This is a genomic window from Mesorhizobium sp. M5C.F.Cr.IN.023.01.1.1 (assembly GCF_003997585.1).
In the GTDB taxonomy this organism is placed as follows: domain Bacteria; phylum Pseudomonadota; class Alphaproteobacteria; order Rhizobiales; family Rhizobiaceae; genus Mesorhizobium; species Mesorhizobium wenxiniae.
Genome location: NZ_RZSU01000011.1, coordinates 1 through 93,043, shown reverse-complemented (window position 1 = coordinate 93,043; position 93,043 = coordinate 1). Strand labels below are relative to the sequence as shown.

At 62.7% G+C, this 93,043-nt stretch carries 91 protein-coding genes, 1 other RNA gene and 6 pseudogenes; 33 read left to right on the top strand and 65 right to left on the bottom strand.

Going from position 1 to position 93,043, the window contains the following annotated elements:
• On the top strand, positions 1-1,681 hold a 1,681-nt coding region (locus tag EOA78_RS07245; protein ID WP_127314522.1), incomplete at its 5' end, for an ATP-binding cassette domain-containing protein.
• A 60-nt stretch (positions 1,682-1,741) separates the two neighbouring features.
• Here the strand turns inward: EOA78_RS07245 and EOA78_RS36945 are convergent.
• The gene (locus tag EOA78_RS36945; protein WP_245477421.1) at positions 1,742-2,113 is read right to left on the bottom strand and encodes a hypothetical protein; all 372 of its coding nucleotides are present in this window, start codon (positions 2,111-2,113) and stop codon (positions 1,742-1,744) included.
• Between EOA78_RS36945 and EOA78_RS07235 the strand changes: the two genes are divergently transcribed.
• On the top strand, positions 2,037-2,231 hold the full coding sequence (locus EOA78_RS07235; protein WP_348628467.1) for a CcdB family protein: 195 nt from the start codon (positions 2,037-2,039) through the stop codon (positions 2,229-2,231). The two genes, EOA78_RS36945 and EOA78_RS07235, sit on opposite strands and share 77 nt — an antisense overlap.
• Before the next feature lie 32 nt (positions 2,232-2,263).
• Here the strand turns inward: EOA78_RS07235 and EOA78_RS07230 are convergent, their stop codons facing one another.
• Entirely contained in the window at positions 2,264-3,922 is a 1,659-nt protein-coding gene (locus EOA78_RS07230) for a hypothetical protein (protein ID WP_127314520.1), read from the bottom strand.
• Between the two features lie 74 nt (positions 3,923-3,996).
• Positions 3,997-5,295, bottom strand: coding sequence for an adenylosuccinate synthase (locus tag EOA78_RS07225; protein ID WP_127314519.1), 1,299 nt, complete (start codon positions 5,293-5,295; stop codon positions 3,997-3,999).
• Positions 5,296-5,614: 319 nt separating this feature from the next.
• On the opposite strand from EOA78_RS07225, the pseudogene EOA78_RS07220 reads away from it, so the two are divergent.
• Positions 5,615-6,501: pseudogene (locus tag EOA78_RS07220) on the top strand (DMT family transporter).
• A gap of 108 nt (positions 6,502-6,609) precedes the next feature.
• Here EOA78_RS07220 and serA read toward each other — a convergent pair.
• The 5 genes from serA to glmM form a co-directional block, all read right to left on the bottom strand.
• A complete protein-coding gene (gene serA, locus EOA78_RS07215; protein WP_127209862.1) occupies positions 6,610-8,208 on the bottom strand; it encodes a phosphoglycerate dehydrogenase in 1,599 nt (532 codons plus the stop codon).
• 68 nt (positions 8,209-8,276) lie between these two features.
• A complete protein-coding gene (locus EOA78_RS07210) occupies positions 8,277-9,452 on the bottom strand; it encodes a phosphoserine transaminase (protein WP_127314518.1) in 1,176 nt (391 codons plus the stop codon).
• Positions 9,453-9,652: 200 nt separating this feature from the next.
• Positions 9,653-10,402, bottom strand: a complete 750-nt coding sequence (locus EOA78_RS07205) for an outer membrane protein (protein WP_127314517.1) — start codon at positions 10,400-10,402, stop codon at positions 9,653-9,655.
• A gap of 189 nt (positions 10,403-10,591) precedes the next feature.
• A complete protein-coding gene (locus EOA78_RS07200; RefSeq protein ID WP_127314516.1) occupies positions 10,592-11,422 on the bottom strand; it encodes an outer membrane protein in 831 nt (276 codons plus the stop codon).
• 223 nt (positions 11,423-11,645) lie between these two features.
• Positions 11,646-12,998 (bottom strand): phosphoglucosamine mutase, encoded by a 1,353-nt coding sequence (gene glmM, locus EOA78_RS07195; protein ID WP_127314515.1) that lies wholly within the window; start codon positions 12,996-12,998, stop codon positions 11,646-11,648.
• 523 nt (positions 12,999-13,521) lie between these two features.
• Here glmM and EOA78_RS07190 point away from each other — a divergent pair.
• Entirely contained in the window at positions 13,522-14,313 is a 792-nt protein-coding gene (locus tag EOA78_RS07190) for a hypothetical protein (protein WP_127314514.1), read from the top strand.
• A 491-nt stretch (positions 14,314-14,804) separates the two neighbouring features.
• Here EOA78_RS07190 and ftsH read toward each other — a convergent pair whose 3' ends face one another.
• The 9 genes from ftsH to ybgC all read right to left on the bottom strand — a co-directional run bounded on the left by ftsH (position 14,805) and on the right by ybgC (position 24,831).
• Entirely contained in the window at positions 14,805-16,733 is a 1,929-nt protein-coding gene (ftsH, locus tag EOA78_RS07185; protein ID WP_065011263.1) for an ATP-dependent zinc metalloprotease FtsH, read from the bottom strand.
• Between the two features lie 123 nt (positions 16,734-16,856).
• Positions 16,857-18,233, bottom strand: a complete 1,377-nt coding sequence (tilS, locus tag EOA78_RS07180; RefSeq protein WP_127314513.1) for a tRNA lysidine(34) synthetase TilS — start codon at positions 18,231-18,233, stop codon at positions 16,857-16,859.
• A gap of 55 nt (positions 18,234-18,288) precedes the next feature.
• Positions 18,289-19,401: a tol-pal system protein YbgF gene (ybgF, locus tag EOA78_RS07175; RefSeq protein ID WP_127314512.1), complete on the bottom strand. Its 1,113-nt coding sequence runs from the start codon at positions 19,399-19,401 to the stop codon at positions 18,289-18,291.
• A 189-nt stretch (positions 19,402-19,590) separates the two neighbouring features.
• Positions 19,591-20,097, bottom strand: a complete 507-nt coding sequence (gene pal, locus EOA78_RS07170) for a peptidoglycan-associated lipoprotein Pal (RefSeq protein ID WP_029348860.1) — start codon at positions 20,095-20,097, stop codon at positions 19,591-19,593.
• Between the two features lie 270 nt (positions 20,098-20,367).
• The gene (tolB, locus tag EOA78_RS07165) at positions 20,368-21,678 is read right to left on the bottom strand and encodes a Tol-Pal system beta propeller repeat protein TolB (protein WP_127314511.1); all 1,311 of its coding nucleotides are present in this window, start codon (positions 21,676-21,678) and stop codon (positions 20,368-20,370) included.
• Between the two features lie 40 nt (positions 21,679-21,718).
• Positions 21,719-22,876 (bottom strand): TonB family protein, encoded by a 1,158-nt coding sequence (locus EOA78_RS07160; protein ID WP_127314510.1) that lies wholly within the window; start codon positions 22,874-22,876, stop codon positions 21,719-21,721.
• A gap of 7 nt (positions 22,877-22,883) precedes the next feature.
• Positions 22,884-23,342 (bottom strand): protein TolR, encoded by a 459-nt coding sequence (gene tolR, locus EOA78_RS07155; RefSeq protein WP_065011259.1) that lies wholly within the window; start codon positions 23,340-23,342, stop codon positions 22,884-22,886.
• Positions 23,343-23,351: 9 nt separating this feature from the next.
• Positions 23,352-24,062: a protein TolQ gene (gene tolQ / locus EOA78_RS07150; RefSeq protein ID WP_127314509.1), complete on the bottom strand. Its 711-nt coding sequence runs from the start codon at positions 24,060-24,062 to the stop codon at positions 23,352-23,354.
• Between the two features lie 295 nt (positions 24,063-24,357).
• Positions 24,358-24,831 carry a tol-pal system-associated acyl-CoA thioesterase gene (gene ybgC / locus EOA78_RS07145; RefSeq protein WP_127314508.1) on the bottom strand — a complete coding sequence of 158 codons (474 nt, stop codon included), beginning with the start codon at positions 24,829-24,831 and terminating at the stop codon, positions 24,358-24,360.
• Positions 24,832-24,965: 134 nt separating this feature from the next.
• Here ybgC and EOA78_RS07140 point away from each other — a divergent pair, with 134 nt between their 5' ends.
• Entirely contained in the window at positions 24,966-26,216 is a 1,251-nt protein-coding gene (locus EOA78_RS07140) for a cellulase family glycosylhydrolase (RefSeq protein ID WP_127314507.1), read from the top strand.
• 6 nt (positions 26,217-26,222) lie between these two features.
• Here EOA78_RS07140 and EOA78_RS07135 read toward each other — a convergent pair whose 3' ends face one another.
• The 10 genes from EOA78_RS07135 to EOA78_RS07090 all read right to left on the bottom strand — a co-directional run bounded on the left by EOA78_RS07135 (position 26,223) and on the right by EOA78_RS07090 (position 33,652).
• Positions 26,223-27,131, bottom strand: coding sequence for a metallophosphoesterase (locus tag EOA78_RS07135; protein WP_127314506.1), 909 nt, complete (start codon positions 27,129-27,131; stop codon positions 26,223-26,225).
• Positions 27,132-27,259: 128 nt separating this feature from the next.
• A complete protein-coding gene (gene ruvB, locus EOA78_RS07130; RefSeq protein WP_029348874.1) occupies positions 27,260-28,297 on the bottom strand; it encodes a Holliday junction branch migration DNA helicase RuvB in 1,038 nt (345 codons plus the stop codon).
• A gap of 43 nt (positions 28,298-28,340) precedes the next feature.
• Positions 28,341-28,961 carry a Holliday junction branch migration protein RuvA gene (gene ruvA / locus EOA78_RS07125; RefSeq protein WP_127314505.1) on the bottom strand — a complete coding sequence of 207 codons (621 nt, stop codon included), beginning with the start codon at positions 28,959-28,961 and terminating at the stop codon, positions 28,341-28,343.
• 27 nt (positions 28,962-28,988) lie between these two features.
• Entirely contained in the window at positions 28,989-29,408 is a 420-nt protein-coding gene (locus EOA78_RS07120; RefSeq protein WP_127314504.1) for a type II toxin-antitoxin system VapC family toxin, read from the bottom strand.
• A complete protein-coding gene (locus EOA78_RS07115; RefSeq protein WP_095517992.1) occupies positions 29,386-29,655 on the bottom strand; it encodes an AbrB/MazE/SpoVT family DNA-binding domain-containing protein in 270 nt (89 codons plus the stop codon). The genes EOA78_RS07120 and EOA78_RS07115 overlap by 23 nt, the downstream gene beginning before the upstream one ends.
• 56 nt (positions 29,656-29,711) lie before the next feature.
• Positions 29,712-30,221: a crossover junction endodeoxyribonuclease RuvC gene (gene ruvC, locus EOA78_RS07110; RefSeq protein ID WP_127314503.1), complete on the bottom strand. Its 510-nt coding sequence runs from the start codon at positions 30,219-30,221 to the stop codon at positions 29,712-29,714.
• A 324-nt stretch (positions 30,222-30,545) separates the two neighbouring features.
• Positions 30,546-31,076 (bottom strand): DUF1465 family protein, encoded by a 531-nt coding sequence (locus EOA78_RS07105; RefSeq protein WP_127314502.1) that lies wholly within the window; start codon positions 31,074-31,076, stop codon positions 30,546-30,548.
• Positions 31,077-31,440: 364 nt separating this feature from the next.
• Positions 31,441-31,845: a hypothetical protein gene (locus EOA78_RS07100; RefSeq protein ID WP_127314501.1), complete on the bottom strand. Its 405-nt coding sequence runs from the start codon at positions 31,843-31,845 to the stop codon at positions 31,441-31,443.
• Positions 31,846-32,310: 465 nt separating this feature from the next.
• Positions 32,311-33,081 (bottom strand): sulfite exporter TauE/SafE family protein, encoded by a 771-nt coding sequence (locus EOA78_RS07095; RefSeq protein ID WP_127314500.1) that lies wholly within the window; start codon positions 33,079-33,081, stop codon positions 32,311-32,313.
• Between the two features lie 112 nt (positions 33,082-33,193).
• Positions 33,194-33,652 (bottom strand): Lrp/AsnC family transcriptional regulator, encoded by a 459-nt coding sequence (locus EOA78_RS07090; RefSeq protein ID WP_127314499.1) that lies wholly within the window; start codon positions 33,650-33,652, stop codon positions 33,194-33,196.
• Between the two features lie 133 nt (positions 33,653-33,785).
• Between EOA78_RS07090 and EOA78_RS07085 the strand changes: the two genes are divergently transcribed.
• From EOA78_RS07085 to EOA78_RS07050, 8 genes are all read left to right on the top strand, one after another.
• Positions 33,786-34,721, top strand: a complete 936-nt coding sequence (locus tag EOA78_RS07085; protein ID WP_127314498.1) for a DMT family transporter — start codon at positions 33,786-33,788, stop codon at positions 34,719-34,721.
• Between the two features lie 133 nt (positions 34,722-34,854).
• Positions 34,855-35,502 carry a thiamine phosphate synthase gene (locus EOA78_RS07080; protein ID WP_127314497.1) on the top strand — a complete coding sequence of 216 codons (648 nt, stop codon included), beginning with the start codon at positions 34,855-34,857 and terminating at the stop codon, positions 35,500-35,502.
• 1 nt (position 35,503) lies between these two features.
• Positions 35,504-36,535, top strand: coding sequence for a tetratricopeptide repeat protein (locus tag EOA78_RS07075; protein ID WP_245477418.1), 1,032 nt, complete (start codon positions 35,504-35,506; stop codon positions 36,533-36,535).
• Between the two features lie 172 nt (positions 36,536-36,707).
• On the top strand, positions 36,708-37,274 hold the full coding sequence (gene efp, locus EOA78_RS07070) for an elongation factor P (protein WP_065011342.1): 567 nt from the start codon (positions 36,708-36,710) through the stop codon (positions 37,272-37,274).
• 41 nt (positions 37,275-37,315) lie between these two features.
• Positions 37,316-38,116, top strand: a complete 801-nt coding sequence (locus EOA78_RS07065; RefSeq protein ID WP_127314495.1) for an inositol monophosphatase family protein — start codon at positions 37,316-37,318, stop codon at positions 38,114-38,116.
• Positions 38,117-38,223: 107 nt separating this feature from the next.
• Complete coding sequence (locus tag EOA78_RS07060) at positions 38,224-38,916, top strand: hemolysin III family protein (RefSeq protein ID WP_127314494.1); 693 nt, start codon at positions 38,224-38,226, stop codon at positions 38,914-38,916.
• A gap of 113 nt (positions 38,917-39,029) precedes the next feature.
• The gene (locus tag EOA78_RS07055) at positions 39,030-40,052 is read left to right on the top strand and encodes a MotA/TolQ/ExbB proton channel family protein (protein WP_127314493.1); all 1,023 of its coding nucleotides are present in this window, start codon (positions 39,030-39,032) and stop codon (positions 40,050-40,052) included.
• Between the two features lies 1 nt (position 40,053).
• Positions 40,054-41,085, top strand: a complete 1,032-nt coding sequence (locus EOA78_RS07050) for a peptidoglycan -binding protein (protein WP_029348904.1) — start codon at positions 40,054-40,056, stop codon at positions 41,083-41,085.
• Between the two features lie 228 nt (positions 41,086-41,313).
• Here EOA78_RS07050 and EOA78_RS07045 read toward each other — a convergent pair.
• A pseudogene (locus tag EOA78_RS07045) lies at positions 41,314-41,666 on the bottom strand (DUF1304 domain-containing protein).
• Positions 41,667-41,852: 186 nt separating this feature from the next.
• Here EOA78_RS07045 and EOA78_RS07040 point away from each other — a divergent pair.
• Together EOA78_RS07040 and EOA78_RS07035 are read left to right on the top strand one after the other, a co-directional pair.
• Positions 41,853-43,337 carry a carboxypeptidase M32 gene (locus EOA78_RS07040; protein ID WP_127314492.1) on the top strand — a complete coding sequence of 495 codons (1,485 nt, stop codon included), beginning with the start codon at positions 41,853-41,855 and terminating at the stop codon, positions 43,335-43,337.
• Positions 43,338-43,389: 52 nt separating this feature from the next.
• A complete protein-coding gene (locus tag EOA78_RS07035; RefSeq protein WP_164783663.1) occupies positions 43,390-45,570 on the top strand; it encodes a DUF3857 domain-containing transglutaminase family protein in 2,181 nt (726 codons plus the stop codon).
• 8 nt (positions 45,571-45,578) lie between these two features.
• Here the strand turns inward: EOA78_RS07035 and EOA78_RS07030 are convergent, their stop codons facing one another.
• The gene (locus EOA78_RS07030) at positions 45,579-47,432 is read right to left on the bottom strand and encodes an ABC transporter transmembrane domain-containing protein (RefSeq protein ID WP_127314490.1); all 1,854 of its coding nucleotides are present in this window, start codon (positions 47,430-47,432) and stop codon (positions 45,579-45,581) included.
• 203 nt (positions 47,433-47,635) lie between these two features.
• On the opposite strand from EOA78_RS07030, the gene rpmE reads away from it, so the two are divergent.
• Together rpmE and EOA78_RS07020 are read left to right on the top strand one after the other, a co-directional pair.
• Positions 47,636-47,857 (top strand): 50S ribosomal protein L31, encoded by a 222-nt coding sequence (gene rpmE / locus EOA78_RS07025; protein WP_006327661.1) that lies wholly within the window; start codon positions 47,636-47,638, stop codon positions 47,855-47,857.
• Between the two features lie 104 nt (positions 47,858-47,961).
• Positions 47,962-48,462 (top strand): hypothetical protein, encoded by a 501-nt coding sequence (locus tag EOA78_RS07020; RefSeq protein ID WP_127314524.1) that lies wholly within the window; start codon positions 47,962-47,964, stop codon positions 48,460-48,462.
• A 9-nt stretch (positions 48,463-48,471) separates the two neighbouring features.
• On the opposite strand, the gene EOA78_RS07015 is transcribed toward EOA78_RS07020, so the two are convergent.
• Positions 48,472-49,113, bottom strand: a complete 642-nt coding sequence (locus EOA78_RS07015) for a TetR/AcrR family transcriptional regulator (RefSeq protein WP_127314489.1) — start codon at positions 49,111-49,113, stop codon at positions 48,472-48,474.
• A gap of 112 nt (positions 49,114-49,225) precedes the next feature.
• Here EOA78_RS07015 and EOA78_RS07010 point away from each other — a divergent pair, with 112 nt between their 5' ends.
• Both EOA78_RS07010 and EOA78_RS07005 read left to right on the top strand, forming a co-directional pair.
• Complete coding sequence (locus EOA78_RS07010) at positions 49,226-50,059, top strand: NAD(P)H-binding protein (RefSeq protein ID WP_127314488.1); 834 nt, start codon at positions 49,226-49,228, stop codon at positions 50,057-50,059.
• A gap of 1 nt (position 50,060) precedes the next feature.
• Positions 50,061-50,540, top strand: coding sequence for an anthrone oxygenase family protein (locus EOA78_RS07005; protein ID WP_127314487.1), 480 nt, complete (start codon positions 50,061-50,063; stop codon positions 50,538-50,540).
• A 28-nt stretch (positions 50,541-50,568) separates the two neighbouring features.
• Here EOA78_RS07005 and EOA78_RS07000 read toward each other — a convergent pair whose 3' ends face one another.
• The 3 genes from EOA78_RS07000 to EOA78_RS06990 all read right to left on the bottom strand — a co-directional run bounded on the left by EOA78_RS07000 (position 50,569) and on the right by EOA78_RS06990 (position 52,240).
• On the bottom strand, positions 50,569-50,883 hold the full coding sequence (locus tag EOA78_RS07000) for a SelT/SelW/SelH family protein (protein WP_135934349.1): 315 nt from the start codon (positions 50,881-50,883) through the stop codon (positions 50,569-50,571).
• A 62-nt stretch (positions 50,884-50,945) separates the two neighbouring features.
• The gene (locus EOA78_RS06995; protein WP_127314485.1) at positions 50,946-51,695 is read right to left on the bottom strand and encodes a YebC/PmpR family DNA-binding transcriptional regulator; all 750 of its coding nucleotides are present in this window, start codon (positions 51,693-51,695) and stop codon (positions 50,946-50,948) included.
• Between the two features lie 221 nt (positions 51,696-51,916).
• Positions 51,917-52,240: a metalloregulator ArsR/SmtB family transcription factor gene (locus tag EOA78_RS06990; protein WP_127314484.1), complete on the bottom strand. Its 324-nt coding sequence runs from the start codon at positions 52,238-52,240 to the stop codon at positions 51,917-51,919.
• 51 nt (positions 52,241-52,291) lie between these two features.
• Between EOA78_RS06990 and EOA78_RS06985 the strand changes: the two genes are divergently transcribed.
• Genes EOA78_RS06985 through EOA78_RS06975 form a run of 3 tightly spaced genes read left to right on the top strand, consistent with a single transcriptional unit; the run spans position 52,292 to position 53,670 of the window.
• The gene (locus EOA78_RS06985; protein WP_127314483.1) at positions 52,292-52,774 is read left to right on the top strand and encodes an SRPBCC domain-containing protein; all 483 of its coding nucleotides are present in this window, start codon (positions 52,292-52,294) and stop codon (positions 52,772-52,774) included.
• A gap of 16 nt (positions 52,775-52,790) precedes the next feature.
• A complete protein-coding gene (locus tag EOA78_RS06980) occupies positions 52,791-53,153 on the top strand; it encodes a hypothetical protein (protein WP_127314482.1) in 363 nt (120 codons plus the stop codon).
• A gap of 49 nt (positions 53,154-53,202) precedes the next feature.
• Positions 53,203-53,670 (top strand): SRPBCC family protein, encoded by a 468-nt coding sequence (locus EOA78_RS06975; protein ID WP_127314481.1) that lies wholly within the window; start codon positions 53,203-53,205, stop codon positions 53,668-53,670.
• 111 nt (positions 53,671-53,781) lie between these two features.
• Here EOA78_RS06975 and EOA78_RS36940 read toward each other — a convergent pair whose 3' ends face one another.
• The 5 genes from EOA78_RS36940 to ssrS form a co-directional block, all read right to left on the bottom strand.
• Complete coding sequence (locus EOA78_RS36940; RefSeq protein WP_245477417.1) at positions 53,782-53,964, bottom strand: hypothetical protein; 183 nt, start codon at positions 53,962-53,964, stop codon at positions 53,782-53,784.
• A 22-nt stretch (positions 53,965-53,986) separates the two neighbouring features.
• On the bottom strand, positions 53,987-54,751 hold the full coding sequence (locus EOA78_RS06965) for a TerC family protein (protein WP_127314480.1): 765 nt from the start codon (positions 54,749-54,751) through the stop codon (positions 53,987-53,989).
• 71 nt (positions 54,752-54,822) lie between these two features.
• Positions 54,823-55,647 (bottom strand): YmdB family metallophosphoesterase, encoded by an 825-nt coding sequence (locus tag EOA78_RS06960; protein ID WP_127314479.1) that lies wholly within the window; start codon positions 55,645-55,647, stop codon positions 54,823-54,825.
• 80 nt (positions 55,648-55,727) lie between these two features.
• Positions 55,728-56,315, bottom strand: coding sequence for a 5-formyltetrahydrofolate cyclo-ligase (locus EOA78_RS06955; protein ID WP_127314478.1), 588 nt, complete (start codon positions 56,313-56,315; stop codon positions 55,728-55,730).
• 98 nt (positions 56,316-56,413) lie between these two features.
• A non-coding RNA gene (gene ssrS / locus EOA78_RS06950) (6S RNA) lies at positions 56,414-56,569 on the bottom strand.
• A gap of 182 nt (positions 56,570-56,751) precedes the next feature.
• Between ssrS and EOA78_RS06945 the strand changes: the two genes are divergently transcribed.
• The 5 genes from EOA78_RS06945 to msrB all read left to right on the top strand — a co-directional run bounded on the left by EOA78_RS06945 (position 56,752) and on the right by msrB (position 60,755).
• A complete protein-coding gene (locus EOA78_RS06945; RefSeq protein WP_127314477.1) occupies positions 56,752-57,591 on the top strand; it encodes a MoxR family ATPase in 840 nt (279 codons plus the stop codon).
• Positions 57,592-57,763: 172 nt separating this feature from the next.
• On the top strand, positions 57,764-58,210 hold the full coding sequence (locus EOA78_RS06940; RefSeq protein WP_127314476.1) for a GNAT family N-acetyltransferase: 447 nt from the start codon (positions 57,764-57,766) through the stop codon (positions 58,208-58,210).
• 8 nt (positions 58,211-58,218) lie between these two features.
• Positions 58,219-59,409, top strand: a complete 1,191-nt coding sequence (locus EOA78_RS06935) for a VWA domain-containing protein (protein WP_127314475.1) — start codon at positions 58,219-58,221, stop codon at positions 59,407-59,409.
• Positions 59,410-59,441: 32 nt separating this feature from the next.
• On the top strand, positions 59,442-60,239 hold the full coding sequence (locus EOA78_RS06930) for an MBL fold metallo-hydrolase (RefSeq protein WP_127314474.1): 798 nt from the start codon (positions 59,442-59,444) through the stop codon (positions 60,237-60,239).
• A gap of 111 nt (positions 60,240-60,350) precedes the next feature.
• Positions 60,351-60,755, top strand: a complete 405-nt coding sequence (msrB, locus tag EOA78_RS06925) for a peptide-methionine (R)-S-oxide reductase MsrB (RefSeq protein ID WP_027152870.1) — start codon at positions 60,351-60,353, stop codon at positions 60,753-60,755.
• A 162-nt stretch (positions 60,756-60,917) separates the two neighbouring features.
• On the opposite strand, the gene EOA78_RS06920 is transcribed toward msrB, so the two are convergent.
• A complete protein-coding gene (locus EOA78_RS06920) occupies positions 60,918-61,262 on the bottom strand; it encodes a hypothetical protein (protein ID WP_127314473.1) in 345 nt (114 codons plus the stop codon).
• Positions 61,263-61,478: 216 nt separating this feature from the next.
• On the opposite strand from EOA78_RS06920, the gene EOA78_RS06915 reads away from it, so the two are divergent.
• Positions 61,479-61,988: an arsenate reductase ArsC gene (locus EOA78_RS06915; RefSeq protein WP_127314472.1), complete on the top strand. Its 510-nt coding sequence runs from the start codon at positions 61,479-61,481 to the stop codon at positions 61,986-61,988.
• A gap of 27 nt (positions 61,989-62,015) precedes the next feature.
• Here EOA78_RS06915 and EOA78_RS06910 read toward each other — a convergent pair whose 3' ends face one another.
• The 13 genes and pseudogenes from EOA78_RS06910 to EOA78_RS06850 all read right to left on the bottom strand — a co-directional run bounded on the left by EOA78_RS06910 (position 62,016) and on the right by EOA78_RS06850 (position 76,351).
• Positions 62,016-62,471 carry a hypothetical protein gene (locus EOA78_RS06910; protein ID WP_127314471.1) on the bottom strand — a complete coding sequence of 152 codons (456 nt, stop codon included), beginning with the start codon at positions 62,469-62,471 and terminating at the stop codon, positions 62,016-62,018.
• Positions 62,472-62,520: 49 nt separating this feature from the next.
• Positions 62,521-62,781, bottom strand: a complete 261-nt coding sequence (locus EOA78_RS06905) for a DUF2312 domain-containing protein (protein WP_023719653.1) — start codon at positions 62,779-62,781, stop codon at positions 62,521-62,523.
• 159 nt (positions 62,782-62,940) lie between these two features.
• Positions 62,941-66,399 (bottom strand): pyruvate carboxylase, encoded by a 3,459-nt coding sequence (gene pyc / locus EOA78_RS06900; protein ID WP_127314470.1) that lies wholly within the window; start codon positions 66,397-66,399, stop codon positions 62,941-62,943.
• A 232-nt stretch (positions 66,400-66,631) separates the two neighbouring features.
• The gene (locus tag EOA78_RS06895) at positions 66,632-67,762 is read right to left on the bottom strand and encodes a branched-chain amino acid ABC transporter substrate-binding protein (RefSeq protein WP_127314469.1); all 1,131 of its coding nucleotides are present in this window, start codon (positions 67,760-67,762) and stop codon (positions 66,632-66,634) included.
• 139 nt (positions 67,763-67,901) lie between these two features.
• Positions 67,902-68,249: a DUF6867 family protein gene (locus tag EOA78_RS06890; protein ID WP_127314468.1), complete on the bottom strand. Its 348-nt coding sequence runs from the start codon at positions 68,247-68,249 to the stop codon at positions 67,902-67,904.
• A gap of 17 nt (positions 68,250-68,266) precedes the next feature.
• Entirely contained in the window at positions 68,267-68,995 is a 729-nt protein-coding gene (locus tag EOA78_RS06885) for an ABC transporter ATP-binding protein (protein WP_127314467.1), read from the bottom strand.
• Positions 68,995-70,158, bottom strand: a complete 1,164-nt coding sequence (locus EOA78_RS06880; RefSeq protein ID WP_127314466.1) for an ABC transporter ATP-binding protein — start codon at positions 70,156-70,158, stop codon at positions 68,995-68,997. Before EOA78_RS06880 ends, EOA78_RS06885 begins: the two co-directional genes overlap by 1 nt.
• A pseudogene (livM, locus tag EOA78_RS06875) lies at positions 70,158-71,267 on the bottom strand (high-affinity branched-chain amino acid ABC transporter permease LivM); the annotation flags it as partial. The pseudogene livM and the gene EOA78_RS06880, both read right to left, overlap by 1 nt.
• A gap of 159 nt (positions 71,268-71,426) precedes the next feature.
• Positions 71,427-71,708, bottom strand: a pseudogene (locus tag EOA78_RS37910) (DUF3382 domain-containing protein); the annotation flags it as partial.
• A gap of 49 nt (positions 71,709-71,757) precedes the next feature.
• On the bottom strand, positions 71,758-72,660 hold the full coding sequence (locus EOA78_RS06870; RefSeq protein WP_127211179.1) for a branched-chain amino acid ABC transporter permease: 903 nt from the start codon (positions 72,658-72,660) through the stop codon (positions 71,758-71,760).
• A gap of 336 nt (positions 72,661-72,996) precedes the next feature.
• Entirely contained in the window at positions 72,997-73,998 is a 1,002-nt protein-coding gene (locus tag EOA78_RS06865; protein WP_127314464.1) for a 4-hydroxyproline epimerase, read from the bottom strand.
• Positions 73,999-74,010: 12 nt separating this feature from the next.
• Complete coding sequence (locus EOA78_RS06860; protein WP_127314463.1) at positions 74,011-75,261, bottom strand: FAD-binding oxidoreductase; 1,251 nt, start codon at positions 75,259-75,261, stop codon at positions 74,011-74,013.
• A gap of 196 nt (positions 75,262-75,457) precedes the next feature.
• Positions 75,458-76,351, bottom strand: coding sequence for a dihydrodipicolinate synthase family protein (locus tag EOA78_RS06850; protein ID WP_127314462.1), 894 nt, complete (start codon positions 76,349-76,351; stop codon positions 75,458-75,460).
• Between the two features lie 105 nt (positions 76,352-76,456).
• On the opposite strand from EOA78_RS06850, the gene EOA78_RS06845 reads away from it, so the two are divergent.
• Positions 76,457-77,113, top strand: coding sequence for a GntR family transcriptional regulator (locus EOA78_RS06845; protein ID WP_127314461.1), 657 nt, complete (start codon positions 76,457-76,459; stop codon positions 77,111-77,113).
• 1 nt (position 77,114) lies between these two features.
• Positions 77,115-77,216, top strand: a pseudogene (locus tag EOA78_RS36935) (short-chain dehydrogenase); the annotation flags it as partial.
• Between the two features lie 71 nt (positions 77,217-77,287).
• Here EOA78_RS36935 and EOA78_RS06835 read toward each other — a convergent pair.
• A complete protein-coding gene (locus EOA78_RS06835) occupies positions 77,288-77,602 on the bottom strand; it encodes a hypothetical protein (RefSeq protein WP_127314460.1) in 315 nt (104 codons plus the stop codon).
• Positions 77,603-77,740: 138 nt separating this feature from the next.
• Here EOA78_RS06835 and EOA78_RS37705 point away from each other — a divergent pair, with 138 nt between their 5' ends.
• Complete coding sequence (locus tag EOA78_RS37705; RefSeq protein ID WP_281034034.1) at positions 77,741-77,872, top strand: hypothetical protein; 132 nt, start codon at positions 77,741-77,743, stop codon at positions 77,870-77,872.
• Positions 77,873-77,877: 5 nt separating this feature from the next.
• Here the strand turns inward: EOA78_RS37705 and EOA78_RS06830 are convergent, their stop codons facing one another.
• Positions 77,878-78,177 carry a hypothetical protein gene (locus EOA78_RS06830; RefSeq protein WP_127314459.1) on the bottom strand — a complete coding sequence of 100 codons (300 nt, stop codon included), beginning with the start codon at positions 78,175-78,177 and terminating at the stop codon, positions 77,878-77,880.
• Positions 78,178-78,991: 814 nt separating this feature from the next.
• Positions 78,992-80,488 (bottom strand): CoA-acylating methylmalonate-semialdehyde dehydrogenase, encoded by a 1,497-nt coding sequence (locus EOA78_RS06825; RefSeq protein ID WP_127314458.1) that lies wholly within the window; start codon positions 80,486-80,488, stop codon positions 78,992-78,994.
• Between the two features lie 372 nt (positions 80,489-80,860).
• Between EOA78_RS06825 and EOA78_RS06815 the strand changes: the two genes are divergently transcribed.
• Positions 80,861-81,742 carry a LysR family transcriptional regulator gene (locus EOA78_RS06815; RefSeq protein ID WP_127314457.1) on the top strand — a complete coding sequence of 294 codons (882 nt, stop codon included), beginning with the start codon at positions 80,861-80,863 and terminating at the stop codon, positions 81,740-81,742.
• 97 nt (positions 81,743-81,839) lie between these two features.
• On the opposite strand, the gene EOA78_RS06810 is transcribed toward EOA78_RS06815, so the two are convergent.
• The 8 genes from EOA78_RS06810 to rsfS all read right to left on the bottom strand — a co-directional run bounded on the left by EOA78_RS06810 (position 81,840) and on the right by rsfS (position 90,099).
• Positions 81,840-83,096, bottom strand: a complete 1,257-nt coding sequence (locus EOA78_RS06810; RefSeq protein ID WP_127314456.1) for a D-amino acid dehydrogenase — start codon at positions 83,094-83,096, stop codon at positions 81,840-81,842.
• A 157-nt stretch (positions 83,097-83,253) separates the two neighbouring features.
• Positions 83,254-84,405: an alanine racemase gene (alr, locus tag EOA78_RS06805; protein ID WP_127314455.1), complete on the bottom strand. Its 1,152-nt coding sequence runs from the start codon at positions 84,403-84,405 to the stop codon at positions 83,254-83,256.
• Positions 84,406-84,494: 89 nt separating this feature from the next.
• On the bottom strand, positions 84,495-85,016 hold the full coding sequence (locus EOA78_RS06800; RefSeq protein ID WP_127314454.1) for an RNA pyrophosphohydrolase: 522 nt from the start codon (positions 85,014-85,016) through the stop codon (positions 84,495-84,497).
• Positions 85,017-85,018: 2 nt separating this feature from the next.
• Entirely contained in the window at positions 85,019-86,203 is a 1,185-nt protein-coding gene (locus EOA78_RS06795) for a divergent polysaccharide deacetylase family protein (RefSeq protein WP_127314453.1), read from the bottom strand.
• Positions 86,204-86,334: 131 nt separating this feature from the next.
• On the bottom strand, positions 86,335-87,660 hold the full coding sequence (locus EOA78_RS06790) for a S41 family peptidase (RefSeq protein WP_127314452.1): 1,326 nt from the start codon (positions 87,658-87,660) through the stop codon (positions 86,335-86,337).
• A gap of 1 nt (position 87,661) precedes the next feature.
• On the bottom strand, positions 87,662-89,008 hold the full coding sequence (locus EOA78_RS06785) for a murein hydrolase activator EnvC (RefSeq protein WP_127314451.1): 1,347 nt from the start codon (positions 89,006-89,008) through the stop codon (positions 87,662-87,664).
• A gap of 149 nt (positions 89,009-89,157) precedes the next feature.
• On the bottom strand, positions 89,158-89,640 hold the full coding sequence (rlmH, locus tag EOA78_RS06780) for a 23S rRNA (pseudouridine(1915)-N(3))-methyltransferase RlmH (RefSeq protein ID WP_127314450.1): 483 nt from the start codon (positions 89,638-89,640) through the stop codon (positions 89,158-89,160).
• An 81-nt stretch (positions 89,641-89,721) separates the two neighbouring features.
• A complete protein-coding gene (gene rsfS, locus EOA78_RS06775) occupies positions 89,722-90,099 on the bottom strand; it encodes a ribosome silencing factor (RefSeq protein WP_023800052.1) in 378 nt (125 codons plus the stop codon).
• Positions 90,100-90,339: 240 nt separating this feature from the next.
• Here rsfS and EOA78_RS06770 point away from each other — a divergent pair, with 240 nt between their 5' ends.
• Positions 90,340-91,194 (top strand): mechanosensitive ion channel family protein, encoded by an 855-nt coding sequence (locus EOA78_RS06770; RefSeq protein WP_127314449.1) that lies wholly within the window; start codon positions 90,340-90,342, stop codon positions 91,192-91,194.
• A gap of 124 nt (positions 91,195-91,318) precedes the next feature.
• Here the strand turns inward: EOA78_RS06770 and EOA78_RS06765 are convergent, their stop codons facing one another.
• Positions 91,319-92,614 (bottom strand): MFS transporter, encoded by a 1,296-nt coding sequence (locus EOA78_RS06765; protein WP_127314448.1) that lies wholly within the window; start codon positions 92,612-92,614, stop codon positions 91,319-91,321.
• An 89-nt stretch (positions 92,615-92,703) separates the two neighbouring features.
• Positions 92,704-93,043, bottom strand: a pseudogene (locus EOA78_RS06760) (nicotinic acid mononucleotide adenylyltransferase); the annotation flags it as partial.

The following is a 93,043-nucleotide window of genomic DNA, read 5'->3' as shown; positions in this document are numbered from 1 at the left end:
GCTCAAGATCGCTGCGGGATTGATCGAGCCGCAGGACGGCGAGGTGTTCCGCCAGCCTTCGGCGACAGTGCGCTACCTGCCGCAAATGCCCGACATGGACGGTTTCGCCAGCGTCCGCGCCTACGTCGAGGCGGGGCTCGGACCCGCCGACGATCCCTACCGCGCCACCTATCTGATAGAGCATCTCGGCCTATCCGGCGAGGAACCGCCGAACGATCTCTCCGGCGGCGAAGCGCGCCGTGCTGCCCTTGCCCGCGTCATGGCGCCGGAGCCCGACATTCTCCTCCTTGATGAGCCGACAAATCATCTCGACCTGTCGGTCATCGAATGGCTGGAGGAGGAGCTTGCCCGCACCTCTTCGGCGCTGATCGTCATTTCGCACGACCGCCGTTTCCTCGAGCGCGTGTCACGCGCCACTGTCTGGCTCGATCGCGGCCAGACCCGCAGGCTCGACAAGGGCTTTGGCCATTTCGAGGAATGGCGCGACAACGTGCTGGAAGAAGAAGAGCGCGAGCAGCACAAGCTTGGCCGCCAGATCGTACGCGAGGAGCACTGGTTGCGCTACGGCGTGACGGCAAGGCGCAAGCGCAACATGCGCCGGCTCGGCGAACTGCAGACCATGCGCCAGCGTTTTCGTGGCCATCGCGGCGCCGAGGGTGCGGCGACCATGGTGGCCAGCGACGCCGCCGAATCCGGCAAGCTGGTGATCGAGGCCAAGAACATCGAGAAGAGCTTTGGCGATCTTACCGTGGTCAAGGGCTTCTCGACCCGCATCCAGCGCGGCGATCGTGTCGGCCTGGTCGGCCCGAACGGCGCCGGCAAGACGACGCTGCTGAAGATGCTGACCGGCGAATTGAAGCCGGACTCAGGCTCGGTGCGGCTCGGCACCAATCTGGAGATCGCCACGCTCGACCAGAAGCGCGAGGCGGTCGACCCGGCCGAAACGCTGGCGCAATACCTCACCGACGGGCGCGGCGAGAACCTTGTCATCAATGGCGAGCAGCGCCACGTCGTCTCCTATATGAAGGATTTCCTGTTCAAGCCGGAACAGGCGCGTACGCCGGTGCGCGAGCTTTCGGGCGGCGAGCGGGCGCGGCTGCTGCTCGCCCGTGTGCTGGCGCGGCCGGCAAACCTGCTGGTGCTCGACGAGCCGACCAACGATCTCGACATGGAGACGTTGGAACTGCTGCAGGAGCTGGTCGCCGGTTTTGCCGGTACCGTCATCCTGGTCAGCCACGACCGCGATTTCCTCGACCGCACCGTGACCAGCCTGATCGCGCCGGACGGCGGCGGCCGATGGATCGAGTATGCCGGCGGCTATTCCGACATGCTGGCGCAGCGCGGCGGCACCAGGCTGGACGATCGCAAGGCGCGGCCGAAGGCGGAGACCAGCGAAGTGGCGGCGGCAGGCAGGACCGAAGCAGCTGCGCCGAAGGGTCCAGCAAAGAAACTGTCGTTCAAGCAGAAATTCGCGCTGGAATCACTGCCGAAGAAGATCGAGGCGGTGAACGCCTCGATCTCACGGCTGGAGAACAACATCGCCGACCCGGCCTATTACGAGCGCGACCCGGCCTCATTCCAGAAGACCATCGCCGCGCTCGATAAGGAGCGCGCCACGCTGGCAGCGCTCGAGGAGGAATGGCTGGAGCTGGAGATGCTGCGCGAGGAGATGGAGGTGTAGGGATAGCATGCGTGCTTTTATGCGCCTATCTTATGCGCATGGATGGGAGCTGCTCCATGTTCAATCGACTCCAAAAGGCCGCCGAAAATCGGTCAATACCTCCATCGACTCCAGATTGATCGAAGACGCCAAGGCGCTCGGTATGAACATATCTCGCGCCGCCGAGGAGGGTATCGCCAAGGCGATTTCAGCCGAAAAACGCGCCGGTGGCAGGAGGAAAACAGGGAGGCGATCGAGAGCTCTAAAGACTATGTCAGGCGGACTGCCACTGGCCAAGTACCGGCCGTTTTGATGGCGCTTTACGATTTCTACCGAAGAGCTGAAGGCGGCGGCTATCTGCTCGACGTTCAGGCTGATGCCGCCCAACATGACCCCGGTGCCGAGCCGCCGGCTAAACCCCACCTTCACGATCAACGGCAGTGACCATGTCATGGTCACTCAATTCATGTCAGCCTTGATGGCTTCTGAATTGCCTGCTGCCGAAGGAAATCTTTCCAGTCGTCACGACGACATCGTGGCCGCACTCGACATGCTGTTCCAAGGCTTCTGAGCCAAAGGGAGCGTTGAGCTGGTGAGCCGGCCTCAGCCCGCCGTCTTTGTTTGCCAGGCCTTCAGCGCCTCATCGAACACCTTCTCGCCGGGAATGCCCTTTTCCATGGTGAGCAGCGCCCGCCGTCCGGTCTTGTAGACGACCGGCACGTCTATCCAGTTCTGCCCCCGGAGCAGGGTCAGATTGGCGTCTTCGTCCGCCTTGGTGTCGTTGAGAGCGACCAGGAAGAAGCCGTCGGCGATCTTGGCCGGGATGCCGATCAGCGGGCTGCCGGCATCCTGTTCAGAGCCCTTCATGGCAACGCGCAGGATATTGTCGACGCCGCCGCCGTCAAAACCATCGGGCGTCAGGAAAATCATCTCGATGATATGGCTGGCCGGCAGTGTCTGGTCGGTGTTGCGGCGGATGGTCATGCGCAGCTGCACGTCCTTGCCCGGAATGCTCGCTTCGGCGCGGATTGCCGGCTCGGGCGGCAGATTGCCGCCGGGCGATTCCTGCACCAGCGACCAGACGATGCTGCCGGGCTCGGCAGATCCTTGGGCGGTGCTGGTACGCTCCTCGTAGAAGATTGCCTTTTGGCCGACCGCCAGCGCGGTTTCCGCAGGCGCGGCTGTCGGCGCGGCCGGCGCAGCACCCGGGGCCGGCGCTGCCGGGGCGGCCGCGCTATCGGTCGGCGCCCCCGGCGCCGGCGTTGCTTCATCGGCAGGCGGTGTTGTGGGGGCAGCGCCCGGCGTGGCGGGCGCAGTCGTAGCTGGCGTATCGCCGGCCGGCGCTGCAGGCGCAGGTGCGGCCGGCGGCGGCGGTGTGGTCAGTGCTGCGACGGATTCGCCCTCTCCGATACCGCTTTGTCCTGAAGCGGGGCCGGGATCGACCTCACCGCCCTCCGGTGTCAGCCGCTGGGTGAACTTTGTGCCCTCGGCATCCGTTGGAGCCGCTGCGGCCGGGGGCCTTGCCGCGGCCTCGGTAGCGGGCTCGGCCGGGGTCGGCTTCACCAACGGTTCTATGGTTGCAACAGTCGTGCTGTTGAGACCCATCATGTTGCTGAACTCGTCCTTATTCAGCCAGACGCCGTAGCCGCCGCCGGCGACGACGAGCAAAGCGACGACAGCGGCGATCAGCCCGCCATAGCTGCGCTTGCGCTCGGCAGGACGCAGACGCTGAAAGGTGTCCGGCGCCGGCTCCTCGTCGTTGGCAAAGACATCGTCTCGAAACGTATCGCTCTTCTCGTCCGCCGCCGGAAAATTCGCGTCCGAAGGCACCGTATCGGTGCGCTCTGGAGGAGAAGCAACGGATGGCGGTTTTTGCCAATTCGGCGCGGCTTTGGCGGCAGGCGCCGGCTGCCATGTCGGCTCGGTCTTTGCCGGTTGCCATGCCGGCTCGGCCTTTGCCGGCTGCCGGACATGGCTGGGTTGGTTCTTGTTGCGGTCGATGGAGGAGAAGATGTCCTCCAGCTCCGACAGCGGATCAGATGCCGGCGCAGGCTTGGCGTACTCCCGCTCGACGCTGGCGATGGCGTCCTCCAGGGTGCGCTTATGCTGGGCAACGACCGAAGGCGCCAGCGGCGGTATGTTCTTGGCCAGCTTGTCCGCGATCGTCGAACGGGCCTTGTCATAGACCCTCGCGCGTATCTCCGGCGTCGGATTGCCAAGGCCGTCGAGCGTCTTTTTCAGAGCACCAACAAAATCTGCCATGCTTCAGTCGACCTGCATTTCGTTTCTGGGCCGGCCCCCGCAAAGCGGCCGCGATGCCCGGAATAGCCTGGAATCTAGTCTTGAAACGGATCGGTCACAAGTATTGTGTCGTCCCGTTCAGGGCTGGTGGAAAGGAGTGCGACCGGCGCGCCGATCAGCTCCTCGATGTGACGGACATATTTGACTGCCTGGGCCGGCAGATCGTTCCAGCTTCTGGCGCCGGCGGTGGTGCCTTTCCAGCCCTCCAGCGTCTCATAGATGGGTTCGACGCGCCCCTGCGCACCCTGGCTGGCCGGCAGATAATCGATCGCCTCGCCATCGAGACGATAGCCGGTGCAGACCTTAATCTCGTCCAGCCCGTCGAGCACGTCGAGCTTGGTCAGCGCAATGCCCTTGATGCCGTTGACGGCCACGGCCTGACGAACCAGCACCGCATCGAACCAGCCGCAGCGGCGCTTGCGGCCGGTGACGACGCCGAACTCATGGCCGCGCGTGCCCAGGAACTCGCCGATCTCGTTCTTCTGTTCGGTCGGAAACGGACCTTCGCCGACACGCGTCGTATAGGCCTTGGTGATGCCGAGTACATAGCCGATGGCACCCGGGCCGACGCCGGATCCGGCGGCGGCTTGACCAGCTACCGTGTTGGACGAGGTGACGAACGGATAAGTGCCGTGGTCGATGTCGAGCAGCGTGCCTTGCGCGCCCTCGAACAGGATGCGTTCGCCGGCGCGGCGCTTGTCGTCGAGGATCTTCCAGACACGGTCCATATAGGGCAGGATCTCGTCGGCGACCGAAATCAGCTCACTCATGATTGCGTCATGCGTGACTTCGGCGTGGCCGAGCCCACGGCGCAGCGCATTGTGGTGCGTCAGCAGCCTGTCGACCTTCAAGGGCAGCGTTTCCAAATCCGCCAAATCCATCACCCTGACGGCGCGCCGGCCCACCTTATCCTCATAGGCAGGGCCGATGCCACGACGGGTCGTGCCGATCTTCGTCCCGGAATTGGTGGCGGCGTCTTCGCGGAATCCGTCCAGCTCCCGGTGCAAGGACAGGATAAGCGCGGTGTTTTCGGCTATTTTCAGGCGCTCCGGCGTCACCTCGACGCCTTGCGCCTTCAATTTCGCCACTTCCGCGACGAAGGCGTGCGGATCGAAGACGACGCCATTGCCGATGATGGACAGCTTGCCTTGCCGCACCACGCCGGACGGCAGCAGCGACAGCTTGTAGACCTTGCCGTCGACGACCAGCGTATGGCCGGCATTGTGGCCGCCCTGGAAGCGTACGACGACGTCGGCGCGTTCCGACAGCCAGTCCACGATCTTGCCTTTGCCCTCGTCGCCCCATTGCGAGCCGACGACCACCACATTGGCCATGTTTCTTTTCCCTTGAGGCGCCGCTCGGAGCGGGTTGAAATAGTTCGAAACGACAGGCTTCTATCGCATAGGCCGGAAAATCGGAATCGATTTTCGGAAAGCACGATGCGAACATTCAAGCCTGAGACGCGTACTTTGTCCGTCCAGTGGACGCACGTCGCTCTATAACGTCAAGACCCGGCGAGCGCGACCATTCTTTACCGCCGAAAGCACCCTCAGGCACAACAATTTTCGCCTTTGACATCATTTACTTGGGCGAACCACCACAATAGGTCGGCAAAAGACCCTTCGCCTGCCCTCCCGGCTGGAAATTTTAGCTATGCATCGAACCGCCTATCTGTTCCTGCTGTTCACCACCTTGCTGTGGGGCGGCAACTCCGTGGCCGGCAAGCTGGCGGTCGACCACGTCTCGCCGATGACGCTGGTGTTCCTGCGCTGGGTTCTGGCCGTTCTGATCATGCTGCCGCTCGGCTGGCGAACGCTGCGCGAGGACTGGCCGGTGGTGCGCAAGCATTGGTTGCTGCTTGGCGGGCTCGGCGCTTGCGGCTTCACCTTCTTCAACGCGATCTTCTACACGGCGCTCAACTACACGACGGCGATCAACGTCTCGATCGAGCAGGCGGCGATACCGATCGTGATCATCCTCGCCAATTTCGTGCTGTTTCGCCTGCGTGTGAATCTGGTGCAGATCGCCGGCGTCGTGCTGACGATTGTCGGTGTCGCCCTGACAGCCAGCCATGGCGATCTGCGCCTGCTTCTCAAGCTGGATCTCAACTTCGGCGACGCCATCATGCTGATCGCGGTGCTTTGCTACAGCTTCTACTCGGTCGGGCTGCGGCTGAAGCCGGCTATACGCTGGCAAAGCCTGATGCTGGCGCTGTCGATTGCCGCACTTGTCACCTCGCTGCCTTTCTTCCTGTGGGAAGTGGCCGCCGGCAAGGTCATCGTCCCCGATGCGCGCGGCTGGGCGATAGCGTTCTACACCGCGATCGGCGCCTCAGTCGTCTCGCAGATCTTTTACATCCGGGGCAACGAACTGATCGTAACCGGGCTGGCCTGTTCATCAACCTGGTGCCGATCTTCGGCACGCTGCTGTCGGTGCTGATCGTCGGTGAGACATTCCAGCTCTATCAGGGACTGGCCCTCGTGCTGGTGCTTGGCGGTATCAGCCTCGCCGAATACAGCGGAAAGAAGATGGCGATTTAGCCGGCAAATATTCGATGCCGCACGGGGATGGTGCAATCCAGAGCCTGTCAGCCACATTGTCGAAACGCCCCGCGTGCTTGTATAGCACGCGGGGCGCGCGGGCATGATTCAGGCGCCCACATCGAAATGCAGCCGCTTGGCGGAGTCGATCGACTTGTGCGCCCGCACCTGTTCCAGCACGTTTTCCGGGAACGGCGCATCGAGATAAAGCAGTGCAATGGCATCGCCGCCAGGCCGGTTGCGGCCAAGCTGGAAGTTGGCGATGTTGACGCCGTTCTCGCCGCAGACCGTGCCGAGCAGGCCGATGATGCCCGGCGCATCGGCATTCGTCGTGTAGAGCATGTGCTGGCCGACCTCGGCGTCGAGGTTGATGCCCTTGATCTGGATGAAGCGCGGCTTGCCGTCCGAGAAGCAGGTGCCGGCGATCGAACGCGTCCTATGCTCGGTCTTGACCGTCAGCTTGATGTAGCCGTCGAACACGCCGGATTTGTCGCGCTTGACCTCGGCGACGATGATGCCGCGCTCCTTCACCATGATCGGCGCCGACACCATGTTGACGTCGGAGACCTGCGGCCGGATCAGCCCGGCAAGAGTGGCGCTGATCAGCGCGCGCGTGTTCATCGTCGCGGTCGAGCCGTCGAACAGTATTTCGACCTCCTTGATCGGATCCTCAGTGACCTGGCCGACAAAGGCGCCGAGCACTTCGGCAAGCTTGACGAAAGGCTTCAGGCGCGGCGCCTCCTCGGCGGTGATCGACGGCATGTTGATGGCGTTGGAAACAGCGCCCTTGATCAGATAGTCGGCCATCTGCTCGGCGACCTGCAGGGCGACATTCTCCTGCGCCTCCATCGTCGACGCACCGAGATGCGGCGTCGCCACCACGTGCTCCATGCCGAACAGCTCACTTTTCTCCGCCGGCTCTACCTCGAACACATCGATGCCAGCGCCCGCCACCTTGCCGCTTTTCAACGCCGCGATCAGGTCGGCCTCGACGATCAGCCCGCCACGGGCGCAGTTGATGATGCGCACGCCGGTCTTCATTTTGGCGATTGCCGCGGCGTCGATGATGTTGCGCGTCTTGTCGGTCAATGGCGTGTGCAGAGTGATGAAATCGGCGCGGGTGAACAGCTCGTCCAGTTCGACCTTCTCGACGCCGAGCTCCTCGGCGCGGCTGTCCGACAGGAACGGGTCGAAGGCGATGACGTGCATCTTCAGGCCGACGCCGCGCGTGGCCACGATCGAGCCGATATTGCCGCAGCCGATGATGCCCAGCGTCTTGCCGGTGATCTCGATGCCCATGAAGCGGTTCTTTTCCCATTTGCCGGCATGGGTCGAGGCATTGGCTTCCGGTATCTGGCGGGCCAGCGCGAAGATCATGGCGACGGCATGCTCGGCGGTGGTGATCGAATTGCCGAACGGCGTGTTCATGACGATGATGCCCTTGCGGCTCGCCGCCGGGATGTCGACATTGTCGACGCCGATGCCGGCGCGGCCGACCACCTTGAGCCTGGTGGCGGCGTTGATCAGCTTTTCGGTGACTTTGGTCGCCGAACGGATGGCGAGGCCGTCATACTGCCCGATCACTTCGAGCAGCTTTTCCTTGTCCTTGCCGAGATCGGGCAGGTAGTCGACGTCGATGCCGCGATCCCTAAAGATCTGAACGGCGGTGGTGGAGAGTTTGTCTGAGACGAGAACGCGGGGTGCCATGGCGGCCTCCTTCAAATGAGATTTGATCCGTTTGGGAATGGGCGGCCCCGAGGGCCGCCACGGGAAACTCAGGCGGCCGCCTTGAGCGACGCCTTTTGTGCGGCAAAGGCCCAGTCGAGCCAAGGCAGCAGCGCTTCGAGGTCGGAGGTCTCGACCGTCGCGCCGCACCAGATGCGCAGGCCGGGCGGCGCATCGCGATAGGCGCCGATATCGTAGGCGACGCCTTCCTTGTCGAGCGTCGAGACGATGCCCTTGGCGAACGCCGCTTGTCCGTCGGCATCGAGCCCAGCGACATCCGGGTCGGTAAAGGAAAGACAGACGGACGTGTTCGACCGCGTCGCCGGGTCGGTGGCCAGATGGCCGAGCCATGCAGATTTGTCGACAAAACCGTCGATTACGGCGGCATTGGCGTCGGCGCGGGCAATCAATGCGTCGAGGCCGCCGATCGACTTCGCCCAACGCAGCGCGTCGAGATAGTCCTCGACGCACAGCATCGATGGAGTGTTGATGGTCTCGCCCTTGAAGATGCCTTCGATGAGCTTGCCGCCCGAGGTGAGGCGAAAGATTTTCGGCAGCGGCCAGGCGGGCTTGTAGCTTTCCAGCCGCTCGACGGCGCGCGGGCTGAGGATCAGCATGCCGTGCGCACCTTCGCCGCCCAGCACCTTCTGCCAGGAGAAGGTGACGACATCGAGCTTCTGGAAATCGAGCTTTTGCGCAAAGGCCGCCGACGTCGCGTCGCAGACGGTCAGGCCCTTGCGGCTGGCCGGAATGAAATCGCCGTTCGGCACACGCACGCCTGATGTCGTGCCGTTCCAGGTGAAGACCACATCGCGGTCGAAGTCGATTTTTGTCAGATCCGGCAGCGCGCCGTAACCGGCTTCGATCCTGCGCACGTCGGCAAGCTTCAGCTGCTTGACCACATCGGTGACCCAGCCGGAACCGAAACTCTCCCAGGCGATCATGTCGACGCCACGTTGGCCGAGCAGCGACCACAGCGCCATCTCGACCGCGCCGGTGTCCGACGCCGGCACGATGCCGATGCGATAATCCGCCGGAATCTGGAGAACTTCCCGCGTCAGCTCGATCGCTTGTTCGAGCTTGGTCTTGCCGATCTTGGCGCGGTGCGAGCGTCCGAGCGCGGCATTGGTCAGCGCCTCGACCGACCAGCCGGGACGTTTTGCACAGGGACCTGAGGAAAAATTGGGATTTGCCGGACGGAGTCCGGGCTTCGTACGCGTCGTCATTGTGGTCTATCCTTCCAGATAGTGGCCCCTCGTTGGGGAGGGGTGGCCCACGGACGGCGATATGCGTTCAGGCGTCAGGCGTCAAGGGGAAAGTTTTTGTCGCTGGCAGGATACTGGTCGCACGCGGCGAAAATGCCATGGCTTAAAACGCAAACGGCGGACCCGAAGATCCGCCGTCTTGATTGTCGCCCGCGCAGCTCCTACCAGAGATCGTAGCGCAACCCGAGCTTGACCTGATGATTGCTGATCCCTTTGTCGATCGTATATGAAGTTAGACTCTCGGCAGTCGCATATTCGGCGTCGGGCGCGGAAAAGTACTGATAGCCCAGATCGACGGAAACATTCTTGGACACTTGATAGGCAAGGCCCGCATTAAGCGTATAGGCAAAGGAATACTGGGTCTTGTCGTCCTGCAGAACAAAATCGTCGGTAGGGTCATTGTTGTCGGTGAAATAGCTCGCCGAAAGCTTGCGATTGCTCTGGACGATTCCGATACCCGCGCCGAGATAGGGCGTGATCCCGACATAGGTGCCAAGATCGACATAGCCATTGAGCATGCCCGAGAAGGCGTAGTTCTTCAGGGACGCTGATGCCACGGTCGTTCCGTCATCATAGCCGACGCCGATCTTGTTGCCGGGCAGATAGCCGAAATTGAGATCGGCACGCAGATAGTCGTTGAAATGGTAGCCGAAGCCGATGCTGGCAAAGATCGGATCTTCATTGTCGCTGAAGCTCGCCGGTGTGAAGGCGAAGTCCTCATCTTCGAAACTCTTTTCCGGCAAATAAGCGACATCGCCCCGCAGATACCATCCCGAACCGACTTCGACCGGCACATAATCCGGCGCCTGGTCGACGTAGATCGGCGGATCGTAGTCGGCACCAAGTGCCTGCGACAGCGGCGTCAGGGCGATTGCTGCAAGCGCCAGCGCTATACGCGATTTGACTGTCATGATCCCGGCTCCCGAAGGTGGCGCCATTCGCGATCGCGAGCGACGTTTCAGGAAGCATTGTTAACCATAGTGGTTAAGTGGCGGTTAAGGATAACAAGGGGTTAGCGAATTGATTTTGATGCGCTTTCCCGGCCAAACGAAAACCGCCCGGCTTTCGCCGGGCGGTCCGTAACCCTGCTCTCGAAGCGATTACTTGGTGTAGACCGGTTCGGGTTCGTAGGCGATCGGCTCCGGCTGAGCGCAGCCCGAGTTGCCGAACTGGTAGCGCAGGCCGCCGCGCACTTCGTGCACATTGATGCCTTTGTCATGGCCCGGACCGACGCCGCTGGCGAAGTCGAACATCTTACCGCCTTCGATATGGCTGTAGCGGTAGCCGACATCGAGCTTGACACGATCGGTCAGGCAGTAAGATGCGCCAGCCATGGCGGCATAGGCAAAACGCCAGCCCTTGCCGCCGCTATGCTCAAACGAACCGTCCTCACTGACGTTATGCAGCGTATCCCACTTGACCCAGGCGCCGCCGATGCCGGCGCCGACATAGGGCGTGATGCCGTGCCATGTGCCGATATCGACATAGGCGTTGGCGAGAAGCAGCAGTGCCGTATAGGACGAGGTGTCGGTCGAAGTGCAGGGATCTCCATCGAGGCAGATGCCGCTGGTCGAGCCGCGGAAATCGGATTTGCTCATCCAGTCCGCGGTCAGGTCGGTGCGAAAATGCTGGTTGATCTGGTAACCGACGCCGGCGCCGGCCGAGAAGGCGCCCTCCAGCTTGCCGCTGTCAAAGCGGCCGGTGCCAGGATCCGGCCCGTAGGTGATGTAGTCGCCGCCGCGGAACCTCGACCAGTGGTAGTCGATGTCGCCGCGAATGTACCAGCCGCCATATTCGACCGGCTGCTCGTAGACGGGCAGCGGCGGGGCCGGCTCGACCACGGGCGGCTCGACGAAGTCGGCAGCGAACACTGGTCCGGCCACGCCCGCGAGCAGCGCGGCAAAGAGGGCCATTCTTGCTGTATTGAACATGCTTGTCACCCCTGAGAACCCTCGGCACAGCGAACGCGTCCGAATCTGATTGGCTTCAGTCATGGATAATGAATTGGAAAAGTTAAAACGCGTTTAACCGTATCGCTTAACCATGTACCTCTAAATCTTTCAGGATTTCGTCGTTTCCCTGGATTCATTGGAATGCAACCCAACAAAAAAGCCCGCCGGAAGGCGGGCTTTCAAACTGGCAAAAGCTGCAGGATCAGGCGGCGCTGCGCGTTTCCGAAATGACCTCGACGATGTCGTTGACGACGGCCTCGACCAGCTGCTGATCGTCGCCTTCCGCCATGACGCGGATGAGCGGTTCCGTGCCGGATGGCCGGATGACCAGGCGGCCAGCCTTGCCCAGGCGGTGGCGTCCATCTTCGATCGCCGCCTTGACCAGGGCTTCCTCGAGCGGCTTGCCGCCGGAAATGTGGACGTTCTTCAGCAGCTGCGGCACCGGCGCAAATTTCTTCGACAGTTCGCTGACCGGCCGGTTTTGCCGCTTGATGCAGGCGAGCACCTGGAGCGCCGAGACGAGGCCGTCGCCGGTGGTGGAAAAATCGGACAGCACGATGTGGCCCGACTGTTCGCCGCCGACATTCAGGCCGTGCGCACGCATGTGCTCGACGACATAGCGGTCGCCGACCTTGGTGCGGTGCAACTGCAGGTTCATGTCGCCGAGGAAGCGTTCGAGGCCGAGATTGGACATCACCGTCGAGACGACGCCGCCGCCGGCCAGCCGCCCGCTCTGATGCCAGGACTCAGCGATCAGCGCCATGATCTGATCGCCGTCGACGATCGCGCCGTTCTCGTCGACGATGACGACGCGGTCGGCATCGCCGTCGAGCGCGATGCCGATATCGGCGCGCACTTCGTGGACCTTCTTCTGCAGGCCGGCCGGATGGGTCGAGCCGCACTCCTTGTTGATGTTGAAGCCGTTGGGGTCGACATTGATGGCGACGACCTCGGCGCCGAGTTCCCACAGCGCCTCGGGCGCCACCTTGTAGGCGGCGCCATTGGCGCAATCGACGACGATGCGGAGGCCCGAAAGCGACATCGAGCGCGGCAGCGTGCGCTTGGCGAATTCGATGTAGCGGTCATGGACGCCGTCGACGCGCTTGGCGCGGCCGAGCCCGTCCGAATCGGCGAGCGCCAGGTCGATATCCTTGTCGAGCATCCCCTCGATGCGCTCCTCGATCTCATCGGAGAGCTTGTAGCCATCTGGGCCGAACAGCTTGATACCGTTGTCGTAGTAAGGATTGTGCGAGGCCGAGATCATCACGCCGATGTCGGCGCGCAACGAGCGCACCAGCATGGCGACCGCGGGCGTCGGAATGGGGCCGAGCAGGAACACGTCCATGCCGGCGGCGCACAGACCCGACACCATCGCATTCTCGATCATGTAGCCGGAAAGCCTGGTGTCCTTGCCGAGCACGACGCGGTGGCGATGGTTGCCGCGCTGGAACGAAAGGCCGGCGGCCATGCCGACCCTCATGGCGACCTCCGCCGTCATTGGAAACCTGTTGGCGCGCCCGCGAATGCCGTCCGTACCGAAATAACTTCCTGCCATGCTAGCCAGCTTCCCGATGGTTCTTTTCCGGCACGTCATGCCATAAATTGGCCCGAGCCCTATCATCACAATGCATGATTATAGGTCACCAATCCTTAGAAAATTGTTGTTTTGTGTGTTTTGTGTCACGTTCGTGCGTGGATTTTCAAGTTTCCTGCCCTGGTTGCGGCAGCAGCGTTCAGGAACTACAGACTGCATCTGGATTCTTTGTTGTGTCAGTCGGGAGGCACTGAATTCGCAATCCGCGGGTCGAGTGGCCCTGGATCAGGCATTCAGTTGCGCCGCACCGGTGACACTCGATCCAACCCGCCATGTCAGGCAGTCCCTCACTGTGTTCGCTCTATGCGCGTTTTCCGTGCAAATGCGCTCGGGAAAATCTACCTGGCGGACAGGGTCTGGCTACGATTATATCGAAATAATGCACTTTCCGACCGCTTTTACACCATTTAGCCTCTGGCGCAACCAGCCGTTGAGTGCTATTGCTTGCTTGGTACATATCGTGAACATCTGAGGGAGAAGACGCATGCTCATCCATCGACTTGCCACTTTGACGGGTCTCGCCGTCGTGACCTTATTCCTGGCGGCGCCCGCCAATGCGCTGACCATGGCTGAATGCAGCACCAAGTATAACGCGGCAAAGGACGCCGGAACACTTGGCGGGCAGAACTGGAACCAGTTCCGCAAGGCAGAATGCGGTACCGACGCCGCCGACGCCACGCCAGCCGCGGCGGACAGCACCAGCGCTGCAATTTCCGACGCGGCACCGGGCCTGGCGGCGAAAGAATGCAGCACCAAATACCAGGCTGCAAAGGCCGCCGGCACGCTGAACGGCACGAAGTGGAATGACTTCCGCAAGAGCGAATGCGCCGCCGGCGCCAGCGCGACCGTGGAACCCGCCGCCGCGACGACCAAGGCAGCGGCGACTGCCAACGCACGCAACGGCCTCAGCAGGGCGGATTGCAGCGCCAAATATCAGGCGGCCAAGACCGGCAACACTCTGAACGGCATGAAGTGGAACGACTTCCGCATGAGCCAGTGCGGTGCCGGTGGTTCCGACGACGACACCATGCCGGCAGCCGATCAGGCAAGCCTCACCAGCCACCCGGAAACGCCGACCGTCACCGCTCCCCAGGGTGTGACGTTTCCGAAGGCGATCTCCACCAAGTATAGCAGCGAAACCCCGGCCAAGGGCCGCATGCACACCTGCCGCGACCAGTACCACGCCAACAAGGAGGCCGATACGCTGGGTGGCCTCAAGTGGATCCAGAAGGGTGGCGGCTTCTACAGCCTTTGCAATGCCGCGCTGAAGAGCTGATCGGCGGCAGCATCTGAAAGATGGAAGGCCCGCGAACCGCAAGGTTCGCGGGCTTTTTTGTTGCCGGTGGCGGCGGACGGTCCTGCGGGCGCCGGTGAAGCCACTGCCAATCTCCCCTTTGATGGGGAGATTGGCAGGACAGAGGGGAAGGATCGCGGCATCATTCCAGCTTGGGTTCCTCGCCCCCACGAGAGTGGGGGAGAGGTGGCTCGGCGAAGCCGAGACGGAGAGGGGGATCTGCGCCCTACGAAACCCCTCTCCGGCCGCTTCGCGGCCACCTCTCCCCCGCTTTGCGGGGGCGAGGAACCCAGGTCTTGAGAGGTCGGCCGGACAGCGCGCCCTCGTAACTCAACAATTGCCGAATCCAGTTATAGGAGCGAATGCGGTGGGGGTGAGAGGCTTCGCGCCGTGATCGGCAGTCGGCACCTCCTGAACAAAAAACGCCGCGGTCCAAGCCGCGGCGTTTTCGACTCAATCTCCTGAGCCGGACCCTAGCTTGACGGCTGAGGCTCCATGCCGCCTTCGGGCTCCGGACCCTTCTTGCGGCGGCTGCCGGACTTCGGCACGGCCGAGCCACGGCTTGGCGGCGTGTCGTCGCCGAGATCGCGGGCGGGCTTGTGGCCAGCGATCAGCTGCTTGATCTCCTCGCCGGACAGCGTCTCATATTCCAACAGCCCCTGCGCCAGCGCGATCCATTCCTTCTTCTTCTTGGTCAGGATGGATTTCGCCGTCGAATAGGCCTCGTCGATCAGCCGGCGCACTTCGGCGTCGATGATCTGCGCCGTCTCTTCCGAGACGTTCTGCGTGCGCGCCACCGAATGGCCGAGGAAGACCTCTTCCTGATTATCGCCATAGGCGACATGGCCGAGCTTGTCGGAGAAGCCCCAGCGCGTGACCATGGCGCGCGCCAGCTTGGTTGCCTGCTCGATGTCCGAGGAGGCGCCCGAGGTGATGTTCTCCTTGCCGAACTTGAACTCCTCGGCGACGCGGCCACCCATCATGATGGCGAGGCGCGAGATCATGTACTTGTAGCTCATCGAATAACGATCGCCTTCCGGCAGCTGCATGACCATGCCAAGCGCCCGGCCGCGCGGGATGATGGTCGCCTTGTGCAGAGGATCGGCCGACGGCACGTTCAGCGCCAGAATGGCGTGGCCGGCCTCGTGATAGGCGGTGAGTTCCTTCTCGGCCTGGGTCATGGCCGACGAGCGGCGCTCGGCACCCATCATGATCTTGTCTTTGGCGTCCTCGAACTCCGCCATGGTGACAAGGCGCTTGTTACGCCGCGCCGCCATCAGGGCGGATTCGTTGACGAGGTTCATCAGGTCGGCGCCGGAAAAGCCCGGCGTGCCGCGTGCGATCACCTTGAGGTCGACATTGGGCGCCAGCGGCACGTTGCGCACATGCACCTTCAGGATCTTCTCGCGGCCGACGATGTCCGGGTTCGGCACCACCACCTGGCGATCGAAACGGCCGGGCCTGAGCAGCGCCGGATCGAGCACGTCCGGCCGGTTGGTGGCGGCGATCAGGATGATGCTTTCATTGGATTCGAAGCCGTCCATTTCGACCAGCAACTGGTTCAGCGTCTGCTCGCGCTCGTCGTTGCCACCGCCGAGGCCGGCGCCGCGATGGCGACCGACCGCGTCGATTTCGTCGATGAAGATGATGCAGGGCGCATTCTTCTTGGCCTGGTCGAACATGTCCCGGACGCGGCTGGCGCCAACGCCGACGAACATCTCGACGAAGTCCGAGCCGGAAATGGTGAAGAACGGGACGTTGGCCTCACCCGCGACCGAACGGGCAAGCAGCGTCTTGCCGGTCCCGGGAGGACCGACAAGCAGCACGCCGCGCGGGATCTTGCCGCCAAGCCGCTGGAACTTCTGCGGATCACGCAGGAATTCGACGATCTCTTCCAGATCTTGCTTGGCTTCGTCGACGCCGGCGACGTCCTGGAAGGTGACGCGGCCATGCGCTTCGGTCAAAAGCTTCGCCTTCGACTTGCCGAAACCCATGGCGCGGCCGGAGCCGGACTGCATCTGGCGCATGAAGAATATCCAGACGCCAAGGATGAGGATCATCGGCAGCCAGGAGATGAGATAGCCGAACAGCGAATTGGAACCGTCGGATTCGGGGCGCGCGTTGATGGTGACGTTCTTGTCCTGAAGTCTCGAAACCAGCGACGGATCACCCGGCGAATAGGTCTGGAAGCCGGTAGAGGTGTCGGTATAGGTGCCTGAGATGCGGGCACCCGCTATGGTCACCGTCTTGACCCGGCCGGCCGCGACATCCTGCAGGAACTGCGAATAGGGAACATCGCTCGCTGCTCCGCGCGTCTGCGGCGTCTGGAACAGATTAAAGAGAGCGATGAGCAGGACCGCTATGATCGCCCAGAGCGCGAGATTGCGATAATTCGGATTCATCAATTGTCCCGTTGGTGTCCGTTGGCGGACACGCGTCGTGAGAGGAAACTTGGGTCTAACATAGGGATGGCGCCTTCCCTTGCCAAGCAGAACAGCATGTCGCGGTTAAGCTTTCGCCCACGATCAACCGGCAGTGTGGCCGCTAAAAGGCGTGGCAGGATGCAGCGGCGCGCCGATCAGCGCGGCGACAGTTCCGGCCGGCGCCAGGTCGAAGGACGGCAGGAAGCGGGCAAAGGGCGCGACCACCGGGCATACCGCCATTCCCGGCAAGACCGGGCTGTCCTGCGCCGAACCAAGGCATTCGCCAGGAAGTTCACTTGCGCGCCACAGCACCGGCTCGGCCGCCAGAGCCGCGCGGAAAAGGCTTGGCGGCGTGCCGTCTTCGGGAATTGCCTGTTTTGCGGCACGAGCCGCGCCGAGCGGCGCGATCAAAAATGCACCTGGCTCGTCGCCCAATTTGATCCTCCGGCGGCCGTCCCAAAGGGCATTGTCCACGGCAGGAGCAGCGGGCGGCAGGTTGCGGGTTTCGCGACGCAGGAAGAGGCCGGCACGCCGTGCATCGATCACCGTCCGCGACAATGTGGCGCAAAACGGGGCGGCCCTCAGCCGATCGAGCAGCGCCTCGCTGCGAACCTGGTCGGGCAGAAAGGCAACGCCGCCGACAGTCGCCAGCAGGATGCGCAGCGCGTAGACGGCCGCCGCCTCGTCGCCGGCCGTCGCAAAGCCCGGATCGAGACGGATAAGGCCGGCGGCGGGCCTGCTGGCAAAGCCGCGGATCAGCGCGGCCGCGCGACGGCCAAGCTGTTCGCGCTCCACCGCAGCCCGCGCGGCCAGCGCCACCGCGTCTTCCACGCGCTGGGTACCATTGCGGCCGGCAAGCCCTGCGCGGATACGCGGCCTCTCGAAAGCCTCGTCTTCATTGGTCGGGTCTTCGACCCAGCCGACATTCGCGCGCTGCAGGACTTCGCGCAGCGCCGCCCGCCGGGTGCCGAGAAGCGGCCGTGCGATCCAGATCCGCCAGTCGTAAAGGGTGGCGGGCGCCATGCCGGCGAGACCTCGCCCATCTTGGCGTGCCCCATCCTCGCGTGCTTTCCGCATCAGCACGGTCTCGGCCTGGTCGTCGGCAGTGTGGCCGGTCAGGATCAGGCCGATACCTTCCGCCTGCGCTGCCTCGGCCAGCAGCCGGTAGCGTGCCTCTCGCGCGGCAGCCGGCATGCCGGTCGAGGGCTTGCGCCCGGACCAGACCAGGGTGCGGTGGGCAATGCCGCGCCCGAGGCAAAGCCTGGCGACGGCTTGCGCTTCCGCTGCCGAGCCCGGCCGCAGACCGTGATCGATCGTCACAGCCAGCAATTTCGTTGCGGGCGCGGTACGGTCGAGGTGATCTTTGAGGAGAAGGAGAAGGGCGGTCGAGTCGCTGCCGCCGGATACGGCCGCAACAGCGCCGTTGGTAAAGTCGATCTGCGAAAAAACCGAAGGGTCAGGCTCGGTTTCGAGCGTCAATGCATGTCGCCCAAAAGTGGGCCCGGTTTTGGGGCAACGACATGCAAGAGAAAAACTAACACGCCGCGAGCGCCCTTTCCTGCTTGACGCGTTCCTTGAGCGTGCCGGAAACGTTGGGATAGCGCTTGCCGATCTCGCCGAAAGTGGCGCAGGCCACGTCGCGCTGGTTCAATCCGACCAGCGAGACACCGAGCTTCAGCAGCATGTCGGGAGCCTTCTTGGCCTTCGGATAGTCCTTGCTGGCGGCGAGGAAAGTCTCGGCCGCGTCGCGGTATTTCTGCTGGCCGAGCAGCGACTCACCCAGCCAGTAATGCGCGTCCGCTGCCTTGGCGTTCTTGGGGAAGCGGGCGATGTGGTCGCGAAAACCCTGTTCGGCAGTGCTGTAGTCGCCCGACAGGATGAATTGGTAGGAGTTGCGGTAAAGCTCCTCGGGGTCGTCGGTGGCGGGCAGGGCCGCGACCACCGTGTCGTCGGACTTGCCAGCCTGCGTGCCAGCGGCTTGGTCACCGGGGGCTTGGTCGCTGGTGGCAGGGGCAGTGTTCTGCGCCGGTGCATGTGCCTGGGTGTTGCCGTCGGCGTCGATCACATTGCCGTTCTTGTCGACGGTGATGGTGCCGAACGTCTTCGGCGGAGTGCCCGGGATCACCGTGCCGGGTTCGCCCGTCGGCGATTCGACGATGACCTCCCCGCTCTGGTCGCCGGCGGGCGGTGAGCCCGCAGCGGCCGGCGCGTGAGTCGCCGGAGCCTCGGCGACGCTGCTGTCGGTGTTGGTGGTGGCGTCCGACTTCTTCTGCTCGGCCGGTTGCTGCGCGCCTTGCGAACCGCCTTCCAACTGCTGGAAGCGGAACTCGTTGTCTTCCTGCTGCTTGCGGATCTGCTCCTGCATCTGCAGCACCTGGAAGTTGAGCTCCTCAATCTTGCCATTCATCCGGCGGAGCTGTTCCTCCAGCGCCGTAGTGCCGGTGCCATCCTGGGCGAATTGAACCTGATCCGGTTTCTTTCTTTCACCGAAAATGCCGGGCAGCTTGAGCGTCGGCAACTGGAAGGAAAAGCCGCCTTTCGGCGGTTGTTGCTCATTACCGCTTGCCCCCGTACCGCCAGCAAGTGTGGCGACGCTTGATACGAGCAGCAGCGCAAGTGTGCCGCTCAAGACCGATCTGAAATGCATGTGCCTCTCGCCGTGATATTGTTAGCCTGTTGCGTGCCTTCCGATCGGAGTGGAACCGTCAGGCGCCTCGGCTCTTAGCAGGACGCAGGAACTTCGGCCAAATTTTGTTTCAAGTCCCATATACGGGCGCCGAACATGAAAAAGGCGGCCGCGGCCGCCTTTCGCACATATGTGTTGCATTTCTGCCGATCAAGAACCGGCGCCGCTGATCGTGGTGACGGCGCGGCGGTTCTGCGACCAGCAGGAGATGTCGTCGCAAACCGCGACCGGACGCTCCTTGCCGTAAGAAATGGTCTTCAGGCGCTGGGCGGAAACACCCCTGGCGACGAGGAAGTCGCGGGTGGCGGCGGCACGGCGGGCGCCGAGCGCCAGATTGTATTCGCGCGTGCCGCGCTCGTCGGCATGGCCTTCGATAACGATGGCATACTGCCTATACTGGTTCAGCCACTGCGCCTGTCGCGAAAGCGTCGTCTGCGCGTCGGCGCGGATCGAGGACGAATCCGTATCGAAGAAGATGCGGTCACCGATGTTGACGGTGAAGTCCTGGGCCGATCCGGGCGTTGCCGCCCCGGCGCCGCTGAGACCGAGATCGGCGGCGCTGTTCGGGGTCTTCTTCGAGGCGCAACCGGCAATGGCGAGCGACGCCACCAGCGCGATCATCACCGGGTTTCTAGTAAGTGCTGCGATACGGCCCATGCCGCCTCTCCTTCGCAATTCGAGTGATTTCGTTGATCGTCCAGTAACCACGTTTGGGTTAACCGGCGTTCAAGAAACACGGTTAAAATTTGGTTTCGGCTGCCGTCCGCAGCCGTTTTGCCAGGGGCCGCCCGACGGGTCCACGATGCGCGCGGACCCTAGGCGGAAATGCGGCTAAAACGCGACCAAGCCGTGGAAAGGAGCGAATTGAAGAGTTGAGGAATCCCGTTTTCTCCATCTCTTCAATTCTTCATTTCTCCAATTCCTCTCTCACTCGAGCAGCGGCGACCAGGCCGGGTCCGACGCGAAATTCGCGGTCGGGATCGACTGCTCGTTGCGCCCAGTGAGATCGACCGAAACGAGTTTCGGCCCGCCGGCTGAATCGCGGAAGAACATCAGCACCCGCCCGTTGGGCGCCCAGGTCGGCCCCTCCTGCTGGAAGCCGGTTGAAAGGATGCGCTCGCCCGAACCGTCGACGCGCATGACGCCGATCTGGAATTCGCCGGCAGTCTGCTTGGTGAAGGCGATGAGATCGCCGCGCGGCGACCATACCGGCGTCGAATAGACGCCGTCGCCGAAGGAGATGCGGGTCTGGCCCGAACCGTCGGCGCCCATCACATAAATCTGCGCGCGGCCGCCGCGGTCGGAGGTGAACACCACCTTGCTGCCATCCGGCGAATAGGACGGCGAGGTGTCGATGGCCGTCGAATTGGTGAGCCTGGTCGTCGAGCGGCTTCTCAAGTCCATGGCGAAGATGTTGGAATTGCCGTCGTCGCGCAGCAGGCTCATGATCACCTTCTGGCCGTCGGGCGAAAAGCGCGGCGCAAAGGTCATGCCGGGAAAGTCGCCGACCAGTTCGCGCTGCCCGGTCTCGATCTGCAGCAGATAGACCTTCGGCTGGCCGCTTTCATACGACATGTAAGTGATTTCCTGCCGGTTTGGCGAGAAACGCGGGGTCAGCACGATCGACCTGCCGTCCGACAGATAGCGGACGTTGGCGCCGTCCTGGTCCATAATGGCGAGGCGCTTCTTGCGCGCGTTCTTTGCGCCCGATTCGTCGATGAAGACGACGCGCGTGTCGAAATAGCCCTTCTCGCCGGTCAGCCGCTCATAGATCGCATCGGCGATGATATGAGCGACGCGCCTCGTATTGGCGTCGTTGGCGAAGAACTGCTCGCCCGACATCTGCTGGCCGGCAAAGGTGTCCCACAACCTGTACTGGGCGCGGACGCGGCCATCGGCCTCCTTGCTAACGCTGCCGGTGACTAGCGCCTGGGCATTGATCACCTTCCAGTCCTCGAAGCGGGGCGTAGCATCCGGATTGGAGATCTTTTCGATGAAGGCGCTCTTGTCGATCGGCGCGAACAGGCCGGAGCGTTTCAGGTCTGCGCTGACGATGCCGGAAATCTCCGCGCCCAACGCATCGCCGCCCTGGAAATCGGTGATGGCGATCGGCAGCGGCTCGACATTGCCTTTGTTGACGTTGAGCTCAACGAGCGCCCGCGCCGGCAAGATGGCGGCGGCAGTCATGCCCAGCGCCATCGCTACGATCATCAGGAGCGGCTTGAGGATGGATTTCATGTCTTCTCGCTTCTCTTCAATGATTCTAGGGCCGCCAGACCTATAGGCCGAGCATCTCCCGTGGATCGAAGGTGACCCGCACGTCGGCCCAGATGTCTTGTTTGCCTGCGGGAACCTGCAGGCCGGCCACATCGCATTTCTGAACCGCGCGCACGGCACTTTCGTCGAACGGGCGGCTTCCGCTCGACTTTTCGACAGATGGGCGTCCGTCCAGCTTGCCGGAGGCATCGAGGTTGAACCGGACTACGACGATGAAATTCTCGGAGCCCTCGAGCCCTACCGGCAGGGTCCAGCAACCACCAAGCTGAGCCTCCAACGCCCCCTGCTCCGACCTTGAAAGCTTCTGGCCCTGCGTCTTGTCCCCGCCGAGCGATGCCTGCTGGGTTGAACGCTTGGCGCCGCCGCCGGACGGCTTCCGCTTGTCGAGCAGCGCCGAAATCTCGTCGGCATTGAACTGCTTGTCTTCCGATTTCGGCTTGGACGAGGCCTCCTTGACCGGCTTGTCGGCGTCCTTGCGCTCCGGCGCCTTGGCGCTTTCGGCCTGGGCCGGCTGCGGCTTCGGCCGCGCCTGCGGGGCAGGCGCAGAGTCCGGAAGCTGCGTCGTCTCGGTGGGCTGCTCTTTCGTTATTGCTTCGGCAACGGCGTCCGGCTTGACCTCAGGCTGCGGGTCGATGGCGGCGGTCTTGTCCTGCGGCGGCGTCGGCGCCGGCTCCTTGGCCGGTGTCGGCTTGGGCTCCGCCTGCTTGACAGGCTCGGGCTTGACCTCTTCCTTTGGCTGCGGGACCGGTGCGACCTCCGTCGCCGGGACAGGCTTGGGCTGTTCCTTCGGCTTCGGCACATCCTCGGGCTTGGGCTTATCTTTCGGCGTCGGTGCGGGCGGTGGCGCCTCAGCCTTATCGACCGGCTTGGGCTTGGGCTCCGGCGTCGGCGGCTTGTCGGTATCGACGCTATTCTCACCGACCGTCTGCGCGTCGGCCACGATGTCCGGGCGCTGGGTCGGCAATGGCGCCGGCTTTTCACTCACCGCAGCCTTCTTGTCGCCCTGCTGTATCTGCGCGATCGCTTCCATCGGCACGATTTCGACCGCCAGCGACTCGGCATCGGACGCCGGCAATGCAGCCGGCGCCGACAGTGTGAACAGCCCGAAGGCTATCGCCACTGCGTGCAAGATCACCGATGTGGTGAGGCCGGTCCTCATCTTGCGTCTATTGATCCTGTTCCTGCAGTGAAACCAGGCCGATATTCTTGTATCCGGCGGCCGAGATGCGGGCCATCACCTTCATGGCGGTGCCATAGTCCGTCGACTTGTCGCCGCGGATGAAGATGCGCTCGTCATAGCCGGTCTTCGAGATCGCCTGCAGCTTCGCCACCAGTTCCTCAACCGGGATTTCGGTCTCCTGGAGATAGATCTGGCCGGCGGAGTTGATGGAGACCGTGATCGGCTGCGTGTCGACATTCATCGCCTTGGCCTGCGTGTCCGGCAGGTCGATCGGCACGCCGACCGTCAGCAGTGGCGCCGCGACCATAAAGATGATCAACAGCACCAGCATCACGTCGACCATCGGCGTGACGTTGATTTCCGATATCATCGCGTGATGGCGGCCGCGCCGCCTGTGGCCGCGACCACCGCGTCCCCCGCCACCCGCGCCTACAGACATTCCCATGATTGTTCCTCAGGTCTTCTGCGCGACTTTTTCATCGATTTGGCGCGAGAGTATGGCGGAGAACTCGTCCGCGAACCCTTCCATGCGCACGGCGATCTTGCTGGCGTCCGACGACAGCTTGTTGTAGGCGATGACGGCGGGGATGGCCGCGAGCAGGCCTATTGCCGTGGCCAGCAGCGCTTCGGCAATGCCGGGTGCGACCACCGACAGGCTGGTATTCTTGGATGCGGCGATCGCCTGGAACGAGGTCATGATGCCGATCACGGTGCCGAACAGGCCGATGAAGGGCGCCGCCGAGCCGGTGGTGGCGAGAAAGCCAAGCCGTCCTTCCAGCTTTTCCATTTCGCGGGTCAGCGCCAGGTCCATCGCCTTGTCGATGCGGGTCTGCAGGCCAAGCGGCGATTTCGCGCCCTTCTCAAAGCTTTTTTTCCATTCGCGCATGGCGGCGACGAAGATGGCGCTCATGCCCGACGTTTTTCGGTCGGCGAGCGTGCGGTAGAGCTCTTCCAGCGACTGCCCCGACCAGAACACCTGTTCGAAGCGATTGAGCGCGAGCCGCATGCGGCCATAGGCGACGAGCTTGTCGACGATGATCGCCCAGGTCCAGATCGAGGCGCAGAGCAGCCCGATCATGACCAGCTTGACCACCCAGCCGGCCTGCATGAACAGCGCCCAAATCGACAAATGCGCGCCCGGTTCGGCGAGTGCGATATTTTCCATGGTTACGTCCTTAAGATTTTCTTGGCACGGCTGGCGGCTGGCCCATGGGCATCCCTTGTGGTCCGTTCGCGCGCAAAGCTTGCGGCATAACCCCAAAATGCACCGTTGGCGGCCTTTTCGGGGCAAATGTTGGTGAAAGGAAGGCGCTGGATTCCTCCAATCTTTACCACTCTCTTCATGAACCGTTATGGTTAAGGATGGGTTAGGACGTACAGCGCGGCGCATTGCCGCGCCTTGGGCGAGCCGCCAGGCATCGTCACCGGATCATTGGCGTCAGTAACTTACCGATTTGAACTTACCGGTTTGTCTTGGGCATGAAGGCTGCGATCCATTCCTTCGGAAAACGTTTTGGCCGGCCATTCTCGCCGATGATCGCCGCCTCGACCCGCGCCTCGACCAACACCTCGCCGCCGCGCTTCAGCTGCTGCGCCATGAAGATGCGGGCGCCCGAAATGTCCTCGGTGCGCGTCTCGATGGTCAAGATGTCGTCCATGCGGGCGGATCCGCGGAAGTCGATCTCCATGCGCCGCACCACCCAGATTATTTTTTCGCCATGCTTGCCCTCGGCGAGCTCGGTGTGATGGACGCCGGCAAGCCGGAGATAGTCGGAGCGGCCGCGCTCGAAGAATTCGAGATAGCGCGCGTGGTAGACGACGCCGGAGAAATCGGTGTCGGCATAGTAGACCCGCGCCATCAGCCGATGGCCGAATTCCGTCAGCGCGCCGGAAAGCCCGGCGCCGAGCGCCGCCGATTCACCATGATCGTCCATTGCGCTTTCCTTTTTGGGCCTGACCGGGCACCTAAAGCGCGACGCACTTTAGGTGGTTGTTTCCTTGCGTGTCGTTGTCCCAAAAACCGCTACACACTCTTGGGCGACACGCACTGGCTTGGCGCAAGAACCGGATGGCACTGTTGACGGCGATGATCAAGACCTTGATGGCGGCGCTACTCGTGCTTGCCGCGCTGGTGATGCCGGCCCAGACAGCGAGCTTTTCGATGAAGCGCGGCCTCAATCTCGACCAATGGACGACCTGGCCTGGCGAGGACAAATGGAGCGACCCGCAGACAATCCTGCCCTATCCCGAGTGGCGCAAGTTCCTCAATGACGATGACCTCAAGGCGCTGAAGAGCGCCGGCTTCGATTTCCTGCGCATGCCGGTCGATCCGTCGCCGTTCCTGTCCGGCGAGACCCTGACGCTGCGCGACAATCTCTATGCCAGCGTGCTGGACTCGGTGCGCATGATCAATCGTGCCGGACTGAAGGTGATCGTCGACATGCACCTGATCCCCAGCGGCAGCAGCCGCAAGATCGGCATGGGCGAGGTGATGGACGACCCGAAAATGTTCGAAGCCTATGTCGAGGTGGTGCGCAAGATGGCGCGCACGCTGGCCGATGAGGATCCGCGCCAAGTCGCCTTCGAGCCGATGAACGAGCCGGTCGTCGACTGTGACGCCGACGGCACCAGCTTCTGGCCGGAGCGCCAGCAGAGACTGTTCGCGGCGGCGCGTTCGTCGGCCACGAAGCTCACCCTGATCCTGACCGGCGCCTGCTATTCCAATGCGGCATCGCTGGCAAAGTTCGATCCGAAGGCGATCCCGGACGACAACATCATCTGGACCTTTCATACCTACGATCCGTTCCTGCTGACCCATCAGGGCGCGACCTGGGCCGGCGATTTCATCCCCTATGTGACCGGCCTGCCCTATCCGCTCAGCGCCGTCCCGCGCGCCCAGCTGGAGGCAGCGCTCGATACGATCCGCGCAAGGATCAAGGCCGAGGCGCCATGGACGAGGCAGAGCGGCTTGCTTGCCTATCTCGACGAGCAGGTCGCCAGCATGGACAAAGATGAGAAGCTGCTCGAGACAATGAATGCACCGTTCACCAGGGTCGAGGCCTGGGCAAAGGCCAACGGCATCAGACCGGAGAACATCACGCTGGGCGAATTCGGCATGATCCGCCAGGAATACGGCAATGCCCAAGTGATGCCGGCCGAATACCGCGCCGCTTATGTCAGGGATATGATCGCGCGCGCAGAAGCCCATGGCTTCTCGTGGTCGGTCTGGAGCTATGGCGGCGCCTTCGGCATCGTCGAGGCGTTTGATGGCAACAAGGCCGAGCCGGATGTGATGGACGCGATCAAGTCACTTCATTGAAGCGGTTCAGGCTGAATCCAGTTCGATCGAAAGAATCTCTGGGCGCATCCCAAAACGCACCGGCAGGATGCTGAAACCGAGCCCTCCGGAGACGATCAGGTTACGGTTCTCCTCCACAACATGGCCATAGGCAAAACGGTTGCCGAAGCGGGATGGCACGACCGGAGAATAGCCGAGCAACCGCACCTGTCCGCCATGGGTATGACCGGAAAGCGTCAGCGATACCCGTGACGGGACCTTCGGGAATATGTCCGGCTCATGCGCCAGCAGGATAACAGGAGCCTTGTCGCGCACCTTTGCCAGCGTGCCATGCAGGTCGTCCAGTCCTTTGAATCTGCTGCGGCCCCAGGCCTTGCCCGGCCGCAGCGCAAGTTGGTCCGCAAGTCCGGCGACCCAGAAGCCATGCCCGTCTTTTTCCAGGCGCACCGCATCGTTTTCCAGGACCGGGATGCCGGCACTTTCGAGCGCCCTGCGCGCCACCGTCGGGCCGAACCCGGCTTTCTGCGCAGAAAGGTCCTCCCACCAGTCGTGATTGCCAAGGATTGACCACACGCCGAGCGGCGCCTTCAGTCCTGACAAGGCCAGCGCCCATTCGGAGGAACCCACCCAGTCCGAAACCAGGCGTGTGCCGGCTGCATAGTCGCCAAGCAGGACAATCAGATCCGGCTGCAGGCTGTTCGCCCGTTCGGCAAGCGACCTAATCCGCTCCGGCGTCATCCATGGCCGGCAAGCATGGATATCGGCGAGAGCGACGACGCGAAGCCGCAATCCTGCAGGCCAGTTTGGCGGCGTCAATGAATAGCGCTTCACATGCGTCAACAACATCGGCTCGAGGCCAACCGCATAAGCGCTGAGCGACACGGCCGATAAGAACGAGCCGCCGATGAGGCGCAGGAAGCCACGTCTGGTGATCATCGCTCAGCTCCGTCGTTCGTGGGACGGACGGTCCCACGAACGAAGCGTTAGAGCCCGCAAATGCGCCGGCAAGCTGACCAGGATTAGGAGATTTTGCGCAGGAATGAAGCCGCAACGCCGCGCGGACGCTACTCTTCCTGGAACAGGCTGATCTGCTGCTGCGCCAAGTCCTTCGGCGCATCGAGGCCGAGATGCCGCCAGGCATTGGCGGTCAGCACGCGGCCGCGCGGCGTGCGCTGGATGAATCCCTGCTGGATCAGATAGGGCTCGATAATGTCCTCGATGGCGTCGCGCGGCTCGGAAAGCCCTGCCGCGATCGTCTCGATGCCGACCGGCCCGCCGCCAAAATTCCGCGCGATCATCGAGAGGTAGCGGCGGTCGAGCGCGTCGAGACCGAGCGCATCGACCTCCAGCCGCGTCAGCGCTTCGTCGGCGATCTGCCGGTCGACATGACCGTCGCCGGCGACGGAGGCAAAATCGCGCACGCGGCGCAACAGCCGGCCGGCGATGCGCGGCGTGCCGCGCGCGCGTCGCGCGATCTCCAGCGCGCCGTCGTCGCCGAGCGGCATGCCAAGAATGCGGGCGCCGCGCCGCACGATCTGCTCCAGTTCCTCGACGGAGTAGAAATTGAGACGGACCGGGATGCCGAAGCGGTCGCGCAGCGGATTGGTCAAAAGACCGAGCCGGGTGGTGGCGGCGACGAGGGTGAAACGGGCTAGGTCGATCTTGACCGAGCGCGCCGCCGGCCCTTCGCCGATGATCAGGTCAAGCTGGAAATCCTCCATCGCCGGATAGAGAATTTCCTCGACCGCCGGGTTGAGCCGGTGGATCTCGTCGATGAACAGCACGTCGCGGTCTTCGAGATTGGTGAGCAGTGCTGCGAGATCGCCGGCCTTGGCAATGACCGGGCCGGAGGTCGAGCGGAAATTGACGCCGAGCTCGCGCGCCATGATCTGCGCCAGCGTTGTCTTGCCGAGGCCGGGCGGCCCGACGAACAGCACATGGTCGAGCGCCTCGCTGCGGCCCTTGGCGGCCTCGATGAACACTTTGAGATTGGCCCGCACCGCCGCCTGGCCGACAAAATCGCCGAGCGTCTGCGGCCGCAAGGTTTGCTCGGCATCCTCGCCGCGCTTATCGGGAGCGATGAGGCGTGGCGAAAGGCTCATGCCGCTTTCCTTGCACAGGGTAGGGAACGGGACAAGCACAGTCTCACCGCGCCAGTTCCTTCAGCCCGAAGCGGATCAGCTTCGATGCATCCGCATCCTCGCCGGCGCTCTTCAGCGCCGCCGCCACCGCATTGGCGGCGATGTCGCGCGAATAGCCGAGATTGACCAGCGCCGAGACGGCGTCGGTGATCGGCGCCGGTGCGACGCCTTCGCCGAGTTCCTGCTTCAGGCCGATGGTGCCGGAGGCAGTGCCCGCATAGGCTGGCGCCTTGTTCTTCAGTTCGGTGACGATGCGCTCGGCCACCTTCTTGCCGACGCCCGGCGCGCGGCTGACCATGGCAATATCACGCAGCGCGATAGCATTGGCGAGATCGGCCGGCGCCAGCGTCGACAGAATAGCCAGCGCCACCTTGGCGCCGACGCCCTGTACATTGCTCATCAACAGCCGGAACCATTCGCGCTCCAGCACCGACTGGAAACCGTAGAGCCGCAGCATATCCTCGCGTACATAGGTCTCGATGAACAGCGCCACCGCCTCGCCGGGGGCCGGCAAGGCGGCCAGCGTGCGCGTCGAGCAGTGGGCGACATAGCCGACGCCGTGCACGTCGATGATGCAGAAATCCTCGTCGATCTCTTCCAGCGTGCCTTTGAGCTTGCCGATCATGCCAAAGCTCTCATCGATCCAGGGCCCTCATGGATAGGTTTCAGGAGACAGGATATCGAGATCCGGAAAGTAGCTGCGATAGCGGGCGGCATCGCGCGTCAGCAGACGATGCCCAGCGACAACCGCATGGGCTCCAATAAAGAAATCCGGCAGGGTTCGTTCGCTGACCCCGCCAGCGCGGCGATAGCGGGAATGCGTTACACCGGCGAGGAATGCCGCTTCCCATGGCAAGAGTTCGCGATCCATCTTGAGCGTTTCCACTGCTTTACGGAGTGCCGGCTCGGTCGCTATCAGCGGCGCGAGTTCGGACCAGACGATTGTATTGATGACGAGTGTACCATCGCGCCGGCATGCTGTGATCGCTGACGCCGACCACTTCGTCTCCTGTCCGGCAGGACCCCAAACATCGATCAGGACATTTGTGTCAATCAATGTCGAGATCTTCACGTGGACCCCTCAGCCACTCCATATACTCATCCGTTGTCATGCCTCCCAAGTCCAACGTGCCGGCCATATGATCGAGCAGTTGGCTGAATTTGCGAGAGGCCTCTTCTTCGGAAATGTTTTCGTTGACCGCAACAACACGAGCGCCGTCGTCTGTGGGCACGAACTCCACCTCGGAGCCCGGCCCAATCCCCAAATGATCCCGTATCTCCTTCGGGATCGTCACCTGGCCTTTGCTGGTCACACGCATGGTAATACCTCGTTGGTATTACTTATTGCCGAACCGAGAACAGGTCAAGAACAAACTTATCCGGCCAGCGCCATCCTATAGGCAACACTGTGCCGGTGATGCGCGTGACAGATGGCAATGGCCAGCGCGTCAGCGGCATCGTCGGTGTCGAAACTCGCCTTCGGCATCAGCACCTTGACCATCATGTGGATCTGCTTCTTGTCGCCGTGGCCGACGCCGATCACCGCCTTCTTGACGGCGTTGGGCGCATATTCGGCAACGACCAGGCCGGCCAGCGCCGGCACCAGCATGGCGATGCCGCGCGCCTGGCCAAGCTTCAGCGTCGCTGCCGCATCCTTGTTGACGAAAGTCTGCTCGACCGCCGCCTCGTGCGGCATGGCGGCATGCAGGATCTCGGCGAGCCCATCATGCAACTGGCAAAGGCGCGTCGCCAGCGCCGCCTTGTCGTCGGAACGCACGGTGCCGGAGGCGACGAAGCGCAGCGAATTGCCGAGGCTCTCGACGATGCCCCAGCCGGTACGCCTCAGCCCCGGATCGATGCCGATGATGCGAATCGCTTCCCCCATTCGCCAAGTCTACCCTTGGCGGACAGCGATGCCAGCGAAATGTGAACAAACCAGAAACAGGGTTCCCACAGCGTCCCATAGGCTGTTTAAGAATTCGCTCTTACGAGGCAGATGGCGTGGTTTTCGAGAACCGAAGCGGAGCGGACATTTGGGTCGGTGAGCCCGCGCATGACCCCTGAAAATCGGAGTCGATTTTCGGAAAAGGGTCATGCGCAAAATCTAAGTGCTACACCGTCCTTTGCGCGTCCCCAGACGCGCGGCGCTGTAGGCAAGCGCAGAAAACTGCGCCAGGTGTCCGGCGGAGTAGAATTATCAAGCAGCCTGTCAGCCACGGGCAAAAGCCGTGTTCAGCAGCGTGATCTGGTCGGAAACCGGATTGACGCGGCGGCCGGATGGCGAGACGTCGGCCATTTCGCTGCCGTAGATTTCCTCGTCCATACGACGCACCAGCGCCTGCAGGCGCAGCGAACGGTTGACGAGGTCAAGAAAATCTTTGGGCAGTTCGACCCAGCCTGCGGCATCGTTGTTGGCGGAAGCGGTGTCGAGACGCACTTTGGATTTTTCGGACGCAACCTGATCGCGGGTCATCTCGCCGGAATTCGCCGCGCGCTGCAAAAGCAGCCAGGAGGCGACCTGCATCAGCCTCGTGGTTAATCGCATCGATTCAGCCGCATAGAGCGTCGCCGCCAGCCTGGACAGTTTCTTCGCCTCGGCCCGGCCCTTGCCGTCCAGATATTCGGCCGCCTGCTCGACTAGGCCCATGCCTTCCTGGTACAGCGGCTTGAAGGATTGGGAGAAAACCCGGCGCTCCGCCAGCTTGATGGTTTTCGCGCTTCCCTTCGAAGAGTCGTTCATCGATACGCCCTGCACTTGCCTTACAGCCGGTCGATTCGGCGTCATCGCCGTCACGTCCTGCACCCTATATGACCGAGACTTGAAAATGCGCTTCGGGGCGGGTGAAGGCAAGCACATGTTTAACAAACGGTTAACGGCGGCGCAGGCCCCCAGGCCATCCGGATCACGGGCAAAAAAAGAGCCGCGGGTAAGGCGGCTCTCAGGAGTTTAACAGGGAGGCGTCAAACAAAGTGGCTCCAACCACTCGGTAAGAATCCAGATCACTGGATGTACATAGTAAACGCCTGTAAAGCTTAATGAAGCCTTAACGGCACGGAAATTTTTTGATCGAGCGCCGCCCGCCTGTGCCGTAACAGCACAATACTCACGCCTTTTGGGCCTCAGGAAGCCGCTCGGCTTTCCACACCACCGGCAGTGCGATGTAGGCAAACAGCAGCAATCCCGCGTAAAAACCCATCGAGGACGTTGCCACCAGCGGCTCGATCGCCGGGTTGCCGGCAAGCATGATATAAAGGCCGATCAGCAGGCCGATGCCACTGATTGCCGTCAACCAGAAATGGACGGTGGCAAGCCTCTTTTCCGCGACTGCCGGAAACAGATGGTAGAAGAAGGCAAACACCGCCGACATCAGCCATCCGGCCACCATGATGTGGGCGTGGGTCGGCATCTGCGCATGGTCTTTGCTGATCGCCATCTGAAGTCCGAGCGCCATCCCGAACAATGCGTAGACGACGGCCAGCGTGAAGAAATTTCGTGCTACCTTTTGCATAGTATCCCCCGGTTTGCCTTTCCCGTCATGGGAATGGGTTGAATTCAGGCGGTCGACCCGCCACCGGGTCCCCGGCATCGGCGCATTAGCATCGGCAATGTTTCTGGACGATGCCGCATCGCGCCCGACCCTTCCCCGGCAGTGCCAGAATAGCAGAAAACGGCGTGACGCGATTGCGCAATCGTTGAACGATGCCGTTACGGCGTGTCTCATAGGACGTTGAAACAAAGCGGCCGCTCACGCGACATCGCTCCGAAACAGGCGCCGCGTTAAACGCCCGCTCCTCACAGCGAGACGGAGCAAGTATGCGCCGCTCGCCCCCATCCTGGGCAGCATAGCGCTGGTCCTGACCACCGGAGTTGCTCTCGCCCTCGGCGGAACGCGCCGATTGGTGCCTAGCGCCGCCTGAAATCTACCGTGACGCTGCTGGCGACTCGGCTGCCGGCAGCTTCCATGGCTGGCAATCTAGAGAAGGCCGGCAATCCCGTCCCACAGCAGCTTGAGCGCAACGACCGCCACGGTTGCGTAGGTGAAGGGGTAGAACAGTTCCGGCCGCATCCGCCGGACCAGCCAGGCGCCGGCGATGGTCGAAAGCGGCGCCAGCGGTACCAGAACCGCCGACGCGGTCAGGTTCAAGGTATCGAACTGTCCCAGCGCAAAATAGGGGATGAGCTTCAATGCGTTGGTGGCGGCAAAGAAGATTGCAGCGGTGCCCGACAGCACTTTCGGATCGAGCCGGATCGGCAGCGCATAGACCTGAAAGGGCGGACCGCCGACATGGGCGACGAAGCTGGTGAAGCCGGCGACCGTCCCCCAGAAGGCAGCAGCCGCGCGGTTGGGCTCGGCTGAGTGGCTCGCACCGTGCCGCATCTGTAGATAGACCCAGCGAAGCACGAAGATAATGGCCACCGCGCCGACGATCAGCCGCACCATTTCCGCTGTCACCAGCGCCGCGGTCAGCCAGCCGAGGCCGATGCCGATTACCGCCCCCGGCATCATGTCCGTAAGCATCTTGCGGTCGTAGACACCCCACCATGTCCACACCGAGACGATGTCCATCAGGCATAGAATCGGCAGCAGGATGGCGGCGGCCTGCACCGGCGGCATGGCCAGCGCCATCAGCGGCACGCCGATGAAACCGACCGCACCGCCAAAGCCGCCCTTGGACAGACCGACCAGGATGACGGCTGGAATGGCGGCGGCATAGAACCAGGGATCGAGCAGAAGACCTGACATCGGCGGGGAGCAGTTGGAGGGAAAGCGTATAGACGCTGGAATAGCCGATAAACTTTCGCGCCGCGACCGCAAATGTGCACACAATGCGATGCGTCGTGAGTGCTGAGGCCTGTTACGGTTTTGAGATGGCGGTCGCGGCAAGCGGCGGCGGGCGCCTCCGGATCGGCTGCGCCTTGATGATGGCTGTGCTCGTTTCGGCTTTGTCGGCGATACGGTCGAGAAGCTTGTCGAGATCGCCGATCGAGCGCACGAACAGCCGGGCAACAAAGCAGTCGTCGCCCGTCACCTTGTCGCATTCGCCAAACTCCGGGATCTCCTCGATCAGCTTTTGGACGATATGCAGCTTGCCCGGCAAGGGCCGGATGCGAACGATCGCCTGCAGCAAGTAGCCGAGCGCTTGCGGGTCGATCTCGACGGTGAAAGCCCTGATAACGCCACGATCCTCCAGCCGGCGCAGCCGTTCCGCCACGCTCGGCGACGACAGTCCTACCTGCTGGGCCAGTTCCTTCAATGAGGTTCGCGAATTCTTGATCAGGATTTCGAGAAGGCGTCGGTCCAGATCGTCCAGCATTTGACATTCCCAATGAAAAGGCCGCCGTCACCTTATTTAATTAGGCACGGCCGGCATATCACCTATCGCAAAACATGGGAAGCGCTGGTGCCGCATGGGATTATCAACCATCAGAATTCGAGAGGTAATCTTCATGGACAGCACGGTACGCGGCACAATCGAGATGATGGCCGCAATGGCCATCCTCGGCACGATCGGATGGTTCGTCGTCATGTCGGGCGAGCCCATCATGGACGTCGTCTTCTGGCGCTGCGCCTTCGGCGCGATAACGCTGCTGATCATCTGCGCTGCCCTGGGATTGCTGCGCGGCAGGTTGTCGCTGCGCATCGTGGCGATTGCGGCGCTCGGGGGCGCGGCCATCGTCATCAACTGGTTGCTGCTGTTCAGTTCGTTTTCCCACGCCTCGATCTCGATCGCCACGGCAGTCTACAACACCCAGCCCTTCATGCTGGTCGGCTTTGGCGCGCTCTTCTTCTCAGAGCGGCTGACCATGACGAAGCTGGCCTGGCTCGGCATCGCCTTCGCCGGCATGCTGCTGATCGTGCAGGCCTCGCCTGATGTGGGGCCCGATGCAGGTCCTAATACAGGCACAGGCAATGTCGGTACGGATTATTTTACCGGCATCGCAATGGCGCTGGGTGCGGCTTTCTTCTGGGCTGTCGCCGCCATCGTCACCAAGAAGCTCAAAGGCACGCCACCGCACCTGATCGCCCTGATCCAGGTCTGCGTCGGCGTCGTCATGCTGGCACCCTTCGCCAACCTTTCCCACCTTCCCGCCGATGCGTGGAGCTGGAGCATGCTGACGACGCTTGGCGTCGTCCATACCGGTCTGATGTACATCCTGATGTACGGCGCCATTCAGAAACTGCCGACGCATCTGCAGGGGTCGCTGTCTTTTATCTACCCTGTGGTCGCGATCCTGGTTGATGTCGTCGCCTTCGACCACCGGCTGCATCCGGCCCAGATCGTCGGCGCCGCCGCCATCCTGGTCGCTGCCGCCGGCATGAATCTTGGCTGGACACTGTGGAAATCGAAGATCCCAGCCGAGAGCACCCAGGCGGTCAAGTGAGCGAAGAACGTCGCCGGACGACAATCATGCGCCAATGATCCTGCCCCGCCCGCCTGTTCAAGGCCGGCACTTTGCTTTATGCCGCAATGCAACCATCTTCGCCCGGCATAGGCGAAAACCGGGATCGAAACCAATGAACGACGCAACGCCTCCAAATCGCTGCCGCATCGTGCTGATCGCGCCGCCCGGCGTGCCGGCTGAGCGCATCGGCGCGGCGTTCGAGGGCGGCGACGTCGCCTCGCTGATCCTGCCCGAGAACGGCATGGACGAGGTCTCCTTCCAGGCCTTCGCCGAACAGATCGTGCCGGCGGCGCAAGCGGCAGGCGTTGCCGTCGTCATTGCCGGCGACACCCGCATCGCCGGCCGCGTCCAGGCAGATGGTATCCATGTCGAGGTCGGCAAGGCCGAACTCGCCGAGACGATCGAACGTTTTCACGCAAAAATGATGGTCGGCACCGGCGGCGCCAAGACACGCGACGATGCGCTGGAACTCGGCGAGCTCAGGCCCGACTACATCTTCTTCGGCCGCTTCGGCTACGACAACAAGCCGGAGCCGCACCCGCGCAACCTGTCGCTGGGGCAATGGTGGGCCGATGTGATCCAGATCCCTTGCATCGTCATGGCCGGGTCCGACCTCGCCTCGGTCGAAGCGGTAGCTGCCACCGGCGCCGAATTCGTGGCGCTGTCCAGCGCCGTCTTTGCCGACGGCGTCGACCCGAAGATGGCAGTCGCCAGCGCCAATGCGCTGCTCGACGAAACCGCGCCGCGTTTCGAGGACTGACGTGCCGGCGCGGACAATCCTTTTCGGTGCTTTGCTTGCGGCGCTCACGGTGCAGGCCGCCGTGGCGGAAACCGCCCCCTTGCCGCAAGCCAAGCCCGACATCGGTGCAAGCACGGACAAGCCGATCGCCGCGCCGCTGCCGCAGCCCGCCACCACGGCCCCGTTGCCGTCGGCCGACGCCATCAATCCCGACCGCTTCGGTGCAAAGCCGTCGGATTCTGCCTATGGCGCTTTCCAGCGCGGCCTTTACAAGACGGCCTACAACCTCGCTTTGGCTCGCGCCCAAAACGGCGACCCGGCGGCGCAGACATTGGTAGCGGAGATATTGTCGCGCGGTCTTGGCGTGCCGGTCAACGCTGCGGAGGCGGCAAAGTGGTACGCGCTTGCCGCCGAGCAGGGGATACCAGAATCGCAGTTCCAGTATGCGCTGATGCTGCTCGACGGCCGCTACGTCAAGAAGGACGAAAAGGGGGCCTACGCGCTGATGCAGGCCGCCGCCGAGGCCGGCAACCGTCTGGCACAGTTCAATTTCGCGCAGTTGCTGGTCCAGCAGGACCCCGGCGACTCCGGCATCGCGAAGGCCGTGTCCTACTATCAGCGCGCCGCCGCGACCGGCCTTGCCGACGCGCAATATGCGATGGCGCAGGTCTATGCCAATGGCGTCGGCGGCAAGCCGCGCGACGATGTTCAAGCGCGCGGCCTGCTGGCGCAGGCAGCACGGCAGAACTATGATACGGCGCAGATCGATCTCGCCGCTTGGATGATCGAGGGACGTGGTGGCGTCCGCGACCTGAAGTCCGCCTTCGGCTGGATGAAACAGGCCGCCGAGAGCGGCAATGTCGCCGCCCAGAACCGCCTTGCCAAGCTTTACATGGGCGGCATCGGCACCGATCCGGATCCGATCCTTGCCGGCGCCTGGTACGTCGTCGCACGGCGCGCCGGGCTGATCGATCCGCAGATGGACGATTTTCTGCAGGGCCTGACCGACGACCAGACGAAGCAGGCGCTGCAGAAGGCCAACCGCCTGCCGTAAGCGTCGCGGACGGTGAATTATCTGGCAGCGAATGCTGACGAGGGAATGGCTCCGCCCCTACTCCCCCTCCTGCCCACTCCCTTGTCCACTCCCTTGCCTCTCCTGGCGATTTGTGGTCTTGGAGGCGCCAAATCGCTTTCATCGCGAAAATCTCATTCCGGATCACATCATCATGGCCAAGATCAATGGCAACGAAATCCGTCCCGGCAACGTCATCGAGCATGATGGCGGCCTGTGGGTGGCGGTCAGGACCAACACTGTCAAGCCCGGCAAGGGCGGCGCCTATAACCAGGTCGAGCTGAAGAACCTGATCAACGGCACCAAGCTTAACGAGCGTTTCCGCTCTGCCGAAACCGTCGAACAGATCCGGCTGGAGATGAAGGATTTCTCCTACCTCTACGAGCAGGGCGAAGCGCTTGTGTTCATGGACACCGAAAGCTACGAGCAGCTTGAACTGCAAAAGGATTTCGTCGGCGATCGCGCCGCCTTCCTGCAGGACGGCATGATGGTGACGGTCCAGCTCTATGATGAAAGGCCGATCGGCATTTCACTGCCCGACCAGGTGACGCTGACCATCACCGAGGCCGATCCGGTGGTGAAGGGTCAGACGGCCGCCTCATCCTATAAGCCGGCGATGCTGGAGAACGGCATCCGCGTACTGGTGCCGCCGTTTATCGGGTCGGGCGAACGTATCATCGTCGACACTAACGAAATCACTTACGTGCGCCGCGCCGACTAAAGCGCCCGGCAGCAGGAAAAAGCGCAGCAGGAAAAAGTACAATGGCGCGTTCCGCGATCCTCAATGTAATGGTCCAGGCCGCCATGAAGGCTGGCCGCTCGCTGTCGCGCGATTTCGGCGAAGTCCAGAACCTGCAGGTCTCGATGAAGGGGCCGGGCGACTATGTCAGCCAGGCCGACCGCAAGGCCGAAGACATCCTTTTCACCGAGCTGTCGAAGGCGCGGCCGGGCTACGCCTTCCTGATGGAGGAGCGCGGCCTGATCGAAGGCGACGACGGCCAGCACCGCTGGATCGTCGACCCGCTCGACGGCACCACCAATTTCCTGCACGGCATTCCGCTCTTCGCCATCTCGATCGCGCTGGAGCGTCAGGGCCAGATCGTCGCCGGCGTCGTCTACAATCCGGCGATGGACGAACTCTACACTGCCGAGCGCGGCGGCGGCGCCTTTATGAACGACCGCCGGTTGCGGGTCGCCGGCCGCACCAAGCTGATCGACACGGTGATCGGCTGCGGCGTGCCGCATCTCGGGCGCGGCCAGCATGGCAATTTCCTGGTCGAGCTGCGCAACGTGATGGCCGAAGTCTCGGGCGTGCGCCGCCTCGGCTCTGCCTCGCTCGATCTCGCCTACGTCGCTGCCGGCCGCATGGACGGGTTCTGGGAAACCGGCCTGTCGGCCTGGGACGTCGCCGCCGGCATCCTGCTGATCCGCGAAGCGGGCGGCTTCATCTCCGACTTCGCCGGCGGGCAGAACATGCTGGATGGCGGCTCGATCGTCGCCGGCAACGAGATCATCCAGCGCGCGCTGTTGAAAACCGTCAGGAAGCCGGTGACGCCGCGCTAAGCACAGCTAGCAGAGTTGGCGCGCTGAACCGCCGCAGTCGCAAAACCGCAACCAAAGCTTGAAATACTGTCCGGCATTCGTCCAGATAAGGGGATGCAGGATCATTCATGACGCATACCGGCCCCGAATCCCGGATCGAAATCCCCTTCATGGGGCGCTGGCATTATTCGCGCGCCGAAATGATCGCGGACGGCATCGTCCATGCGGTGGGCATCGTACTCGCCATTGCCGCCGGCTCGGCGCTGCTGGCGCTGGCCTCCTTCCATGCCGGTCCGGGCGAATATATCGCCGCCGCTTTCTACGTGGTTTCGCTGCTCACCGTTCTGTCGGTGTCGCTGGCCTATAACCTGTGGCCGGTTTCGTCGCCGGCCAAGTGGATATTGCGGCGCTTCGACCATGCCGCGATCTATCTGCTGATCGCCGCGACCTACACGCCTTTCCTCGCCCAGCTCGACGGCTCGCCGCTGGCCGTCTCGATGATCGTCCTGGTCTGGGTCGCGGCAGCGATCGGCATCGCCATCAAAGTGCTTCTTCCAGGTCGCTTCGACCGGCTGGCGATCGTCTTCTATCTCGCCATCGGCTGGAGCGGCATCGTTCTTGTCGAGCCGCTGGTCCAGACATTGCCGACGACGTCGATCGCGCTGATCGTTGCCGGCGGCATCGTCTATTCCTGCGGCGTCATCTTCTTCGCCTGGAAGGGCCTGCGCTTCCACAATGCGCTGTGGCACGGCTTTGTCGTCACCGGCGCCGGCCTGCATCTTGCCGCCATGGTCGACTGCCTGGTCATCAACCGACTCTGACGCCAATGGTCCAGCCGGCAATATTGCCAAGCGCCATTCAATTTGGTCACAATTGCGTTTAGAGTCGCCGTCAAACGTGAATTGACGGCAGCGGCATCGGAAACGGGGCACGGATGGCTTTTCTCAAATCCTTCGGCGTGGGCAGACGCTCCGACGTCCTGATGTACGATCCGCACAAATTGTCGAGCCCGCAGGTTTTTCTGCTGACCATGGTCATCTTCCTGATGATCGTCGCCTTCATCGCCGCCATCCTGACCCGTCAGATCTCAAGCGCTTTCGCCACCAATCCCGGTCTCAACGGCCTGATCATCGGCGTGCTTGTGGTCGGCATCCTGCTGGCCTTCGTGCAGGTCGGCCGGCTGTTTCGCGAAGTGCGCTGGGTCAACTCCTTTCGGGCCGGCTCCGAAACAACCGAGCCGGTGCTGCTGGCGCCGATGAAGGCGATGATCGGCCGCTCGTCGACGATCGCCTTCTCGACCAGCTCGATGCGCACCATGCTCGATTCGATCGCCACCCGCCTCGACGAAAGCCGCGATACCTCGCGCTACCTTGTCGGGCTGCTGGTGTTCCTTGGCCTGCTCGGCACCTTCTGGGGCCTGCTCAACACGATCGGCTCGATCCGCGAAACTATTGACTCGCTCGATCCCGGCTCCGGCGATGCCGCCGCCGTGCTCGAATCGCTGAAGCAGGGGCTTTCCGCGCCGCTCGCCGGCATGGGCACCGCCTTCTCGTCGTCGCTGTTTGGCCTGTCCGGTTCCCTGGTGCTCGGCTTCCTCGACCTGCAGGCTGGCCGCGCCCAGACACGCTTCTATACCGAGCTCGAAAACTGGCTGTCCTCGGTCACCGACCTGTCCTCCGACATCGTCGTCGCCGAACCGCCCAAGGCCGAGTCCTCCGACGAGATCCGCGTCCTGTCGGAAAGGCTGCGCAACATGCAGGAAAACGGCGGCGCCAATCCGCGTGTCGCCACCGCCATGGCCAATCTTGCCGACGGCATTTCGGGCCTGGTCAAGAACATGCGCTCGGAGCAGCAGATCATGCGCGACTGGGTCGAGGCCCAGTCGGACGAGCAGAAGGCTATGCGCAATACGCTGGAGAAGATCGCCGACGCCCTGAAGAAGACTGGAGTCCATTAGCATGGCTCTCGCCAGGAGCCGGCGTACCGATCGCCGTATCGATTACTGGCCAGGCTTCGTCGACGCGCTGTCGACGTTGCTGCTGGCGATCATGTTCCTGCTCACCGTCTTCGTGCTGGCGCAGTTCCTGCTCGGCCGCGAAATCTCCGGCAAGGACACGGTACTCAACCGCCTCAACTTGCAGATAAACGAACTGACCCAGCTTCTGGCGCTGGAGCGCTCGACGACGCAGGACAAGGAAGATTCGCTCGCCAATTTGCAGGCGTCGCTGTCGGCGTCGGAGGCGGAAAAGAGCCGGCTCGAGCAATTGCTGGCGCAAGGCGCCGGTGCCGGCGACGCGGCCAACCAGCGCGCCACGGCGCTTTCTGGTGAACTCGACAACCAGCGCCAGATCAGCCAGCAGGCGCTGAGCCAGGTCGAAATCCTCAACCAGCAGATCGCGGCGCTGCGCAGGCAGATCGGAGCGCTCGAAGAAGCTCTCAACGTGTCCGAAACGCGCGACCGCGAGTCCAACACCAAGATCGCCGATCTCGGCCGCCGCCTGAACGTCGCGCTGGCGCAACGGGTGCAGGAACTGAACCGCTATCGGTCCGACTTCTTCGGGCGCTTGCGCGAGATCCTCGCCGATCGCGAGAACATCCGCATAGTCGGCGACCGCTTCGTCTTCCAGTCGGAAGTGCTTTTCCCGACAGGCTCCGAAGTGATCAACGATGCCGGCAAGGACGAGATGAAGAAGCTCGCCGACGCCATTATCGACCTGCAGAAGGAGATCCCGCCGGAGATCAACTGGGTGCTGCGCGTCGACGGCCACACCGATGACAAGCCGCTATCGGGCACCGGCCGCTACCGCGACAATTGGGAATTGTCGACGGCGCGCTCGACCTCGGTGGTGAAGTTCCTGATCGAAAACGGCGTGCCGGCCAACCGGCTGGTTGCGGCCGGCTTCGGCGAATTCCAGCCGCTCGACCCCGCCGACACCGAAGACGCACGCAACAAGAACCGCCGCATCGAGCTGAAACTGACCGAGCGCTGATCGCCCCGGCTCCAGCGGCGGCCGATTTAGTGCGCCGATGCGGGCTAGCAAGGCTGAAAAGATTACCTTTTTTGACTACACTTTGCCGAGGACCGCTCCTAGGCTCTGTCACGGGGCCAAGAACCGCCGGCGGTGGAACTATCCATCGCGACGCTACGGAACCGACGGCCCACGGCCGGAAGGTGGCGTCCCAACCGCCGCCTTCCCATCAATTCCGATTTTTCGGGGTCATGCGCCCAGCCAAAGTACGATCAGCGCCAGCACTGCCGGTAGAGTCTGGATGTAGAGGATTTTCCTGTCGACCGTCGCCGCACCGTAGAGGCCGGCGATAGCGACGCAGAGCAGGAAAAACACCTTGATCTGGAAACCGGCCTCGCCGAGGTAAAGCCCCAGATCAGCCCGGCCGCGAGAAAGCCGTTGTAAAGCCCCTGGTTGGCCGCAAGCACTTTCGATGCGCTGGCGAATTCCGGCGTCAGCTTGAACGCCTTGTGGCCGCGCGGCGTATCCCACAGCACCATCTCCAGATAGACGATGTAGAGGTGGATCAGCGCCACCAACCCGACCAGCACGTTGGCGATCATGCTTCATCTCCCGTCGCGGCACGGCGCCGCCTTGTGATATTGATCACGCACGCCACCGCTCCCGCAAGACGCATTGCGGCGTGCATCGTGCTAGCAACCAATGTGCCCATCGCCGACGGCCTTCAGGGTTGCCAATATCAGCGCATTGGTATCTTTTCCCGCCGTTCAAATTCAGCGGAACCCACCATGTCCTTTCAAAAACTCGACGACCTCGGTCACAAGCTCGAAGCGCTGGAGCATGCGCTCGCCATTCTCGGCGCCGACGAGGCGACCCACATGGCCGTCGGCGGCGGCGAAAAGCGCGCTGAGGCAATGTCGGCGCTGGCCGGCATGCATCACGCCAGAGCGACCGCGCCGGAGATCGCCGACTGGATCGCTGCGGCCGAGCAGGAAACGCTGAACGAAGAACAGCAGGCAGCGGTCAAGGAATTCCGGCGGCAGTATACCAACCTGACCTGCCTGCCGGTTGAATTCGTCGAGCGCCAAACGACCGCGCGCATGCGCTCCGAGCAGCTCTGGCGCGACCTGCGCGCGAAAAACGACTGGGCAGGATTTTTGCCGGCGCTCGAAGGCGTCGTGGCGCTGGTGCGCGAGGAAGCAGCACTTCGCGCCGACGTGCTCCGCCTCGATCCCTACGACGCGCTGATGGAGCAGTACGATCCCGGCAACCGCGCCGCCGACATCACGCCGGTCTTCGCCGAGCTGAAGACCTTCCTTAGGGATTTCGTACCGGAGGCACTGGCCGTGCAGGAAGAGCGGCTGGCGAAAAACCCTCTGAAGCCGCTTTCGGGCAGCTACGCGATCGAAAAGCAGCGCGAGCTTGGCCTCGCCATGATGGCGGCGGTCGGCTTCGACCTCACCCACGGCTCGCTTTCGGTTTCGCATCATCCGTTCTGCGGCGGCGTGCCGAGCGACGTGCGCATCACCACCCGCTACAAGACCTCCGACTTCCTGTCGGCACTGATGGGCGTGCTGCACGAAACCGGCCATGCGCTTTACGAACAGAACCTGCCGAAGGCATGGGCGCACTGGCCGCTTGGCAAAGCGCGCGGCATGGCCGTGCATGAAAGCCAGAGCCTGTTCGTCGAAAAGCAGATCGGCCGCAACCCCGAATTCTGGCGCTGGGCGCTGCCGGTGGTCGAACGGCAGCTGGGCGAGACCTGGTCGATCGACGACATCCTGCCGCATGTTCATAGGGTCGAGCGCGGGCTGATCCGCGTCGACGCCGACGAGGTCACATATCCGCTGCACGTCATCCTGCGCTACGAGCTTGAGCAGGAGCTTGTCTCGGGACGGCTGGAGGCCGCCGACCTGGCCGAGGCTTGGGAGGCCAAGATGCGCGACTATCTCGGCCTGTCGACCATCGACAACCCGGCCGACGGGCCGATGCAGGACGTGCACTGGCCGGGTGCTGCCTTCGGCTATTTCCCGTCCTATACGCTGGGCGCCATGATGGCGGCGCAGCAATGGGCGGCGCTGACCAGAGACCATCCTTCGGTCGACGAAGACCTCGCCACGGGAAATTTCGCGGCGATCAACGACTGGCGCCGTGAAAGGATCTGGTCGCAAGGTTCGCGCTGGTCGACACCCGACCTGCTCGAACGCGCGACGGGTGAAAAGCTCAATGCAGTGCATTTCACCCAGCATCTGCGCAAGCGGTACGGCGGCTGAATACGCCACACCCAAAGTCGCTTCCTGCTATCGGAGGCTGCAAAAAACCTGCATGGCCAGGCTTTACTTTGGCTGGAAAGGCACAGAAAAAGGGCTTTCTTCAAGTCTGCGGGGGCAGATGTCGGCCTGTATCAGTTTTCGTGAAGTCAAGTCTTTCCGGTGCCTCGTCATCCTTTTCGGCCTGCTGATCGGCCTGAATTCTCCCGCCATGTCCGACGACATGGTTCTCAGGGGCCCGACGGAAAGCTGGGTAAAGCAGGTTGATATTCCGGCTGCCGACCCTGCGCGATCGGATCAGGTCAAAAACGGCATTTCATGGCTGCTCTCGGACGATCAGATCAATCACCGCGCCGTCGGCTATGTTGAATACTGGCGCACTGTCTACAAGATCGTCGACCGTCCCGGCCTCGAACAGGGCGCGGGGATCGATCTGCAGTTCGACCCGTCCCGGCACAAGGTCACGCTCAACCATCTTCAAATCATCCGCGATGGTGCCGTGCTGGACCGACTGGAAGACGTCAAATTCGACATTTTCCGCAAGGAAAAAGACGCCGAGAAAGGCGTCTTCGATGGCTGGCTGACAGCGCATGCCAATATCGATGACGTGCGCGTCGGCGACATCATCGACTATGGATCGACCTATGAGGTAACCCCGCTCGTCGGGAAGGAGCTTTTCTTCAAAAGTTTCGCGTCCGAATGGGAAGAACCGGTAGCGCTTATCAGGACCATTATCACCTGGCCGACCGCACAGCCGCTGCACGTCAAGACACGGGGAACCCAACTCCGGCCTTCGATCTCTTCATCGGGATCGGACAGTGTCTATATGTGGGAAATTGCAAACCCGAAACCGGTCAAGGTTGAGGACAATCTGCCGGCAGAGTATCCGGCCTGGGGCTCTGTCGATGTATCCTCCACGGCGAATTGGCAAAGTGTGGTCGATGCAGTTGCGGCCCATTATAAGCCCGTCACCAGCTTTCCTGCCGACTTCGCCGCAAAGCTCGATGCTATAGCCATCAAGCATCCGGTACCCGCGGACCGGATGGTCCAGGCGATGCAGTTGGTGCAGGATCAGATACGCTATGTCAGCCTGTCGATCGGTGCCGGATCTCACATTCCGCGCGACCCTGCGACTGTCCTGCGTAGCGGATTTGGTGATTGCAAAGACAAGGCATTGCTGCTTGCTTCGTCGCTCGTGCGACTTGGCATTTCTGCCGAAGTGGCCCTGGCGGATCTCGACCAGGGACGGGCCCTGGATCAGCATCTGCCGGCGCTTAGCAATTTCGATCATGCTATCGTGAAGGTAAAGATCGGAACCCAGACATATTGGCTGGACGCCACCAACGATCTTCAAGGGGGTAAGGCGCACAATTTCGTGCAAGCCGACTACGGCTTCGCGCTGCCGCTTTCCAGCACTGGCGGATTGGAAAAGATGCCAAGTCCGGTGCTTACCAGCCCGTCGGTCCAGGTTGAGGAACAGTTCGACTTTCCAAGGAAGTCGGGCGACCCGCTGACGCTGACGGTCTTCTCGATGTATGAAGACGCCTACGCCGACTGGATGCGTCAAAAACTGGCCAGCCAGTCCTTGACCGATCTCTCCAACACCTATCTGCAATACTACAGCAAGCAGTATCCCGGTATCCGAAGCATCGCCGGACTGGATATCATCGACCGCCGTGACGGCAACGTCCTGAGTGTAAAAGAGAGTTACCAGTTGCCGGCAGACGCGCTGGCGGCCAACGACCTTGCCAAGCAATTTACCATCAAGGCCGATCTCGGGGGCAGTCTTCCGACGCCAACGATGGTCGGCAGGATCGGTCCTATTTCTCTCGGCACTCCATTTTACAAGCGCTACAGCATCGTCCTGCGCAATCTGAAAGCCAGGTTTTCCGGGGAGCAGATAAAGGACGTCATTACGCCCTATGTCTCGCTCAAGGCATCCTGGAGCAACACCCCAACCGAATTTCGTGTTGGTTGGAACTTCCAGACATTGGAGACGGAGGTGCCGGCCAAGGCGATCGTCGATTATCTGAAATCCGTTGACGACATCGCCGACAACCTCCAGTGGCAGTATGATTTTACTTACGAAGACCCGCCGCTGGCGAAGGTGAAGGTCCGCGATCCGGCCATGGAACAACGGCAAGTTATCGCCAGCATGTTTTTACTGTCCCTGCTCGTCGGAGTTCCACTCTTCATCGCTTATCGGCGCAGCAGACACTCAGTTTTCGGTGGCTGATAAAAACTTCAGCAGCCTGTTGGCTGGCTGGAGGGTGGCCCCGTCAGGGTTGCCCGATGCTGCTCCGCGGCACCTCTGAAAGCATTCGCCCCGGTTTCGAACTGCAGCTTGGCCAGCCGCGCATAGATACCGCCCCTGGCAACGAGGCTTTGATGGGTGCCTTCCTCGACGATGCAGCCGCCATCCATGACGAGGATCCGGTCGGCCTTCAGAACCGTCGCCAGCCGGTGGGCGATAACGATGGTGGTGCGGCCCTGCATCAGCCGCTCCAGCGCCGTCTGCACCAGCGTCTCGCTTTCGGCGTCGAGTGCCGAGGTCGCCTCGTCGAGCAGAAGGATCGGCGCATCCCGCAGAATCGCGCGGGCAATCGCCACGCGCTGGCGCTGGCCGCCGGACAGGGTCACGCCGCGCTCGCCGACCTCGCTGTCATAGCCTTTCTCGAGCTTCAGGATGAACTCGTCGGCAAGCGCATCCTTGGCCGCCGCCTCGATCTCGGCCTGGCTGGCGTCCGGACGGCCGAAGCCGATATTGTCACGCGCGCTGGCCGCGAAGATGGTGACATCCTGCGGCACAATGGCGATGCGCTCTCGTATGGCGACGGGATCGGCCTCGCGCACATTTACGCCGTCGATCATGATCTTGCCGATCTCGGGGTCATAGAAGCGCAGAAGCAGCGAAAAGACGGTGCTCTTGCCGGCGCCCGACGGGCCGACGATCGCCACCGTCTCGCCGGACTTGACCTGGAAACTCAGACCGTGGACGGCGGCGCGGTCGGGCCCGGCCGGATAGGAGAAGGATACGTCGTCGAAACTTATTGCGCCTCTGGCCGTCGCCGGCAGCAGTTTCGGATGCAGGGGGGCTTGGATCGCGGGCTTCTCGGCCAGGATCTCGGTCAGCCGTTCGGCAGCACCCGCCGCCTGGGCAAGCTCGCCCCACACTTCCGACAGCGCACCGAGGGCGCCGGCGGCGAACACCGAATAGAGCAGGAATTGGCCGAGCGTGCCCGGCGACAGCGTGCCGCCAAGCACGTCGCGCGATCCGAACCACAGCACCGCCACCACCGAGGAAAAGATCATGAAGATGGCGAAGAAGGTGAGGAAAGATCGGGCAAAGATCGAAGATCGCGCCGCCTCGAACGCGGCTTCCACGGCAGATGAAAAATTCCCGGTGACCAGTTTCTCGTTGGTGAAGGCCTGCAGCGTGCGCACCGCGCCGATCTGCTCGCTGGCATAGGCCGTGGCGTCGGCCAGCGTGTCCTGCGCCAGCCGCGATTTGCGCCGCACCGAGCGGCCGAAGGCGACCAGCGGCAGCACGATCACCGGGATAGCGGCAATGACGAGGCCCGACAGTTTCGGGCTGGTGAAGACCATCATCGCCACGGCGCCGAGACCGAGTATGACGTTGCGCAGCGCCACCGATGCGGTGGCACCGACCGCCGACTTGACCTGCGTCGTGTCGGCGGCGAGCCGCGACACAATCTCGCCTGACTGAGCCGTGTCGAAGAAAGACGGCGACAGCGTCGTGACATGGCGGAAGACATCGCTGCGGATGTCGGCGACGACGCGCTCGCCCAGCGTGATGACGAAATAGTAGCGGCTGGCCGACGCCGCGGCGAGCAAGGCAGCCATCACCACCAGCATGGCGAAATACTCGGCGATGAAACTGGAATCGGAAGCTGAAAAGCCGTGGTCGATCATGCGCCGCACGGCCAGCGGCAGCGCCAGCGTCGTCGCCGCCGCTACGGTCAGCGAGACGACCGCGCCAATGACCATCTTCCGGTAGCGGGTGACATAGGGGAACAGGCCCCGCAGCGGCTTGAGCGAGCGCCTACGCTCGTCTGCATCGCCGCTGGTGTGCGCCATGACCGTTTCCTCTGGCTCTTTTTGTATGCGCCTTAATATGCGCTTGCCGCGGCCTTGTGATTCAATTCCGGCTGATGTATAGGCTCGCCGACCGTTTTTAAAAGCCGTGGCTCCTCAATAGCTGCGGCTTCGAGTTTTAAAAAGGGGCGCATCGACGCAGGCTTTATGCCCGTCAGCAGCGCCGGCGAACCAGGAATAGCACAATGAAGACCGACATCCATCCCGACTACCACACCATCAAGGTCGTCATGACCGACGGCACCGAATACATGACCCGTTCGACCTGGGGCAAGGAGGGCGACACGATGAACCTCGACATCGACCCGACCACCCATCCGGCCTGGACCGGCGGTCAGCAGACCCTGCTCGACCGCGGCGGCCGCCTCTCCAAGTTCAAGAAGCGTTTCGAAGGATTTGGCCTCTAAGCCCCAGGCCTTTCGCAGATCAGGAACCCGCCCTCGTGGCGGGTTTTTTGTTGACCGGAGCCACCCGGCACAGGAGGGTCGACTGGTTGGCGAAGGACGGCGACATGATGGCATTCAACGATGAACGATGGTCCGGCCTCACGGGCGGATACAAGGTCGTTTATGATCCACGACCGGCCTTGCGAAGGCTGGCCGTTCACTACGATGACAAGTCGGTCTGGGACGAGCTCTGGAACGAACTGCATCATCAGGGCGATGTTGGAGACGCATCTTACGCCGCGGTTGTGGAACTGACTCGCATCTCCGAAGGCCAAACTCCAGTATATTGGGGAGCTTACGGCCTGGCCGCGACGATCGAAGAAGCGCGATTGGCCTACGACCGGAACCCGCCGATTCCGGATTGGATCGAACCGCACTACAAAACTGCGTGGCAGATCCTTTTCGAATTGGCCTTGCGGGATCTGGCAGTTTCGGCGGACGACCCGACCGTAAACTGCGCATTGGCCGTTGTCGCCCTTCATAGAGGCCGGTTCAGCCTCGGCCGCATGGCGATGTGCGCGGAAGATGAGCGCACGGAAATGCTACGGGATTATTTCGGCCGGTAGTCTCCGGCTCTATTCGCCGACCAGTTCGCGCAGCGCCATCCGCTTGTAGGCCGCAACCAGCCGGTCGCCTTCTTGCCGCCCGACCGAGATCGCCAGCCGCATGGTGGCCTCGCCCATCTGCCAGATGAGAAACGCCGTCGTTTCCAGCGCCGCCGGATCGGCGGTGGGGCGCAGCCGCTTCAGCACGGCGGTGAGGAATTCGGCGTTGGCCCGGCTGTCGGCAAGCTCGAGTTCGCGCAGCGCCTTGTCGGCCTGTGTGCCCGACCAGATGTCGCGCATCACCGGCTCGGCCAGGAACAGCCCGTAATAGATATCCACCAGCTCCGAAAATGCCCGTCGCAGCTCTTCGGCATCGCTGACTTCTGCAAGTGCTGCGGAGATGCAGGCCTGGCTTTCGGCGGTGTAGCGCTCGGCCAGCGCCCAGACGATCGCCCGCTTGTCCGGAAAGAACTGGTAGAGCGAACCGATCGACACGCCGGCCCGTTCCGCCACTTCGCCCATGCGCATGGCATCGCTGCCTTGCTCGGCGATCAGCGCGGAGGCTGCGGCCAGCATCCGCTCGACCCGCTCGCGGCTGCGTTGCTGGCTTGGCGCCCGGCGCGGGGATGCGATCTGGCCATCCTGTGAACCCGAAACGGTCGAGCCTTCCATCACTGTCTCCTGGCTATGATCGATAAATTGGCTTGACTCGCAAAATACGAGGATTTATCACGTTTTGCAAATGTGAGGATTGCTCATGTTTTCTAGATAAAGGAGAACCACCATGAACGACACAGCGAAAAAACCGACTTTGATCCTCGGCGGCACCGGCAAAACCGGCCGTCGTCTCGCGGACAGGCTGACGGCGCAAGGCCTGCCGGTGCGGATCGGCTCGCGCTCGGGCACGCCGCCCTTCGACTGGGAAAACAACACGACCTGGGAACACGCGCTTGATGGTGTCGGCGCCGTCTACATCAGCTACTATCCTGATCTTGCGGTGCCCGGTGCGGCCGAAGCGGTCGGCGCCTTCGCCAACCTTGCCGTGGAGCGCGGTGTGCGCCGGCTGGTGCTGCTGTCGGGGCGCGGCGAAACGGAAGCGCAACGCGCCGAAGAGATGCTGAAGGCCTCAGGCGCCGACTGGACGATCCTGCGCTGCGCCTGGTTTTCGCAGAATTTCAGCGAGAGTTTTTTGCTCGATCCACTGCACGCCGGTGAGGTGGCTTTGCCGGTCGGCACTGTCGGAGAGCCGTTCGTCGACGCCGACGATATCACCGACGCCGCCGTGACGGTGCTCACCCGGCAAGGCCATGTCGGCCAGCTGTACGAGCTGACTGGACCAAGGCTGCTGAGTTTCGCCGACGCGATCGCCGAGATCGGCAAGGCGAGCGGCCGCGACATTCGGTTCAAACGGATTTCGCATGCCGAGTTCACCGCCGCAGTAGCCGGGTACGAGTTGCCGGCCGAGTTCGCCTGGCTGCTCAACGAGTTGTTCACCGAGGTGCTCGACGGCCGCAACGAGGCGCTAACCGACGGCGTCGAGCGCGTGCTCGGCCGCGCCCCCAAAGACTTTTCCACTTATGCAACCGAAACCGCCGCTACGGGCATCTGGAGCAACTGACATGATCATGAAGCTGCTTCCCGCCCTCACCTTCATTGCCGCGCTCGGCTCGGGCGTCGTCGCTGGTGTCTTCTTCGCATTTTCCAGCTTCGTCATGCCGGGCCTCGCCCGCATGCCTGCCGCGGGCGGCATCGCCGCCATGAATTCGATCAATGTCACTGCGGTGACGCCGATGTTCATGACGGCGCTTTTCGGCACCGGACTGGTCTGCCTCGTCCTCGCAGTCGGCGCTATCATCGGCTGGAACCAGCCGGGTTCGTTTTGGCTTCTCGCCGGCGCCCTGACCTACGTCGTCGGCAACCTGATCGTGACCATGATCTTCAACGTGCCGCTCAACAACGCGCTGGCCGCCGTCGATCCGGCCGGCGCCAACGGCGCCGCCGTGTGGGCCACCTATCTCAGGGACTGGGTGATGTGGAACCACGTCCGCACCATAACCGCAATCGTGGCGCTGGGCTGCTTTATCGTGGCGTGGCGGTGAATGAGGGCAGAAATCTAAAAGACCTGCGTCAGGCAGCAGGGTCTTTTGACTTGTGGCCCTTACGATCGGCATGACCGAGATCGCGATCCGGATCGATGACGTCGCGGACCAGTTGCTTGAGCTTTGCGGCATCGGGAAAGCCGCCGTCGCGCTTGCGGTCCCACACAAGCGTCTCGTTGCAGCTGATGGTGAAGATGCCGCCGGTGCCGGGCACCAGCGTGACCTCGCCCAGATCCGTTCCGAAAGTCGAGAGCAGCTCCTGCGCCATCCAGCCGGCCCGCAGCAGCCACTGGCACTGCGTGCAATAGGTGATGCGGACCTGAGGCAGCGCCTGTGGGATCATCTCGGACTGAGCTTTGCTCATGTCAGACTGAGCTTTGCTCATGTCTTCGGGCTGAGCTGTGCTCATGCGGCGCTGAGCTTCGCCATGGTCTCGTCGTCGACCTCGAAATTGGCGTAGACACTCTGCACGTCGTCATCGTCCTCAAGCGTCGCGACCAGCTTCATCAGCGATTGTGCCCGCTCCTCGTCGACCGCGATGTTGGTTTGCGGCTTCCAGATCGGCTTCACCGATTCAGCCTCGCCGAGCGCCCCTTCCAGCGCCTTCGACACTTCGCCGAGGTTCTCGAAGGCGCAATAGATCGTGTGGCCTTCCTCGTCCGACTGGACGTCGTCGGCACCGGCTTCGATCGCCGCGTCCATGACCTTCTCGGCACTGCCGGCTGACGCCGGATAGAAGATCTCGCCGACACGGTCCCACATGAACGACACCGAGCCGGTTTCGCCCATCGCCCCACCGGCCTTGGTGAAGGCGGCGCGCACATTCGACGCCGAGCGGTTGCGGTTGTCGGTCAGCGCCTCGACGATCAGCGCAACGCCGCCCGGCCCGTAGCCTTCGTAGCGCACGGCTTCGTAAGTCTCGGCGTCGCCCATCGACGCCTTGTTGATGGCGCGCTGGATATTGTCCTTCGGCATCGACACCGCTTTGGCGTTCTGCACGGCCAAGCGCAGGCGCGGGTTCATCGACGGATCCGGCGTGCCGCTCTTGGCGGCGACGGTTATTTCGCGCGCCAGTTTGGAAAACATTTTCGACCGCACCGCGTCCTGGCGGCCCTTGCGGTGCATGATGTTCTTGAACTGTGAATGGCCAGCCATGGCACCCCTGTCGTCTTCTTGGCAGAGCATCCTGCAGCGAGACCTCGCCTTTTGCCAAAATGCTCGAATTCATAATTTCAGAGCGTTCCTGGTGCGTCCGGATGGACGTACGGCGCTCTATGTCGGAATGGCCGGCTTATAGATAAATCGGCTCAATTCGTCCAGCCGCGCCGTAACGGTGGGTGCGCAACACGCCCGCCAGCTGCATTTCCTGCAGCCATTCACCCGTCCAGATCGGATTTCAGCCGGTCGAGAATGCTGATCGCATGCGTGGCGTACTGGCTGATCCAGCGGTCGTGGATCTGCTTGATCGGCAGCGCATTGAGATGGTTCCAGCGCTCGCGCCCCTCGCGCCGCGCCACCACCAGGTCGGCTTCCTCCAACACTTTCAGATGCAGCATGACGGTGCAGCGGTCCATGTCGGGAAAGGCATCGCACAGCATGCCGGTGGTCCGCGGCGCGTCCTTCAGTTCGTCCAGCAGTGCTCGCCGGCGCGGATGCGCCAGCGCCTTGAAAACATCGTCGTCCTGCGCTTGGCTTGACATGTTATATTTTTATAACATAATACTGATCTGATCAAGGAAGGAGCTGTGGATATGTCTCTTGGATTCAGAGTTTCGGGCCGCATCGGCAAACCGGTCGCCGAAGTTTTCGACGCGGTCGTCAATCCGAACAAGCTCAGCGGGTATTTCACCACGATCGGCGGCGCCAGCGCGCCGCTGGTGGCGGGCGCCGGCGTCGTCTGGTGGGGCAAGGTGCCGGTCGAGGTCGACGAGGTGAAGAAAGACAGCCGCATCGTGCTGCGCTGGGACGCAACCGACGCCGCCGGTAAGCCGGCCTACAAGACCCGCATCGAGATGAATTTCGAGCCGCTGGACGACGGCGGCACCTTTGTCACCATCGCCGAGACCGGCTGGCACGAGGACGCGGTCGGGCTGGAGAAGTCTTACCTCAACTGCGAGGGTTGGTCGCAGATGCTGGCCTGCATGAAGGCCTATGTCGAATACGGGATCAACCTACGCGACGGCTATTACCGCAGCGAGATGAAGGGCGAGCCCGCCAATGAAGACAATATCTGAGAAGACGGAGGAAAGAATGGCTGCGAAAATCACCGGCGGCATCAACATCGCCATGAAAGTGCCGCCCCATCAATATCAGGAGACGATCGCCTTCTACCGCGATGTTGTCGGCCTAAAGCCGTTCACGGCCAAGGCGCCGGCCATCGGTTTCGAACTCGGCCCCAATCGCCTGTGGATCGACGAAGCGCCGATGCTGAGCCAGGCCGAGGTCTGGCTGGAGCTGTTCACCGACGATTTTCCGGGCGCCGCCGATCATCTCGCCAAGGCCGGCGTCGTGCGCTGCGACGCCATCGAGGCGCTCGGCGAAGGTTTTCGTGGCGGCTGGATCACCAATCCGGCCAACATCATTCACCTGGTGCGCGAACCAGACGCCTGGTGACCCCGACGCCTGGCGACAGGGGCGGCATCGACTTGAGAAGGAGGACGACATGGAAATCCGCGAGACACCGGTCGCCGAAGCCGGCATGCTGATCCGGCGGCCGGTTGCAGAAGTGTTCGAAGCCATCGTCGATCCGGCGATCACCAGGAAATTCTGGTTCACTCATGGTAGCGACAGGCTCGACAGCGGCAAGGAGGTTCGCTGGGAATGGCGCATGTATGACGTCTCGGCGCCGGTCACGGTCGGCGAGATCGTCAGGAACGAAAAGATCGTCATGCAATGGAGCGATCCGCCGACCACGGTGGTCTGGACTTTTACCGAGATGCCGGGCGGCACGACCTTTGTCGAGGTTCGCAATTTCGGTTTTGCCGGCAGTCCCGATGAACAGGTCAAGCAGGCGATCGGCTCGACCGATGGCTTCGCGCTCGTGCTCGCCGGCGCCAAAGCGTGGCTGGAGCAAGGGCTGACGCTTGGCTTGATCGGCGACCGTCACCCGAAAGGTGTGGCTGCAGTTTAGCTGAACCGCTCAGGACCGCCGCTTTTCCTGCTCCGCCACGTGACGACGGAGCACGCGATTGAACTCGGTTTGATAGCCACCACAACGTGCTCCTTGAACCAGGACAGCACATCAGCGTCGAGTCGAATGGTCACCGGTTGCTTTCAGCGGTCGATAGAGATGCCCGCGGCGACCGTTAATCCAGTTCTCGGTCGGGACTTCCGGAATGTCGGAAGTATCGATTCTGTCGTCAGGCAAATCAGCCGGCTTGGCAAACTGGTCGCGCTGAACCTGGCTAAGCTCCTTCCTGCTCATAGCGCCTCCTTTCATGCTTGACTCAGTGCCCGCCGGCCTTTGCCTTTCTCCGACGCCGCGACAGCATGTTGAGGCCCTCGACCAGCGCCGAGAACCCCATGGCGGCGTAGATGTAGCCCTTCGGCACATGGAAACCCATGCCGTCGGCGATCAGCGTCATGCCGATCATCAGCAGGAAACTCAGCGCCAGCATGACGATGCTGGGGTTCTTGGCGATGAAATCGGCAAGCGGCCCGGCCGCCAGCATCATCACTGTGACTGCCACGATGACGGCGATGTACATGATGGCGATCTCGTCGGTCATGCCGACCGCGGTGATGATCGAATCGATCGAGAAGACGAGGTCGAGCAGCAGGATCTGGAAGATGGCGCCGGCCATCGAAAGCTGCAGCGTCTCGCCCATCATCGTGTCCTGGTGATCCTCGAGATCGACCGTGTGGTGTATCTCCTTGGTCGCCTTCCAGACGAGGAACAGGCCCCCGGCGATCAGGATCAGATCGCGCCAGGAAAAGCCATGGCCGAAAGCGGTGAATACCGGCGCCGTCAACTGGACGATGATCGAGATGGTGGCAAGCAGCACCAGCCGCATGATCAGCGCGGCAGAAATGCCGAGCCGCCGGGCGCGGGCCCGTTGCGCCTCCGGCAATTTGTTGGTCAGGATCGAGATGAAGATCAGATTGTCGATGCCGAGCACGACCTCCAGCACGATCAGCGTCAGCAACGCGACCCACGCGGTCGGATCGGAGACAAAGGCGAAATGCGGCGCCAGGAATTCGATGAGCTGCATGGAGGTCGTCCCCTCTTACGATCTAGAGCAGTGTCGCCGGCAGTTAGGTATCGCAGGCGTTGATATCAATGTCACAACCAGAAAGATGGCGCCGTTTCCTCGAGCCTCGGTCCGCGGCGAAACGGCGCAATCCGCTCGGTCAGGCCGCTGCGATCCGAAATGTCGACACCGACGCCGCACAATGTCGCCGGGCCGGTCGCCGCCTCGAAGCGTCCTTTCGGCACCTTCGACAGAAACCGGTTGAGCGGCTCCTCCTTGTCCATGCCGAGCGAGGAATCATAGTCGCCGCACATGCCGGCGTCGGAGATATAGCCGGTGCCGCCATTGAGGATATGGTGGTCGCCGGTCGGCTGGTGCGTGTGGGTGCCGACGACCAGACTGGCGCGGCCGTCGACGAAATGCGCAAAGCACATTTTTTCAGAGGTCGCCTCGGCATGGAAATCGATGACCACCGCATCGGCCTGCTCGCCGAGCGGGCAGGCGGCAAGCTCGCGCTCACCGGCCTGGAACGGATCATCGAGTTCGGGATGCATGAACACCCGGCCCATGATGTTGGCGACCAGAACGCGCGCGCCATTCCTGGCAATGTAGACGCCGGAGCCGCGCCCCGGCGTGCCCTTGGGGAAATTGGACGGACGCAGGAACCGTTCCTCGCGGGGCGCGAAAGCCAGCGCATCGCGCTGGTCCCAGACATGATTGCCGGTGGTGACGACATCAGCGCCCGCCGAGATCGTCTCGCGAAAGATCTCTTCGGTGATGCCGAAGCCGCCGGCGGCGTTCTCGCCATTGACGATGACGAAGTCGAGTTTGAAATCCGAGATCAGGCCGGGCAGTTGTTCCCACACCGCCGTGCGTCCCGTCTTGCCGACCATATCGCCGAGGAAGAGAAGTCTCATATAAGCATGATCCGAACCGAAGGTCAGCGAAGCAAAAAGCTGCATGACTTTCGCAAAAGACCATGCGTCCAGGAACTTATCTACAATTTCGGCGCGAACCGGCGCAACCCGTTCTCGGTGAGTATTTCCGAGATGATCACGTCATGCGGCTCGTCCGGCACCAGCGCCACCTCCTGGCAGTCGAAAGCAATGCCGATCAGCCGCGGCGGCTGCCCCTTGTCGACCAGCCGCGCGATCGCGCGGTCGTAATAACCGGCGCCGTATCCGATCCGGTGGCCGCGCACGTCGAAGGCCGCGAGCGGCACGAGCATCACCTGGGGATCGAGCACCTCCGCCTCCTCATGCGGTCCGACGGTGCCGAACCCCATGTCGATCATCGGTGCGCCACGCACCAGTTCGCGAAAGACGATGGTCGTCTTGTCGAGAATCGCAGGCAGGCAAAGCCTTGCTCCCTTTTCGCGCAAGGCGAACATCAGCGGCCGGATATCGACTTCCGAGCGCATCGGCCAGAAGCCGGAGACAATCTGGCCAGGCTCTATCGCTATGCTGTCCCGCGCCGTCTCGGCCATTTCGAGCGCTGCCTCCACCCGCCAGAATGGATCGAGCGCGTCGCGGCGCCCGAGTGCTTCCTTGCGGAGATGTTTTTTCAGTTCTTTTGGAGAGGTCATGGAGCCAAGGTAGAAAAGGTCGGATCTGGTTGGAGCTTTGGGGGCGACGTTTTCTACCGCATGATCCACCGAAGTGTGAGTGGATCCCTTGCGTCGAGTGACGATCCACACAACCGGTGGAGAGAGCGATCCCGGGAACCTACAAAGTAGGTGGGCGCCGTATGAGAAAACCCACGGGTCTTCCCAGGGACAGCTCCCTAGGGATCATTAAGGCCCCGGGGAAAATGTTCTCCTGCCGGGAAGCGCAGACCGTCACGACCAATATAGGCTGACGATCGACCAAGCGCCAGAGAGATGGCCATGTTCGCCGGCTTAATTCGTCACAAAGCCCTGCCTGGGACCTGCGCGACACGAAGGTTTCACCGCGCCTCGCCGCCGTGCCTTGCACAGGCTGGACTGTCTCCTTACGGTTGCCGTCACAAACCGAGGAGCAAGAATGCGTTTCGAAGGCACGGCGGCCTATGTCGCCGACAAGGATCTGATGGTAGCGGTCAATGCGGCGATTGCGCTGGAGCGGCCATTGCTGGTCAAGGGTGAGCCCGGCACCGGCAAGACCGAACTGGCCAGGCAAGTGGCGGCGGCGCTCGGCCTCGAGCTGATCGAATGGCATGTCAAGTCGACGACAAGGGCGCAGCAAGGTCTCTACGAGTATGATGCCGTCTCGCGGCTGCGCGACAGCCAGCTCGGCGACGAGCGCTTCAACGACATCAGGAACTATATCAACCGCGGCAAGCTGTGGGACGCCTTCGCCGCAGGCAAGAAGGTCGTGCTTCTGATCGACGAGATCGACAAGGCCGATATCGAGTTCCCCAACGACCTGTTGCAGGAACTCGATAGGATGGAGTTCTTCGTCTACGAGACCGGCGAAACGATCCGCGCCGCCGTGCGCCCGATCGTCATCATCACCTCCAACAACGAGAAGGAACTGCCGGACGCCTTCCTGCGCCGCTGCTTCTTCCACTATATCCGCTTCCCCGACGTCGAGACGCTGCACAGGATAGTCCACGTGCACTATCCCGGCATCAAGCAGAACCTGGTGCGCGCCGCATTGACCCAGTTCTACGAGATCCGCGACGTGCCTGGCCTGAAGAAGAAGCCGTCGACCTCCGAGGCGCTCGATTGGATCAGACTCTTGGTCGCCGATGACATCGCGCCCGAGGATCTGCGCGCCGACCCGAAGAATGCGCTGCCGAAATTGCATGGTGCGCTTTTGAAGAACGAACAGGACGTGCATCTGTTCGAGCGCCTGGCGTTTATGGCGAGAAGGCAGGGGTGAGGAGCGGTCGGCCAAAGGCCGACGAAAAGCCAACGATTTGGCTTTCGACGAACGCCCGGAGCCATAGCGGAGGGCCGGCATAGGCGTCGGACAGCGCTTTCCCGTTGCTGGACCGTTGCCGCCGGCCGGGCACCGAGGCAGCTTGGGCATGAAGCTTCGGAAGGGAAATGAAATGACCGGGATTACCGTCCGCCCACTGGCGCAATCCGACCACGCCGACTGGCAGCGTCTGTGGAGTGCCTACCTCACCTTCTACGAAACCAGACTGCCGGAGGAGGTCTACGCCGTCACCTGGAAGCGGCTGTTCACGGCGGGTGAGTTCGAACCGAAGGGGTTCATCGCCACCCTCGACGGCAAGGCGGTCGGCCTGACCCACTATCTCTACCATCGCTCCTGCTGGTCGCAGATAAACAACTGCTATCTGCAGGACCTGTTCGCCGACCCGGAGGTGCGCGGCAAGGGCGTCGGCGCCGCCCTGATCGAAGCGGTCAAGCAGGAAGCCGGCAAGGTCGGGGTCAAGAACGTCTACTGGATGACCCACGAAACCAACACCACAGCGCGCAAGCCCTACGACCACGTGGCGCGGCGGACCGGCTTCATCGAGTATGACCTGCTATAGGCAGTGCGATGTTCATCCCCTTTTTCCTCGAACTGAAGGCTGCGCGGGTTCCCGTCTCGCTCCGAGAATATCTGTGGCTGCTCGAAGGGCTGGAGGCGGGGCTGGTCGACTATGACGTCGAGGGATTTTACTATCTCGCCCGCTCAGCACTGGTGAAGGACGAGCGCCACCTCGACCGTTTCGACCAGGTCTTTTCGCACGTTTTCAACGGCGTCGAAGCGCTGGCTGGCGAAAACGCGGTCGATGTCGGAAACATTCCGGAGGAATGGCTGCGCCGGCTTGCCGAAAAACACCTGACCGATGAGGAGAAAAAGCTGGTCGAAGCGCTCGGCGGTTTCGAAAAGCTGATGGAAACGCTGAAGAAGCGGCTGGACGAACAGAAGGGCCGCCACCAGGGTGGCTCGAAATGGATCGGCACCGGCGGCACCTCACCCTTCGGCGCCTACGGCTACAATCCCGAAGGCGTTCGCATCGGCCAGCATGAAAGCCGCAACCGCCGCGCGGTGAAAGTCTGGGACAAGCGCGAGTTCAGGAATTTCGACGATGCCCTCGAGCTCGGCACCCGCAACATCAAGATCGCGCTGAAGCGCCTGCGCCGCTGGGTGCGCGAAGGCGCCGAGGAGGAGTTCGACCTGCCCGGCACCATCCACGCCACGGCCGAGCACGGCTATCTCGACGTCAAGACGCGGCCCGAACGGCGCAATGCCGTGAAGCTGCTGATGTTCTTCGATGTCGGCGGCTCGATGGACGACCACATCAAAAGCGTCGAGGAGCTGTTTTCGGCCGCTCGCGCCGAATTCCGCCAGCTCGAATATTTCTACTTCCACAACTGCCTTTACGAAGGTGTGTGGAAGGACAATCGCCGCCGCCATGCGGAGGTGATTCCGACCTTTGATCTCCTCCACAAATACGGTCCGGACTACAAGGTGATCGTCGTCGGCGACGCCTCGATGAGCCCCTATGAGATCGCGCATCCCGGCGGCTCGGTCGAGCACTGGAATCCGGAGGCCGGCGTCGTCTGGCTCGGCCGTCTGCTGCAGCAATGGCCGAACGCGGTGTGGCTCAACCCGGAAAATGAGAAACACTGGGGCTATACTCATTCGATCGCCATGATCCGCGATATCTTTGGCGGCCGCATGTTTCCGCTGACGCTCGCCGGGCTCGAAGCCGCGACGAAGCAGCTTTCAAGGAAGCACTGAATGGATTTTCGGTACGCAAGACAGGAAGACCGATGACATGTTTCCTCTGCCTGCAATGTGGCGTCCAGTTCGCGGCAGCAGCCGCGCCGCCGGACCATTGCCCGATCTGCGAGGACGAGCGGCAATATGTGCGCTGGGAGGGCCAGGCCTGGATCACGCCGGAAGAGCTCGCCGACGGGCATCGGATCGTGATCAAGGACGATGCCGGCGTGCTCGCCTTCGGCCTCGAGCCGCGCTTCGCCATCGGTCAGCGGGCGCTGCTGGCGCAAACGCCGCACGGCAATCTGCTGTGGGACTGCATCTCGATGGTCAGCGACGAGGCGGTGGCCGAAATCAACCGACGAGGCGGCCTGGCCGCGATCGCCATTTCGCACTGCCATTATTATTCGGCAATGGTCGAGTGGAGCGAGGCGTTTGGCGGCGTTCCGATCTACCTGCACGCCGATGACCGTCAGTGGATCATGCGGCCGCATCCGGCTGTTGTCAGTTGGGAGGGCGAGACGCGCGCCCTAAACCCCTTGCTGACGCTTATCCGTTGCGGCGGTCACTTTGCCGGTGGCCAGGTGCTGCACTGGAAGCGAGCCGGCGGCGACGCCATCCTGGCCGGCGACATCTTGCAGGTGACGCCGACCCGCCGCCATGTCAGTTTCATGTACAGCTACCCCAACTACATCCCGCTCAATGCGGCGAAAGTGCTCGGCATCAAGGCTGCGCTGGAACCTTTCGCGTTCGACCATATCTATGGCGCATGGTGGAACCAGAACGTCATCGGAGACGCAAAGATGGCATTTGCAGGGTCGGTTGCGCGGTACCTCGCGGCGATCGCCTGAGGAATTCTTCGCGGCAGGATCGAAATACCGGCAAACGCCGTACCGAATCCCTATTTAAGGCGAACTGGGGGAAGACAACCCCAATAGCGGCATGAGCTAAGAGGCGAACAAATGGATAGCCACACCTACCCTGTCACCCGCACCGATGCCGAATGGCGCGCCCGGCTGACGCCGGAGCAATATGCGGTGATGCGCAACCACGGCACCGAGCGGCCGGGCAGCTGCGCCCTGCTTCACGAGAAGCGCGCCGGCACCTTTTCCTGCGTCGGCTGCGACCAGCCTTTGTTCGAATCCAAGCTGAAATTCGAGAGCGGCACCGGCTGGCCGAGCTTCAACGACCCGGTGCCCGGTTCGGTCGAGACGACCGTCGACCGCAGCTACGGCATGGTCCGCACCGAATGCCATTGCGCCCGCTGCGGCAGCCATCTTGGCCATGTCTTCGAGGACGGCCCGCCGCCGACCGGCCTGCGCTATTGTATCAATGGCGTCGCGCTGAAATTCGAGCCGGCCGCCTGATAGAGTAATTCCAGGAAAAGTGTGAACGGTTTTCCGTCCGGAATTGCGCAAAAACGAAGAGATAGAGCGGTTCGGCGTTTCCGTGAAACGATGAACCGTTCTAGGAATTCGACGGTGGGAAAGGACGGCCGCGGCCGCCCTTTGCCGGGCAGCACTTTGCTGTCAGACCACCACCACCAGGATCAGCCACAGCACAGCCCCCAGCGTCATCAGCGAAGCCTTGACGCCTCCGGATTTTTCGGCGGTCCGCCACACCGCAAAAGTCAGAAAGAAATTGTACGGCACCGGCGCGAAATGCACCGCCAGAACGAGAGCGAGCGGCAGCTTCAGCCCGAGGAGGATGAGCGCCAGCACCGACACTGCGATGTTGATCGCCGTGCCGACAAGGACAAGATCGCGCCAAAACAGCCGATCGAGCGCGGTCGTGCCTTGCCAGCGCGAGCGGAAGAAACCCGCCGCACGGCCTGCCTTGCCGTCTTCGCCTTCGAAGGTCTCTGGCGCACTCATCGATGCGGCTTTCTCTCATTCGATAGCCGCAGAGATGTCCAAAGCAGCAAGCCTGTCAACGCAAGTCGATCATCGGCACGCAAGCGTATGATCTGACAGATTGTCATCAAACGGTCGTGAAACCTTTCTACGTCGCCCTTGTCGGCATCTCGGCAAGGGTACCTTACCGGAATTTGCCGCCTCCATCATCCAGTCGCCTGACAGGGAGGTCTTGAGATGAGCGATAATGTCTATAACGTGCTGTTTCTTTGCAACGCCAATTCGGCGCGATCCATCATTGGGGAAGCCATCCTCAATCGGATCGGTGCCGGCAGGTTCAAGGCCTTTTCCGCCGGTTCGCAACCGAAGGGCGAGGTCAATCCCTACGCACTGCAGCTGCTCGAAAGCCTCAGCTACGATACGAGCTTCGCCCGTTCGAAAGGCTGGGACGAGTTTGCCGAGCCCGACGCGCCCGAAATGAACTTCATCTTCACGCTCTGCGACAGCACCGCAAACGAATCTTGCCCGATCTGGCCGGGTCATCCGATGACCGCGCTCTGGTCTATACCGGACCCAGCCAAGGCAGAGGGGACCGAAGCCGAACTGCACCTTGCCTTTGCCGATGCCTATCGCATGCTCAACAACCGCATTTCGCTGTTGGTAAATCTACGGATGGACGCGCTCGACCATCTGGCGCTGCAACAGCATCTCGACGAGATCGGCCGGGATACGGCGACGCCGAACTGAGCCCAAGCCGCCGACAGGCAGGCGAATTCACGAACCGGCTTCGTCAACCTCGCCGAGAACCTCGGCAACGGCGCGCTCGAAGCGCGATGCTTCCGTCACCAGCCAGTCAGCCATGGCCGGCCAATTATCCTCGGCAAAGCAGTTCACCCGCCACAGCGAATTGATGCCGAGGCCCTCGCAACTCTGTTCCGGCCTGAGCTTCAACCTGTCTTCGATCGCCGGCTGGAACGGCTTCAACCGCGACCAGGCTTCCGTGGCACCGAACTTCTCGTTGCGGCCGAAGAAGACGCCGACATGGTTCTGGGCCGGCGCGACATACATGGAAAGGACCAAGGCGAAGTCTGGTAGCCCGCGCTGCCAGAACCAGGGTCCGCGCCGCGCCATCAGAGCCCTTTCTTCCGGATGCCGTTCCGAAAACAGCGTCCAGAAGCCGCGTTGGCGGAATTCCGAGGCGCGGCGGACGCCAAAGTCGAATTCGCTCATGGTTCGACCCGTTGAGGGCGCCGCAACCGGCGCCCAGGCTGTTACCAGCCTACACCATGCCGAGCGCGGCTTTGTAGAGGTCGAGGATGCTTTCCTCCTCCTGCCGCTCGGCCTGGTCCTTCTTGCGCAGACGGATGATCGACCGCATCGCCTTGGTGTCGAAGCCGGTGCCCTTGGCCTCGGCGAACACTTCCTTGATGTCGTCGGCGATCGTCTTCTTCTCTTCCTCGAGCCGCTCGATGCGCTCGATGAAGGCACGCAGCTGGCCGGCGGCAACAGTCTGGCTGGTCTCGGTGATGTCGTCGGCCATTTTTTCTCCGCGTCGTTTTCCATGCCGCGACTCAGGAACTGTCGCGGCGAATTTGCAGCGGTTCGATGCCCGACCGGGGGCGGCGGGTCAAGCTGTTATCGATGCGGCCTGAAGGGCTGCCGCCAGACGCAGACAACTCTGCCTGGCAACATTTCTGTCTCATCCGAATGCGATCAGCAGATCCTTGGCATCGATCTGATCGCCGGTCTTGACCAGAACTTCGGCGATTGTGCCGTCGCGCTCGGCATGCAGTGCCGTTTCCATCTTCATCGCCTCGATCGACAGCAGCACGTCACCGGCCTTGACCGTCTGGCCGGCGGCAACGGCGAGCGCCGAGACGACGCCCGGCATCGGCGCGCCGACATGCGCCTCGTTGCCCGGCTCGGCCTTGCGCCGCGCCTTGGCGGCGGAAGCGCCATGCGCACGGTCTGGCACTTTGACCCGGCGTGGCTGGCCGTTGAGCTCGAAGAACACAGTGACCATGCCCTTCTCGTCGACATCGCCGATGGCCAGGCAGCGCACCACCAGCGTCTTGCCCTTCTCGATGTCGACAAAGATCTCGTCTTCCGGCTTCATGCCGTAGAAATAGGTCGGCGTCGGCAGCACACTGACCGGCCCGTAGGTTTCCTGGGCTGCGGTAAAGTCGGAGAAAACCTTCGGGTACATCAGCCATGAGGCGAACTCGAATTCGCTGAGCTTGCGCTCGAGCTTGTCTTCGATCTCCTTGCGGCTGGCCTTGAGATTGGCCGGCTTCAGCAGGGAGCCAGGCCGGGCCGTGATTGGCCTGTCGCCCTTAAGCACCTTCTTCTGCAGTGCCTCCGGCCAACCGCCGGGCGACTGGCCGAGATCGCCGCGCAGCATCGACACGACCGAATCCGGGAAGGCGATATCCCTGGCCGGATTTTCGACATCGGCAACCGTCAGGTCCTGGCTTACCATCATCAGCGCCATGTCGCCGACAACCTTGGACGACGGTGTCACCTTGACGATGTCACCGAACATCAGATTGACGTCGTGATAGGTCTGTGCCACTTCGTGCCAGCGTGTCTCCAGACCGAGCGAGCGCGCCTGTTCCTTGAGATTGGTGAACTGCCCGCCTGGCATTTCGTGCAGGTAGACTTCCGAAGCCGGCCCCTTCAGGTCGCTCTCGAAGGCGGCATACTGGTTGCGCACCGCCTCCCAGTAGAACGAAATCTTCCTGATCCATTGCGGATCGAGACCCGGATCCCGCCCGGTGCCCTTCAGCGCTTCGATGATCGAGCCCAGGCAAGGCTGCGAGGTATTGCCGGACAAGGAATCCATCGCCGCGTCGATGGCGTCGACGCCGCTGTCCACCGCCGCCAGCACCGTCGCCGCCGACAGGCCTGACGTGTCGTGCGTGTGGAAATGGATCGGCAGATCGGTCGCCTCGCGCAGCGCTTTGAACAGTGTGCGGGCAGCACTCGGCTTCAGAAGCCCGGCCATGTCCTTGACCGCGATGATATGGGCGCCGGCCGCCTGCAGCTCTCTGGCCAGCGCGACATAGTATTTGAGGTCGTATTTGGCGCGGGCCGGGTCGAGTATATCGCCGGTGTAGCAGATCGCCGCTTCGATCAGTTTGCCTTCGGCGCCGACCGCGTCCATGGCGACCCGCATATTATCGACCCAGTTCAAACAGTCGAAGACGCGGAACAGGTCGATGCCGCCGGCGGCGGCCTGTTTGACGAAATGCTGGACGACATTGTCGGGATAGTTGGTGTAGCCGACGCCGTTGGCGCCGCGCAAAAGCATCTGCAGCAACAAATTGGGCGCTGCCTCGCGCACCAGCGACAGCCGTTCCCACGGGTCTTCAGTGAGGAAGCGCATGGCGACGTCGAAGGTCGCCCCGCCCCAGCATTCGAGCGACAAAAGCTGCGGCAGCGCACGCGCATAGGTGCCAGCAATGCCAGCGATGTCATATGTGCGCACCCGCGTCGCGAGCAGGGATTGGTGTCCGTCGCGCATCGTCGTGTCGGTGACCAGCACCTCTTTCTGTGCGCGCATCCAAGCCGCGAATTTCTCCGGCCCAAGCGCATCGAGCTTCTGCTTGCTGCCGTCGGGCACATTGCCGTTGAGATAGGGCACCATGGGTGCCGCCGCATCAGCCTTCGGCTGCGGCCGGCCGCGCGTCTCGGGATGGCCGTTGACGCTGACATCGGCCAGGTAGTTGAGCAGCTTGGTCGCGCGATCCTGCCGCTTCACGCTCGCGAACAGTTCCGGCGTCGTGTCGATGAACTTGGTCGTGTAGGAATTATCGGCGAAACTCGGATGGTTTATGATCGCCTCGAGGAAGGTGAGGTTGGTCGCCACGCCGCGAATACGGAACTCGCGCAGCGCGCGGTTCATGCGGGCGATGGTTTCGGCCGGCGTCGGTGCCCAGGCCGTCACCTTCTCCAGCAGCGGGTCGTAAAAACGGGTGATGACCGCGCCGGAATAGGCGGTGCCGCCATCGAGGCGGATGCCGAAACCGGTGGCGCCGCGATAGGCGGTGATGCGGCCATAGTCGGGAATGAAATTGTGCTCGGGATCTTCCGTGGTAATGCGGCACTGCAGCGCGTGGCCGTTGAGCCTGATCTCCTTCTGCGCCGGCACACCCGATTCCGGCGTACCGATGGCGAAACCGTCGAGGATGTGAATCTGCGCCTTGACGATGTCGATGCCGGTCACCTGCTCGGTGACGGTGTGCTCGACCTGGATGCGCGGGTTGACCTCGATGAAATAGAATTTGCCGGTGTCGGCATCCTGCAGGAACTCGACCGTGCCGGCGCCGATATAGCTCGTCTCGCGAGCGATCTTCAGTGCATAATCGCAGAGCTCCTCGCGCCGTGACATTTCGAGATACGGCGCCGGCGCGCGCTCGACCACCTTCTGGTTGCGGCGCTGGATCGAGCAATCGCGCTCGAACAGGTGCACGGCATTGCCGTGTGTGTCGCCCAGCACCTGCACCTCGACATGGCGGGCGCGCTCGATCAGCTTTTCGAGATAGACCTCGTCCTTGCCGAAGGCGGCTTTCGCTTCGCGCTTGCCCTCCGTCACCTCACGGGCGAGATCGGCTTCCGAGCGGATGGCGCGCATGCCGCGGCCGCCGCCGCCCCACGATGCCTTCAGCATCACCGGATAGCCGATCGTCTTTGCGAGTGCCTTCACCGCTTCAATGTCGTCGGGCAACGGGTCGGTGGCGGGAATTACCGGCACGCCAACCTCTATCGCCAGGTTGCGTGCGGCGACCTTGTTGCCGAGCCTGCGCATCGTATCCGGCTTGGGTCCGATGAAGATGATGCCGGCCTTGGCGCAGGCTTCGGCGAATTCAGGGCTTTCCGACAGCAGCCCGTAGCCCGGATGGATGGCATCGGCGCCCGAAAGCCTGGCGACGCGGATCACTTCCTCGACCGACAGATAGCTTTCGATCGGCCCCATATCCTTGGTCAGATGCGGCCCGCGCCCGACCTGGTAGCTTTCGTCGGCCTTGAAGCGGTGCAGCGAGTATTTGTCTTCCTCGGCCCAAATCGCCACGGTTTTGAGGCCGAGTTCGTTGGCCGCGCGGAAGACGCGGATGGCGATTTCGGACCGGTTGGCGACAAGGATCTTCGTGATGGGCAAGGACAAGGCTCCGGACGCTGACGGGAAGGGACTGGCGCCATGATTAACGCGAAAATGCTGCAGTGCAAACAAAATCGAAGGAAGCAATTAAACCGATTTAGTTTGATCTATCGCGTTGACACATTGCGTGTCCGTCCGGACGACGCCTCGCAGTCCCGATCCGGGCTTTCGGGAAACTCCCATGAAAAATGCCCGGCGCGAGGCGCCGGGCATTTTATGTAGCAACGTCCGGTTATTTGCCGGGTGCGTTCTCGACATAGGTGTACTTGCCGTCGTCACCCTTCTTCCAGGTGTACATGACGTAATCCGGGCGGGTGATGTCGCCTTTCGCATCATATCCGATCTCGCCGATCGCGGTCTTCCAAGGGCCGGCCGACTTGATGGTCTCAGCTACCTTCTGAGCGTCATCGGCTGAACCGGTCTTGGCGATGGCGGCTGCGACGATTTCCATCGCCGCGTAGGAGTAGAGGGTATAGGCCTCAGGCTCGAAGCCGGCTGCGCGGAACTTCTCGACGAGCTCCTTGGCGTTCGGATTCTTGCGCGGATCCGGAGCGAACGTCATCAGCGTGCCGTCGACGGCGTCGCCGGCGATGGAGGCCAATTCGTTTGACACGATGCCGTCGCCGGACATGAAGGTTGCCTTGAGGCCCTGGTCGGCGAGCTGGCGCATGATCAGGCCGGCTTCGGTGTGCAGGCCGCCATAGTAGACGACGGAGACGCCCGCGTCCTTCATCTTGGCGATGAGGGCCGAGAAATCCTTGTCGCCGACATTGATGCCTTCATACATGGCCTCGGTCACGCCATTGGCTGCAAGCGCCTTCTTGGTTTCGTCGGCGAGGCCTTGGCCATAAGGCGTCTTGTCATGGATGACAGCGATCTTGGCATCCTTGAAGTTCGCGGCGAGATAGTCGCCAGCAACCTTGCCCTGCTGATCGTCGCGTCCGCAGGTGCGGAAGGTGTTCCACATGCCGCGTTCGGTGAACTTCGGATTGGTCGCAGCCGGGGTGATCTCGAGGATACCGTTCTCGGCATAGACTTCCGATGCCGGGATCGAAACGCCCGAGTTGAAGTGGCCGACCACGTACTTGACGCCGTCGGCGACGAACTTGTTGGCGACCGAAATGCCCTGCTTCGGATCGGAGACGTCGTCGCCGACTGTGAGCTTGACCTGCTCGCCGTTGATGCCGCCGGCCGCATTGATGTCGGCGACAGCCTGTTCGGCGCCCTTTTGCAGCTGCGCGCCGAAGGCGGCGTTCGGACCGGTGATCGGACCGGCAACGCCGACCAGGATGTCAGCCCACGCGCTTCCGCTGAACGCGACAAGCGCGGTCAGGGCGACGGCGGACAAAAGTGATTTTCTCATGTAAAACGCTCCCATTTACAGAGTGGGCGTGGATGAGGCTTTCATGCGATGCCCACCTTTACTCGCAGAAAACGTACTTTGCCGATTTTCAGGCACTTGTCACGCCGATTCATCCCCGGAATGGCGTTAATGGTGAACGTCAACCTTTTGGTTTCCAACTCAAAAGCGATGCTCTTTCGTAAAGCCAATTATACTGTGTCACCATCTGGTTGGTGCGCGTGTATTGATAACCGATGAAGCCCAATATCATCAGGACGATGGTGTCGACGACGTAGTACTGCAGCGAGAACATCGTGCCGCCGAACAGTGCGTGATGGATGAACCTTACGGCGATGCCGAGGCCGAGCATGTAAGCGAACAATTGGACGAAGCTGCGCCATGTTTGGGCGCAGGCCTTGCCCGTCATCCATGCCGCCCAGCCGCCAAGCAGGCAGGTGACGAAGAAGAACTGCCAAACCGAGGGTTCCTCATAGAGAATGCCCTGCATGATGAAGACTCCTGAACTCAGTGATGGCCGCCTTCGAGATAGGCGGCGCGCACGTCCGGATCGGCGAGCAGCTCCTTGCCGGTGCCGCTCATCGTCACATTGCCGTTGACCATGACATAGCCGCGCGTGGCGAGTTTCAGCGCGCCGAAGGCGTTCTGCTCGACCAGAAACACGGTCAGCCCCTGCGTGCGGTTCAACTCGCGGATGGCGTCGAAGATCTGCTTGACGACCAGCGGCGCCAGGCCTAGCGACGGCTCGTCGAGCAAGAGCAGCTTCGGCCGCGCCATCAGCGCACGTCCGATTGACAGCATCTGCTGCTCGCCGCCCGACAGCGTGCCGCCGCGTTGGGCAATGCGTTCCTTCAGGCGCGGAAACAGCGTGAACACCTTCTCGACATCCTCGTCGTAATGCTGGAGGTTATCGAGGCTGGCGCCCATCTGCAGGTTTTCCATCACCGTCATGCGCGGGAAGATGCGCCGTCCCTCCGGCGACTGGGCGATGCGCATGCGCGCGATCTCATGGGTCGGCAATTTGGTGATGTCGGTGCCGGCGAAGGTGATGGTGCCCGCCCGCGCCCGTGGAGCACCAAAAATGGTCATCATCAGCGTCGACTTGCCGGCGCCGTTGGCGCCGATCAGCGCCACGATCTCGCCCTGCTTGACGGTGACATCGACGCCGTTCAGCGCCCTGATGTTGCCGTAGTACGTCTGGACGCCCTTGATATCGAGCAGCGTCGTGCCGGCCATTATTTACGCCCTCCGCGCCGTTTGGAGACGCCTGGTGTATTCGGCTTTACCGGAGCCTTGGTGGCCGGCTTTGCCGCTGAGGATTTCGCCGCAGAGGGTTGCTTGGCTGCCGCCGGGGAGGCTGCCTTGCTTGCCGCGGCGCTCGACTTTGCGTCGACCTGCCCGGCTTTCGAGGCGCCCTTCGACACCGTGACCCGTTCGCCCTCGCTGTGGCCGACCGTGTCGGTCACAGGTCCGGCGAGATACGAAGATGATGTGCCCGGGCCGTGCGCCGAATCCGGGCCCGTGTCCAGTTGCTCGATGACGTCTTCGTCGCCGACCTCGGTCAGCACCGTCTCGACGTCCTCGTCTTCGACCCCGAGATAGGCGGCAATGACACGCGGGTCGGTGCGTACCGCATGCGGACTGCCATCCGAGATCTTGCGCCCGTATTCGAGCACCACGACATGGTCGGAAATCTGCATGACCACCGCCATGTCGTGCTCGATCAGCAGGATCGAGGTGCCGGTGTTGTCCTTGATATCCATCAGAAGCGCGTTGAGCGCCATTGATTCCTTCGGATTGAGTCCGGCCGCCGGTTCGTCGAGGCAGAGCAGCTCCGGACCCGTGCACATCGCCCGCGCGATCTCCAGGCGCCGTTGCGCGCCGTAGGGCAGGTCGCCGGCCGGATCGTCGGCTCGGTCAATGAGGTTGGCCTTTTCCAGCCAGTGCCTGGCCAGGTCGATCGACTCGGCCGACGCCTTCCGGTAGCCGCTGAAGCCGAACAGGCCGAGGATGGTGTAGCCGGATGCCTTCATCAGCTTGTTGTGCTGCGCCACCAGAAGGTTCTCCAGCAGCGTCATACCCGAGAACAGACGAATGTTCTGGAAGGTGCGCGCCACCTTGGCGCGCGCCGGAATCTCGTGGTTCGGCAGGCGTTCGAGCAAGAAGCTCGAGCCGTCGCGCCGGCTGAGCGTGATCATGCCTTCCGACGGCTTATAGAAGCCGGTGATGCAGTTGAACACGGTGGTCTTGCCGGCACCGTTCGGCCCGATCAGCGCGGTGATCTCGCCGCGCCTGGCCTGGAAGGACAGGTCGCCGATGGCGACCAGACCGCCAAACTTCATCGACAGATGCTCGACCTGCAGGATGGCATCGTTCATGGATGGGCTCGCATCGCTCATCAGCCGTGGCCCTCCTTGGTGAAGGAGCCGGATACGGCCCTGCGCTCCTTGAGGAAGGCAGTCGGTTCACGGCTGCCGACGAAACCGCGCGGCTTCCAAACCATGACAATGACCATGGCTATGCCGAATAGCAGCATGCGGTAGAGTTCCGGAGTGAAATCTGGACCGAAGACCTGCTTCAGGAAATCGAGTTCGCGCAGCGCCTCGGTGCCGCCGATCATCACCATGGCGGCGACGGCAATGCCGACCAGCGAACCCATGCCGCCGAGCACGACGATGGCGAGGATGATGGCCGATTCCAGGAAGATGAAGGATTCGGGGCTGACGAAACCTTGCCGCGCGGCGAAGAACGAGCCGGCGAAGCCGCCGAACATGGCGCCGGTGGCAAAGGCGGTGAGCTTGGTGGTGGTGGTGTTGATGCCGAGCGAGCGGCAGGCGATCTCGTCCTCGCGCAGCGCTTCCCAGGCGCGACCGACGGGCATGCGCCTAAGCCTTATGGTGACGAAGGCGGTCAGCAGGCAGAGCCCCAGGATCAGGTAGTAGAGGAAGATCTTGTAGTAGGCGCTCGACGTCGCGATGTCGAAAACCTTGGCGATATAGTTCGGATCCGAGACATTGAACGTCATCAGGCCGAAAAAGGTGACCTTGGGGATGCCGGAGATACCGGCTGAGCCGTTGGTAACCTCACGCCAATTGATCAGCACGAGACGAATGATCTCGCCGAAGGCCAGCGTCACGATCGCCAGATAGTCGCCACGCAGGCGTAGCACCGGAAAACCCAGCAGCACGCCCCAGAAGGCAGCCATGGCGCCGGCGGCAGGCAGCAGGATCCAGAACGACAGGCCGTATTGCGTGCCGAGAAGCGCATAGGCATAGGCACCGACGGCGTAGAAGGCGACATAACCAAGGTCGAGCAGGCCGGCGAGGCCAACGACGATGTTCAACCCCCAGGCCAACATCACGTAGATCAGGATCTGGATGCCGAAATTGTCGACCCATTTCAGAGAACCCTGGAACCCGGCGGCCACCGATCCTCCGTACAAAGCAAGCACCAGCACGACAATGACCGGGTAGAGCGCCAGTGCGGTTATGCCCAGCGCCGAAAAATGGGCATGGATGAAGGTTCGGAAATAAAACAGCACAGAGGCGAGGGCGTAGATGATCGCCAGCGCCCTCAGGAACCGTGCATAACCGGCCAGACCGGGTCCCAGCAATCCGTCAAGGGAGCCGGCAAGGAAAACCAGCACGGCCACTGTGGCGATGGCAGCGATGAAATAGGGCAGGCGGAAGAACCGCGTCGCCATGCTCTCCGGCAGCAGGCCGGTGGCGACGTCGACGATCTGCTGATTTGCCAGGAAGGGCTGTCCGTAGGCGACGTAGAGAAAACGCCCGGCCATGGTCAGTACAACCACGACGGCAAGAAGCCACCAGCGCTGTACAAGGATCAGCTCGTTGGAGATGTTCTGGTCGGTCTTCAGGCCGATGAACAGCACGAACAGACCGAGCGCGATGGCGCCGGCATAGAGCGCTTCGCGGGTGGCGCGCTGCATGGGGGTGGCGACGATGTCGCGCTCCGGAGATGCGGTGACCGCCATTGTCTCAGACCTTTTCGACTTCTGGCCGGCCGAGAATGCCGGAAGGCAGGAAGATCAGCACGATCGCCAGGATGGAGAAGGCAGCGACGTCCTTGTAATCGATCGAGAAATAAGCCGACCACATGCTTTCGATGAAGCCGATCATCAGCCCGCCGAGCACGGCGCCGGGCAACGAGCCGATGCCGCCGAGCACCGCGGCAGTAAATGCCTTCACACCGGGCGTAAAGCCATCGGAAAACACCACCACACCGTAATACATCAAGAACAACGTGCCCGCGACGGCGGCAAGGCCGGCGCCCATGATGAAGGTGATCGAGATGGTGCGATCGACGTCGATGCCGAGCAGTGCGGCCATCTTGCGGTCCTGCTCGCACGCCCTTTGGGCTCGACCCAGCGAGGTCTTGTTGACCAGGTACCAGAACAGCGCCAGCAGGACTATGGTGACCAGGACGATGATGATCTGCTTCAGCGACACGCTGATGCCTTCGATGTTGTAGACCTTGGACACCATCGGCGGGACCGGCTTGTTGCGCGGCCCTTGCGTCACCTGGACGAAATTGGACAGCGCAATCGACATGCCGATCGCGGTGATCAGCGGCGCCAGCCGGAACGAACCGCGCAAAGGCCGGTAGGCCACCTTCTCGATCGTCCAATTGTACATGCTGGTCAACAGCATTGCGACGATCATCATGACCAGGAGCGCGATCACCAACGGTACCGAATAGAACAACGCGCCGAGGATAAGGAAAACGATGAGGGCGGCGAAAGCGCCGATCATGAAGATGTCGCCATGGGCGAAATTGATCATGCCGATGATGCCGTACACCATCGTATAGCCGATCGCTATCAGTCCATAGATCGATCCCAGCGTCAGCCCATTGATAAGCTGCTGGACAAAATACTGCATGCTGTCGCGGCTCCCCTGGAATGTCGCCCATGCAGACGCATTCCTTTTCGTATTTCCCCTAGTCGTAAAGTTTCGAGCCCGGATTGCAACGTCATTTTTTAATCGGCATGCGTGATTTTGAAGCACGCAATCGGATTGCCCGTTCTTCCCTTCCCGGCCTCTGGACTATCGCGGACCCTATCATTGGCATAACGCAATGTCTTTGGCGATTCGTCGTCAAAATGCACGCCGTTTCGAAGGAATCGCCGTCAAAATAAGTTGATGAGCGGGATCGTTGCGCCGCGTGAGCGATCGATCTTTGCGTTCCCTTTCATTTCCCCTGCGTCAGGATACTCTCTAATTGACGACGAATCCGTGCGCGAACGGATCGCGATCGTCGATGAAGATCGTGTTCAATCCGGTGATGCGCGCCCAGCCGCCGATTGAGGGAATGATCGCCGGCTTATCCGCCACCGTGACTTCCTTCTCGACCCTGCCTTTGAACAGCGAGCCGATAATCGATTCGTGGACGAAATCGTCGCCAGTCCTAAGCTTGCCCTTGGCGTGAAGCTGCGCCATCCGCGCCGAGGTGCCGGTGCCGCAAGGCGAGCGGTCGATCGCCTTGTCGCCGTAGAAGACGGCGTTGCGCGCATCCGCCTGGCCGTCGGTCGGCGCACCCGTCCACAGCATATGCGAAAGCCGGTCGATGCCGGGATTCTCGGGATGCACGAAGGCGTACTTCTCGTTGAGCCGCTGCCGCACTACCGGGCTCCAGGCGATGAGGTCGCCGGCTGAATGGTCGGCCATGTCGCGATAGTTCTTCTGCGGCTCGACGATGGCGTAGAAATTGCCGCCATAGGCGACGTCGACGATAATCTCGCCGAGCTGCGGACATTCCACCGTCAGTCCCTCGGCATGGAGGAAGGACGGCACGTTGGTGATTCGCACCTCCTCGATATATTCGCCGACCTGTTTGTATTCAGCGGTGACCAGGCCAGCCGGTGTGTCCAGCCTGAGCAAACCCGGCGTCTTCGGCTTGATCAGCCCGTGCTCGATGGCCATCGTCACCGTGCCGATGGTGCCATGACCGCACATTGGCAGACACCCCGAGGTTTCGATGAACAGGATGGCGATGTCACAATCGGGCCGCGTCGGCGGATAGAGGATCGAGCCGGACATCACGTCATGGCCGCGCGGCTCGAACATCAGCCCGGTGCGGATCCAGTCATATTCGGCCAGGAAATGCGCGCGCCGCTCCATCATCGTCGCGCCCTGGAGCAGCGGTCCGCCGCCGGCGACCAGCCGCACCGGATTGCCGCAGGTGTGACCGTCGATGCAGAAGAAGGAGTGGCGCGCCATGTCTAGATCCCGTCAGAAGCGGTTCGGGGAAAACGGAGAAAGATCAAACACCGGATTTTGGCCGAGAATGAGATCGCGGACCAGGCGCCCGGTAGCAGCGGCCTGGGTCAGGCCGAGATGGCCGTGGCCGAAGGCATAGACTATCGTGCCGGGATGCCTGGCGCCACCGATCACCGGCAGCGAATCCGGCAGAGACGGCCGAAACCCCATCCATTCGCGGCCGCCGGCCGGGTCAAGCCCCGGCAGGAATTTTTGTGCCTTGTCGAGCAGCGCTTTCGAGCGGGCGTAGTTGGGCGGCCGCTCGATCCCGCCGAGCTCGACCGCGCCGCCGACGCGCACACCGGTTTCGAGCGGGGTGATGACGAAGCCGTGGCCGGAGAAGATCAGTTGCCGCTTCACGTCGAAGGCGGTTTTCGGCAGGGTCGTGTTGTAGCCGCGCTCGGTTTCGAGCGGGATGCGGTCGCCGATATGTTTCGCCAGGAGATGCGACCACGCGCCGGCGGCGATGACGAGGCATTTTGCTTGCCGCACCCTACCGTCGGCCAGCGTCAACGTCGCGCCATCCTGCCCCGCTCCGACATGGTCGATCCGAGCCTTTTCGAAACGCGCGCCGTTCTTCTCAGCAAAGGTCCAGATCGCCTTGCCCAATAATTTCGGATCCCTAACGGTCTTCCATCCCGGCACGAAAGTGCCCTTGACGAAACGCGGCGACAGGCCCGGCTGCAACGCAGCGAGAGCATCGCCCTCGACATGGCTGAAGCCGATGCCGAACTGTTGCCTGGCCGTCCAGCCGGGCAGCGACGCCTTGAACTCGGCCTCGCTCTCGTAAAGTTCGAGCGAGCCGTCCTCGCGCAGCATGTTTGTTGTGCCCGAGCGCGCCATCAGCCCGGCCCATTCGGCCTCGGCGAGCCGCATTATGCCTGCCTGCGCCGCGAGGCTGGCCTCGTAGCGGTCGCTTTGTCCGGCGCGCCAAAAGCGGACAAGCCACGGCAACAGCTTCGGCAGGTAGGAAGGCGGGATGCTGAGCGGGCCGAGCGGATCGGCAAGCCATTTCGGCAGATGCCTGATCATGCCCTTGTGGGCCAGCGGCAGCACATCGGAAAAGGCCAGGGCTGCGGCATTGCCGGAACTCGTCTCCTCGCAAATACCCGTCCGATCGAAGATCGTGACGTTTCGCCCTGCCTCGGCCAGATAGGCGGCGACACAGATGCCGATGATGCCGCCGCCGATAATGGCGATGTCGAGCGTCGCATCGCTATTCATGGCTGCGCGCCGCGCTGCATGGCTCGGCCTCCGCCTCGCTCCGCACCTTTGGAGCCAGCCTCCTCATCCGGCCCTTCGGCCTGCCTTCTCCCCGTCGGAGAGAAGAGGCTGACGCCAACGCTTGCGACCTCTTCTCCCCTCGGGGAGAAGGTGGCCGCGAAGCGGCCGGATGAGGGGGTCGGCGACATTGCCACCCTTAGAATTGTGGCAGCACGGGCCGCACCGCCAGCGCATCCCTGACGATCTTTTCGACGGTCTCTCGGCGCTCGCCCGACAGCGGCTGGCGCGGCATGCGCACGCGGTCGTTGGTGTTGATCGCCAGGACTTCGGCGAGCTTGATGTTCTGCACCAGATAGGTCGACACGTCGAGGTCGAGCAGCGGCCGGAACCAGCGGTAGATTTTTAGCGCCTCCTCGCGGCGGCCCTGTTTCATCAACTGATAGATCGCGACCGTCTCGCGGGGGAACGCGGTGACCAGTCCCGCCACCCAGCCGATGGCACCCACCGACAGCGCCTCGAATGCAAGATTGTCGACGCCGGTGAACAGGTCGTAACGGTCGCCGAAGCGGTTGATGATTTCGGTCGAGCGGCGGATGTCGTCGGAGGATTCCTTGATGGCGACGAAACGCTTGTCGTTCGCCAGTTCCTCCATCTGACCGACGGTGACGTCGACGCGATAGGCAAGCCGGTTCGAATAGATCATTACCGGCAGGTCGCCGGCCTCGGCGACAGCGCGGAGTGCCGCGACCGTCTCCTCCGCATTGGTGTGGTAGATCGGGCTCGGCACCACCATCAGCCCGTTAGCGCCCTCCTTGGCGGCGCGGCGCGCGATCGCCGCCGCCTCGCGCGTGCCGGGTTCGTTGACCGTCAGCAGAACCGGCTTATTGCCGGCGATCTTCTGCGCGGTCTTCAGCACGTCGATCTTCTCGTCATGCGAGAGCATCGGCCCCTCGCCGAGCGAGCCGCAGACGATGATGCCGTCGCAGCCAGCCTCCATCTGGAGCGCAAAGCAGCGCTCCATTTCGGCGTGATCGAGGCGGTCGTCCTCGGTGAATTTGGTCGTGACGGCGGGGAAAACTCCAGTCCACATGGCGGTCGCTCCATCTGATATATCAGTCGTATATTTATGAAGAAACGTACTGTCAACACGGATTTTGCTATGATATATCAAAAATATATCAGGAGTTCGCCTTTGATGTTCAATGAAACAAGCCCGGCGTTCGAGCCAGTGGCGGCGAAAGCCTACCGGGTGCTCGAGCACATGATCGTAACGCTCGAACTGGCGCCTTCAAGCTTCATCACCGAGGGCGCCGTGATCGACAGGCTGGGCCTTGGCCGCACGCCGGTGCGCGAGGCGATCCAGCGACTGGCGTGGGAGGGACTGCTGGATGTCCGGCCCCGTGCCGGTATCGCCATTGCCCCGCTCCATCCCGGCGACTGGTTGCGCGTTCTCGATGCACGGCGTGGCATCGAGGTGGTTCTTGCCCGTTCGGCCGCCCGCTTCGTCACCCGTGAGGCCGCCGACCTGTTTCACGATGCCGCGCTTGCCATGCAGAACGCAGTGATATCGGGCAATGTGCTCGCCTTCATTCAGGCTGACAAGGCACTCGACGAGGCGCTGGCGCTGGCTGCCGACAACCCCTTCGCTGCGCGGTTGGCTGCTCCCCTGCAAACCCACAGCCGCCGCTTCTGGTTCCGCTACAAGGCCGATACCGGCCTTGCCGAATCGGCCGAGCACCACGTCGCGCTGATCCGCTCGATCCTCGACGGCGACGAAGACGCCGCCGCCAAGGATGCCAAGCGCCTGATGGCGCTGCTGCGCGGCCATGCCGAGGCGGCTGCTACGCGCTAGGCAAGAGATCGCAAAGCCAGCCGCCTTCCTTGTTTCGGATCGTGCTTCTGCAATCCACGGCGCCGAATACGTCATCAACGGCGGCACTATACCGACGGTCTGATGCCGAAAAGAGAGAACAAAAGTTCCACAAAGCGCCTAGCGGCGGCCAGGCGTTGAGCATCGCCCAATCCGTCATGCGTCCTGGTCGGGCGGGATCAGCACGTTTTCCCAATGTTCGCCGGCCGCGACGATGCAGCTTCTGCCGGCGACATCGGTGACGATGATCGTCCAGCTTCCGGTCTCGGCGACATAGACCTCCATAATCGCCATTTGACCGATCAGCCCGAAAGCAAACTGTCTTTCCTGGAACTGCTCGCTCAGGTGGGCGACGAGATCGCCATGTTCAACGCAGTACTGATACTGGGCGCTTGCGGCGTTCGTACCCACCGACAATGCGCCAGCAAGAACCAGGGCTTTCACCCAACCCAACAGCGATTTGCGTGCCATAGGGCACCTCCTTTGCCATCACGTCCGGCAAAGGGAGACGCCTCATTTTGCCGGAACGATCCAGGCCGGTTCCGACGTCATCATCATTGCGTCGTTCCTTTCCGTGTTCCGGTCTGTCATCAGCGGGGACGATTCCAGATGTTCCCACTATGTTCGATATATGGCACCGGCACCGAAAAAGCGCAAGCAGGCGCCCGCTGGGGCGCCTGTGGACCGTTCAAGATCGTCGCCGAGAATCGCGGCCATGCCGAGGCGGCTGTCACGCGCTAAGCGGCTCAGGTGCCTGGCAGTGCGGCTGTCGTCACCGCGCTCTCCCAGCCTTCACCCACCGAAACCACGCAGCTTTGACCGCGTGTGTCACTGGCGAGGATGGTCCAGGTGCCTTTATCGGAAACGAAGACTTCAACAATCACATTCGGATTGACAACGCCGAGCGCGGTCGGATTTTCCCGGAACTTCTCGCCGAGCGCCTTGATCATGTCGGCTCGTGGCGCGCATTGTTGGGCCGCTGTTGCCGAGACGGCGGAAAACGCGGCAGCCGCCGCGCAAAGTATCGACACCATAAGACGCGTCATCTGACACCTCCTTGCGCCGACCGATGCCCCCGCAGCTGCCGCCAGCGCGGTTGGTTGATCTGCCGCGCCTTCTTCGCGGCAGGATTGCAGATTAAGGTTTCTGCCGCCCGCCTGGTTCCATCACATTAGCGTTCACGCAGATGCGGGCCGCGACCGGTCAACAAAAAGGCCCGGTCGCTGGCCAGGCCTTTTCGGTCAATCTTAGATCTGGCCCGGAACCGTCCGGCCAATTCATTGTCGGGATGACGAATTCGGCCCCGTCTTTGACGCCTGCCCGCGCGCCCGCAGCCGAAGGCGAGGACGCGCAAGCAAGCAACCGTCCGGCTAGTTCATTGTCGGGATGACGAATTCGGCCCCGTCCTTGACGCCTGCCCGCGCGCCCGCAGCCGAAGGCGAGGACGCGCAAGCAAGCAACCGTCCGGCTAGTTCATTGTCGGGATGACGAATTCGGCCCCATCCTTGACGCCGGACCGCGCGCCCGCAGCCGAAGGCGAGGACGCGCAAGCAAGCAACCGTCCGGCTAGTTCATTGTCGGGATGACGAATTCGGCCCCGTCCTTGACGCCTGCCCGCGCGCCCGCAGCCGAAGGCGAGGACGCGCAAGCAAGCAACCGTCCGGCTAGTTGTTGTCGGGATGACGAATTCGGCCCCATCCTTGACGCCTGCCCGCGCGCCCGCAGCCGAAGGCGAGGACGCGCAAGCAAGCAACCGTCCGGCTAGTTCATTGTCGGGATGACGAATTCGGCCCCGTCCTTGACGCCTTGCCCGCGCGCCCGCAGCCGAAGGCGAGGACGCGCAAGCAAGCAACCGTCCGGCTAGTTCATTGTCGGGATGACGAATTCGGCCCCATCCTTGACGCCGGACGGCCAGCGCGAGGTCACCGTCTTGGTCTTGGTGTAGAAACGGAACGCGTCCGGTCCGTGCTGGTTGAGGTCGCCGAAGGAAGACGCTTTCCAGCCGCCGAACGTATAATAGGCGATCGGCACCGGGATCGGCACGTTGATACCGACCATGCCGACCTGGACTCGCGAGGCGAAGTCGCGGGCGGCATCGCCGTCGCGGGTGAAGATGGCGACGCCGTTGCCCATTTCGTGGTCGTTGGCGAGCTTGATCGCGTTCTCGTAAGTCGGCGCGCGCACTACGGAGAGCACCGGCCCAAAGATCTCTTCCTTGTAGATGCGCATGTCGGCGGTCACGTTGTCGAACAGGCAGCCGCCCATATAGTAGCCGTTCTCGTAGCCCTGCATGGAAAAGCCGCGGCCGTCGACGACCAACTTGGCGCCTTCCCTGACGCCGATATCGACATAGCCCTTGACCCGCTCCAGCGCCTGCGCCGTCACCAGCGGGCCGAAATCGGCGGACGAATCCGTCGACGGGCCGACCTTCAGGCTTTCGACGCGCGGCACCAGCTTTTCCATCAGCCGGTTGGCGGTATCGTGGCCGACCGGGACGGCCACCGAGATCGCCATGCAGCGCTCGCCGGCCGAGCCGTAGCCGGCACCGATCAGCGCGTCGACGGTCTGGTCCATGTCGGCGTCGGGCATGATGATCATGTGGTTCTTAGCGCCGCCGAAGCACTGCACGCGCTTGCCGGCCGCGCAGCCGCGCGAATAGATGTACTGGGCGATCGGCGTCGAGCCGACAAAGCCGATGGCCTTGATGTCGGGATCGTCGAGGATGGCGTCGACCACGTCCTTGTCGCCGTTGACGACATTGAGGATGCCCGCCGGCAGGCCGGCCTCGATGAACAGCTCGGCGATGCGCATCGGCACGCCGGGGTCGCGCTCCGAAGGCTTCAGGATGAAGGCGTTGCCGCAAGCAATAGCCGGCGCGATCTTCCATAACGGGATCATCGCCGGAAAATTGAACGGCGTGATGCCGGCAACGACGCCGAGCGGCTGGCGCATCGAATAGACGTCGATGCCGGGGCCGGCGCCGTCGGTGAACTCGCCCTTCAGCATGTGCGGTGCGCCGATGCAGACCTCGACCACTTCCAGGCCGCGCTGGATGTCGCCCTTGGCGTCGGCGATGGTCTTGCCGTGTTCGCGCGCCAGAATGTCGGCCAACGCATCATACTCCCGTGCGACCAGTTCGAGAAACTTCATCAAGACGCGCACGCGCCGCTGCGGATTGGTCGCCGCCCAGCCGGGCTGCGCCGCCTTGGCGTTTTCCACAGCCGCGCGCAGTTCAGCCTGCGAAGCCAGCGCCACCGTGCCGCGCACCGTGCCGTCCATCGGCTGCATGACGTCCTGCTTGCGGCCGCTGGTCCCAGCGACACGCTCGCCGCCGATAAAATGACCGTATTCGATCATGGTATCTCTCCCTGTATTTGTGATGCAGCATTGTCCGCCTTTGCGCGGACGATGGCAACGCGAGCGAAAACGCAACCGTTGTGCGGTAAATAGATAGCGGTTGACTGAGGAGCATCAATTCCCGCAAATTATAGTGCCACCCTCAAGGAATGACAGGTTGAGTTCCTTCGCGCCCCCCTCTGTCCTGCCGGACATCTCCCCCACGAGTGGGGAGATTGGCTGTCATCCCGGCTTTCGCCAACCCGCAACGCTGCAAGGAAGTCGCCGCCGGAGCGGCCGGCCGATCTCCCCCCAAATGGGGGAGAATATCCGGCAGGACAGAGGGGGGCGCCTTGGAGCGCTGCCGTAATCGTCGTCATACGGATCATCCTTATGAACTGGGATGACGTCCGCATCTTTCTTGCGGTGGCGCGTGCCGGCCAGATCCTCGGCGCGGCCAAGCGGCTGGAGCTCAACCACGCCACCGTCTCGCGCCGCGTCGCCGCACTCGAGGATGCGCTGCGCGCAAAACTTTTTCGTCGGCTGACCACCGGCAGCGAGCTGACGCCGGCTGGCGAGCGCTTTCTCGACATCGCCGAGCGCATGGAAGGCGACATGATCGCCGCGCGCTCGATCGTGGCGGGCGAAGGCGACGATGTTTCGGGCACGGTGCGCATCGGCGCGCCTGATGGTTTCGGCGTCGCCTTCCTGGCCAAACGCCTCGGCGCACTGACGGCGCTTCACCGCGAACTCACCATCCAGCTGGTGCCGGTGCCGCGTTCCTTCTCGCTGTCCAGGCGCGAAGCCGACATCGCCATCACCGTGGAGCGGCCGACCGAAGGCAGGCTGGTGGCGGGGAAGCTGGTCGATTACACGCTCGGCCTGTTCGCTTCCCGCGCCTATACCGAAACGCATGGCCTGCCCCAGACGCCCGCCGAGCTCGGCCGGCACACGCTGATCGGCTATGTGCCGGACCTCATCGTCAGCCCCTCGCTCGACTATGCGGCCGAGTTCAGCGCCGACTGGCGCACGAGCTTCGCCATCTCCTCGGCACTCGGCCAGGCCGAAGCGGTGCGCTCCGGCGCCGGCATCGGCATTCTGCACACTTTCGTCGCCCGTTCGATGCCGGAACTGGTGGCTGTCGACATTGTCGCGCCCATCCGCCGCGCCTACTGGCTGGTCTATCACGAATCGGTCAGGCCGCTGCGCCGCGTCCAGATCGTCGCGAGCTTCATCACCAAGGCGGTGGAACGGGAGCGAGGCCTGTTCGTCTGATGATATTCATCTGACGCGGCGAAGTGTGTTGAAGCTTGATCCAAGTCGCGGGGCAAGTTCCTCACCGCGCTCAAATGCGTGAAGGACCCTTCCGATCCTACCGCTGGTATCGCTCCGGTCCGAGGTCACGGACATTGATGTCCGGCACCCGGCTCGAAATGATGTCGGCCAGGACCTTGGCCGAGCCGCAGGCCATAGTCCAGCCGAGCGTGCCATGGCCGGTGTTGAGATAGAGATTGGAGAACTCGGTGCGGCCGATCAGCGGCGGCCCGTCCGGCGTCATCGGCCGCAACCCGCACCAGAAGGTCGCCGACTTCATATCGCCGCTGCCCGGAAAAAGGTCGCCAAGCGAATGTTCGAGCGTGCGCCGCCGCGATTCATGCAGCGTCAGGTCGAAGCCGGAAATCTCCGCCGTGCCACCGACCCGGATGCGGTCGCCGAGCCTGGTGATCGCCACCTTGTAGGTCTCGTCCATCACCGTCGACACCGGTGCTGCGGCAGCATCCTTGATCGGCACAGTGATCGAATAGCCCTTGACCGGATAGACCGGGACGGGTCGTTTCAGCGTGCGCATGAACTTGGCCGAATAGCTGCCCATCGCCATCACATAGGCGTCGGCAGCCTTCCAACCTTTGCTCGTATTGAGGTTGGCGATACGGTTGCGCTTCTTGACGACGCGCCGTATCTCCGTGTCGTATTCGAAGGTGACGCCACGCGCCACGCAGAGCTCGGCCAGACGGTCGGTGAACATCTTGCAGTCACCGGTTTCGTCGCCCGGCAGTCGCAGGCCTCCGGCGAATTTTTCACGCACCCCTGCCAGCCCCGGCTCGGCTGCGATGCAGCCGTCGGGATCGAGAATCTCGTAGGGAACGCCATATGTCTTCAGCACTTCGACATCGCCGGCAGTGCCGTCGAGCTGCTGTTGCGTGCGGAAAAGCTGCAGAGTTCCCTTGGCGCGCTCGTCATAGGCGATGCCGCTCGCCTCGCGCAACGCTTTCAGCGTGTCGCGGCTGTATTCGGCCAAAGGCACCATCCGCGCCTTGTTCACCGCATAGCGCTCAGCCGTGCAGTTGCGCAGCATCCTGACCAGCCATACCCACATATGCGGATCGAGGGTCGGCCGCACCACCAGCGGACCATGCTTCATCAGCAGCCATTTGATCGCCTTCAGCGGGACGCCGGGACCGGCCCAGGGCGAGGCGTAGCCGGGCGAAATCTCGCCGGCATTGGCAAAGCTGGTTTCCAGCGCCGGACCCTTCTGGCGGTCGATCACCGTCACTTCATGGCCGGCCTCGGCCAGGTAATAAGCGGTGGTGACCCCGATGACGCCGCCGCCCAGCACGAAGATCTTCATCGCATAGTTCTCCAGAACGACGTCTTGTCAGGGATTTTGGGGGCGGGGCATCGTGGCCATCTGTCTGCCGGATTTTACGGCGTCCGCCAAGTGCCCAAGCATGTCGCCCAGAAGTACGCAGCGGTTTTGGGACAACGAGATGCGTAAAGCCCGCGCGCTATCCATTCACATAGCGCCGGTGAAAACGGTGTCCGAGGCTGGTCAAGATTTCATAGCCGATGGTGCCGGCATGGCAGGCCGCCTGATCCACCGTCTGCGACGGTCCGATCAGTTCGACGAGGTCACCCGCCTTCAGCCTGTCGGGCGGCAGGGCCGAAATGTCGAGAACGATCGAATCCATCGATACACGGCCCAGGAACGGCAAACGCACATTTTCGAACCAGGCGGCGGAAGCCGCGCGACGATGCCAGCCATCGGCATAGCCAAGCGAAATCGTTGCGGCGACCAGCGAATCGGTCACGTGAAAAATATGGCCATAGCCGACGCCGGCTCCCCTATCGAGGCTGCGCGTCTGTATGACCTTTGCCTGAAGCCGCACCACCGGCAGCATCGGATTTTCCTCGGCTGGCGTCGGATTGATGCCGTAGAGCGCCGCACCGGGCCGGGCGAGGTCGTAGTGAAAGGCCGGCCCAAGAAAGATGCCGGAGGAATTGGCCAGCGAGGCCGGCACCGGTGGCAGCATCCTGCGCAGCCGCTCGAATTCCAGACGCTGCTGCTCGTTGGCCGGATGCTCGGGCTCGTCGGCGCGAGCGAGATGGCTCATGACGAAGGTGGCGTTGATGCCGTCGAAAGCCCGCGGATCGGCAGTGACGGCCTCCACCTCGGCTGCCGCCATGCCGAGCCGCGACATGCCGCTGTCGACCTGGATTGCAGCCTTGAGCTTCCGGCCGGCCCGCTGCGCCGCCGAGCGCCAGGCGGCGAGTTGGCCGGCGCTGTTGATGACCACGCCCAGCTCCGCTTCGACGGCTTCGCTTTCAGCGCCCGGCTGAATACCGTTCAGCACATAGATCGCCGGCCGTGCGCCGAGCGCCTGGCGCAGCAAGACACCCTCGGCCAGATGCGCGACGAAAAAAGTAGCGCAGCCCTCGGCCGCCAGCGCCGCCGCCACTTGGGCCCCGCCGAGCCCGTAGCCGTCGGCCTTGACGACACCCGCGCAGCCAACATCGCCTAAACGCGCCTTGAGCCGCCGGTAATTTTCGCGGATGGCGCCGAGATCGACGGTCAATATGGCGCCGGCCGCCGCTTCGCTGATCGGCGCGGCTTTGACGGCGACCCTTTCAGGAAGAGATTTTTTGGAAGCGCCGTTCATGCCAACCCCGTCTGCAGCGGATTGGCAATCAATAAGGCCACCGCGCTGACGCGGCAACCGTGGTCGGCGCGAGCGCGGCTTGCGCCAAGCTACGCAACCAGATGCCGGAACGCCGCAACCACATCCTCATAGACCTGACGCTTGAACGGCACGATCAGGTCGGGCAATTCCTCCATTGGCCGCCAATCCCATTTGTCGAACTCGGCTGTGTGGCCGCCCGGCGGCGGATTGATCTCAATCTCGCTCACGTCGCCGTGAAAGCGGAAGGCGAACCATTTTTGCGTCTGGCCGCGATATTTCCCCTTGAAGGCGATGCCGACCAGATGGGCCGGCAGATCGTAATAGATCCAGTTCGGCGCCTCATCCAGCAACGAGACGCTGCGCATGCCGGTTTCTTCGTAGAGTTCCCGCTGCGCCGCCTGCAGCGGCTCTTCGCCCTTGTCGATGCCGCCCTGCGGCATCTGCCAGAGCTGCGTTGTGCCGGCGAATTCGCTGTCCGGCTCGGCAATGCGATGCCCGACCCAGACCAGCCCGTCGCCGTTGAGGATCATCAGTCCGACACAGCGACGATAAGGCAGCGTCTCGGGATCGGCCGGTTTATTCTTCGTCATGCTCAACCTTTTTCCGGATCCACCGCCACTGCCGAAATCGGCACGATCTCGATGCCGCGCTTCTTGGCCTCGCTCACCCAGGCCGACACGGTGTCGACCGTCAGGTCGAAGGCCGAGCCGATGCCGACGGCAAAGCCTTTCGCCCGCGCGGTGGCTTCCAGTTCGTCCAGCTTCTTCAAAATGGCGCCGCGGTCCCGCACCGCGTCGATCGACGTGTCGCCGGCAACGAACGGCACGCCGTTTTTCAACGCCAGGTCGGGTGCCAGGCTACGCGCCGACGAACCGTCGTCGACATAGGCCAGGCCGCGCCTGCCGAGCTCTGCCATCAGCGGCCCCATCGCCGCCGCATCGGCCGAAAAACGTGCGCCCATATAGTTCATGACGCCGGTGTAGTTGGTCGTCCGCGACAGCGCCCAGCGCAAATTCTTCAAATTCTCGTCCGCCGTCGCCGCGACAGTCAGCGTGTTGCGGCCGGGATTGACGTTCGGATAGTCGAACGGTTCGAGCGGCACCTGCATGACGATCTCATGGCCGCTCTGCCGCGCCGCCTGCATCCATCGGCCGATGCTGTTGCCCTGCGCCGCGAAGCCCAGGGTCACTTCGGCCGGCAGCTTTGCGATGGCCGCCTGCGTGCCGGTCTGCGACACGGCAAGCCCGCCGATGACAATCGCCACGCGCGCACCGCGTGAACCGGACCACGGCCGCGCATAGACATCGAACGGCCGCCTGCCGTCAGCGGCACGAACCGGCAATGGGCCGGTTCCGCCGGCCTCGACCAGCGCCCTGTCGGGAATATGCGCGATCCTCAGGTTTTGGCCGATCGTCGAAGGGTCGCGAATGACAATGGCCGCCCTGGGCGGACCATCGCCCGCTTCGGTCGGCAGGTGGATGATCTGCGGCCCGCCTGTCTTGGACCCGCTCGTCTTGGATGCTGCTTCCGCCTTAAATGCCGGCTCAGTGGTCGGCGCTGCGGATTCGACCACTGCTGTCGTCTTCGGCGTCGAAACGGCGACTTCTTGCGGCTTTCGAAACGGCCTTTCGCGCAGCGCAATCGCGCCGGAGACGCCGATTACGGCCAGCACCAGGAGCGTGGCCGCGACCACACCCGCGCTGATCCTGCGGGGCGCGCGCGTCGGCCGCACGGCCTGCCCGAGTGGGCGTTCGATGTCGTTGCCGATGTCAGCCAAGCCGCATCCCCAGCCGCGGTTCCCCCGAATCAAACTGCCGAGGCCTTGCGGCCCCGGCAGCATTACATCGCTTCGATCAGGCAGCCAGACCTGTTGTCCGGCTGATCGATCTTTACAGGTTCGGCACGGCCCTACTGGTTCAGCACGGCCTTGTCCGGATTCGGCGGGAACGCCGGATCGGTCTTCTCGCCGCGCAGCAACTGCTGGGCAAAGATGAGCTGCAGGTCGTCCTTCGGCTCCGGCGGCACATAGGCTGCCGAGCCCGAACCGGCATCGCCCTCATCGCTGCCCTTGATGTGGCCCTTGAGGTCCGACTCGCCGCGCGTCAAATCCCTGCCCTGCAGGTCCGGCGGCAACGGCTGGTCGACCTTGATGTCGGGCGTGATACCCTTGCCCTGGATCGACTTGCCGGACGGCGTGTAATAGAGCGCCGTCGTCAGGCGCAGCGCGCCGTTCTCGCCGAGCGGGACGATGGTCTGCACCGAACCCTTGCCGAAGGACTGCGTGCCGACCACCGTGGCGCGGCGCAGATCCTGCAGCGCGCCGGCGACGATTTCGGACGCACTGGCCGAGCCGCCATTGACGAGCACGACCAGCGGCTTGCCGTCGATGTCGTCGCCCGGCCGCGCGTCGAAGCGGGTGACGTCCTTCGGATCGCGGCCGCGCGTCGAGACGATCTCGCCACGGGTGAGGAAGGCGTCGGACACGCTCACCGCCTGGTCGAGCAACCCGCCCGGATTGAGGCGCAGATCGAGCACGTAGCCCTTGAGCTTTTCGTCCGGCACCTGCTTCTTGATGGTGTCGATGGCGTTCTCGAGGTCGTCATGGGTCTTTTCAGTGAAGGAGGTGATCTTCATGTAGCCGATGTCGTTCTCGACCCGAAACTTGACCGCCTTGACCTTGATGATGTCGCGCACCACCGTCAGCTCGATCGGCTTGTCGGCGCCCTGGCGCAGGATGGTGAGCTTGATCGGCGTGTTGACCAGCCCGCGCATCTTCTCGACCGCGTCGTTGAGGCTCAGGCCGCGAACCTCCTCGCCGTCGATCTTGGCAATATAGTCGCCGGCAAGCACGCCCGCTTTGGCGGCCGGCGTATCGTCGATCGGCGTGATCACCTTGACCAGGTCGTTCTCCATGGTGACCTCGATGCCGAGGCCGCCGAACTCGCCCTTGGTCTGCACGCGCATATCCTGCGCCTCTTCGGCGTTCATATACGAGGAGTGCGGGTCGAGCGAGGTAAGCATGCCGTTGATGGCGTTTTCGACCAGCGACTTGTCGTCGGGCGGCGTCACATACTGCGCCCGCACCCGCTCGAAGATGTCACCGAAGATCGCCAGCTGCTTATAGGTCTCGGAGCCCGCAGCGTTCGCCGTCGAGCCGGGGGCGCCATAGACCAGGCTCATCGCGGATGCGCCCATCAGCGCACCGGCAAACAGAAGCGAAAGTTTCCGCATCATCTCACGTCCTTCCAGAGAAACGGTCCGCCCACCATGGGGTCGGATCGACGGGTTTTCCATCCTTCCGGAACTCAACATAGAGCTCCGGCGTGGCATTTCCATTCTTCGATGCCGAGGTGCTCGCCACCCGGGCCTCTCCCATCGCGCCGACCGGCTCTCCTGCGAGCACCGACTGGCCAGACGCGACGCTGATTCTGCTCATCCCCGCGAGAACGACATGATAGCCGTCACCCGCGTTCAGGATCAAGAGTTGACCATAGGAGCGAAAAGGTCCCGCATAAAGCACATTTCCGTCCGCTGGCGCGGTGACGATGGCTCCCGATTGTGTCGCAACCATGTCACCGAGCATCACTGCGCCGTTACCGTCGCTGGCCCCGAACCGCCGCTTGATCTTGCCGGTGACGGGCAGCGCGATCTGCCCCTGAAGCGCCGAAAACGGTGCAGCGGCGGTGAGCCGGTTGGCTTCCGGGACCGGCAGGGCCGCCAGTTCCGTCTGTGCCGGAGCCGTCTGTGCCGGAGCCTTGTCGGCGTCCGCGGCCTTCCGCTCGGCTGCCTTCGCCGCGTCCGCCGCCTTGCGGGCCTTGTCGGCCTCTAGCGAGGCGATCAGTTCCTTCAGGCTGCCGGCCTTGGCCGCCAGTGCTGCGGATCGCTGTTTTTCCGCGGCCAGTGCCGTTTGCGTCTCGGCCTCGAGCTTCTGCTTGGCTTCGAGCAGCATGCCGAGCCGCTTCTTTTCCGCCGTCTGTTCGCCGACTGCCGCCGTCAGCCGCGCCCGCTCTGCCTCGATCGATGCGGTCACCCGCGACTGCTCCTTGAGGTCCGCCAGCAATATCTCGGTCTGCTGGCGCAGTTCCGGCACCACGGCGCCGAGCAGGATGGCGCTGCGCACCGACGACAGCGCGTCCTCCGGCTTGACCAGGATGGCCGGCGGCGGATTGAGCCCCATGCGCTGCAGCGCAGCCAGCACCTCGGCCAGAACGTCGCGTCTAGCAGCCAGCGAGGCGCGGATTTTCTGCTCCTCGCCCTTCAGCCCTTCCAGCTTGGCACCGATGTCCTCGATGTCCTGGCCGAGCTTCTGCTCGGTCATCGCCGACTGGATCAGCGCCGCGGTGATCGAGGCATGGTCCTTCTTGACCGTCGCCATGTCGGCGGCGAGCTTGGCCAACCGCTCCGACGACAGCGTGATCTCCTTCGTCACCCGTTCGTATTCGGCACGGCTCTGGTCCGGATCAGGCGCCATGTCGAGCCTGTTCTCAGCCCGCGCGGCACTAAGCGACAGCATAAGCAGCGCCGCTGCCAAGCCGCAGCGTGCGCGCCAAAAGCCCGTTCGCGATTTCCAATCTTCAGACATTGAAGCCCGACTCTATGCGTGGCTTCGTTAACGAACCATCAACCATGTTTGAGAGCCCTGCCGACCGCAAACAGCCTCGTGACGCATTGAGGCGAAAATCCGGGCGGCTCACGCCAATCCACCGGTTTCGGGTTGCAACCTGCAAGGACTCACGAGCGATGGTAGGGATGACCCGAAAGAATAGTGGCGGCCCGGTAAAGCTGCTCGCCCAACATGACACGGACCAGTTGGTGCGGCCATGTCAGCGCGCCGAACGAAACCATCAGATCGGCCTGATCGCGCAGCGACTGGTCGTGACCGTCGGCACCGCCGATGGCGATGACGAGTGCCTTGCGGCCGCCATCACGCAACAGGCCGATGCGCCCGGCGAAATCCTCGGAGGAAAAGTTCTTGCCGCGCTCGTCGAGCAGCATCAGCGCGGTACCGGGCTGCAGCTGCGTCTGCAGCTTCTGCCCTTCTTCGCGGCGACGCTCGTTGGCGGTCTGGGCGCGGCCCTCCGCAATCTCGACGACCCCTGAGAATTCGAGCCCCACGGTCTGCCCGCTCTTGGCGAAGCGCTCGAAATACCTGTCGGCGAGCTGCTTCTCGGGGCCGGCTTTCATCCGGCCCACGGCGTGAACGGTGATTTTCATCCCTGCCTCGAAGAGCCGCTAATGCATGTCACCAAAAGTGGTCACCGGTTTTGGGAACGACATGCATCAATCAAATACGGCTCAGTGAAGGGTCTCTTCCTCGAGGTCCGGCGCTTGCCACATCTTTTCGAGATTATAGAAGTCGCGGACTTCGGGACGGAAAACATGGACGATGATGTCGCCCGAATCGATCAGGACCCAGTCGGCGCCGGCCAGTCCCTCGACGCGCGCCGTGCCGAGCCCGGCATCCTTGAGCGCCTTGAGGAGATGATCGGCGACAGCCGAGACATGACGGTGCGATCGGCCGGACGCGATGACCATATAGTCACCGAGGCTCGATTTTCCCTGAATGTCGATTGAGACGATGTTTTCGGCCTTGGAGTCTTCCAGACTGGCAAGGACTGTCTTGATGGCGCGGGACACGGCGTCGTTTACGCTGATCCCGGCCGGCGAAGGCACGATGTCGGCCTTCTTCCACAGTGCTGTTCTCAGTGTATTTCCTTTCGCAGCAAGAACAACCAAATCACCCTTCAAAGCAGGTGACACCCCTTAGATAGGCAGAGTTGCGTTGCAGTTTCAAGACGGCAGCCCTGCTGCAGCCAACGAAGAACCGTTCTTCCGGTTCCGTAGTTGAAGAAAAAACGGAACTCTTGTCGCCTGGCATGGGTTATCGGCGCATTGACCAACCGGATCCCCCTCATGCCTATCGACCCTCAGAACGCTCTCCTCACCGTGCAGTCCGGCCTTGCGCAGCTCAGCGCGCTGGTCGTCTCGTACTCCTTCTCGGCCATCGGCGCCGTCATCCTGCTGATCCTCGGCTATACCGTCGCCGGCCTTGCCCAGCGCTCGATCTATGCCGGACTCGGCCATATCCATGGCTTCGACACGACGCTGCGCCACTTCTTCTCGAGGATCGTCCGTTACGCCATACTGATCCTCGTCGTCGTCATGGTGCTCGGCCAGTTCGGCGTCCAGACGACCTCGATCATTGCCGCCATTGGTGCCATCGGCCTGGCCATCGGCCTGGCGCTGCAGGGCACGCTGCAGAACATTGCCGCCGGCATCATGCTGCTGGCGTTGCGCCCATTCCGCATCGGAGAATATGTCGAGGTCGGCGCCATCGCCGGGACCATCGAGGAAATCGGCTTGTTCGCCACCACGTTGAGAACCGTCGACGGCGTCTACATCCTCGCCCCCAATTCGACGCTGTGGAACCAGCCTGTCCGCAACTATACACGCAACGGTGCCCGACGTAGCGACATCACGCTGACCATCGGCTCCTGGAACGACATCGATTTCGCTCAAAAGACCATGCTCGGCGTCGCCGCCGCCGACCGACGCGTCAGGCGGGAGCCGGCGCCGATTGCCTTTGTAGCGACCGTCGGCGACAGCAACGTCGCCATCACCTTGCGCTACTGGACTTCGGCTGCGGATTTCTTCGCCACCCAGATCGATCTCACCAAACGCGCCAAGCAGGCTTTCGACAGCGAAGGCGTTTCTATACCCGCGCCGCCACCGGAAGCGCCACGGCAGGAAGCCGCCACCAGACAGTGATATGATCAATTGCCGGCGTAGAGCGGTTCATCGTTTCACGGAAACGCCGAACCGTTCTATCTCTTTGTTTTTGCGCAATTCCGGACGGAAAACCGTTCACACTTTTCCTGGAATTGCTCCAGGTCTACTTGTCCGCGCGACGCTGTTCTTCGGATGGGAAAGCGAGGTCTACCGGCAGCGGTGCCTGCGCCGTCATCGGCGCGAAATTGCCGGTTTCGGCGGCGGGGACAGGTGACATCGCCACCACACGCCACAGCACGAACAGGCAAAAACCAGTGGCAATGACGATGGCCACATAGATGAAAGCCTGCGTCCCATAGACAGCGGCAAGCCCGGTCACGATGCCGGGCACGATGAAGCCGGACAGCGACCACGCAAACAGCAGTGAACTGGACAGCGCCACCATGTCGTCCTTGCCGGCGCGGTCGGCGGCATGTGCGCTGGCCAGCGAATAGATTGATTCCGACGCGCCGGCCCAGACCACATAGATCACGACCAGCGCCGCCAGCGCACCACCATCGAAGCCGAGGGCGAACAGGCCCGCCACCATGGCTAGCGCCGAAGCGGCGACCAGCACAAATCGCCGGTCGGTGCGGTCGGAAATCCATCCGAGCGGGATCTGCAGGATCAATGTGCCGACAGGCATCGCCGACAAAAGCAGTGCCACATTTGCCTGGCTGTAGCCCTTGGCCGTGGCATGGATCGGCGCGAAGCCCGAAATCGTCATCGACAGGCCGCCGACGGCAAGCATGCCGGCGACGCCCACCGGCGAAATCCGCCAGGCCCGGCCAAGCGCGACCGACGCCGCCTGCGGCGGCGGTGGCTGGGCGAGCCGCGTCAGCCCAACGGGGAGGATCGACAGCGCGGTGAAGACGATGCCGATCAAGGGCGCGTCCGCAGCCCTTATATCGATCAGCGCCAGTGTAGAATAACCGACGCCGAGCCCGGCGACATAGGCGACGTAGAAGAAGGCCATGACCCTGCCGCGTATCGCGTTGGCGACGACGTCGTTCAGCCAGCTTTGCGCGACGATGAACAGGCCGCATATGGCAAAGCCATAGAGCGAGCGTGCCGCGATCCACGACAGCGGGTGCGGCCCGGCCCCGACGGCGGCGTTCGACAACACGATCAACGCCGACAGCACCATGAACGCGCGAGCATGGCCGACGCGCCGCACCAGCGGACCGGTCAGGATGCAGCCTGCCAGGCCGCCGGCCGAAAGGCCGGTGACGATCAGCCCGGCCCAGGTCGGATCGAAGCCCTCGGCACCGAGCCGGACCGGGATATAGGCGAACATCAGTCCGTTGCCGACCGCAACCAGCGCCATCGACACGACGATGCTGGCAATAGCGATCGCCGGGGCCGGCGGGCTGCCCCGCGCCGGATCGCGTCGGGTCTGGCTTCGCTCTAGAATCGTCATGCCCGCAGGATCGCCGAGGGATCGGGGAAAAGCAGCCGTAAATGCGACATCAGCGGTTTTCCCTTCTCCCCTGTGGGAGAAGGTGACGCCTATTCCTTAGCCATCTTGCGGATCGCGGTCGACGACAGCGACGAGCGCGGGCCGTGGATGAAGGTCCAGGCCGGCGCCTTCATCCGGGCCAGCCGCGGCGCGTCGCCTTCGTCGACACGCGCGTAATCGAAGGTCTTGGCGACAACCGACGACAGGAACGACAGCGTCGCGCCAGGGCGATCGATCACCGCGATCGGAAACGTCATCACGATCTGGCGCCAGCGCTGCCAGCGATGGAAATCGCGAAGCGAATCGGCGCCCATGATCCAGACGAAGTCGACGCCCGGGTTGCGCGCCTTGACCAGGGCCAGCGTGTCGGCGGTGAAGCGGACATAATGG

What these genes read in the sequence shown, in the direction of transcription:
- EOA78_RS07235 (WP_348628467.1), top strand. Translation starts at nt 2,037, where the DNA reads ATGCCGCCCAACATGACCCCGGTGCCGAGCCGCCGGCTAAACCCCACC.
- EOA78_RS36945 (WP_245477421.1), bottom strand. Translation starts at nt 2,113, where the DNA reads ATGACATGGTCACTGCCGTTGATCGTGAAGGTGGGGTTTAGCCGGCGG.
- EOA78_RS07230 (WP_127314520.1), bottom strand. Translation starts at nt 3,922, where the DNA reads ATGGCAGATTTTGTTGGTGCTCTGAAAAAGACGCTCGACGGCCTTGGC.
- EOA78_RS07225 (WP_127314519.1), bottom strand. Translation starts at nt 5,295, where the DNA reads ATGGCCAATGTGGTGGTCGTCGGCTCGCAATGGGGCGACGAGGGCAAA.
- serA (WP_127209862.1), bottom strand. Translation starts at nt 8,208, where the DNA reads ATGGCACCCCGCGTTCTCGTCTCAGACAAACTCTCCACCACCGCCGTT.
- EOA78_RS07210 (WP_127314518.1), bottom strand. Translation starts at nt 9,452, where the DNA reads ATGACGACGCGTACGAAGCCCGGACTCCGTCCGGCAAATCCCAATTTT.
- EOA78_RS07205 (WP_127314517.1), bottom strand. Translation starts at nt 10,402, where the DNA reads ATGACAGTCAAATCGCGTATAGCGCTGGCGCTTGCAGCAATCGCCCTG.
- EOA78_RS07200 (WP_127314516.1), bottom strand. Translation starts at nt 11,422, where the DNA reads ATGTTCAATACAGCAAGAATGGCCCTCTTTGCCGCGCTGCTCGCGGGC.
- glmM (WP_127314515.1), bottom strand. Translation starts at nt 12,998, where the DNA reads ATGGCAGGAAGTTATTTCGGTACGGACGGCATTCGCGGGCGCGCCAAC.
- EOA78_RS07190 (WP_127314514.1), top strand. Translation starts at nt 13,522, where the DNA reads ATGCTCATCCATCGACTTGCCACTTTGACGGGTCTCGCCGTCGTGACC.
- ftsH (WP_065011263.1), bottom strand. Translation starts at nt 16,733, where the DNA reads ATGAATCCGAATTATCGCAATCTCGCGCTCTGGGCGATCATAGCGGTC.
- ybgF (WP_127314512.1), bottom strand. Translation starts at nt 19,401, where the DNA reads ATGCATTTCAGATCGGTCTTGAGCGGCACACTTGCGCTGCTGCTCGTA.
- pal (WP_029348860.1), bottom strand. Translation starts at nt 20,097, where the DNA reads ATGGGCCGTATCGCAGCACTTACTAGAAACCCGGTGATGATCGCGCTG.
- tolB (WP_127314511.1), bottom strand. Translation starts at nt 21,678, where the DNA reads ATGAAATCCATCCTCAAGCCGCTCCTGATGATCGTAGCGATGGCGCTG.
- EOA78_RS07160 (WP_127314510.1), bottom strand. Translation starts at nt 22,876, where the DNA reads ATGAGGACCGGCCTCACCACATCGGTGATCTTGCACGCAGTGGCGATA.
- tolR (WP_065011259.1), bottom strand. Translation starts at nt 23,342, where the DNA reads ATGGGAATGTCTGTAGGCGCGGGTGGCGGGGGACGCGGTGGTCGCGGC.
- tolQ (WP_127314509.1), bottom strand. Translation starts at nt 24,062, where the DNA reads ATGGAAAATATCGCACTCGCCGAACCGGGCGCGCATTTGTCGATTTGG.
- ybgC (WP_127314508.1), bottom strand. Translation starts at nt 24,831, where the DNA reads ATGGACGATCATGGTGAATCGGCGGCGCTCGGCGCCGGGCTTTCCGGC.
- EOA78_RS07140 (WP_127314507.1), top strand. Translation starts at nt 24,966, where the DNA reads ATGGCACTGTTGACGGCGATGATCAAGACCTTGATGGCGGCGCTACTC.
- EOA78_RS07135 (WP_127314506.1), bottom strand. Translation starts at nt 27,131, where the DNA reads ATGATCACCAGACGTGGCTTCCTGCGCCTCATCGGCGGCTCGTTCTTA.
- ruvB (WP_029348874.1), bottom strand. Translation starts at nt 28,297, where the DNA reads ATGAGCCTTTCGCCACGCCTCATCGCTCCCGATAAGCGCGGCGAGGAT.
- ruvA (WP_127314505.1), bottom strand. Translation starts at nt 28,961, where the DNA reads ATGATCGGCAAGCTCAAAGGCACGCTGGAAGAGATCGACGAGGATTTC.
- EOA78_RS07115 (WP_095517992.1), bottom strand. Translation starts at nt 29,655, where the DNA reads ATGCGTGTGACCAGCAAAGGCCAGGTGACGATCCCGAAGGAGATACGG.
- ruvC (WP_127314503.1), bottom strand. Translation starts at nt 30,221, where the DNA reads ATGGGGGAAGCGATTCGCATCATCGGCATCGATCCGGGGCTGAGGCGT.
- EOA78_RS07105 (WP_127314502.1), bottom strand. Translation starts at nt 31,076, where the DNA reads ATGAACGACTCTTCGAAGGGAAGCGCGAAAACCATCAAGCTGGCGGAG.
- EOA78_RS07100 (WP_127314501.1), bottom strand. Translation starts at nt 31,845, where the DNA reads ATGCAAAAGGTAGCACGAAATTTCTTCACGCTGGCCGTCGTCTACGCA.
- EOA78_RS07095 (WP_127314500.1), bottom strand. Translation starts at nt 33,081, where the DNA reads ATGTCAGGTCTTCTGCTCGATCCCTGGTTCTATGCCGCCGCCATTCCA.
- EOA78_RS07090 (WP_127314499.1), bottom strand. Translation starts at nt 33,652, where the DNA reads ATGCTGGACGATCTGGACCGACGCCTTCTCGAAATCCTGATCAAGAAT.
- EOA78_RS07085 (WP_127314498.1), top strand. Translation starts at nt 33,786, where the DNA reads ATGGACAGCACGGTACGCGGCACAATCGAGATGATGGCCGCAATGGCC.
- EOA78_RS07080 (WP_127314497.1), top strand. Translation starts at nt 34,855, where the DNA reads ATGAACGACGCAACGCCTCCAAATCGCTGCCGCATCGTGCTGATCGCG.
- efp (WP_065011342.1), top strand. Translation starts at nt 36,708, where the DNA reads ATGGCCAAGATCAATGGCAACGAAATCCGTCCCGGCAACGTCATCGAG.
- EOA78_RS07065 (WP_127314495.1), top strand. Translation starts at nt 37,316, where the DNA reads ATGGCGCGTTCCGCGATCCTCAATGTAATGGTCCAGGCCGCCATGAAG.
- EOA78_RS07060 (WP_127314494.1), top strand. Translation starts at nt 38,224, where the DNA reads ATGACGCATACCGGCCCCGAATCCCGGATCGAAATCCCCTTCATGGGG.
- EOA78_RS07055 (WP_127314493.1), top strand. Translation starts at nt 39,030, where the DNA reads ATGGCTTTTCTCAAATCCTTCGGCGTGGGCAGACGCTCCGACGTCCTG.
- EOA78_RS07050 (WP_029348904.1), top strand. Translation starts at nt 40,054, where the DNA reads ATGGCTCTCGCCAGGAGCCGGCGTACCGATCGCCGTATCGATTACTGG.
- EOA78_RS07040 (WP_127314492.1), top strand. Translation starts at nt 41,853, where the DNA reads ATGTCCTTTCAAAAACTCGACGACCTCGGTCACAAGCTCGAAGCGCTG.
- EOA78_RS07035 (WP_164783663.1), top strand. Translation starts at nt 43,390, where the DNA reads ATGGCCAGGCTTTACTTTGGCTGGAAAGGCACAGAAAAAGGGCTTTCT.
- EOA78_RS07030 (WP_127314490.1), bottom strand. Translation starts at nt 47,432, where the DNA reads ATGGCGCACACCAGCGGCGATGCAGACGAGCGTAGGCGCTCGCTCAAG.
- rpmE (WP_006327661.1), top strand. Translation starts at nt 47,636, where the DNA reads ATGAAGACCGACATCCATCCCGACTACCACACCATCAAGGTCGTCATG.
- EOA78_RS07020 (WP_127314524.1), top strand. Translation starts at nt 47,962, where the DNA reads ATGATGGCATTCAACGATGAACGATGGTCCGGCCTCACGGGCGGATAC.
- EOA78_RS07015 (WP_127314489.1), bottom strand. Translation starts at nt 49,113, where the DNA reads ATGGAAGGCTCGACCGTTTCGGGTTCACAGGATGGCCAGATCGCATCC.
- EOA78_RS07010 (WP_127314488.1), top strand. Translation starts at nt 49,226, where the DNA reads ATGAACGACACAGCGAAAAAACCGACTTTGATCCTCGGCGGCACCGGC.
- EOA78_RS07005 (WP_127314487.1), top strand. Translation starts at nt 50,061, where the DNA reads ATGATCATGAAGCTGCTTCCCGCCCTCACCTTCATTGCCGCGCTCGGC.
- EOA78_RS07000 (WP_135934349.1), bottom strand. Translation starts at nt 50,883, where the DNA reads ATGATCCCACAGGCGCTGCCTCAGGTCCGCATCACCTATTGCACGCAG.
- EOA78_RS06995 (WP_127314485.1), bottom strand. Translation starts at nt 51,695, where the DNA reads ATGGCTGGCCATTCACAGTTCAAGAACATCATGCACCGCAAGGGCCGC.
- EOA78_RS06990 (WP_127314484.1), bottom strand. Translation starts at nt 52,240, where the DNA reads ATGTCAAGCCAAGCGCAGGACGACGATGTTTTCAAGGCGCTGGCGCAT.
- EOA78_RS06985 (WP_127314483.1), top strand. Translation starts at nt 52,292, where the DNA reads ATGTCTCTTGGATTCAGAGTTTCGGGCCGCATCGGCAAACCGGTCGCC.
- EOA78_RS06980 (WP_127314482.1), top strand. Translation starts at nt 52,791, where the DNA reads ATGGCTGCGAAAATCACCGGCGGCATCAACATCGCCATGAAAGTGCCG.
- EOA78_RS06975 (WP_127314481.1), top strand. Translation starts at nt 53,203, where the DNA reads ATGGAAATCCGCGAGACACCGGTCGCCGAAGCCGGCATGCTGATCCGG.
- EOA78_RS36940 (WP_245477417.1), bottom strand. Translation starts at nt 53,964, where the DNA reads ATGAGCAGGAAGGAGCTTAGCCAGGTTCAGCGCGACCAGTTTGCCAAG.
- EOA78_RS06965 (WP_127314480.1), bottom strand. Translation starts at nt 54,751, where the DNA reads ATGCAGCTCATCGAATTCCTGGCGCCGCATTTCGCCTTTGTCTCCGAT.
- EOA78_RS06960 (WP_127314479.1), bottom strand. Translation starts at nt 55,647, where the DNA reads ATGAGACTTCTCTTCCTCGGCGATATGGTCGGCAAGACGGGACGCACG.
- EOA78_RS06955 (WP_127314478.1), bottom strand. Translation starts at nt 56,315, where the DNA reads ATGACCTCTCCAAAAGAACTGAAAAAACATCTCCGCAAGGAAGCACTC.
- EOA78_RS06945 (WP_127314477.1), top strand. Translation starts at nt 56,752, where the DNA reads ATGCGTTTCGAAGGCACGGCGGCCTATGTCGCCGACAAGGATCTGATG.
- EOA78_RS06940 (WP_127314476.1), top strand. Translation starts at nt 57,764, where the DNA reads ATGACCGGGATTACCGTCCGCCCACTGGCGCAATCCGACCACGCCGAC.
- EOA78_RS06935 (WP_127314475.1), top strand. Translation starts at nt 58,219, where the DNA reads ATGTTCATCCCCTTTTTCCTCGAACTGAAGGCTGCGCGGGTTCCCGTC.
- EOA78_RS06930 (WP_127314474.1), top strand. Translation starts at nt 59,442, where the DNA reads ATGACATGTTTCCTCTGCCTGCAATGTGGCGTCCAGTTCGCGGCAGCA.
- msrB (WP_027152870.1), top strand. Translation starts at nt 60,351, where the DNA reads ATGGATAGCCACACCTACCCTGTCACCCGCACCGATGCCGAATGGCGC.
- EOA78_RS06920 (WP_127314473.1), bottom strand. Translation starts at nt 61,262, where the DNA reads ATGAGTGCGCCAGAGACCTTCGAAGGCGAAGACGGCAAGGCAGGCCGT.
- EOA78_RS06915 (WP_127314472.1), top strand. Translation starts at nt 61,479, where the DNA reads ATGAGCGATAATGTCTATAACGTGCTGTTTCTTTGCAACGCCAATTCG.
- EOA78_RS06910 (WP_127314471.1), bottom strand. Translation starts at nt 62,471, where the DNA reads ATGAGCGAATTCGACTTTGGCGTCCGCCGCGCCTCGGAATTCCGCCAA.
- EOA78_RS06905 (WP_023719653.1), bottom strand. Translation starts at nt 62,781, where the DNA reads ATGGCCGACGACATCACCGAGACCAGCCAGACTGTTGCCGCCGGCCAG.
- EOA78_RS06895 (WP_127314469.1), bottom strand. Translation starts at nt 67,762, where the DNA reads ATGAGAAAATCACTTTTGTCCGCCGTCGCCCTGACCGCGCTTGTCGCG.
- EOA78_RS06890 (WP_127314468.1), bottom strand. Translation starts at nt 68,249, where the DNA reads ATGCAGGGCATTCTCTATGAGGAACCCTCGGTTTGGCAGTTCTTCTTC.
- EOA78_RS06885 (WP_127314467.1), bottom strand. Translation starts at nt 68,995, where the DNA reads ATGGCCGGCACGACGCTGCTCGATATCAAGGGCGTCCAGACGTACTAC.
- EOA78_RS06880 (WP_127314466.1), bottom strand. Translation starts at nt 70,158, where the DNA reads ATGAGCGATGCGAGCCCATCCATGAACGATGCCATCCTGCAGGTCGAG.
- EOA78_RS06870 (WP_127211179.1), bottom strand. Translation starts at nt 72,660, where the DNA reads ATGCAGTATTTTGTCCAGCAGCTTATCAATGGGCTGACGCTGGGATCG.
- EOA78_RS06865 (WP_127314464.1), bottom strand. Translation starts at nt 73,998, where the DNA reads ATGGCGCGCCACTCCTTCTTCTGCATCGACGGTCACACCTGCGGCAAT.
- EOA78_RS06860 (WP_127314463.1), bottom strand. Translation starts at nt 75,261, where the DNA reads ATGAATAGCGATGCGACGCTCGACATCGCCATTATCGGCGGCGGCATC.
- EOA78_RS06850 (WP_127314462.1), bottom strand. Translation starts at nt 76,351, where the DNA reads ATGTGGACTGGAGTTTTCCCCGCCGTCACGACCAAATTCACCGAGGAC.
- EOA78_RS06845 (WP_127314461.1), top strand. Translation starts at nt 76,457, where the DNA reads ATGTTCAATGAAACAAGCCCGGCGTTCGAGCCAGTGGCGGCGAAAGCC.
- EOA78_RS06835 (WP_127314460.1), bottom strand. Translation starts at nt 77,602, where the DNA reads ATGGCACGCAAATCGCTGTTGGGTTGGGTGAAAGCCCTGGTTCTTGCT.
- EOA78_RS37705 (WP_281034034.1), top strand. Translation starts at nt 77,741, where the DNA reads ATGTTCCCACTATGTTCGATATATGGCACCGGCACCGAAAAAGCGCAA.
- EOA78_RS06830 (WP_127314459.1), bottom strand. Translation starts at nt 78,177, where the DNA reads ATGACGCGTCTTATGGTGTCGATACTTTGCGCGGCGGCTGCCGCGTTT.
- EOA78_RS06825 (WP_127314458.1), bottom strand. Translation starts at nt 80,488, where the DNA reads ATGATCGAATACGGTCATTTTATCGGCGGCGAGCGTGTCGCTGGGACC.
- EOA78_RS06815 (WP_127314457.1), top strand. Translation starts at nt 80,861, where the DNA reads ATGAACTGGGATGACGTCCGCATCTTTCTTGCGGTGGCGCGTGCCGGC.
- EOA78_RS06810 (WP_127314456.1), bottom strand. Translation starts at nt 83,096, where the DNA reads ATGAAGATCTTCGTGCTGGGCGGCGGCGTCATCGGGGTCACCACCGCT.
- alr (WP_127314455.1), bottom strand. Translation starts at nt 84,405, where the DNA reads ATGAACGGCGCTTCCAAAAAATCTCTTCCTGAAAGGGTCGCCGTCAAA.
- EOA78_RS06800 (WP_127314454.1), bottom strand. Translation starts at nt 85,016, where the DNA reads ATGACGAAGAATAAACCGGCCGATCCCGAGACGCTGCCTTATCGTCGC.
- EOA78_RS06790 (WP_127314452.1), bottom strand. Translation starts at nt 87,660, where the DNA reads ATGATGCGGAAACTTTCGCTTCTGTTTGCCGGTGCGCTGATGGGCGCA.
- EOA78_RS06785 (WP_127314451.1), bottom strand. Translation starts at nt 89,008, where the DNA reads ATGTCTGAAGATTGGAAATCGCGAACGGGCTTTTGGCGCGCACGCTGC.
- rlmH (WP_127314450.1), bottom strand. Translation starts at nt 89,640, where the DNA reads ATGAAAATCACCGTTCACGCCGTGGGCCGGATGAAAGCCGGCCCCGAG.
- EOA78_RS06770 (WP_127314449.1), top strand. Translation starts at nt 90,340, where the DNA reads ATGCCTATCGACCCTCAGAACGCTCTCCTCACCGTGCAGTCCGGCCTT.
- EOA78_RS06765 (WP_127314448.1), bottom strand. Translation starts at nt 92,614, where the DNA reads ATGACGATTCTAGAGCGAAGCCAGACCCGACGCGATCCGGCGCGGGGC.